This is a genomic window from Brotomerdimonas butyrica (assembly GCF_025567305.1).
Taxonomy (GTDB): Bacteria; Bacillota; Clostridia; order Peptostreptococcales; family Anaerovoracaceae; genus Lentihominibacter; species Lentihominibacter butyricus.
Window position 1 is genome coordinate 57672 of record NZ_JAOQJP010000007.1, and the last position, 91200, is coordinate 148871.

Sequence of the window (91200 nt, forward strand, 5' to 3'; positions counted from 1 at the left end):
GGATCTCAGAAGAGAAAGTGCCGAGCAGATCGTAGATCTCGATCTTCCGGGGTATGCGATAGGAGGACTCAGCGTCGGAGAGCCGAAAGAGATAATGTATGACATCATGGACGACTGCGTAGACTATCTGCCTAAGGAAAAGGCGAGATATCTGATGGGGGTAGGGAGTCCTGACTGCCTTTTTGAAGGTGTGGAGCGCGGGATAGATATGTTTGACTGCGTACTGCCTACGAGGATCGCAAGGCACGGTATGGCGATGACGTCACAGGGTCGTGTGAACATAAAGAACGCCAAGCATGAAAGAGACTTCACACCGCTGGATCCTAACTGCGACTGCTATACGTGCAGGAATTATTCGAAAGCCTACCTGCGTCATCTTTTCAAGGCTGATGAGATACTTTCATCCATGCTGATGACGAACCACAACCTGCATTTTCTCGTGAATACCATGAAAAACATAAGAAAATCGATCGAGGAAGACAGGTTCCTCGAATACAAAAAAGAATTTTACGACAGCTACGGAAGATTCTAGCTGCAAAAAGCAGTATCAAAACGAAATACAAGGAAGGTTTTATACAATATGGAAATTTGCAGAGACAGCAATGTCTGCGGCGGATGTGTATATCAGGGCGTTCCGTATGAGGAGCAGCTAAGCAACAAAGCCGGTGAAGTCAGAGGGCTCATCGAAAAAAAAGATATCCGGTACGGAGAACTTCTCGACATCGAGCCAGCGCCTGACAGATACGGATACAGGAACAAGATGGAGTACACTTTCGGCGATATGGAAAAAGGCGGTCCTATGACTCTGGGCATGCACAAGAAAAAGCATTTCATGTCGATCGTCACTGTGGATCAGTGTCAGCTGGTGCACGACGACTTTAACGTGATACTGAGAGGCGTGCTTGATTTCGCATCATCCAGAGGATATTCGCATTATCATAAAAAATCGCATAAAGGCCTGATGAGACATCTCATAATCAGGCGCGGAGTCAGGACCGGAGAACTGATAGTAAATGTCGTGACGAGTTCAGAAGAAGGATTTGATGAGGACGCTTTCAGGGAGATGATCCTGGCCCTTCCGCTGGAAAACACGATCGTCGGTATATTGAGAACGATAAACGACAGGCTTGCTGATGCAGTATACTGTGATGAGCTGCGGGTGCTCTACGGGCGCGATTATTATATGGAAAAAATACTCGGACTTGATTTTAAAGTCAGTGCGTTTTCATTTTTCCAGACGAATGTGGCGGCAGTCGAGAATCTGTATTCATATGCAATCAGTCTGATCGATGACTTTGAAAACAAAACGGTATTCGACCTGTACTGCGGAACAGGCACGATAACGCAGACTCTCGCAAAAAAAGCGGGCAAGGTCATAGGCATAGAGCTCGTCGAAGAGGCTGTAAAGGCTGCAGAAGCAAATGCTGCGCTCAACGGTCTTGAAAACTGTGAATTCATTGCAGGCGACGTCTTTGAGGTGCTGAAGACGGTGGAAGACAAACCTGATGTGATAGTCGTGGACCCTCCGCGTGCAGGTATATCCTCTGATGCACTGGACAAGATCATAAGCTACGGTGTCGATAAGATAGTGTATATATCCTGCAATCCGAAAACGCTGGTGGAAAATCTCTATTATCTGCAGTATTACGGCTACAGGATCGTATCAGTAAAGCCGTTCGATAATTTTCCGGGAACGAAACATACAGAATGTGTAGCACTGCTTGCCAGGGAGTGTCAGTAATGCAGATGATAATATTCAGCAAAGAAACGAGGTGCTTCTCATGACAATGGATAAATTGAAACCGAAGCAGAGTGCCTATATAAAATCTGTTGGAGGTAAGGGAGCGTTAAGGCATCATCTTCTTGATATGGGGCTTACTCCCGGAACAGAGGTGACTTTACAGAAAATAGCACCGATGGGAGATCCGATACAGATCGAGGTGAGAGGTTATGAACTTACACTTCGACTTGAAGAAGCGCGAAAAATAGAAATCGAAAATATACATCAGAAAAAAATGTCTCAGCCGTTAAGCGAGGCAAGACATGAAACGATACCTCATCCCATGGTCGGAGAACTGGGGCAGGCCGATGAGAATCATGTGCACGATGAAAGCAGAAGTCTGCCTAAAGGTGTGCATCTTACGTTTGCACTTGCGGGAAATCAAAACTGTGGAAAGACAACACTTTTCAATCAGCTGACAGGGGCAAACCAGCATGTGGGAAATTTTCCGGGCGTAACGGTGGACAGGAAAGATGGCATGATAAAAAATCACCCGGAAGCAACCGTGACAGATCTTCCCGGGATATATTCTCTGTCACCATATTCCAGTGAAGAGATAGTAACGAGAGATTTTCTTATCGGTGAAAAGCCGAGCGGCATAATAAATATAGTCGATGCATCAAATCTTGAACGAAATCTGTGCCTTACTATGCAACTGATGGAGCTTGGTATACCGATGGTTCTGGCACTGAATATGATGGATGAAGTAAGAGAAAACGGTGGCACCGTAAGGGTCAATGAGCTGGAAAACATACTCGGGATACCTGTCATACCGATTTCGGCTGTAAAAAACGAAGGTATAGATGAACTGGTAAATCATGCTATACATGTTGCACGCTTTAAGGAACCTCCCGGACGTATAGATTTCTGCAGGGGCAGCAGGGATGAAAAAGATCCTATAGGAGCAGTACACCGCTGTATACATGCGGTGGCACATATGATCGAGCCGGAAGCAGAAAATGCAGGATTACCGGTAAGGTTTGCGGCTACTAAGCTTATAGAGAAAGATGATATAATAGAAAAAGAACTGGAACTGTCGACAGAGAAGCAGCAGGCATTCAAAGATGTGGTTTCAGTAATGGAAAAAGAGACCGGCCTTGACCGCGAAGCTGCTATTTCAAATATGAGATTCGGTTTTATAGAAGATATGTGCAGAGAGACTGTAGTACGCCCTCATGAAAGCAGAGAGCATCGCCGCAGTATGAAAATAGACAGGCTGCTTACGGGAAAATATACTGCAATACCATGTTTCCTGGGGATAATGGCTGTCATATTCCTGATGACGTTCAATCTCGTCGGAGCGTGGCTGTCAGATCTCATGGGAGCAGGAGTAGATGCGGTGACGGGACTGATCGATAAAGGTATGGATACACTTCAGATCAATCATGTGGTGCATTCAATAGTTACAGATGGTATATGCAGCGGAGTGGGAAGCGTCATAAGCTTTCTTCCGACGATCGTGACGCTGTTCTTTTTTCTGTCAATACTGGAGGATACAGGCTATATGGCCAGAGTGGCATTTGTCATGGATAAGCTGCTGCGCAAGATCGGTCTGTCGGGTAGGAGCTTTGTTCCGATGCTGATAGGTTTCGGGTGCTCGGTCCCGGCTATTATGGCAACCAGGACACTTTCCAGCGAACGCGATAGAAAAATGACTATACTGCTGACTCCATTCATGAGCTGCAGTGCAAAGCTTCCCATATATTCACTTATGATAAGTGTGTTTTTCCCAAGAAAGTATCAGGCACTGGTGATGGTCGGACTCTACATTTTCGGGATAATGTGTGCCATACTGTATGCGCTTGTTTTAAAGCAGACGAGATTTAGAGGCGAGCCGGTGCCGTTCGTAATGGAACTGCCGAATTACAGACTTCCTTCGGCAAAGAGCGTACTGCATCTGATCTGGGAAAAAGCAAAAGGATTTATACAGAAAGCTTTTACGATAATATTCGTGGCATCGATCGTGATATGGTTCCTGCAGACTTTTGATGCAAGGCTCAATCCGGCAGCATCAGCTGAGGACAGCATGCTTGCAATGATAGGAAGTATCGTAGCACCGGTTTTCAGACCGCTTGGATTTGGAGACTGGAGGATATCGACCGCCCTTATAACCGGATTTACTGCCAAAGAAAGTGTAGTATCGACACTTACCGTGCTGATGGGCGGAGATGCGTCCATGGTGAGTACACTGTTCAGTCCGTTTTCAGCGATAGTGTTTCTTGTTTTCACATTGTTATATACGCCGTGTGTCGCAGCTATCGCAACTGTGAAACGTGAGATGGGGGGAGCCAGAGCTGCTGTGGCGACTGTTGTTATACAGTGCGTGATCGCCTGGTGTGTAGCGTATGCAGTGCATATTTTAGGTGTGGCTGCGGGGATCGCATAACGGGATCGGCATAGACCACATCAAACCGGCAGGCAAATGAAGGATGTGTTATAGCGTTGCATTTAACGAGGGTGTGTTTGTATGAATACTGCGAGTATAGTCATTATCATAATAATAGCAGTGCTGTTTATAGCGGCAGCAGTGATAATAAAAAAGAAAAAACTGATATCGTCATGTGGTGAAAACTGCGCATGCTGCGGTGCGTCAAAATGCCAAAGGAGAAAAAGCAGCATAGGCATAAAAGATGACAGCGATATATGAAAAGGTGTGATATGTGAGTTTATGCAACATACTGGCAACTGATAAAATTGAAATCATGTTCAGCCGTATCAGAAAGAAAACTGATACGGCTGTTTTTTTGAGGAAAAACTCCATGCGTGGAAAAAAATTTCATGGCTTGTGAAAGAAATTTCTTTCGTATGAGCATATTTTTGCATTCAAATAAGCCTGATCCGAATGTGTCTTTTATGTTTTTTGGATAGAGAAAATCAAAAAATTCTCTGAAATTTCAATGTATACAGGCTAGCGAAGATAAGAATTTAATGATTGTTTGTCGAGTTGGCACGATGTTTGTAAATATAATATATGCGAAAGATATGAAAGCGATAAAATGCTGGAACTGTCAATCTTTCGTGAAATAATTATTCGTCATAACCAGAAGGAAAAATTTAGTTAAGTGAGGATCAGTTATGAGTACAAACAATCAGACATTGGAAAAATCATTTAAACAAAGAGACGTCCTTGCCATGGCTTTCGGAACAATGATAGGCTGGGGCTGGATAATGTTATCAGGTCAGTGGGCAGCTTCAGCTGGTATGCTGGGTGCCATTCTGGCGTACGTAGTAGGAGCAGTGCTCTGCGTATTCGTAGGTCTCGTATATGCAGAACTTACACCGGCTATCCCTTACACAGGCGGCAGCGTGGTATTCTCCTACAAATCAATGGGTTACTGGCCGGCAGTTATCGCAGGTCTTGCAACAGCGTTCGCTTATCTGGGCGTTGCAGCATGGGAAGGTCCGGCATTCGCGACAGCTCTGAACTACATCGTGCCTATACCGGAGATCGGACATCTGTGGACGGTACAGGGCGCTGACGTATGGGTTACAGTATGTCTCGTTTCAGTAGTCGTTTCAGTAATAATCACAATAGTAAACTACTTTGGAGCAAAGCAGGCAGCAGTATTCCAGACTATCGCAACAGTAGGTCTGATCATCGTTGGTATACTGTTCCTGACAGGCGGTGTTGCATTCGGAGATATGGAATACACTAAGCCGCTCCTCACAGACTTCAAAGGATTCACAGTAGTACTGCTGATGGTTCCTGCAATGTTCGTAGGATTTGACGTTATACCTCAGTCAGCAGGAGAAATGGATGTGCCTCTCAAGCAGATCCCGAAGATCCTTATCATCTCGATCTGCATGGCAGCTGCATGGTACATGCTGATGATATTCGCAACATGTGTTTCAGCTCCGACAGAAGTTCGTACAAACGGAGTTATCCCTGTAGCAGATGCAATGGCATACGCTTTCGGAAATCCTATCTGGGGCAAGATCTGTATCGTAGGTGCAATGTGCGGTATCCTGACAAGCTGGAACGGATTCCTCTACGGCGGAGCAAGAGTACTCTTCTCACTCGCAAATGCGAAGATGCTTCCTGGATTCCTTGCTAAGGTTCACCCTAAGTATCACACACCAAGCAATGCAGTACTGTTCTGTGGAGCTCTGTCAACATTCTCATGCCTCCTCGGCGCAGGCGCTCTGACATGGTTTGTAAATGCAAGCTCATTCGGCGTGGTTATCGTTTACCTGATGGTAACTCTGTCATTCATCTTCCTGAGAGTTAGACAGCCTGAGCTTGAAAGACCTTATAAGATCAAACACGCTAAGCTCGTTGGTGCAGTTTCGATCGGCGTTGTATGCTTCTTCGCTTACTTATACCTGCCAATGGGACCTAGCCCTCTGGCTCCGATCGAATGGGTTCTCGTATGCGGATGGTTCGCATTAGGACTTATCCTGGCTCTCTATGCAAGAGCAAAGAACCGCAACGTTTCTCCGCTCGAAAGAGAAAGACTGCTGTTTGCAGAACAGAACTAAGAGCATACAAGAACGGTATATAATAACAATTACAAATTACAATTTACACTTCCAAAACAATTCACCATATTGTGTGCCCAATTTTTAATAATTATAACAATACAGAAAGCACCCGTCACTGAACCGATTTCATTGACCGGGTGCTTTTCTGGCAGGCTGACTTTTTCATTTTGAACTTGACACCAATTAGTGCAAATGTTACCATTTTAATCAGCAGGTAAAATAATCAGAATGATTATAATAATATGTTAGATATACATCTGGAGGTTATCAAAATGAGCAGAGAAGAAATCATAGCTAAAATAAAAGGAATCGCAGAGAATGAAAAATTCAAGATCGATGCATTTTTCTTCTGTGGTTTCCCGTCAGGAAAGCCAAATCAGGAACTGATGAAGGCGTGTGAAAAGTTTATCGAAGCAGATGAAGCCGACAAGGCAGATGAAGCTGCAGTAAACGCACTGATCGCAGAGATGGAAGCGGCACTCAAGGCTGAATCCGATGTTGCTGAAAAAGACAACATCACGAGCAGCAATGAAGACGTTAAACTCGTCCTTGCAAACAAGGCTGTTCTTTTCGCATAGACATACATAGATAGAATAATATTGATTTCAGGCATGGCTGTTCGGTAAAAGAGCAGTCATGTTTTTTTATGCAAAGGCGCGGGCTGTGCAGGTGCGGACGGTCATTGCAGAGCGTCGTTCTGAGGTATCATATGATCAGAAAAAAACTGACGTATCGACATATGTTTTGCCGATGCGTCAGCTTGAGCTCCTCTATATAATGTTATGCGGTTTTCGCATGCAGCCGGTCTGTGAGCTGCCTATCGGGCTGCCGGGGCGACCGCCGGGGGATGTGCCGTATCGCTTACGGTGATAAGCTATACGAGCGGTTTTCCGGTCATTTCCTCAGGGATATCGAGACCCATGAGCTTGAGTATCGTCGGAGCTATATCGCTCAGACGACCGCCGTCTTTGAGCTGTGAAGGATGGTTGGCGATATGTACGAGCGGAACATCATTCAGCGAATGTGCGGTAACGACATTGCCGTCCTTGTCCAGCATCACGTCAGCATTGCCGTGATCCGCCGTCAGCAGTATCTGGCCGTCCTTTGCAAGTATCGCATCAGCGATCTTCGGAACGCATTTGTCGAGAGTCTCTATCGCTTCGACTGCGGCCTTCATAACACCGGTGTGACCGACCATGTCGGCATTTGCAAAGTTGAGTATGATCAGGTCGTATTTGTCTGTATCGATCGCCTCGAGTACTTTATCAGTGACTTCATAAGCGCTCATTTCAGGCTGCATGTCATATGTCGCAACCTTAGGCGACGGTATCAGTATGCGGTCTTCGTTCCTGTTCGGAGCCTCGACTCCGCCGTTGAAGAAGAACGTAACATGAGCGTATTTTTCAGTTTCAGCGATCCTGAGCTGCGTCAGTCCGAGAGATGCGATGTATTCACCGAGAGTGTTGTGAAGCGTCTCCGGCGGGAATGCCAGCGTAACATCAGGCATTTCGGCATCGTACTGCGTCATGCATATGTAGCAGATGTCCGAGACCTTTTTCTTTCTGTCAAAGCCGTCAAAATCCTTGTCTACGAACGTCCTGGTGATCTCTCTTGCCCTGTCAGGTCTGAAGTTGAACATGATCATTGCGTCGCCGTCATCTACAGGCAGTGCGCCGTCAATCACCGTAGGCAGTACGAATTCGTCGTTTTCGTCTCTCTCATAAGCGGCATCGATCGCTTCTTTTCCGGAAGCGGCATGCATGCCTTTGCCGATAGTCATCGCGTCATACGCCTTTTCCACTCTGTCCCAGCGCTTGTCTCTGTCCATCGCATAGTATCTGCCGGAAATCACGCCGAGCGTGCCGATGCCTGCCTTTTCAAAATGACCGGTGAGTATGTCGATGTATTTCTGTGCGCATCTTGGCGGCACGTCACGACCGTCGAGGAAACAGTGCACACACAGCTTTTCGATATCGTGCTTCTTTGCAAGATCGACAAGAGCCAGCAGATGATTGATGTGGCTGTGCACTCCGCCGTCGGACAGCAGACCGAGCAGGTGCAGTGTCGAGCCGTTTTTCTTCACGTGATCGACAGCCTTGAGAAACGCCTTGTTTTCAAAGAACGAGCCATCCTCGATCGCCTTCGTTATCATCGTAAGATCCTGATATACTATGCGTCCGGCTCCGATATTGAGATGGCCGACTTCAGAGTTGCCCATCTGGCCTTCGGGAAGCCCGACGTCCAGTCCGCAGGCTTTCAGCGATGTTGACGGATATTTCGCGAATATATCGTCAAGGTGCGGTTTGTCGGCAGCGGCGATAGCGTTGCCGGCCGTTTCTTTATTGAGACCGTATCCGTCTAAGATCATAAGCATTGTCGGACGGTTGAATTTTTTCATGATGATTACCTCTCATTAAATATTTTTCTGACTCCTATTATACACCATAAGCCTTTGAATTGTTATGAGAAAAATTATTTGTTATAATAAACGATATATCATGTAAAGTACGGGGTGGCGCAAGATGCAGTGGACTGATGCACAGAAAAAAACGATAGAGACGAGAGAACGGAACATACTGGTGTCGGCGGCGGCGGGATCAGGAAAGACCGCCGTCCTGATAGAGAGGATCAGGAGTCTCGTGCTCGAAGACAAGATCGATATAGACAGATTCCTGATAACCACATTCACGAACGCTGCGTCGGCAGAGATGAAGGCGCGTCTCGAAAAGTCGATAAGAGAGCAGATGGAGAAGCCTGGAGCAGACAGACAGTTCCTGAAGCGCCAGCTGTCACTGATGCCCAGAGCCAGCATCAGCACGTTCCATACATTCGCGCTGGAAGTGATGCGCAGATATTTCTATGTCACGGATCTGGAGCCGGGTTTCAGGATAGGAGACGATACCGCCGTGTCGATCATGAAGAACGAATCCGTCGACGAGCTGTTCGACATGAGATTCAGCGATGATTACGACAGATTTTCAGCTTTTCTCAGAAATTACAGTAGCGACCGCAGCGAGAACAGGATCAAGCAGAACATCATAGCGCTTTACGATGAGATGCGCAGCATACCGCACTATATGACCTGGGCGAAGGAATCCACGGAAAAGCTGGGCAGTGATTCGCCGTCGGCAGCTCTTAAGCTCGACGAGTTCGTTGTGAAAGAGACAGCGCGCCAGCTGAAAAAGGCTGCAGTGCTTTATGCAAAGGCTGCAGATGTGCTTGAAGAGGCTGGCATAGAAGGTCTTTTCGAAAAGGCGCAGGCCGATGCGCAGCTGATAGCTGACATGATTTCAGGAGATGGCGAGCGGGATATGTCAGTCCTGTCCCCGGTTGAACGTATCAGTATTTTCGGCAGATTTCTGAGCACAGTCAAATTCAATCAGATGAGAGCCACTAAAGACCAGAAGGACGACTATGCCCTGGTTAAAGACCACGTGGCGTCTTTGCGAAAAAACGGCAAGAAGATACTGGACGATCTGCGCGGCAGATATTATCAGAGAAGCATGAGCGAATACGACGAGGAGCTTGACCTGCTGTACGATGATACCAGATACCTGACAGGACTCATAGAGGACTTTGAGCATATATTCAAGCAGAAAAAAAACGATAAGAACATCGTAGACTTCGATGACGTCATGCATTATGCCATCGACATACTCAGCGATGATCTGGTAGCGGCGGAGTACCGCGACAGATTCAGATACATATTCATAGACGAGTTCCAGGACAGCAACATGCTGCAGGAGACGATCATAGGGCGGATCGCAGGAAAAGACAATCTGTTCATGGTGGGCGACGTCAAGCAGAGCATTTACAAGTTCAGGCTGGCCGAGCCGGAGATATTCAGAGCAAAATATGCGCTTTACGCACAGGAATCCGAAGAGGAAAGCATCAAGATCGACCTGAGCAACAATTTCAGGAGCAAATATGCAGTGACTGAGACTGTCAACACCGTGTTCGAGCGCATAATGGACGGATACGACGGGAATGCCAGACTCAAATGCACGATAGATCATCAGTATCCGGGCATGGACACAGAGTGTCATATAATGTTGCCGGAAACGCAGGATTCGGGAAACGGCAGCTATGACGATGCGAAGCCTGAGGAGAAGATAATACTGAAGCTGATCCGTGAAAGTCTCGGAAAAGAGATATATGATGTAAAGCAAGGCGTGTACAGAAATGTGGAGTACCGCGATATCGTCGTGCTTTCCAGAAGCAGATCGGGCATAAAGACGCTGGAGCGCTTCCTGAACAACGAAGGCGTGCCTGCTTTCGGCGAAAACACGGGCGGATACTTCGAGACAGTCGAAGTCCAGGTGTTTACGAATCTCCTGCGCGTGATAGACAATATCAGTCAGGATATACCGCTGATATCCGTGATGAGGTGCCCTGTGTTCGACTTCTCTGTCGAGGAGCTTGCGGCAGTCCGGATAGAATACCGTGACGGCAGCTTTTACGAGGCGGTGAAGGGATATACAGAAGGTGGGGCGGATGAAGCTCTGAAAGAAAAGCTCAGCCGAATGCTGCAGCAGATAGCGTACTGGAAAGAACTCAAGAACACGATAACACTCGAAGAACTCGTGAGGATACTGCTCTACGATACAGGTTACTTTGACTACTGCAGCGGTCTGCCGTCCGGAAAACAGCGTATTTCCAATCTGAGACTGCTGGTGGAAAAGGCGGGGCAGTTCGAGCAGACGAGCCACAGCGGGCTTTACGGCTTCATTTCATATATAGAAGCGATGAAGAAAAACAATCTCTCTATAGGGGAGGCGAAGGTCATCGGTGAAAATGAGAACGTCGTGCGCGTGATGACTGTCCACAAGAGCAAGGGGCTTGAGTTCCCGGTCGTCATACTGACAGGGATGGGAAGAAGCATCCGGGCAAGAGGCGCGGGCAGCGGAAGCGTCATGCACAAAGACTTTGCGATCGGCATGCCTCATGTCAATAGAGATGAAAAGTGGCACAGAAAGACGCTGCTTCAGCGTGTGATCGAGGCGCAGAAGGCGAATGAGGAATTCGAGGAGGAAATAAGGATTCTCTATGTCGCGATGACAAGAGCTATGGATCAGCTGCTGCTGACGGGAACGGTGAAGGATCCGCAGAAGCTTGAAGACACGGTTGGTATCGGCAGATCGTTTATCGAGATGGTGTATGGTCCGCTTACTGATGTGGCAGAGAATGTCGTGATACATGAGGATAGCGAAGAAGACGGCTCGTGTGACGATACGCGCGTCCATTCCAGGGCGCGGATCGCCGACGTGTTCGGCATGAGCAGGGAGAGTGCTGATGATCGTCTGAGAGAGCTGATAGATGAAAGGCTTTCGTTCGAATATCCTTATATGGATGTTTCGGGAGTGAAATCGAAGTATTCGGTAACGGAGCTCAACAGGCTCAGACAGGAGGAACTGGCTGAAAATGCCGGAAAAGATGCGGACGTGATGTCAGACATATATGCAAAGGCTGCAGCCGGCGAACTGCCGGACGGACGCGGTGAACGCAGTACGACTCTCGCACAGCCTGCATTTTCCATGGAAAGAGACAGAATAAGCAGCATGCAGACCGGTACGCTGATGCATCTTGTTGTCGAAAAGCTCGACTTTGCGGAAGCGGCGGCGCATGGCCGGCAGTACATCAGAGAGACCATTGACAGACTGTGTGAGGACGGTACGATAACGGATGAAGAAGCCGCTGCGGTGCGTATAGATAATATAGAAGCGTTTTTCCGCGGAGAGCCGGGAAAGCGCGCAGCGATGTCAAAGCATCTGTACAAGGAGCGCGAATTCATACTCCGCAGGAATGTAAAGGGAGCAGACACGATCGTGCAGGGTATCATAGACTGCTATTTCGAAGAGGAAGACGGCATCGTGCTTATCGATTACAAGAACAGCTATGCGGGAAACGAAGAACGTGAGCGTGAGCTCGTGCGGATGTATGAAGGTCAGATAGACATATACAGAGAGGCGCTGGAAATCGCATCCGGAAAGCCTGTGAAGGAGGCGTACCTGTATCTGTTCGGATCGAAAAAGTTCATCGCGGTAAAATGAAAAGCGATGTGCAGGACGACGGATATTTTACAATGTTTTTTATTTTTAAAATGAATGATAAAAAATACCGGTAAACGATAAAAAATTTTGAAATAAGTGTTGACAATATACCCATTGGGTGGTAAATTTAAACTGTAGTTAGCACTCGAAGACAATGAGTGCTAACAACAGGAGGCCTAAGATGGATTTAAGTGAAAGAAAACTGAAAATATTACAGGCCATCATAGCTGATTTTATCAGGACTGCCGAGCCGGTAGGCTCAAGGACCTTGTCGAGGAACTATGATCTGGGCATAAGCCCGGCGACGATCCGAAACGAGATGTCGGATCTGGAGGAGATGGGTTATCTTACTCATCCGCATACGTCTTCCGGCAGAGTTCCTTCCGAGAAGGCATACAGACTCTATGTAAATGAGATGATGCCGAGGACAGAGCTCAGTGCGGCGGCAAAGGACGCTATAGCGATGCAGCTTCACAGCAATGTGAACGAGCTGGAGAATATAGTGCAGCGTGCGGCACATGTGCTGTCAGAGATCACGAGTCTTACAGCGTTTGCGATGACACCGAAGAAGGATCAGGACACTCTGAAATATATAAACCTGCTTCCGGTCGATGAGCGGACAGTGGTGCTGATGCTCGTATCGGAGAGCGGCAAGGTGTCCAATACATCGGTGTATCTGGACAGAGCGGCTTCTGAGGAAACGCTCAGGATACTGGCAAAGACGATGACGTACAACTACCGCGGCAAGACGCTGAGCGAGGCACTGACGCTCGATATAATCAAGGCATTCAAATCAGATGCTGAAGCGATGGCAATGTTTGAAAAGAATATCGTTCCGAACTTCGTGAAGACTCTTGAGGATATGCTCAATGTGAACCTTTACATGGACGGACTCACAAACATATTCTCGATACCGGAATACAACGATATCGATAAAGCCAAACTGTTCCTGGAGATGGTGAGCCGCAAGGAGGATCTCACAAAGACTCTGATAAACAGAGACAACGGTGTGATAATAACCATAGGCAACGAGAACCAGAACGAGATGATGCAGGACTGCAGTCTCATAACAGCGACATATCATGTCGACGGCAAGATGGTCGGCAAGATCGGAGTTATAGGTCCTACGAGGATGCGATACGGCGAAGTCACTTCCGTCGTTGAGTACCTTACAGATAATATAAGCAAGGCTTTTATGATAACGGAAGGAGACGAGGATGGCAAAGATTGATATAGACGATAAGGAAAAGAAACAGGAACAGGCTGAAGATCAGGCTCCGGAAGATACAGGGGCTGAAGAAAAGGCCGAAGATAAAGAAGAGACTGGAAAGGATGCCGGCGAAGCTCCGGAGGCTTCCGAAAAGAAGGAGCCGGAGGAAGACGGCGATACCAGATACCTGAGACTTATGGCTGATTTCCAGAACTATAAGAAGAGGGTGGAGAAAGAAAAGACAGATCTTTATTCATACGCCAACGAGAAGCTGATAACCGAGATGCTCGATGTGATCGACAACTTCGAGAGAGCGCTCGAGCATGATGACGGCGACGACGGCTTCAAGAAGGGTATGGAAATGATATTCAAGCAGCTGAGCGACGTCCTTGAAAAGGCGGGCCTGGCTGAGATCCCGGCACTTGGCGAGGAGTTCGATCCGAACTTCCACAACGCCGTGATGACAGAGGAAACTGAAGAATACGAAAGCGGCAAGGTTTCCGGCGTGATGCAGAAGGGCTACACCCTGAACGGCAAGGTAATAAGACCGTCGATGGTAAAAGTAGTCGGCTAGCTTTCGAAAAAATATATATCCAGGAGGAAAATAAAATGGGAAAAGTAATAGGAATCGATTTAGGAACAACAAATTCATGTGTAGCAGTTCTTGAAGGTGGAGAACCTGTTGTAATAGCTAATGCGGAAGGTAACAGAACCACACCGTCAGTCGTAGGTTTTGCAAAGAACGGAGAAAGACTCGTAGGTGAAACTGCAAAGAGACAGGCGATCACTAATCCGGACAGAACGATAGCGTCGATCAAGAGATATATGGGTACAGACCACACTGTAGATATCGACGGAAAGAAATATACACCGCAGGACATTTCGGCAATGATCCTCGGAAAGCTGAAGTCAGATGCAGAAAGCTACCTCGGAGAAAAGGTAACTGAAGCTGTAATCACAGTTCCGGCTTACTTCACAGACAGCCAGAAGCAGGCTACGAAGGATGCAGGAAAGATCGCAGGTCTCGATGTAAAGAGAATCATCAACGAGCCTACGGCAGCATCACTGGCATATGGACTCGACAAAGATGAGTCACAGCACAAGATCCTGGTATACGACCTGGGCGGCGGTACATTCGACGTATCGATCCTCGAGCTGGGCGACGGAGTATTCGAAGTACTGGCAACAAACGGAAACAACAAGCTGGGCGGTGACGACTTCGATGAAGCTCTGCTGAACTTCATGGCTGACAGCTTTGCAAAGGAAAACGGCGTAGACCTCAGAAACGACAAGATGGCGCTCCAGAGACTCAAGGAAGCTGCTGAAAAGGCAAAGAAAGAGCTCTCAAGCGCACAGACCACGAATATCAACCTGCCGTTCATCACAGTGAACGAAAACGGCCCTCTCCACATGAACATGGATATCACAAGAGCCAAGTTCGACCAGCTCACAGCAGATCTTGTAAACAAGACTATAGAGCCGATGAAGAAGGCAATGGCAGATGCAGGCGTTACTAACAGCGACCTTTCAAAAGTGATCCTGGTAGGCGGATCGACAAGAATACCGGCTGTACAGGAAGCAGTAAAGAAAGTAACAGGCAAGGAACCGTTCAAGGGCATCAACCCGGATGAATGCGTTGCAGTAGGTGCAGCTATCCAGGCAGGCGTACTGACAGGTGAAGTAAACGACGTGCTCCTTCTCGACGTAACTCCGCTTTCACTTTCGATCGAAACACTGGGCGGCGTAGCTACAAAGCTGATCGAGAGAAACACTACTATACCTACAAAGAAGAGCCAGATCTTCTCAACTGCGGCTGACAATCAGACAGCAGTAGACATCCACGTAATGCAGGGTGAAAGAGAAATGGCTTCAGGAAATACTACACTCGGAAGATTCCAGCTCACAGGTATCCCGCCTGCTCCACGCGGAATCCCTCAGATCGAGGTTACATTCGACATCGACGCTAACGGTATCGTAAATGTAAGCGCAAAGGATATGGGAACAGGAAAAGAGCAGAGCATCACGATCACTTCTTCAACGAAGCTTTCGGATGAAGAGATCCAGGCAAAGGTCAAGGAAGCAGAACAGTATGCTGCTGAAGACAAGAAGAAGAAGGAAGAGATCGAGATCAGAAACCAGGCTGAAACTCTGGTATACGAAACTGAAAAGAACATGAAGGAGCTTGAAAACGCACTTTCCGAAGATGAGAAGAACGATATCAATGCTGCAAAGGATGAGCTCTCAAAGGCTCTCGAAGCAAACAATATCGACGACATCAAGGCTAAGACTGAAAAGCTCACAGAAAAGTTCCACACTATTTCAGCTAAGATGTATCAGCAGGCTCAGGCAGCAGGTGCAAATCCTGACATGGGCGGAGTAGCAGGCGCAGCAAACGACGCAGGTTCAGCTCCAAAAGACGATAACGTTGTAGATGCTGACTATGAAGTTGTGGATGAGGACAAATAATGGCAGACAAGAGAGATTATTACGAGGTCCTGGGATTAAAAAAAGGGGCCAGTGATGATGAGATAAAAAAAGCATTCAGAAAAATGGCGATGAAATATCACCCGGATAAAAATCCGGGTGATAAGTCCGCCGAAGAGAAATTCAAGGAAATCAATGAGGCATATGCTGTGCTGTCGGATCCTGACAAGAAGGATAAATACGACAGGTTCGGTCATGCCGGCGTAGATCCTAACGCAGGCTTCGGAGGCGGCGGATTTGGAGGCGGCTTCGGAGGTTTCGGCGGTTTTGAAGACATCTTCGACATGTTCGGAGGAGCTTTCAGCGGCTTCGGAGGAGGCGGCAGATCAGGTGCACGCAGGAACGGTCCGAGAAAGGGCAGCGACCTGCAGAAATCTCTGACGATAGATTTCGAAGAGGCTGCATTCGGCACGAAGAAGCAGATCCGCATCAACAAGTTCGTGAAGTGCAAGACATGTGACGGTTCAGGTGCTGCACCGGGAACTTCCAAGAAGCAGTGTACGAAGTGCGGCGGCAGCGGAGAAGTGAGGACTGCACAGAGAACACCGCTCGGGACTTTCCAGAGCGTATCACCGTGTCCTGACTGCAACGGTACAGGTGAGATAAACGAAACGCCTTGCAGGGACTGCGGCGGCAGCGGAAGAGTGAAGGAAAACGTCACGATCTCGATCAATATACCGGCAGGCGTGGATAACGATTCCGTCATCCCTATCAAGGGACAGGGAGAACCGGGTATCAACGGCGGACCTGACGGTGATCTTTACATCGTGATCAATGTGAAACCGCACAAGCTTTTCGAGCGAAGAGGACAGGATCTGTGGCTCGAGATACCGATCACATTCGATCAGGCGGCGCTGGGAGACGATATCGTAGTGCCTACTCTTGAAGAAAAAGTTTCATACAAGGTTCCTGCAGGAACCCAGCCGGGAACGGTATTCAGACTCAAGGGCAAGGGCATCAAGAGCGTCCGCAGCAATAAGAAGGGCGACCTTTACGTGAAAGTGACGCTCGAGGTCCCTACGAAGCTCAATTCGAAACAGAAAAAAGCTATCGCGGCTATGGGCAAGAGCGTGACGAGCGAATGCTATCACAAGAAGAGCAGCTTCCTTGATTCAATAAAGGAATTCTTTTCATAGATCTGACATGAATTAAATTTATCATAAAGAGAGTGTAGCTCCTGAAGAGGACTGCACTCTTGTTGTAGTATAAAAGACTGTATCGTATCAATATCAATAGAGAACGGGAGATTAAGGAGTATCGTGTATGACTGAAGAAATAAAGATAAATGAAAACGATCCGCAGGGCGAGATAACTGACCAGAGCGGCGTTCGGAGGCTGTTTTCGAATAAATATCTGCTGAAGCTGCTGTGGCCGCTGTTCGTGGAGCAGTTCCTGCTTTTTGCGGTGGGACTGCTGGACTCGGTGATGGTCGCAAGCGTAGGTGAGGCCGCTGTATCGGCAGTATCGCTGGTCGATTCGCTGATGGTGCTGATAATAACCGTCTTCACCGCGATAGCGACAGGAGGCGCAGTAGTAGTGGGTCAGTATCTGGGGCAGAAGAGGGGAGAAAATGCGAACAAGGCGGCAGATCAGCTGTTCATTTCAGCATTCATGCTGTCGCTCGTCGTAATACTGGTGATGTACATACTCAGGAACTGGGTAATATCTTTCGTTTTCGGAAACATCGAGGCGGATGTGCGGCACTACTGTGATGTGTACTATCTGATCGTAATGGCGTCCGTACCGTTCATCGCCCTGTACAATTCAGGAGCGGCGCTGTTCAGAAGCGTCGGTGATTCGAAGACATCGATGACGGTTTCGATCATAATGAACGCGATAAATGTGGCGGGAAACGCTACGCTTATATACGGCTTCCACAGAGGTGTCGAAGGCGTTGCGATACCGACTCTCGTGTCGAGGATGGCGGCAGCGGTAATGATGATAGTGCTCCTCAGAAACAGCGAACGGAAGGTCCATCTCACAAAGGGAATGGATCTGAGACCTGACTGGTCTTACATAAAGAACATAATGAAGATAGGTATACCGAATGGTGTGGAAAACAGCATGTTCCAGCTTGGAAAGCTGATCCTCCTCAGCATGATATCGGGATTTGGCACTATATCGATCGCAGCGAATGCAGTCGCAAACTCGATATCGATGATAGCGGTGCTCCCGGGACTTGCGATGAGCTACGGCATCGTCTCAGTCATCAGCGTGTGTATAGGCGCCGGGGATTACGAACAGGTGCGCTTTTATACGAAAAAGCTGATGAAATGGGTGTATGCGGCGATGTTCGCGATGAATGTCATCATCGTGCTTTCGACACCTCTGATAATAAAAGTCTACAGTCTTTCTGCGGAAACAGGGAAACTCGCGACCGAGCTTATATTTTTTCACAGCGCATGTGCAGTCGTGATCTGGTCTGCATCATTCGTCGTTCCGTATGTGCTCAGAGCGGCTGGCGACGTAACCTTCACGATGATAGTCGGCGTCGCTTCGATGTGGGTGTTCAGGATCGTATTCGGCGTCGTTCTGGCGAAATACATGGGCATGGGAGTCATGGGTGTGTGGATCGCGATGGTCGTGGACTGGATCGTGCGTTCGATCTGCTTTATCGTAAGATACTGCAGCGGCAGATGGAAACGCGGCACGATCAGCTGATCATGTCTTTTCCAGCGGCAGACTGAGCTTCACGATATAGTAGTCGAGACTTGATTTTGAAGCCTGGTCGAGCAGGATGTCTTCGAAAAAGTATTTTCCGTGCTTATAGCCGTGTTCACGTGCAAAGTTCAGGAGCTTCGGCAGCATGGAGCATACAGGAGAGAATCCGAGCGTGCTGTATATCACGACGTATGAGCCCGGCGATATCACAGTGATATTTTCCGCTGAATTGTCGATATCATCGGGATCGAGTTTCGTGTACAGGTGGGAGTAGCGGTAGCTGTTTTTTGTAAAGCCGCCGTCCACTGCTATCGTGCCGCCTGTGACGTATGGGCTGTATATCTGGTTTTCATGGCACAGTGCGACGTGTCTGGCATAGGCTTCGTATTCGTCCTTGTTGTCGGAGCCTCCGCTGTATTCTGTGAAAATGTAATGCTCCGAGGGGCGGTGTTCGATGTGTATGGTCCCGTGCTGTGCATTTATGCCTTCCTCGGTTATTTTTATTTTTCCTTTGATGAACGTCTTGAGCCACTGGAGCTCTGCGATCTTTTCATCGACCAGGCGGTCATGTTCTCTGAGCAGCTCGAGGAACGATTGCGGATTTTTTCTTGCGAGATATTCTTTGATATTTGCCAGAGGTATGTCGAGTTCTTTGAGCATGGCTATCGTTATGTATGTGTCGAACTGCAGTACGGAATAATATCTGTAGCCGTTAGATGCGATTATTTCGGGCCTCAGTATGCCTATCTGGTCATAGTGGAAAAGCGTCTGTTTTTTTACCCCGCAGAGTTTTGCGAATTCACCGGTCGTGAAATATCCTGCGGGTATTTTTCTGCTTCTGCTCAATCTCATCACTCCTTGTATCTGATTTGATTTCGTCATATATATCAGGTGTATTTGGCATTTGGCGTGAAGCCTGCCGAGTTACAGCCTGTATTTTCGGAATAATTAAAAAATGTATTGACTGTATGGTAACAGTATACTTTATCATTTTGTCGGAGGTCAATAACATGGAACATATTTTTGATTACAATGTGACAGTGAAAAAGTTTGCGCATTTCGTGTGGCCGTCGATACTGATGATGCTCATGATCGGTCTTTACTACAATATGGACTCTATATTCGTTGCTAATCTCGTGGGAGAGCAGGCTCTGGCAGCGCTTTCCATGGCGTATCCGGTGCAGGGTATAATGTGGGGGTTCGCGGTGATGCTGGCAGCGGGATCGAGTGCTATCGTGGCGATAAAGATGGGAGAAGGCGATCAGCAGGGCGCGAATGAAAAGTTCACGCTTATATGCATAGTATCCATCGTGTCAGGCGTGCTGTTCATGGCGCTGTGCCTGTTTTTTCTGAATGACATAATAGATTTTCTCGGTGCGACAGGCACGATAAAGGAATACTGCAGAGATTTTCTCAGCGTGCTGATATGGAGCTTCCCGGCGGCTTTCCTGGGGCAGCTGTTCGAGTATTTCATCAGAGTCGACGGCAGACCGGTATTCACGCTGGTGCTTTATATTTCAGGCGGCATCGTGCATCTGATACTTGACTATATACTGATGGGGCCTGCAGGAATGGGCATCGAAGGAGCGGCATATGCGACGCTGGCAGGCTCGATAGTGATAGTCCTGGTGGGAGGCGGATATTTCGTGATCGCTGAAACGAAGCTCAAATTCGTCAAGCTGAAAAATGACTGGAGATTCATAGGACACTGTTTCGTGAACGGTTCGTCGGAAATGGTCACGGAGGCATCGGCGGGGATCACGACATTTTTTCTGAACTCCGTACTGCTAAAGATATCGGGAGATGTAGGTGTGGCAGGGATGAGTATCGTCTTCAACATACATTATCTGCTGATCTCGGTGCATCTGGGATATATCATGGGCGTGGCGCCGCTGATAAGCTATTTTTACGGTGCGAAGGACTACGCCAAGGTGAACGTGTTCATAAAGTATTCCAAGGTGTTCATCGTTGTGACGAGCATCGTAAGTGCGGTCTGCTGTCTTGTGTTTGGAAAATATATCGTGATGATATTCGAACGGCCGGGAAGCGAGCTGTTCGATATAGCGCTGGCGGGAACGAGATACCTGTCGATAGCGCTCCTGCTCTGCGGCTTCAATATATTCGCATCAGGCTTTTTCACGGCATACGGCAATGGTCCCGTGTCGGCGCTGATATCAATGTCGAGAGCCCTGATAATGACTATCATAGGCGTGGAGCTCCTCGGCAATCTGTTCGGCATGACAGGCATATACCTGACGCTTACATTTGCGGAGGTGACGACGCTCCTGCTCACGTTCATCATGTTCAGAAAGTACAGAGACGTGTACCACTACAGATTTTTCCCGGGATCGGGGGATGACATTTAAAAAAGGATTGATTTTATCTGTGTTTTAATAAATAATAATGATGTACGTTTATTCGACAAAACAAGACAGAAGAGGAAATCAACCGTGACATTAAAAACTTATGAACTGGGACGCTATTACAGGCATCTGCAAAGCTGCGGGCTTGTTGAAAAGTGCAGCGCCGATCAGGCACAGATGCTGCAGCAGATAGAATATATTTCGTTCGACTCCAAGGATATAAGGGAGAATACGCTGTTTATATGCAAGGGAGCGCATTTCTCTCCGAAATACCTTCAGGACGCGGTGCTCTCGGGCGCTGTGGCATACATATCGGAAACGCCTTATGATCCTGGCGATGCAGGCGATGTGCCGCATATCATCGTAAGCGATATACGCGCCGCCATGGCGGAGATCGCAGGGATATTTTACGACAACATATGGCAGAAGCTTCATATGATAGGCATCACAGGAACCAAAGGCAAGTCGAGCACTGCATTCTTTGTGAAATACATCATCGATGAGTATATGAAGAATACAGGAGGACATGAGTCGGCAGTGATATCAGGGATCAACAATTATGACGGGGTGATCGATGAGGAATCACATCTGACTACGCCTGAATCGTTTGAGATCTACAGGCACATGTACAATGCCGTGAACAGCGGCATAGAATATCTTACTATGGAGGTGTCGAGTCAGGGTCTGAAATATGACAGGACGAGAGGAATAATCTATGATATAGGGTGTTTCCTGAACATAGGAAACGACCATATAAGCGGCATAGAGCACAGCAGCCTTGAGGACTATCTGAGATCGAAGCTCATCCTCTTCTCGCAGAGCATGACGGTGTGCATCAATTCGGGTTCCGACAAGATCGGGCAGATCATGGCGGCGGCGGAAAAAGTGCGCGCAGACAATGAGGCCAGGGGCATCGATATGCCGGAGATCGTCACTTTCGGACATGAGTCAGAGGACGATTACTTCGTATATGATATAACGAGCCCAAAAGGCGAAAGCGGCAGCATCACATTCAGCGTGAAAGCGCCGGGCTTTGACGAAAGGTTCGAGCTTTCCATGAGAGGGCTGTTCAATGTCGACAATGCACTTGCCGCGATCGCGATGACATCATGTCTCGGGATACCGGTGGAGTACATAAAGGCCGGACTGAAAAAAGCGAGAGTCAGCGGCAGGATGGAGTTCTTCACCAGCAGTAAACGAGGCTACAGCGTGATAGTCGACTATGCTCACAACCAGATGAGCTTTGAGACGCTGTTCCGGTCTGTGAAGAAGGAATTCCCCGGCAAGAAGATCTCGATCGTGTTCGGATGTCCGGGAGGAAAGGCGCAGAACAGGAGACAGGAGCTCGGCGATATCGCCGGAAAGTATGCGGACATGGTGTATCTGACTGAAGAGGATGCAGGCGAGGAGCCGGTCGTGGACATCTGCAGGCAGATCGCGGATCATGTCAGCGCGAACGGGTGCCCTTTCCGGATCATAGAAGACAGAGGCGAGGCGATAAGAAGTGCGATGCGCGATGCGGACAGCAATACTGTGATATTGCTGACCGGCAAGGGCCGTGAGACCAGACAGAAGCGCGGTCTCAGGTACGTGGACACTCCGTCCGACGTGGAATATGTTCAGGAAGTCCTCAGATTCGAATACTGATATCGACCGGACGATACGGAAGAGAATGAAAAGCAGATAAGTAAAAGCCCGCAGGCTGTTGGCTGACGCGGGCTTTTCTGGTATAATCGTAAATGCATATAAATTAGGAGGAACATAAATATGAAATACATTGAATTCAGGGTACGCGCGAGCAGACAGGGTGTGGAGCAGCTGACAGCTCTGTTCATGGCCAGGGGCATAGACAGCATATGTGTCGACGATCCGGCTGACATCCAGGATATCCTTGACAAGAAGAACGAATACGACTGGGACTATATCAACGATGACCTCAAGCAGGATCTCGAAAAGGAGCCTACAGTGTCCGTGTACTTTGAAGATACACCGGAGAACCGCGAGAAGATACAGGAACTCAAGATCGCAGTGATGATGCTCAAGAGCAAGGAGCTCGAAGGCGTGTTCGGCTGGGACGTGGATTTCGGCAGACTTTACGCGGAGGCAGTGCCGGTGGACGATGAAGACTGGAAGGACAAGTGGAAGGAAAACTTCAAGCCCACTAAGATAACCGAAAAACTTGTTGTGAAGCCTACGTGGGAGGAGTATCAGGCTGCAGACGGTGAAGTAGTGCTGCAGATAGACCCGGGAATGGCTTTCGGCACGGGGACGCATGAGACGACGTCGCTCTGCCTGAAGCTGATGGAAAAGTATCTCGGAGACGATCCTGCAGGCAAGACTGTGCTTGACGTCGGCTGCGGATCCGGCATACTGTCGATCGCTGCGGCGCTTCTCGGCTGCAGAGAAGTCACCGGCATAGAGATCGACGAGGACGCAGTCAATGTAGCAGGTGAAAACGTTGCTCTGAACGAAGTGGCTGATGCTGTAAAGATCATGCAGGGCGATCTCGTGAAGGGCATAGATGTAAAGGCTGACATCATCGTGGCGAACCTGATGGCTGACCTTGTGATGATGCTTGCGGAAAGCGCAAAAGAGCACCTCGCAGATGGCGGTGTATTCATTTCATCGGGAATACTCGTGGAAAAGAGAGACAAGGTCGCAGAGGCTGTAAAGGCTGCAGGCTTTGAGATCGTTGAGATCGCGGAAGACGGCGAGTGGTGCGCGATCGTCGCAAGAGGATAGCCGATGAGAAGGTTTTTCGTTCCGCCTGAAAACGTAGGTGAGAATACGATAATCATAGACGACAGGAATGATCTGCATCATATGATAAAGGTGCTGAGGCTCTCGGAGGGCGACCGCATAGCGATTTCCGACTCGCAGGAATGGGAGTATCAGGCGGAGCTGGTGCGTCTCGACAGCGACGGTGCCGAGGCCGCGATACTGGACAAGCAGAAGTTCACAGCCGAGCCGGAAACGAAGATAACGCTGTTTCAGGGGATACCGAAGCAGGGGAAGATGGAGCTGATTGTGCAGAAAGCTGTGGAGCTCGGAGCCAGCGATATCGTGCCTGTGTTCATGAAACGGACGGTGGTCACTGACAAAGGCAACTTCGGTAAGAAGATACAGCGATGGCAGAAGATATCGGATGAAGCGGTGAAGCAGTGCAAGCGCGGGGTGATCCCGGAGGTGCACGATGCCGTGAAGATGGACGAGGCGATCAGCCGGTTCAGCGGGTTCGATATGGTGCTGTTCCCTTATGAAAACGAGCTGGGAACGACGATCAAGGATGTGCTGCGGGCGGCTGTTTCGCAGGGCTGCGATGGCAGCGCCGATGGTCCTGATGATGCAAAGCCTGCGGGCAGGCCTGTAAGCGTGGCTGTCATGATTGGCCCGGAGGGCGGATTTTCTGACGAAGAGGCAAAGGCTGTAGTAGAGGCCGGAGGACTTTCGGTGTCGCTCGGCAAGACGACGCTGAGGACGGAGACTGCGGGACTTGCAGCGATAGCGATGATAATGTACGAGCTGGAGCTTTAGATCCGGCCGGAGAATATATGAAGCTCCTGCGGGGATACCTGGATGCCGATCTACAGATCGACAGATATATGAAACCCTTTTCAGGGATACCTTTATGCCGGCTTTCAGCCGACAAATATATGTAACGGAGGTGTGTTATGAAGTGTGTTTTTCTGGACTGCGCGATAATAAATCCGGGAGATATTTCCTGGGAAAAGCTGCAGTCGACAGTGGAATTCGAATACTATGACAGGACTGCGCCTGATCAGATCGCAGAGCGTCTCAAAGGTGCTGAAGGCGTGTTCATAGACGGTACTGCGCTGACGAGAGAGATCATGGAGTCGTGTTCCGATCTGAAATACATAGGCATAGCTGCGACAGGCTATAATCATGTCGACCTCGATGCGGCGAAAGAGCTCGGCATAGCGGTGACGAACGTCTCCGGCTATGCGGCAGATGCAGTAGCTCAGCATGCCATCGCGCTGCTCCTTTACATAACGAACAAAATACAGATCTACAGCGATGCTGTCGCTGACGGCGAGTGGAACAGAGCCGAGGATTACACATTCATCAAGGCTCCGCTCACGCTGCTTGCCGGAAAATCGATAGGCATAGTCGGATACGGTGCGATCGGAAAGCGTGTGGCTGAGATCGCCGAAGCGCTGGGAATGACTGTCAACATATACAGCAGAGACAGGGAGGCAGCCATAGCATCCGATGTGCTCTCGCTGAACTGCCCTCTGACTAAGGAAAATGCAGGCATGATCGATGCCGGGTTCATCTCGAAGATGAAAGACGGTGCGATCCTGATCAACACGGCAAGAGGCGGACTTGTCGATGAATACGCGCTTGCAGCAGCGCTGAAATCAGGAAAGCTTGCGGGAGCAGGGCTCGATGTGCTCGCGTCGGAGCCGCCTGCGCCGGATGATCCGCTGGTAGGTCTTGAAAACTGTGTGATAACGCCGCACATCGGATTCATTCCGATCGAGGCGAGACAGCTGATAATCGACACGCTTGCAGAAAACCTGCAGAGCTTTATCGACGGCGGAGATCTGAACCGCATCGTGTAAAAGGTGCGTCATCGAGCGGACAGTCTGACAGGCTGTCGGACTGCCGGAAGAGAATGAATGCTGCCGGACGGTCGGGAAACTTGGACTGCCAGTTGGGAATGCGTGCCGCAAGTCGGGAAACTCAGGCTGTCAGTCGAGAAATTCGAAGAAATCTTCCGGAGATACGTCGGGAGGTCTGAGATGTCTTTTGATCCTGTAAAGACATGACGGCTCTCCTTTTTTGATGGTGCTGACGCCTTCGGTGCAGCTCAGCGTCGCCTTGAAGCCCATTTTGCGAAGCTCGGCGTCGGTGTTTTCGCTGAAGGCTCCGAACGGATACGTGAAAGTCGTTGGCGCGACTCCGGTGACATACGCGATCTTGTCCTGAAGCGCCATCACATCTGAACACAGGAAGCTGTCGTAGGAGCTGTCGCTTTCGCCTTTCATCTGTGAGACTCCGTTCCGCTTTTCGTATGTGTGGCAGTCGTAGGAGTGGTTCTGTATCTCCCAGTATCCGGAAAGGTGCATCTCGAGGATATCGTCCCATGTCACGTGAGCGTAGCCCGGGTTGCGGTCGATGTTCTCGGAAAATTCGTCGGACATTTTTCCCACGACGGACAGGACCGCCTTCATGTTGTACTTTTTCAGGAGCGGATAGGCGTAATAGTAGTTGTTGTAGTATCCGTCGTCAAAGGTTATCACGATCGGATATTCCGGCAGGGTGCCGCTGCCTTCGGCGAATGCGATGACTTCCTTCATGAACACAGGAGTGTAGCCTTTCTTTTTTATGTATTTCAGGTCTCTTTCGAAGAGATCAGGTGAGACTATGTATTTGTTGTTCTTTTTGTTTTCTTTCAGTATCGCGTGATACATTATCACAGGCAGCTCGATCTCGTCGGAGTCGGAGACATCTGCAGATGCTTCTTTTTCCTTGAGGTAGAAGTTCTCTTCTATGAACTGATATTTTCGTTCGTATCTGCCGGTATCCTCGTTTTTTATCACGGTGCATCTGTGTGATGAAAGCAGTTTCGTGATGGAGTAAAGGTCGATCCATATCTGCGTCGGGCTGTCCTTTGCGTCTTCGTCGAATATCAGCTGCATGCCGAAATGGAGATGAGGTGTGTCGATGTTGTTCGTGTTTTCTTTGAGGCTGTAGCCGGTCTGCCCGGTGAATCCGATGACGTCACCTGCGGTCACGGCCGCTCCGATGTAAAGGTCATCGGCGTACGGGTCATCTTTTCGCAGATGAGCGTAGTAGTAATACCGCTGCTTGTCATAGCTTCTGATGCCGATCCGCCAGCCGCCGTACTGGTTCCAGCCGAGAGCCTCGATCGTGCCGCTTTCCACCGCGATGACGGGTGTGCCTGTCTCTGTCATCATGTCGTGACCGAGATGGCGCCTGCTGTATCCGTAGCTGCGGTTTTCTCCGAAGTCGTCAAAATCGGAGTAATAGAAACCGTCTGCTATCGGCGAGAATGCTTTGAGGCCGTATGCTTTTTTCCACGTGCCGTCCTGAGTCTGAGAAAGATCCCGGGCGTCCCGGCCGGCATCCTGTCCGGACTGCCCCTGATTTGCTGACGTGCTGTCAGCCGGGATCTTTATCTGATATTCGCCCAGCATGCCGCCGAGCACAGCGCTGTACGCTTTGTGGTAGTAATCGAAATACTTCATGTCTTTTGTGAGCGCAGCGACGGAACGCCCGCCCTTTATATCGGACACGAAGCTGTCCATGTCGGCAGCTTTGTATCCTGCAAAATCTCCTCCGTACCTGGCGCCGAGATATGCAAGGACATCTGTCCAGTCTACGTGCACGGGTTCGTCATACGTTTCGATATCGATGTCCATGGCCTTTTTCAGCACGTCGTAAGGAATGTTGAATTCGACCCACCTGATGGGTTTTTCTGCGTCTGATGACGGCTTGCCGGTGATAGCCGGGATATCGGCCGCGATCAGCGAGAATGCGACAGACAGAGCTGTGCAGAGTATAGTCAGGCCGGCCGCCAGGACTCTGCCTCTTTTCTTTTCCATGAAAGACCTCCTGTGTGTTTTAATTAAAAATATGAAGACTTCCGCTGTTTTATGAATGCCGCGGGTGTGCTATAATTACCTGTAATACGATCAGCGGGAGGACAGACGATGAAAGTTGCATTCCACACATTAGGATGTAAGGTTAACCAGTACGAAACAGAGGCGATCTCGGAGAAATTCAGGGAAAAGGGCTATCAGGTTGTGGACGAGAGGGAGTTCGCCGATGTATATATCATAAATACATGCACGGTCACATCGGTGGCCGACAAGAAGTCGAGACAGTACATAAGAAAAATGAAAAAGCTCAATCCCGACAGCGTGGTCGCGGTGACTGGCTGCTATGCACAGATCAAGCCGGACGAAGTGTCGGCTGTAGAGGGTGTCGATATAGTGGCGGGCACCAATGAAAAGAGCCGCCTGACTGAATATGTCGAGGAATTCATGCAGGAGGGGCAGCGCCAGATCCATATCAAAGGCTATGAGGAACTGGACGCCTACGATGACATGGGAACGATCACGAACACGGAGAACAGGACGAGAGCGTATATCAAGATACAGGAGGGATGCAACAGGTTCTGTACCTACTGCGTCATCCCGTATGCGCGCGGCAGAGTGAGGAGCAGACCGCTCGGCGATATCGTGAGCGAAGCGAAGCAGCTCGTGGACGCCGGGTATAAGGAGATAGTCCTGACGGGCATAAACACTGCGCTTTACGATATGGAAAGCGACACGCGTGCTCGCGCAGGAAACGGTGCGGATGTCGGATGTGCAGCTGACGAGCATGTGGATGCAGCTGCAGGTCATGCCGGCGGTCCGGATGACGGGAACTCGAATGCTGACAGGCAGGAGACCGGGCAGCTGTACGGCGTCGAGAAGATAATCGCGGTGCTCGATGAGATGCCGGGTGATTTCAGGATCAGACTGAGCTCGCTGGAGCCTGCAGTAGTGAATGCGGACTATGTGAAAAGACTGCTGAAATACCGCAGGCTGTGCCATCACCTGCATCTTTCGGCGCAGAGCGGCAGCGACAGCGTGCTCCGCGACATGAACAGGCCGTACGATCGCGAAGAGTACATGGAGATCGTGGATGTGCTGAGGTCGTTCGATCCGCTGTACGGACTGTCGACAGATATAATCGTGGGATTCCCCGGGGAAAAGGAGAAGGACTTCGAGGAAAGCTGCAGCCTCGTGCGGGAGTGCGCTTTCTGTAAAACGCATATATTCAAATACTCCAAAAGGCCGTTCACGAAAGCGGCGGAGATGAAGGGCCATGTCGCACCGCAGGTGAAAAACAGGCGAAGTGAGACGCTCCATCAGGCAGGAAAGGAAGCCTCACTGCAGTTCTTTGCAGCAAACAGCGGCAGCGAAGCGGTAGTGCTGGCGGAAGAGATCTACGAGGAGAAAAAACTGATAACCGGGTACACAGGAAACTATATAAAAGCGTATATAAAATATGAAGATCTGCAGGACGCCGAACGCATGCTCAACACCTTCGTGAAGGTACGGCTGCAGGAAGCATTCGAAGACGGCATGACGGCGGAGCTGGTGTGACGGGCGAAGTCGGAACGTGACGGTTTTTTGAAAAAGCGACGGCCGATGAAACGGCAGCGGGGATATAGAATGCAAGAAAAAATACACCATGGCGATGGGTGTGCTCAATGTCTGATTGACAGCGGGCATGCCGGATCGGATGGTGTATTTTTGTGGGTAGATGGATTCCTACAGGAACTTGTCCAGCTCTGCTTCCACCTGTTTTCTTTTTTTGATTTTCGGATGATCGATGATGCTGCCTCTTGCCACGATCATCTCGAGATCCCGCAGAGCGCGAAGGTCTTCCAGCGGGTTCCCGGCGGTGACGATCATATCTGCGGCTTTTCCTTTCTCGATGGATCCGGTGATATCCCCGATACCGGCGAGCTCAGCGCTTCGGCTGGTCGCGGTATATATGGCGAAAGAGTTGGAGACGCCGACGTATCTGTGGAAGTAGTAAAGCTCGCGCCAGAAGTCGTATTGAGTGATCCATGGACAGCCGACGTCATTGCCGAGAACGACAGGGATATCGTTTTCAAGAGCTGCTTTCGCGCAGTCAACGATACCTTCGAAAACGACGTTGCCGTTGTACTGCTCCACTTCGCTCGCGTTGCTGACGGAACGGTCGAACAGAGCGTACGGCAGGGCCGGCGAGATCGTAGTGCAGAGGAACGCTCCGCGCTCTTTGAAAAGCCTTATCATATCGTCATCGAGCTCAGCGCCGTGCTCGATGGAGTCTACTCCGTTTTCCAGTGCGGCACGGACGCCTTCAGGAGATTCGACGTGTGCAGCGACAAGATAGCCGTCTGCATGTGCCTGACTGCATACCTCGCGAATCATTTCCGGCGGCATCTTCATTTCACCGGGAACACCTTTTTCTTTAGCATCCAGCACTCCGCCGGTGATCATGAGCTTGATGAGATCGACTTTTTCTTCCTTTGATTTCTCAAGCTGCCTGAGCGCATCCGGAATACTTGCCGCAGCGACGGCGACGGATCCTGCCATGTGTCCTCCGGGAACGGATATCCCCTGATTGGCGGCGAGGATGCGGGGACCGGTCTTGGCGCCTGATTCGATCTCGTCGCGCAGACGTGTATCGAAATCGGCGAGTCCTCCGACTGTTCGTATAGTCGTGACGCCGCCCATAAGCTCGTCCTTTGCAAAACCTGCTACCATTTTATAGGCGATCGCCCTGGTGAGAGAGGTGCTCATGATATTTTTAACCAGCTTCTCGTTATCGCGCTGCTTTTTCTGAGGCTTTCCGTTGCCTGCGAGATGTACGTGCATGTTGATCAGCCCGGGAAGTATGTAACGCCCGTGAAGGTCGATGACATCGTAGCCGCTGAGATCGAGATCTGCCGTATCAGGTACGATATCAGCGATAATGCCGTCATGCACCAGGATGCAGAGCCCTTTCTGTATTTTCATATCTCTGGTCCCGTCCAGAATAAGTCCGTTTCTAAATGCGTGATCCATAATAATTCTCCGATCCTTTTTCCTTGGATTTGCTTGTTTTAACTATACACCAGATCGCAGAGCGTTTGCAAGATTTAGTGCCGTGCGTCATCTGTTACGGTGAGGATTGTCGGACACGTCAGCTACAGCGAAACCTGCGCTCTGACGGCATACGGCTTTTATGCAAAGTTTATGCACGTGTGCTTGAGTCTGAGCGATCAGTTCGGAAATCGCAAATGTATATAAATCATGCTTGAGAGGAGTGTTTTGATACAGTGCATTGTATTTTTTGTGTCTGTTTTCAGTGGATTTCGTAAATGGGTTTCTGTCGGCTTTCAGCAGGTTTTGCAAAGGCTGCAGCTGAGCTGAAACCTGCAGGGATTTTAGTGAATTGCATGCATAATTATTAGCTAAATACTTGCGAATATGCATAAATATTCATATATAAATTTTTCCAAATTTGAGATGTTACGAAACATCCCAAAAAGCGCGGATTTCATATATTTGACAGTTATTGGAAATAACGACCTGCGGGTTTTATAATAGAAAATCGCATCTTTCGGTATTCCGGGCGGAGTTTTATCAGGCTTTTGCAGATCCGGCGGTATCGCATGCATATCAGATAAGCAACAGCGTGTTGCTTGTCTGTGAAAAGGTTCTGTGTTAAAGTTGCATAAAGGAGGTGCTCTATATGGATACAAAGGATATTTTATACAGCCTGAGAACGGAAAAAGGGCTTTCACAGGATGAACTGGCAGAAAAAGTTTTTGTTACAAGACAGGCGGTGTCGCGCTGGGAAAACGGTGAAACGACGCCCAATGTGGAGACTTTGAAACTGCTTTCAAGGTTCTTTGATGTTTCTATCAACACTTTGCTCGGCTCGCCGAGACAACTGGTATGCCAGTGCTGCGGCATGCCTCTTGAAGATGGTACTACCAGCAGAGAGCCGGACGGTTCTTTTAATGAGGAGTACTGCAAGTGGTGTTATACCGATGGCGAGTTCAAGTACACAAGTAAAGAGCAGCTGATCGATTTCTGTGTAGAACATATGGCAAATGAGAACTGGCCGGCAGAGCAGATCCGCGCGCATATGGAGGCGGTTGTGCCGGAGTTGAATCACTGGAAAAAATGATCAGCAGATAGATCAGAAACTGTGGAGGCGTGCGTATGAGAAAGTCATGCGGAATAAAATCATATGGAATATTGAAGCTCGTTTTATGGTGTACGTTAGCCGTCTGCGCCGGAGCTGCGTGCATGTCCCTGTCGTCATGCGGGACGGCAAAGGAAGAGCGTGGGCAGACCGAGCAGGCCCAGAGCCTTTATGCAGGCAAAACACAGGAAGCTGATGTCTTTATCGAGATCCCGGATCTGCGTCAGTACGGAGGCTATACCTGCGGAACGACATGTGTGCAGATGCTGATGAACTGGATCGATCCATACAACAGCGACCTGAATCTGGCGACATATGAAGAAGAACTCGGGACAAATGAGGAAGCAGGGACTCCTCCGGAAAATATAGTCGAGTATTTTGAAGAGAATGAAGTGAAGATATCTGCGAAAGAAAAGCGAACGGCAGACGATCTGATATCAGCACTTGATCGGGGACATCCTGTGCTTATGTGCATACAGGCGTGGTCTTCGTCAGAAGAAGGAGACGGATATAATACAACAGATTCCAATGATGCAGATACATATCTGACGGAAGGACACTGGGTCATATGCGTCGGCTACCAGGATAAGAAGGGCGGATATGTATTCTACTTTAATGATCCGGCATGCGTCGGACACTGTATGATGAGTGAAAAAGACCTGGATGAACGCTGGATCGATATGGATGCCCGGGGGAAAATTTACGACCATTATGGTATCGAGATCGAGGAAGATGTGGAAATCTATGATCCGGATGGGATATTTTATCTTGAATAGAGCTCCTTTAACAGTGAATTAAAAAATATCGGCACGATATAATATGATATGGAATGATGGCGCTAAGCTGCGGCCTTTTATGCAAAGAGCCGCAGTTCTTTTTTTGCAAAAAAACGCAGTATACGTCTGGCTGTGAGTATTTGACAGGCATAGGTGACAGAGGGTACAAGACACTAAAATACAATTTTTTCCAAGAAACCGTTGACAGAAAATGTAAATGGATATATAATCCAGATATAGTAAAAAATTCATTAAAATCCGGGCGCGGATCCCGGAAAGCGGCCGGGATCGAAGACCCTGGCACGGTCAAAAAGGAGGAAAAAAAGGTGATTGGAAAAATGGAAAACAGGAAGTCAAAGTTCAGGAAGTGCGCAGCGGCGGCACTGGCGGTGATGACGCTTGCATCAGCGGGTGCGACGCTTGCATTCTTTACAGATCGGGAGGAGAAGGTAAACACCTTTACGGTCGGAAATATCGACATACAGCTGGAAGAACCGCAATGGGATCCGGATAAAGGTAAGGATATCACTCCTGATAAAGAGGTGCCGAAGGATCCTCAGATCACTAACACCGGAGCCAACGATGCATACGTGTTCATGGAAGTCAGCGTGCCGAGAAGCGAGGTCAGGACAGTGAATGATGACGGCAGTCTCAGTGAGGTTCTCATGCAGGACCTGTTCACTTATGAGACGAATGAGGGATGGACTCTGATGAGAAAGCAGTCAAACGGCGACAGCACTACGTATTATTATGCATATACTGACGCGGATAATACGATGAAGGCGCTGAAGCCGGAAGAGACTACGACTCCTGTGTTCAGCAGTGTAAAATTCATAAACATGACAGAGGGAGAGCTTGAAGGCAAAGATATTTCCATAAACGTCATTTCGAGAGGAATACAGACGGAAGATCTTGATCTAACGGATCCGTTAGACATATATGCAGTGATCGTAGGAGGTATGAAATAGAGCGAGAGGTAAGTGGGTGAGATGAAAAGCAAATACCAGCCGGGGACAGCGAGTATCGCAGTCGCACTGATGGCGGTGATCCTGCTGATATCGGCAGACGTGGCGGCGGCACTGCTGATCGCCCGTCATTCTCTGGACAATGATTTCACTGTTGGGGAGAATATCAGCTCTATCGAAGAAAAATTTGATGAGTATGATGCGTTCAAGGCAGGGGAAACGTATGAAAAAAATGTAGCAGTGCGCAATGAAGGGAGTGTCGACTGCTATGTGAGAGTATTTGCCGAGGTGGAGGATCCGATCGTTTCGGAGTCTCTGAAGATAGATTTCAATGACAGAGAATGGACTGAGAAACAGAACGACGGGTACTATTACTACAGGAAAGTTCTCAGGTCCGGAGAAGTGACGGAACCTCTGTTCACTCAGATAACTGCGGCAAAGGATATAGACAGCTTCAGGATGATATGCTACAGCGAAACGGTACAGTCGGAAGGCAGCTCTGACGTCATTAGCGCATTCAGTGGCAGATGAAAGAAGGTGCAGATATGAAATTTGGATCGATACAGAAAAAGCTGGCGGCAGTGTGCCTTGTTGCAGCGGTTTTGATCACGTATACATCTGCCGTGTCTGCTGTGGCGACAGGCACAGTTCCGGACAGCAGCGCCATAGTTCCGTCAGGTTATACCTTCGATACCGGGTATATCAATGCTGAGTGGACGATAAATGATGCGTATAAAAACGTGATAACTGTTATGGACAAGCGGTCGGGAGAAGGGTGCATAAGCTTTGTCGTGGCGAAGAACGATTCATCGACGAAGACTTATACAGATCCGCTGACTGTTATATACAGGAATGCAGGAAAGATAAACGGAAGATATGTTGACATAAAGCTCAATGTGGACAAGCTGGTGCAGACCGGCAGCACTAATACGAATATCGTCAACTGCGACGGCGAGTTCTTGTGTCTGTGGTCGGATGTGACCGATGTTTCGTCTCACAAGACTACGGGAACGAGGTACAAGCTGACACATACGACAGACCTTTCGTATACGATAACGTATGCTGATGACGGCAGTCTGGTGGAGTTCCCGTGCTTTCAGGCTGTGACGGATCTTGACACATTCCAGAATGTCGCGTCGGTCGCAGAGGGATTCGTGCCTGTTTCGGGATACAACACGGCGTATCTGTATCCGGGTAGCCTGCTCAAACAGCAGAACGGGGGATTCTTCGCGCCTTCGCAGCTCGAAACCAACGGGACTGATTCATATACGAAGACAGGACTGTATATAACGACTGATAACGGAAAATTCACGGGCAGATTTTACGGTACGAACTGCAGGACGCAGCTGCTCATATACAATCAGTACAGATCGGGGATGCTGCCAAAGCCTTCCCTGTATATCGACGGCTCGCATGTCTATGAGCCGGGAGAAGACGTGCTGATAAATGTGAAACAGAATATAGGCAAACTGTTCGTGGATACGGTAACGAGATATACGCAATTTGTGATATCGGATGATGTCCCGCAGGGACTTTCGTATAAATCAGCCAGGGTCCTGGACGAATCAGGCGGTGATGTCACAGATAAAGGAACACTGAGCTACGATGAAACTTCAAGAACAGTGAAGTTCGAGTTTTCGAGCGGATTCATACAGTCTCAGAGCAGCTATGACGGGAGTCAGTATACGCTGGAGATAACGGCAGCTGCGGACAGCCCGGAAGGCGGCAGTGCGGTGATAACCGATACAGCGAGATCGACCATATCGGGAATAGATCAGGAGACTAATGAACAGTCGCTGAAAGTGGACACGCCGTACCATGTTTCATATGAATATGTGAGCGGATCACAGGGGCGGAGCCTGCCCGAGGAAATAAGCGTTTCAAAAGGAGCATATGCCATTTCGGACAGTGAGACATATTATCAGGGGGATGAAGTGCTGAGAAAGGAGAGCCCTGCGGAAGGTGAAAAGCTTGAGATCAGAGATGATGACGGCAGTCCTTACGGCTCCTGGGTACTGTCCTGGGATGAGGAAAAGAAAACGGTGGAAAACGCGGATATAGTTTTTACGGGAACGTGGAGATACGTGCCGGCTCCTCGCCTGGTGATAGTAAAGAAGATGAAAGACTCAAAGGATGAGTTCACGGCAGCTCACGGCGAACCGGTATTCCTGTTCAGGATAACCGGCAGCGACTCGGGAAAGTCGTGGTACAGAGCGATTACGTTCAGCAGCGAGGCTGTAAGAGAGGTCAGGAAAAACGGCTCGTACATGGACAGCGACGGTGTATGCTTCGTGCTCCGTGACGGATATATCTATGGCAGATATGCACCGGTATATCTGCCGGAAGACGATTATACAGTGGAAGAAATCGATACATTCAGGTTCATCAACACGCTGGCAGAGTCGAGATATCACGGTGACGAGGTGACTGTTGCGGATTCTGCGAAGAAAGCAGTGAAGGCGCCGCTCAGGCTGAGCGAGTACAAGCCCGGTCAGGATGGTTTCGGTGCGGATTATATCAGCGTATGCTTTGAAAATGCGAAAAGCGACTGGGGAAGGCTGTCGCATACTGATATCATCATAAACAGACTGAAGGAGGCGGAGTGATGAAAGCACAGATGAAGATATCGCGCAGAAAGTTCATTGCTGCCGCCGTGCTGCTGATGACTGCGCTCACGGGAACGCTCGTGTATGCGGCATATGTTTCTTCTGCAAAGGTGGCCAATAGCTTCAGCTCCGGCGGCGTAAACATTGAAGCGGAGTGTTTACAGGAGAGGGACGGCGAGCTGGTACCGGCAGGCGAACTGACCGTTGCGGATCTTGATTCAGTCGTTTCATATATACCGCGCATAACGAACAGGGCAGAGGAATCATATATACGAGTCAGGCTGGAAGCGGAGAGTGCCGGAGACGATATAAATATCTCAAAATATCTGTACGGTGTTGACAGCAGGTGGAAAGAGGCCGGAGGATATATGTACTGCACCGAGAGGCTCGCGTGTGATGAGACTGCGGAGCTGTGCAGAGGCTTCGAGATCCCTGACGACTGGGACTACAGAAAAGAAAACAGGCTGAAAGTAAGAGTCGTAGCCGATGCAGTGCAGGCAAAAAACATATATCCGGATTTCGAGTCAGAAGCGCCGTGGGGAGATGTGGCGGTCGAAAGATCCGAAGTCAGAGGGCAGTATACAGTCAGAGAAAACGTGCCGGTTTCAGGACAGGGCGCAGTTAAGATAGTCTGCGACAGGAGTTCGGGGATATCGGTTTCCGAAGATCGAATGTTCAGTGAGCTGACAGACGGAGTATTCATGCCCGGGGATGAAAGAAGCGGTAGTCTTGTTATCAGAAACGAGAGAAACCGCAAAGTCAAAGTATTTTTCAAAGCCGTATATGACAGCTCGGAACTGTCCCAGAGCATGCAGCTGAGAATCTGCAGCAGAAAGAATGACGGCAGCATGTCGGCAGGAAATGCGCAGAATTTCTACAGCGGCCCGATAGGGGACAGGAGGCTTGATGAATACAGGCTAATTGCAGAGCTGGGCGCAGGTGAAGAGCAGAGGCTGGATATCACCGCATCGCTTCCGGATGAGGCAGACAACCGATGCCAGTTGAAAGATGGCGCAAATATATGGTATTTCACTGCTGGTGAGGACGGCACCGAACCTGACACCGGCGAAACAAGCAGCCTCAGCGTACTGCTTATGCTTGTGTCATTGTGCGCGGCAGCCGCTGCGGCAGCGGCTTTTATCATCGTGTCGCCTGCACGCAGGACAGCCGGCAAAAAACTGCATCAAAAAATATAAACTGTACCGGATGCAAGTCGATAATGTGATATAATATGGCATAACGACAGCAAGAAGAAAGGAAGTGAGATCATGAGCGATTGCATCTTTTGCCAGATAGGCGAGGGGCAGATACCGTCGAACAAGGTATATGAAGACGATAAGATACTTTGTTTCCACGATCTGGACCCACAGGCACCGGTACACGTTCTGATAATACCGAAGAAGCATATCACATCTCTGGATGACGTCACTGAAGAAGACAGTGAACTGCTTGGATACATAATGACCAAGGTGAAGGAGATAGCAGCGACACTCGGTCTGGAAAACGGATACAGACTTGTGAACAACTGCGGCGAAGACGGTCTTCAGACCGTAAAGCATCTTCATTTTCATCTTTTAGGAAAACGAAAGATGACATGGCCGCCGGGCTGATGACGGGATAAAAGACAAGAAGCAGAATGATGAAAAAAGGCTGTATGCCGGCAGTGCCGGGTGTCAGAGATGACACCGGCGGTCGGATACAGCCTTTTCTTTCTTATCTTTGATATATATGGCAGATATCGCTGAGATCAATGACATGGCGACTGAGCGCTTTCATACGCGGTCAGTCGATGATCTTCAGGTTTTTCAGTGAAAGATCGAGGATTGGTGCGGAGTGAGTCAGTGCTCCGCTGGAAACGTAGTTGACGCCTATGTCGGCGAGCCTTGCGATGTTTTCCCTGGTGATATTTCCGGAGCATTCGGTCTCTGCACGGCCGTCTATCATCTCGACTGCTTTTTTCATATCATCATCAGTCATATTGTCGAGCATTATGATGTCTGCTCCGGCTTCGAGAGCCTCGCGGAGCATTTCCAGATCTTCGACTTCGACTTCTATCCTGCGTACGAACGGTGCGTATTCTCTGGCTCTCTTTACAGCAGCAGCGACGCCTCCGGCTGCATTGATATGGTTATCTTTGAGCATCACACCGTCAGACAGATTATATCTGTGATTGTGACCGCCGCCGGCTCTTACGGCATATTTTTCAAATATGCGCATGTTAGGGGTCGTCTTTCGCGTATCGAGAAGCTTTATCCCCGTACCTTCCAGCATGCGTGTCATTTCGTTTGTATAAGTGGCTATCCCGCTCATTCTCTGAAGAAAATTGAGCGCTGTGCGTTCACCGGACAGTATCGCGCGTGCACTGCCTTCGACAGTAGCGATATGCTGTCCTGCAGTGACCGCATCGCCGTCGGAAACGAATGCATTAACAACAGTGCTGTCGTCAAGCATACTGAAGACTCTGCTGAATACATCGAGACCTGCGATTATGCCGTCTCCCTTGCAGAGAAGCTGCGCGGAAGCACGGCTGCTGCTTTTCACTACTGAATTAGTGGATACGTCCTCCGAAGAGATGTCTTCGCGCAGAGCTGATGCGATCAGCGGATCCATATTGGTGCGCATAGTTATTTCATCTATCATGCTGATTCCTTTCTGTCCTTTTTGATGGCTTCAAGTATCTGTTTCTTGCTGTTTTCCGAGTATGCCGCCATATCGAGATATTCATGCAGATCCAGTCCGTATACATCGGCGATCTCATCAAGAGAAAGGTCCGCGTATCCCTCGTATCGAGACGGACTGTCTTTGCCTGCAGACCGCTGAGCGGTCATGTGCATGGCTGCACTTTCCGCGAACACCAGGCTTTCCAGAAGTGAATTGCTGGCGAGCCGGTTGGCGCCGTGAACACCATTGCAGCATGTCTCTCCTGCCGCGTACAGATGCTCCATCGATGTGCGGCTGTTGAGATCGACATCGACCCCGCCCATGAAATAATGCTGTGCAGGGACTACAGGGATCCATTCTTTCGTTATGTCATAGCCCTCCTGCATACACTTTTCATAGATGTTCGGAAAGCGTTTTTTCACGTCGATGTTTTTTATCGGAAGGAGCGACAGCCATACGTGCTCTGTGCCGTCTTTTTCCATCTGATCGAATATCGCCTTGGAGACGACGTCGCGCGGAAGGAGCTCGTCGACGAATCTGTTCCCGTTTTTGTCGTAAAGCTGTGCACCCTCGCCTCTGACAGATTCCGAGATCAGGAACCTCCGCTCGTGCTGCTTCGAGAACAGCGTAGTAGGGTGTATCTGTATATAACTGATGTTTTTCAGTCTGATGTCGTGCCTGAGCGATATGGCCAGAGCATCCCCGGTCAGATGCGAAAAATTGGTCGAATTGCTGTATATCCCTCCTATGCCTCCGCATGCCCACATTACATTATATGCAAATACGGCGCGGAGCTCGCCGCCGGCGTCAGACAGCAGTATGCCGTCGCATGTGTTGTCGCGGCAGAGGATATCGACCATTGTGGTATTGGTCACGACTGTGACATTGTTTCGTCTACCGACCTGCGACAGGAGCTTGTTTGTTATCTCACGGCCGGTGATATCGTCGTGGTAGAGTATCCTGTTCGTCGAGTGAGCGCCTTCTCTGGTAAATGAGAGATGCCCGGAATCGCTTTCGAATTCCACTCCGTAGCCGATGAGCTCCCGGATCACTCTTCGAGAGTTCCTTATCATGAAATCCACGGATTCCGCACGGTTTTCGTAGTGACCGGCGCGCATGGTATCTTCAAAAAAACTGTCGTAGTCATCGTCGCTTTTCTGAACGCATATGCCTCCCTGGGCGAGGAACGAATCGCTTTCTTCAAGATCACCTTTTGTTATCATCAGTATTTCCATATCTCCGGGAAGATGCAGAGCGGTGAAGCATCCGGCTACACCTGTCCCGACGATTATAACATCATATTTGTTTTTCATGATATCTCAGACCTTCTTTCTGCTTTACTCAGAAAGCTCCAGCATCCGCTTCATCGGAGCGTGAGCTCTTTTCATGAATCCTTCGTCCATTATGACTTCAGTGACTTCGTTTTCGAGGGCGTCGATGACTTTGTCAAGAGAGATCTTTTTCATATTCGGACATATCTGCATGTTTCCGGCAGTGTAGAATATCTTGTCAGGGTTTTTCTTTTTGAGCTGATAGAAAACGCCCATTTCGGTGGAAATGAGGAATTCTTTGTGATCGCTTTCTGTCGCATAGTTGATGATGCCGGATGTGCTTCCCACATAGTCTGCAAGTTCAGTGACTTCAGGGCGGCATTCCGGGTGTACGAGCAGCAGAGCATCGGGACGTGCCTTTTTCGCTTCGATGACCTGTTCGCGCAGGAGATTGTGATGCACGTGGCAGTATCCGTCATTGAAGATGAAATTCTTTTCAGGGAGCTGGTCTGCTATGTAATGTGCGAGGTTCTGGTCGGGGATGAAATAGATGTTCTTTTCCGGCAGAGCCTTTACGATCTTCAGCGCATTCGACGAAGTGACACATACGTCGCTGTGTGCCTTCAGCTCAGCTGTGGAATTCACATAACAGACTACAGCCAGATCTTCGTATTCGGATCGTACTTCCTGTATCCTTTCCACATCGGCCATGTGAGCCATAGGACAGTCGGCATCAGCGGCCGGCATCAGCACTTTTTTCCCTGCATTGAGTATCTTCGCGCTTTCACCCATGAAAGACACACCGCAGAGCACGATGATGTCAGCGTCGACCTTGGTCGCCATGTCGCTGAGATAGTATGAATCGCCTATGTAGTCTGCGATGTCCTGAACTTCATCAGGAACGTAGTAATGAGCCATGATGACTGCGTTTTTTTCTTTCTTAAGATCCTGTATCCTGCGAATCTTTTCATTCATGATATAAACTCCTTTGTCGGTATCCGCCGGCAGAAGCGTATCCTGCAGTACCGGATACCATGATAAGCTGTACGTCAAATTGTAAAGAGTATAACATTTTACAGGAAAATAAACAAGACAAATGTCTTTAAAGGTGTCAAGACAGCAAGTAAAGCAGATATTTCTGCAAATCAGCTGCACGTTTTGCAAAATACAGGTGCACGGACAGGTGAAAGATGGTAAAATAATAGACAAATTTTATATATGTTAATGTTTTGAACAAAAGGAGGCATCTTGTGTCAGTGGCACTAAGTCTTGTTCTTGTAGTATTTTTTCTTTTGATGAACGCGTTTTTCGTGGTAGCCGAATTTTCTCTCGTCAGAGTGAGAAAGTCGCAGCTGCAGATAGCTGAGGAGGAAGGAAAAAGCGGAGCGAAAGCGGCTCTTCTCGTTGCTAATAATGTAAATGCATATCTTTCGGCATGCCAGCTCGGTATAACGCTGGCTTCACTTGCTCTCGGATGGCTGGGAGAACCGGCTGTATCCGAGCTGATACGTCCGGCTGTAGCGATGCTGAACATACCTGAATCGGCAGTTTCAGCGATAGCTGTAGCGGTGGGATTCGCACTGGTGACAGCGCTCCATATAGTGGCCGGCGAGCTGATACCTAAATCTCTTGCGATATTTTCGACGGACCGCTACGCGCGCTTTACAGCTCTGCCGCTCGTATGGTTCTACCGGATAACGGCACCGGTGATGTGGCTGTTCAACTCGGTCACGAACGGAGTCATGAAGCTGATGGGGCATGACGATCCCACAGAGCAGGAGGTATATACAGAGGAAGAGATCCAGCTGCTGATCGACGAAAGCACGAAAAGCGGTCTGATCGATCCGAAACAGAATGAGTTCGTGGACAACATATTCGAAATGTACAACAAGGACGTGTGCTCGATAATGACGCCGCGAACGGATATGGAGTGCTTCGACCTGAATCTCCCGTACAGGGAGAATCTCGAGATGATAAAAAGATGCAAGTATACGAGATATCCCGCATGCCGCGGAGACAAGGATCACATAGAAGGCTTCATACATATAAAGGATCTTTACTGGAATGACGAGAAGATCAGCGGAACGAACTATGAGAATCTGCCGGTGAGGGAGATCATCGCGGTGTCCGAGACGCTTCCTGTCGAGAGGCTTCTTCAGATCATGCAGGACAAGGACTCGAAATTCGTGCTTGCGGTGGATGAATACGGCGGCACGGCAGGTATCGTGACCTTTTCCGATGTGATGGAGCAGATCTTCGGAAGTCTGGATGATGAATACATACAGAACGAGGAATCGGAGGTAGTGTTCCTGAGCTATGACAGCTTCCTGATAGACGGATCGCTCCCTGTGGCGGAGCTGATCGAGCTGATGGGGTTCGAACCCGACAAGGCCGACGAATGCGAGACCGCAGCAGGCCTGCTCCTGAATATTTTCGACAAGATCCCGTCTGAAGGTGAAGATGTTTCGGTGGAAGGCAAAAATATAAAGGTGACGTTCACCGTCCTGGCAATGGACAGGAGACGTATAGACAGGATAGGCGTGAAAATCGAAAAACAGCAGGCGGAAGGCGCCGGCGCAGCTTCGGAGTCAGGCGGGGACGCCGTGGAAAAGGGCAGCGATCTGTAAATCGCACACGCTGATATTTAAACCGCCTTATGAATAAAAAAATCTTGCATAACGTCTTATAAAATAGTATAATAGCAACGTTATAGGCAAGCCGTTCTTAGGTTTACAAAGATTTCTGTAAAGTCAGGAGGTGAAACGGGAAATGGCACAGGTAATAGTAAGAGAAAACGAAAGCTTAGAAAGCGCTTTAAAGAGATTCAAGAGATCTTGCGCAAGAGACGGAGTTATGTCTGAGCTCAGAAAGAGAGAACATTACGAGAAACCAAGCGTAAAGAGAAAAAAGAAGTCTGAAGCTGCAAGAAAAAAGGCTAAGAAGTACTAGTTCGCAGACAGACCGGAATAAGAGGTGTTTTAATTGACCTTAAAAGAGAGACTTAACGCTGACTTTAAGGAAGCGATGAAGAACAAGCAGAAAGTCCGCAAGGACACTATAAGCTTTGTAAGAGCTGCTATAAAGCAGTTCGAAGTGGATAACAGGGAAGAAATCGACGATGCAGGTATTGCATCCATTTTAGCCAAACAGGTGAAAATGCGAAAAGACGCCCTCGCTGATTTTGAATCAGCCGGTAGAACGGATCTTATAGATGCTTATAACGCAGAAATCGAAGTTCTTACAGAGTACATGCCTAAGCAGCTCAGCGCAGATGAGATCGCGGATATCGTGAAGGAGACTGCAGCGGCTATGGGTGTGGAACAGGGCAGCGGCAAAGCGTCCATGGGCAAGCTCATGGGAGCGACGATGCCTAAAGTCAAGGGAGTTGCAGACGGCAATGATGTAAAAGCTGCTGTGGAGCAGTTCCTTGGATAAACATACAACATATAGATAATGTTTGCCAGGCGGTGATGATATTGAAAGATATCATCACCGCTTTTTATATGTTTTTGGAATTTTCTTGGAATTTGCTGTTGTAATCACGCATTTTAAGATGGTATAATTTTTTACGAATCACGATATCGGGAGATTTGTCGATATTGGCAGCATTCATATGGAATAGTATTTATTATGAGATCATGACACTTGAGAAAGGAAGAGAGATGAAGAAGGTTTTTTCTTTGATATTGTCTTTCATGATCGCAGCGGCGATCGTGGTGCCGGCAATGACAACGGAAAGTGAAGCGGCTTTCAGCGCAAGGACTACTGTACCGGAATACGGTTCAGCGGCAGGTTCTGCATATTACTATACTAACAGCAATATATTCTACAGCTCCGGATACGGACCTAATCAGGTGAAGAGAAGCGACGGAAAGTATGTTACGGGAAACTGCACGTGGTATGCGTACGGCCGTGCCAGCGAGATACTGGGAAGGACCTTCAACTCGAACTTCCGATGGGATGCGTCGAGATGGTGGGACATCAACAAAAAAGGAAACTACTACCCTTACGGAAGCACTCCTAAGGTCGGAGCTATCGCATGCTACAGCACGCATGTAGCGATCGTTGAAAAAGTAGTCAACGGCCAGCCGTATGTATCGGAGTCGAGTTGGACGCTTTCATCATCAAGGCCTGCGTCGGCATCGGATATCGTGTTCCATTACGGTACTCCGTGGAGCAGCAGTCTCAAGGGATACATATATATAACAGATGACACGTCGACTCCTGATGAGACCGTCAGCGTCGACTACAGCGTAAAGATCACAGACAGTGACCTCAACATGAGGACAGGCCCGGGCACTGAATATACAAGGATCGGATATGTCAAGCAGGGTACATACAAGGTCGACAGTGAGTGCGGCAACTGGGTGAGACTCGCTGACAGCGGCTACTGGGTATGCAAAAGCTATGTTACGAAAGTAGAGACGAAGCCGAGTGATACTGTAGATACAGGAACTGACACGAACTACAAGGTGAGCATCACGACTGTAAATCTCAATATGAGAACAGGTCCGGGAGTATCATACACGAGAAAAGGATATATCAATCCGGGAACCTATACTATAGTCAAGACTACGGGAACCTGGGGACTCGTTCAGGAGACCGGCTACTGGGTATGCCTGGAATACACGACGAAGGTGAGTGACGATGGCGGAAACAGCGGAGGAAATACCGGCAGCAGCTATCAGGTAAAGGTAAATACCGCTGCACTCAACATGAGGACAGGTCCCGGAACGAACTACAGCTCCAAGGGACTCCTGCTGATAGGCAGCAAGTGCACTATAATAGATACCAAGGACGGCTGGGGCCAGATGAGCGAAAACGGCTACTGGATCAAGCTTGAATACACTACTCCTGTCGATGCAGAGTACAATGTCAAGGTGACAGACAGCGACCTCAACATGAGGACAGGCCCTGGAACATCGTATACCAGAAAGGGATACGTATCTCCGGGAGTGCATACTATCGTAGAGACAGACGGAGGCTGGGGCAAGCTCAAGAGCAACGGCTACTGGATCAAGCTGTCGTACACTACAAAAATATAAGTGCTGCGCAAATGATGCGGTACAAATGATGTATTTCAATAAATAGGAATTGATGCTATGATAGCCTGCTTACATATATGTTAAGCGGGCTATCGTTTTATATGATGCGTGCATATCAGCAGCTGCAAGGCAGCCGGTGCGGGGATGCGGCGCATCCGGGCGGTGTTTTATGTTTTTACCTGTAAATAAAGAAGATATGAAAAAGAGAGGCTGGGATCAGGTCGATTTCGTGCTGGTGACGGGAGATGCGTATGTCGATCATCCGTCCTTCGGAACGGCTATAATCAGCAGAGTGCTGGAGTCGCACGGGTTCCGCGTGGCGATACTGTCACAGCCTGCATGGGATGATGCGCATGATTTCAGGCGCTTCGGAAAACCCAGACTCGGGTTTCTGATAAACAGCGGCAACGTGGATTCGATGGTGAACCACTATTCGGTGTTCAAGCACAGGAGGCGCAGAGATGTATATTCGCCGGGCGGCAAAAGCGGCAGGCGGCCGGACCGCGCGGTGATAGTCTACTGCAACCGTGCACGCGAAGCTTATAAAGATGTGCCGGTGATAATAGGCGGGCTCGAAGCCAGCCTCAGGAGACTGGGACATTATGACTACTGGGACAACAAGGTCAGGAGATCGATACTGATGGATTCCAGAGCCGATATACTGATATACGGGATGGGGGAGCATGCGTGTGTAGAGATCGCTGAAGCTCTCGAAGCCGGGATACAGGCTCAGGATATAACGTGGATAAACGGCACATGCGTGAGGATGAAGGATCCGTATATCCAGGATGACGACGTGATCCTTCCTGATTTCGAGTCCATAAAAACCTCGAAGGAAGAGTACTGCAGGAGCTTTGCACTTCAGTACAGGAGCAACGAACCCGTAAACGGCAGACGGCTGATAGAACGTTACGACAATAACAGTTACATTGTCCAGAACCCGCCGCAGCCCCCTCTGGAGCGCGATGAACTGGACATACTGTACGAGCTGCCGTTCATGCGCGACTACCATCCTTCATACGAAGAAGAGGGCGGAGTCCCTGCGATAGAAGAAGTCAAGTTCAGCATAACGGCAAACCGCGGATGCTTCGGCGGGTGCGCGTTCTGCGCGATCACATATCACCAGGGCAGAGAAGTCAGGAGCAGGAGCAAGGAATCGATAGTGCAGGAGGCAGAACTGCTGAAGCAGCAGGATGGATTCAAGGGATACATCCATGACATCGGCGGGCCGACTGCGAATTTCCGCAATCCGTCGTGTGAAAAACAGAAAAAGTACGGCATGTGTCAGCACAAGGACTGTCTGTTCCCGAAGCCATGCAGCCAGCTTGAAGCCGATCATACCGAATATATCGACGTGCTGAAAGCGGTGCGCGAACTCGACGGCATCAAGAAAGTATTCATAAGATCAGGTATAAGATACGACTATATGCTCGCGGACAAAGACAAGAGCTTCATGAAGGAACTCTGCATGCATCATGTCAGCGGAGTGCTCAAGGTGGCGCCGGAGCACATCTCGCCGAGAGTGCTGAAGAACATGAGGAAGCCTGCAAAGGAAGTGTTTGACAGATTCAGCGCGGAATACAGCAGGATGAACAAAAAGCTGGGAAAGAAACAGTACATGATACCGTACTTCATTTCCTCGCACCCTGGCAGTACGCTGCAGGATGCCGTAGAGCTGGCGCTTTACATGAAAGAGACGGGATTCGTGCCGGATCAGGTGCAGGATTTTTACCCGACACCGGGGACTCTGGCGACATGCATGTACTATACTGAGATGGATCCGTTCACGATGAAAAAGGTATATGTGGCAAAAACCGAAGAGGAAAAGAAGATGCAGCGGGCGCTGATGCATTTCAATAAGCGTGAGAACCGCAAAACGGTCATAAAGGCGCTGCAGAAGGCCGGCCGTGAAGACCTCGTGGAGGTGCTGCTGAGATGAGTATAATGCGAGAGGTCCTCCGCGCGTTCGAAGAAGGCAGGAAGCAGTACGGGGAGTCGGTCAAAATGATTTCGGCCGGCGGGCAGCAGCCGGATTTTACAGTATGCGAGGTATACGGTGCAGGTGCAAAGGTCTGCAGTGCTGCTGCATCGGGCGGTGACGGCAGTCGTGAAAAGGCGCGCAGCGCTGATCGGAGCGTCGATATCGATGGAAAGATCGCGTCAGGCGACAATTTGGAGTACATGATGCATCTTCTGAGGAATGAAGATATGCGAGGAAAGGTGCAGCTGATATATGTCGATCCGCCGTTTTTTTCAGGCAGCAGATATGAGGCGTCGGTGCGGCTCGATTCGGAAAAGCTGGGTGATTCGGGACTTCTGAAGGTCGGCGCATATGATGACAGATGGAACCGCAGTATCGGGGAGTATCTCGAGATGCTGACGGCGCGCCTGTTCATGATGAGGGATCTGCTCTCTGAAACGGGATGTCTGTGGGTGCATCTCGACTGGCACAGCGTGCATTACGTGAAGCTGATACTGGACGAGATATTCGGACCGGAGAATTTCGTGAACGAAGTTGTATGGAACTACAAGTCAGGAGGAGCGACAAAGCGCAGTTTTGCAAAGAAGCATGATACGCTGCTCTTTTACAGCAAAAGCAGGAAGTACAGCTTCCGGCCGCTCAGGGAAAAGTCGTACAACCGCGAGCTGAAGCCGTATCATTTCAAAGGCGTGGAGGAATTCTGCGACGATATCGGATGGTACACTATGGTGAACATGAAAGACGTGTGGAGCATAGACATGGTAGGGCGTACATCTGCAGAGAGGAACGGCTACGCGACGCAGAAGCCTGAGGCGCTGCTGGAGCGGATAATAAGCTCGTGCAGCCGCGAGGGCGATATATGCGCTGATCTTTTTGCGGGCTCGGGGACGCTGGGCGCAGTGTGTCAGAAGATGGGGAGACGATGGATCATGTGTGATGAGAGCCGTCTCGGCACGGCGGCGCAGATAGAAAGGATGGGCTCGTGCGGTGCGGTGTTTGCTGTAGCGCGCGGAGAATATCCGGGTGAACGATGTGGCAGGATCGCGGCAAAAGCGGCAGAACGTTCGGCTGGAGCACCGGATGTGTACGGCGAGCTCACGGTAAAGGCTGCTGACGGCAGGATAGAGCTCACCGGATACGGGCTGGAGGATGCCGGGACGCCAGGTACTGCGGTCGATATGGCAGAGCCGGGCGTAACATCAGCAACTGACTGCACATCAGAGCCGGGCAGCGCATCAGAACCCGGGAAGGCAGGCGCGTGTGGCCTTTACAGCGGCATGTGTGAGCCGAAGTCAGCTACAAAGCTTAAAAAGTACGCGCAGGAAGACGGGCTCAGCCTGATAAAATTCTGGAGCATCGATACGGCATACGACGGCCGCGTGCATCGGGCGGAAAATATCATATCAGGAAAAGAGCGGAGCTGTGAGGCCGGCATGTCAGCAGGCACATGCGATCCCGGAAACCATAACAATAGTGCCGGCAGTGCCGGTGATCCGGCGGATGCCGCCGTTTTAGCGGACAGCAGCGGCGGGAGCGCGTCAGCGAATGGGGCGAGGATCGTCAGCGTGACCGGATACGATGTACTGGGAAACAGGTTCTCTAAGGTCATGGAGATCAAATGAGCGAGCAAGAGTAATAGGAAGGAACGGGGCGCGGCAGAACTGCAGGCATGAAGCGGCGCAGGATGTTTTCTGAACATCCGGGGCTTGGCTGCCTGTGGATCTCGCCGGATCTCGCCGGATCCGTGATCGATCTGAAAATCTGAAATTTTTTGATAAAATAAGTTGCGCGCAAAATGGTTTTGATGTATAATATCAAAGTAAATTTTGTGCGCAAAGATATCAAGAATAAGGAAGACGGCAATGAGTTGGGGTCTGGATTATTTATCCCCATCTGAACGCCCGAAACCTTATCTTTTTTATTTTGGGCATTTTTATTATATAGCAGATATCATTTATGATATGAAGTCACACGTATTTATCAAAGAAAGCAGGTGGGGTGCATGAAAAAGTATATATTTGTAACAGGTGGAGTCGTTTCGGGACTCGGAAAGGGAATCACAGCGGCATCGCTGGGCAGGCTGCTCAAGGCGAGGGGGCTTCGTGTCTCGGCGCAGAAGCTGGATCCGTATATAAACGTGGACCCCGGTACGATGAGTCCGTATCAGCATGGAGAGGTGTTCGTCACGGAGGACGGAGCGGAGACAGATCTCGACCTCGGACACTATGAACGTTTCATAGATGAAGATCTGAACAAATATTCAAACCTGACGACGGGCAAAGTCTACTGGAACGTGCTCAACAAGGAGAGAAAAGGTGAATATCTGGGCAGCACCGTGCAGGTGATACCGCACATCACTAATGAGATCAAGGAATTCATATACAACGTAGGCAAGACTAGCAACGCGGACGTGATAATAACTGAGATCGGCGGCACGGTAGGCGATATCGAGAGCCAGCCGTTCCTGGAAGCGATCAGACAGGTATCGCTGGAGCAGGGAAAGGAAAACTGCCTGTTCATCCATGTGACGCTCGTTCCGTATCTGAAGAGCTCGGGCGAACACAAGTCGAAGCCGACGCAGCATTCAGTAAAAGAACTGAGGACAATGGGCATATCACCTGATATAATAGTGATGAGATCAGACGAGCCTATCGACGAGAGCATCAGGGAAAAGATCTCGCTGTTCTGCAATGTCAAGCCTGACTGCGTGATAGAGAACATGACGATCCCTGTGCTTTACGAAGCACCGCTGATGCTTGAAAAAGCGAAGTTTTCATGGATCGTATGCAGAGAGCTGGGACTCGATGCAGGCCCGTGCGAGATGACGGAGTGGCAGACGATGGTCGACAGGATCAAGGCCAGAAAAGAGTGCGTGAAGATCGCGATAGTAGGAAAATATGTAAAGCTGCACGACGCATACCTGTCGGTGGCTGAAGCGCTGAAGCACGGCGGTTATGAGAACAGCTGCCATATCGACATCAAGTGGGTCGAGGCAGAAGACGTGACTGCAGACACTGCGGAAGAGCTTCTCGGAGACGTGGACGGAATACTCGTTCCTGGAGGATTCGGCGACAGAGGCATAGAAGGAAAGATCACAGCTGCAAGATTTGCACGTGTGAACAAAGTGCCGTATTTCGGCATATGCCTCGGCATGCAGATCGCAGTGATAGAATTTGCGAGAAACGTACTCGGCATAAAGGATGCGGATTCCGGAGAGTTCAGCGAAGACTGTGCTCACAAGGTCATAGACTTCATGCCTGACCAGTACGGCGACATACCTAAGGGCGGCACGATGAGGCTCGGAGCATATCCGTGCAAGATAACAGCAGGCACGATAATGGAGAGAGCGTACGGTACAGGCGAGATCGCAGAACGACACAGACACAGATACGAGTTCAACAACGACTACCGCGAAAGATTCGAAGACGCAGGAATGAAGATCGCAGGTACATCACCTGACGGCAGACTGGTCGAAGCGGTAGAGCTGACAGATCATCCGCATTACGTCGGAGTACAGTATCACCCTGAGTTCAAGAGCAGACCTAACAAGGCTCATCCGCTTTTCAGGGAATTCATAAAAGCAGCGCATGAGACTGCGGCCGGGAAGAGATAGGTCCGGCAGCCGCTGCATGCAGACGCATTGTATATTCAGGAGGAATACAGCAGATAATGTATATCAGAAACAATACGATCGCAGTAATATTCAGAGTCATATTCATCATAGTGTGCGGGGCCGGACTGGTGCTCAGGTTCATGAGCATCACACCGTCGGCTGACATGATACTCGGCGACTTTGCAGTGATATCGAACACGCTGGCACTCGTGTACTTCGCATACCTGATAATCGCAAGACCCGGGTATGAACGGGGGACGCTGCGCGGAGCGGTGACGATATATATGGCAGTGACATTCGCGGTGTATTATCTGATGACATTCGGTACGGGATTTTCACTTCCCGTGGACCTGTCGGTGTCGGGATACCTGATGTATTTCATCTCGCCGGTGATGGTCTTCCTCGATTATCTGCTGTTCTGCAGGAAAGGCGGTTTCACGCCGTACAGTCCGGTGATATGGGCGATACTGCCGGTCGTGTTCAATGCAGCCGTGCTCGTCGTGAACCACATGGGACTTTCCATGAAAAGGCTGCCGTACTTCAGCCTGCCGGACATCGGGATGGTCGTTACGCTGTTCGTGTTCCTGGGCATCAGCTACATATTTTTTGTGATCGATGATCTGATGGCGGGACGGCGCGGATAAAAAACACTTAAAACAGGAAATCAGACAAAAAAGCTGTCTCTCAAACGTGAGGCAGCTTATATTTTGCCTTTTGCAGCAGGCATTCAGTCGTGATGGATATGTAAATATTTTTCTCTGGTAGCAAGACCGCCTCTGATGTGACGTTCGGCTTTGTTGTTTTCGAGGACTTCTTTGACTTCGGCTGCAAGACCAGGGTTGATCTCGCGGAGCCTTTCAGTGATATCTTTGTGCACCGTGGATTTTGAGATCCTGAATTTAGCTGCAGTGCTGCGTACCGTTGCTCCGGTATCGATGATATAGCGGGCAAGCTCCAGCACGCGCTCTTCGATATAATCTTTCATAGTATTGACAGTTCACCACCCCATTATCAATTAACTTTATCAGTCAAAACAATATATGTACGGATCGGCAAAATATACTTGCTTTAGATTTTCAGTGTAATTTTTATTTGTATGGCAAAACTAATAAATAACTGATAAAATGAAAGGAGTTCGCGGTAATACTGGGTATCGCGGGTTGGTAGTATGGTATTTGGTGAAGAAGTCGGGATCGATCTCGGGACGGCAAATGTGCTGATATATGTGGACGGCAAAGGGATAGTGCTCGAGGAGCCGTCGGTAGTCGCGATAAACAGAGACACGAATGAGATACTGGCGGTCGGAAGCGATGCAAAGCGCATGATCGGCAGGACGCCGGGCAATATCGCTGCGATAAGGCCGCTTCGCGAGGGTGTGATATCTGATTACGACGTGACGGAGAAGATGCTGCAGTACTTTATAAAAAAGACGTGCGGCGGCAGCCGGTTTTTCAAGCCGAGGCTTGTGGTGTGCGTGCCGAGCGGCGTGACCGAGGTGGAAAAGCGCGCGGTAAAGGAAGCCGCGCTGCAGGCGGGCGGCAGAGCCGTGTATCTGATAGAGGAGCCGGTGGCCGCGGCGATAGGCGCAGGCATAGATATCAATGCGCCGGAAGGCATCATGATAATAGATATAGGCGGCGGCACGACGGATATCGCGGTGATATCGATGGGCGGCATAGTCAGCAGCGCATCGGTCAAGGTCGCAGGAGACAGGTTCGACGACTGTATAGTGAAATACATGAGGAAGAAGTACAGTCTTTTCATAGGCGAGAGGACTGCGGAAAAGCTCAAGCGCGAGGTGGGCATGGCGTTTGCCGATGAGGAGCCGCTGAAAACCCTGTGCAAGGGGCGCGATCTTGTCACAGGCCTCCCGAGGACTGTAGAAGTAGGGTCTGAAGAGGTGCTCGAGGCACTCGAGGAGCCGCTGGATGTGATATGTGAGGCGACACACAGCGTGCTCGAAAAGACGCCGCCGGAGCTTGCGGCAGACGTCGGCGAAATGGGCATCGTGATAACGGGAGGCGGGGCATATCTCAGAGGCCTCGACAAACGCATACAGGAGCGGACCGGGATCAGGACAGTCGTGGCGGCAGACGCGGATCTGTGCGTCGCCAGAGGAACAGGAGAATCACTTAAATATATAGACATAATAAGCAGGAACAGTTTGAACAGGAGAGAAACTTATATATGAAACTTGAACTGATAGCAACAGCAACATTCGGACTTGAAGCGGTAGTAAGGCGGGAAGTGGAGGCTCTGGGCTACAAGGTGCTCAAGACAGAGGACGGCAAGGTCACTTATCTCGGAGACGAGCGAGCGATAGTCAGGTCGAATCTATGGCTGAGGAGCGCGGACAGAGTGCTTCTCAAAATGGCGGAATTCAGGGCGGATGAGTTCGAGGCGCTTTTTCAGCAGACAAAAGCTCTACCGTGGGAGCAGCTGATACCGCCGGACGGCAGGTTCACGGTGACGGGAACATCGGTAAAATCAAAGCTTCACAGCGTACCGGCGTGTCAGAAGATCGTCAAGAAGGCGATCGTCGACAGGCTCGGCGAGACTTACGGCATAGAGACTTTTGAAGAGACAGGAGCGGAATATACCGTGAAAGCGACACTGCTAAAGGACAGGGTGACGCTTACCGTCGACACCAGCGGGACAGGCCTTCACAAGCGCGGATACAGACAGGCGGATGTTGCGGCGCCTATCAAGGAAACGCTTGCTGCGGCTATGATACAGCTGTCGTTCTGGAATGCCGACAGGATACTGATAGATCCATGCTGCGGATCGGGAACGATACCGGTCGAAGCGGCGATGATCGGCAGGAACATAGCCCCGGGACTGAACAGATCGTTCGCCTGCGAAGGCTGGGAGCTCATAGACGAGAGCATCTGGAAGGAAGAGAAAAAAGCTGCCTTCGAGGCTATAAGATACGACAAAAAACTGCAGATCTACGGCTTTGACATAAACAAAAAAGCAGTCTCGGCTGCGAGAGAAAACGCCGGGGAGGCGGGCGTGGACGACTGTATAGTCTTTGGCAGAAACGATGTGGCAAATCTCAGAGCTGTCGGAAAAAACGGCATCATAATAACGAACCCTCCGTATGGCGAGAGGATCGGAGAAGCCGAGCAGATAGAAGCTATCTACAAGGCTCTCGGAGGCTTTATGACAGAACATCCCGACTGGTCGCTTTTCATGGTGACCACCGATAAAGAAGCCGAGGAAAAAGTCATGGGGCGAAAGGCGGAGCGCAGGAGGAAGCTCTACAACGGCAGACTTGAAGTGTGCTACTATCAGTTCCACGGAAAAAGAGTGCAGGATTAGCCTCTGCATGCAGCATATGGAAAGCGCCGGATATCCGGCATTTTACTGATAAAAACGGCTCGTCCGGGGGATAATATGTTATTATAGTGGCATATAAAGCGAAGATAAATAATTTTAAGATAAGGAGATTTTTAAAATGGCAGTAAACTTAAAAGGAAGAAGTTTTTTAACACTTATGGATTTCACACCTGAGGAGATCAGGTACATGCTCGATCTGGCCCGCGATCTGAAGGCGAAGAAAAGAGCGGGGATAAGGACCGAAGTTTTGAAAGGAAAGAACATAGTGCTTCTTTTTGAGAAGACTTCCACCAGAACAAGATGCTCTTTTGAAGTCGCTTGCCACGATGAGGGTGCAAATGTCACTTTTCTGGACTCAAAGAGCTCGCAGATGGGAAAGAAAGAGAGTCTCGAGGATTCGGCCAAGGTCCTGGGAAGATTCTTTGACGGCATAGAATACAGAGGATACGAGCAGTCTGTTGTCGAGGATCTCGCGAGATTTTCGGGAGTGCCTGTGTGGAACGGACTGACGGACGTCGATCATCCTACTCAGATACTTGCGGACATGCTCACGATAGAAGAGCATGTGAACAAGCCTCTCAGCAAGGTCAAAGTGGTATTCTGCGGCGACATCAGGAACAACATGAGCTATGCGTGGATGTACGGATGTGCGAAGATGGGCATGCACTATGTGGCTTACGGCCCTGACACGCTCGCGGCAGAGCTCGACAGCGAGATACTCGAAAAGGTCAATGCAGTGGCTGAGGAGACCGGAGCTGTGATAGAGGTGTCATCGGATCCGAAATGCCTCGAAGGCGCAGACGTGATATACACTGATATCTGGGCTTCGATGGGCGAAGAGGCCGAGATCCCGGAAAGAGTGAAATTGCTCACCCCTTACAAGGTGACTATGGAAATGCTGGAGCAGACAGGAAACCCTGACGTGATCTTCCTGCACTGCCTGCCGTCTTTCCATGACTTTGAAACTGATATGGCCAGAGAACAGAAAGAGCTGGGATACGATATAAGAGAAGTGACAGACGAAGTATTCAGAAGCAGACATTCAAAAGTATTCGATGAAGCGGAAAACAGGATGCATACGATAAAAGCTGTTATCGTTGCAACGATAGGATAAAGAAAAACCAGCCTTCTGATCACAGACCGGCCAGAGGGAAAGGAAGGTTTTATATGAAACCCGGAATAAACAATTATTCGGAGATAGGCAAGCTCAACAAAGTCCTGCTGCACCGGATCGGCGACGAGATCGAGGGACTGGTGCCTGACAACTTCGAACGTCTGCTGTTCGACGATATACCGTATCTGAAAGTTGCGCAGCAGGAGCATGACAAGTTCGCAGATGTTCTCCGGGAAAACGACGTCGAGGTCATCTATTATGTCGATGAGACGGTAAAAGCGCTCAGAGACAGGAAGGTGCGGGAACGGTTCGTCAAGGAGTTCGTAAGCGAGAGCGATATACATTCGGATGCCGTAAAAGAGGCGCTCGAAGAATATCTGATGTCTATGAGTGTGAAGGATATGGTCGAAAAGACGATATCCGGAGTGAAGAAAAGCGAGCTGAGCGTCAAGTCTACGTCGCTTGCTGATTATATCTCGTCGGGATATCCGTACTATACGGATCCGATGCCCAACCTGTATTTTACGAGAGACCAGGGTGCGTGCGTCGGAGACGGAGTCAGCATACACCGCATGAGCACTGCGGCGAGAAGACGCGAAGCGCTGCTGCTGAAGTATATGTTCAGATATGACAGCTCGTTCGCGCCGGAGGGTACGAATATCTGGTACGATTATGACCAGGCGTACTCGATGGAGGGCGGCGACGTACTGGTGCTGTCTGACGAGATCGTGGCGATAGGGCTTTCGCAGAGGACCACGGTTGCGGGCATAGAGCAGTTCGCGCGGAATATACTGAACAAGTCGTCGTTCAGGAAGATACTGGTGTTCGACATACCGAAATGCAGGGCTTTCATGCATCTCGACACTGTCTTTACCATGGTGGATTTCGACAAGTTCACGATACACCCCGAGATCGAGGGGCCGCTGCAGCTTTTCGAGATAACGCTGGACAGAGAGGGAAACGCTCATTTCAGCAGCATACAGGATGAGCTCGCGAATATACTGAAAAACGAGCTGGGCCTGCCTGCGGTCGACCTGATAAGGTGCGGAGGAGACGATGCTCAGGCTGCGCAGAGAGAGCAGTGGAACGACGGATCGAATACGCTGGCGATAGCACCCGGAGTCGTGGTGACGTATGAGAGGAACTACGTGACGAATGATCTTCTCGACAAGAAAGGCATAAAGGTGCTGACTATACCGAGCTCTGAACTTTCAAGGGGAAGAGGCGGTCCGAGATGCATGAGCTGTCCGGTGAACAGGGATGACCTGTAATTCTTCAGGATGCAGTTTTTCAGGAGGAAAGAAGATGAATGACAAGAGAATCGTAGTGGCTCTGGGCGGCAACGCTCTGCAGTCAAAAGACGGTCCGGCCACAGCTGAAGCTCAGCTTGAGGTCGTGAGAAAAACGTGCGAGCATATAGCCAGGATCAGCGGCATGGGGCATGAGATCGCCGTGGTGCACGGCAACGGGCCGCAGGTCGGCAGGATCGTGATGGCGTCGGAAGCAGCCGGAGAAGTGACGCCTGTCATGCCTTTCGATGTGTGCGGCGCCATGTCGCAGGGATATATAGGATACCATATCCAGCAGTGTCTGAAGTATGCGCTGAATAAAGACAACCGCAACATCCCGGTCGTGACGGTGGCGACTCAGATGATAGTCGATGAGAGAGACCCTGCATTCCAGAACCCTACCAAGCCGATAGGGCCGTTCTACACGAAGGAACAGGCTGAGAAGCTGAGTAAGGAAAAGGGCTATGTGATGAAGGAGGATTCCGGTCGCGGCTACAGGAGAGTAGTCGCATCGCCGCTGCCGCAGAGGATCGTGGAGATCGAGGCGGTGAAACAGCTTTGGGATCACTCGATCGTGATAACGTGCGGAGGCGGAGGTATCCCGGTCATCGAGAACCCGGACGGTACGCTGTGCGGAGTCGCGGCAGTGATCGACAAGGATTTCGCGGCCGAGCTGCTGGCTGAGAAGGTCGACGCCGATATACTGATGATCCTGACCGAAGTGGAAAAGGTAGCGATCGATTTCGGGAAGCCGGATCAGAAGGATCTTTCGGGGATGACGCTGGCTGAGGCCGCAAAGTACGTGCGTGAAGGGCAGTTCCCTGCGGGCAGCATGCTGCCTAAGGTGGAGGCGGCGATGAAATTCGTCAGGACGTATCCGGACAAAAAAGCTATAATAACCTCGCTCGACAAGGCGGTCGAAGCACTGGAAGGGAAAACGGGCACGGTGATAACCTTCAACTGAGCTTAAATTCCAGTGATTTCTGCGAATTCAGAAAATGATAAGTTTTGTTTGTCGTTAAAAAATAATTTACTTGCTTTAAACCATATTAAGTGATATCATCTATAAAGTCATCTTTTTGTAGATAAGACAAACATCATACATTGGAAGAAATCAGAAGGTAGAATATGGAGATTGAATTAAAGTACAGGATACCTACGCAGGAAGTTGCAGATGATATCTGGAAAGACAAACTTTTTTTTACTCAGGAAGAAGAGGGGACAAGAGAAGAAGCCTGCTTCAATGCCAGATATTTCGACACGCCGGATTTTGATCTTGCAAAAAATGATATGGCGTACAGAGTAAGAAAAGAAGGCTGCAGATGGGTGGCAGCGCTTAAGTGGAAAGGTCACAGTGAAGGCGCTCTTCACATGAGAGAGGAGATAAACGTTCCTGTGAATGACGACAAGGCTGCTCCTGAGGTTTTCGGAGAAAGCGAGATCGGCGCAGAGCTCATGAGAGTGATCGGTGAGAAACCTCTCTACAGCATGCTCGAGACGAGATTCCACCGCAGACGTTTCAGGATAGATACGGGCACGGGCATATTCGAACTGTCCGTCGATGAGGGCTTCATAGTTACGCCTTACGGTGAAGAACCCATATCCGAGGTCGAGATCGAGCTTTTCTCAGGCGAGACATCGGAGCTGCAGGAGCTTGGCGAAAAGCTTCAGAAGAAATATGATCTTGAAAAAGAAGAACGAAGCAAGTATTCGAGAGGAATAGACATAATACGGGCAGGCAGATAGCATACAGGCGGAAATATCGAACAATATAAGGAAACGGTCATAAAAAAGGGCGTGAGAGTCGATCTTCACAGGCCCTTTTTATTATCCGGGAAATATCGTCTGCGACATTTTCACATTAAACTCATGTCGTTCAACTGCTGTTCAGCGCTTTTTAGTGATGAGGAGTATCTCAGGCGGATCGTTTTTCTGGTTTGCTATGTTCACGTAGGCTGCGTGATATGTGCGGGAGTCCAGCCCGCGCGCCATGGAAAGGAGCGCTTCCTTTTCTTCAGGACCCTTGCTGTGACCGCTGTACATCGTGATGCACAGAAGTCCGTCTTTCTGCAGCAGCTCCAGCGCTTTTGCGGCGGCAGCCAAAGTCGAGGAGCGTTCCGTTACGGTGTTCCTGGCGGCGCCCGGGAGATAGCCGAGGTTGAACACGACGGCTTTTACAGGCGTACTGATATACAGATCCATGTTTTCATGGGAGTCGCATATCAGTTTCACGGTCCCGTCTTCGAGACGGTCACGGAAGCCGTTCGATATCAGAAGCTCTTTCGTATTGTCGACCGCCTGCTGCTGTATGTCGAACGCGTAAAGCGCAGACGGTCCGTGCCGCAGGAGTCTGAGCGTGTCGTGGCCGTTGCCGCATGTCGCGTCGACGAGTACGTCTCCGGGAGATATGTATCCCGAAACGATGAACATGGCGAAATCTGTCGTAGTCTGGATTATATTTGACATTTATGGTACACATCCTTATAATAACATTTATTAAATTATGTTACTATGCGAAACTGATGTCAATAGCCTTTACTTTTAAAAGGAAACAAGGTATAATAAAATGCACTATGTGTTTATAATCGAGGAGGATATATATTCATGAAACCAACATTAATTTCAAAAGAAAACAACGAAGCAAAATTCACTATGGACTTTACCGCAGAGGAATTTGAGAATTCAGTGATAAATGTCTATAAGGCTCAGAAGGATAAATTCACTATCGACGGCTTTAGAAAAGGCAAGGCGCCCAGAAGCATCATAGAGAAGAAGTACGGAGAAGGCATATTCTTTGAAGATGCTATCAATGATCTCTTCTCGACTTATTATCCGCAGGCTGTAGAAGCACTTTCACTGGACGTTATCGACAGTCCGAGAGCTGAATTCGGCGAGATCAAGAAGGGCGAAGACTTCACAGTTACTATTACTGTTGAATGCTATCCTGAGATCACGGTAAAAGACTACAAGGGTGTTGAGATCGAAGCTGTAAGCAGCGAAGTTACAGACGAGGATATAGACAACGAACTCAAGGCAAGAGCTAAGAGAAATGCCAGAATGGTGACTGTAGACAGACCTGCAAAAGAAGGAGACACTGTCCTCATCGATTACGAAGGCTGGGTAGGAGACGATCAGTTCGAAGGCGGCACTGCGGAAAGACAGCCTCTCAAGCTGGGTTCAGGCACATTCATTCCTGGATTTGAAGAACAGCTCGTCGGTGTAAGCACAGGTGAAGACAAAGACGTAAAGGTTACTTTCCCTGAAGAGTATCATGCAGCAGATCTCGCAGGAAAAGAAGCGGTATTCAAGTGCAAGGTCCACGAAGTCAAGGAAGAAGAGATCCCTGAGATCAACGATGAGTTCGTAAAGGACATCAGCGAATTCGATACACTTGACGAGTTCAAGGCTGACATCAGAAAAGAACTCGAAAAGTCAAAGGCTTCAAGAGCAGAAAACTCAATGAAAAACGCTGTTCTTGCAAAGGTGTTCGAAGCAAACGATATCGATGTTCCTAAGCCGCTCGTTGAAAGCGAACTCGACAGCACTATGTCAGAATTCGACCAGCAGCTCAGAAGCCAGGGGCTCGATCTGAACACTTACATGGAATACATCGGCAAGAACACTAAGGAGTTAAGAGACGAGCTCAGAGAAGAAGCTGAAAAGAAAGTGAAGACGAGAATGATCGTGACTGCTGTTGCAGATCAGGAGAACTTCGAAGTAACTGACGAAGAGATCAGCACTGAGATCGAAAACATGGGTAAACAGTATGGCATCGAAGCTGACAAGATCAGAGAGATGCTGGGAGCACAGAATATCGGCATGATCGCAGGCGACATCAAGATCAGAAAAGCAGTCGAATTCATGTACGACAACGCTGTGAAAAAATAGGCAGAAATAAGGAGGTCCGGATATGGCATTAGTACCATATGTTATTGAGCAGACAAGCAGAGGAGAAAGGTCTTACGATATATACTCGAGACTTTTGAAAGACAGGATAATATTTTTAGGGGAGGCTATCGACGAGCATATAGCCAGCCTTGTAGTCGCTCAGTTGTTATTTTTGGAAGCTGAAGATCCGGATAAGGATATAAATATATATATAAACAGCCCCGGCGGTTCCGTGACCGCCGGCATGGCTATTTATGACACCATGCAGTATGTAAAGCCTGAGGTTTCCACGATATGCGTGGGAATGGCAGCGAGCATGGGCGCATTTTTACTGTCGGCAGGCCAGAAGGGCAAGCGCTTTGCACTTCCGAATGCCGAGATCATGATCCATCAGCCGCTCGGAGGTGTGCAGGGACAGGCTGAAGACATAAAGATACATGCTGAATGGATCCTGAAGACGAGAGAAAAGCTGAACAGAATACTCAGTGAAAACACAGGACAGCCCTTAGATGTTATTGCCAGAGACACAGACAGAGATAATTTCATGTCAGCGGAAGATGCTGTGAAATACGGCCTTATTGACAAGGTGATAAAAGACAGATAGACAGGGGTGGTTATTTATGAGTAAATACGACGAAAACAACGAGCTGAGATGTTCGTTCTGCGGCAAGCCTCAGAGCCAGGTGAAGAGACTGATAAGCGGATCAGGGGTGTATATATGCAATGAGTGCATAGAGCTGTGTCAGGATATACTGAACGCAGAGGAGTCAAAGCATATTGCAGAGCAGGACGGCATTGCAGTCCAGAATGACAGACTGCCTAAGCCTAAGGAGATCGACGATATCCTTTCCGAGTACGTGATCGGTCAGGAAGAGGCGAAGAAGGCTCTCGCGGTAGCAGTTTACAACCATTACAAGAGGATAAACTGCGCGACTGATGATGACGGCGTCGAGATACAGAAGAGCAATATCATCATGGTCGGACCTACAGGTTCGGGCAAGACGCTGCTCGCACAGACGCTTGCGAAGATACTGAACGTTCCGTTCGCGATCGCGGATGCTACTGCACTGACAGAAGCCGGATATGTGGGCGAGGATGTCGAGAATATACTTCTGAAGCTGATACAGGCTGCAGATTATGACATAGAAAAAGCACAGCGTGGAATAATCTACGTTGATGAAATAGATAAGATTTCGAGAAAATCGGAGAATCCGTCGATCACAAGAGATGTGAGCGGCGAGGGAGTGCAGCAGGCGCTCCTCAAGATACTGGAGGGTACTGTGGCAAATGTGCCGCCGCAGGGAGGAAGAAAGCATCCCCATCAGGATTTTCTCCAGTTCGATACGACGAACGTGCTGTTCATATGCGGCGGAGCGTTCGACGGACTTGACAAAGTCATACAGAGAAGGATCGGCGAGAAGACGATCGGATTCAATTCCAACGTCGAAGGCAGCAAGGTCGATGAGTCCGATCTGCTGAAGAACATACAGCCTGAGGATCTTCTCAAATACGGTCTGATACCTGAGTTCATCGGCAGACTTCCTGTGCTCGTGACTCTCGAGGAGCTGTCAAAGGACGCTCTTGTGAGGATAATCACCGAGCCTAAGAACGCGCTTATAAAGCAGTACAGAAAGCTGTTCGCGATGGATGACGTGGAGCTCGAGGTCACAGACGATGCTGTCGAAGCGATAGCTGAGCAGGCGCTCGAGAGAAAGACAGGCGCGAGAGGTCTCAGAGGCATCATGGAAAAGATCATGAACAATATAATGTATGAACTGCCTTCGAGAGACGATGTGAACAAGTGTATAATAACTAGGGAAACCGTAGAAGCGGAAAAAGATCCTGAACTTGTATTGACAGAGCCTGGACTCGCAAAAGAAAAGGAAGCTAAGGCAGAAACGGCGTAAGTGAAATGACAGGCGGCTTTTTGTAAGTCGCCTTTTTCTGACATGACAGAAAAAGCGTCTTGCCCGCAGACTGGATGCAGAACGGCGCAGACGTGATGTTATATGGAGGGTAGTATTAGTATGGAAGATAACAACAAACCAAATGTTGACATAGATACGGAAAAAGATGATGATCAGATAACGGAGAACGTTACGGATGCTGATGAGATGCAGCTTCCGATGATCCCGCTCAGGGGACTTTCGGTGTTTCCGAACATGGTCCTTCATTTTGATATAGGAAGAGAGAAGTCGATAAACGCACTGGAAAAGGCTATGGTGACGAACCAGCACATATTCCTGGCTTCGCAGAAAGACGATGGTACGGATCTGCCTACGCCGGAAGACTTTTACCATGTGGGTACAGTAGGAAAGATCAAGCAGATGCTGAAGCTTCCGGGAGATTCGATAAGAGTCCTGGTCGAGGGCGTATGCAGAGGCGCTATCGAGGATGTGATGTTCGAGGTGCCTTACTTCAAGTGCCGCATAAGAAAGATCGAGGAGCCTGAGTATCCTGCTGACGATGCGGAAGCGGAAGCACTGATGAGGACTGTCCTTTCCAGCTTCGACGAGTATATAAACCTTAACAGGAATCTGGCTGCAGAGATCTTTGCATCTGTAGTGACGATAGAGGATCCGGGCAGGATGGCGGATATGATCGCGTCTCACCTTGAGATCAAGCTTGAGGACAAGCAGCGTCTTCTCGAGACCATAGATCCGAAGGAGCGTCTTGAGACTCTCAACACGATGCTGACAAAGGAGATCGAGATCCTCAACATCGAACAGGATATCTCGAGCAAGGTGAAATCCCAGATAAACAAGAATCAGAGAGAATACTATCTGCGCGAGCAGATGAGAGCTATACAGGAAGAGCTCGGTGTGTCCGAGGACGTCGAAGATGAAGTCGCAGGATTCACTGAACAGCTCGAAAAGCTCGATCTTGAAGAGAAGACAAAGGAAAAAGTAGAAAAGGAGATCAGCAGATTTTCCAAGATGCAGCCGTCATCGGCAGAAGCGACTGTGAGCAGGAACTATATCGAGACGATACTCGGACTGCCGTGGAACACTGAGAGCGAAGACAATATCGACCTCAACAAGGCCGAAGAAATACTGAACGAGGATCATTACGGGCTGGACAAGGTAAAGGAGAGAGTTCTCGAATACCTTGCGGTAATGCAGCTTTCAAAGGGACTCAAGGGTCCTATCCTCTGTCTCGTAGGTCCTCCGGGAGTCGGCAAGACTTCGATCGCAAGGAGCATCGCAAGATCCATAGGCAGAGAGTTCGTCAGGATGTCACTCGGCGGAGTGAGAGACGAGGCTGAGATAAGAGGACACAGAAGGACGTATATCGGTGCTATACCGGGAAGGATCATCGGATCGATAAAGGACTGCGGTACGAAGAACCCTGTTTTCCTGCTTGACGAGGTCGACAAGATCGGCGCGGACTACAAGGGTGATCCGGCTTCTGCACTGCTGGAAGTCCTCGATCCGGAACAGAACAAGGACTTTACGGATCACTACCTCGAAGTGCCGTTCGATCTTTCAAAGGTGATGTTCATAACGACTGCGAATACCACGAGCACTATACCGAGACCGCTTCTCGACAGGATGGAGGTCCTTGAAGTCAGCGGATATACTGAAGAGGACAAGCTGCAGATCGCGGAGAAATATCTCGTGCCTAAGCAGGTTAAGGAAAACGGTCTGACGAAGAGCAACATCTCGTTTACAGAGACAGGACTCAGGACACTGATCAATTATTATACGAGAGAATCCGGAGTGAGAAATCTCGAGAGAGAGATCGGCAATCTCTGCAGAAAAGTCGCAAAGAATGTCGTATGCGGCGATACTAAGAAGGTCAGCATCACTGGCAAAAAGGTGCAGGAGCTGCTGGGCAAGAAGAGATTCAGATTCGATATAATAAAGGGCGAGACCGAGGTCGGAGTGACTACCGGACTTGCATGGACGGTGGTCGGAGGCGACACGCTGTTCATCGAGACCACAGCTGTTCCCGGAAACGGCAAGCTCGTGCTGACGGGACAGATGGGCGATGTGATGCAAGAATCCGCAAAAGCCGGCCTGAGCTACATCAGATCGGTGAGCAAGAAACTGAAGATAGACGAAGACTTTTACAAAAAATACGATCTGCATGTCCATATACCTGAAGGTGCGATACCTAAAGACGGTCCGTCGGCAGGTGTGACGATGTGCACTGCTATAATTTCCACACTCACGGGTATCCCTGTGAGAAAGGATATCGCGATGACAGGTGAGATCACGCTGAGAGGAAAGGTGCTGCCTGTCGGGGGTATCAGAGAAAAAGTCATGGCTGCACACAGAGCCGGCATCAGAAAGGTGCTGCTCCCTGCAGAAAACGATGTCGATATACAGGATATCCCGGAAGTGGTGAGAAATGATATGGAATTCGTGCTCCTTCGAAATGTCGATGATGCACTGAAAGAAGTTCTCGTAAAGGATAAGAAAAATGAAGATAAATAAATCTGATCTCGAGACTGTTGCGGTAAAGCCGTCCCAGTATCCGGCGCCGGATCTCAGGGAGATCGCGTTCGCGGGACGGTCCAACGTGGGAAAATCTTCTCTCCTCAACCTGCTGACAGGCAGGAGGAAGCTGGCCAGAGTGAGCGGCAGTCCCGGGAAGACCAGAACGATAAACTTTTATATAATAAACGATGCGTTTCGCATAGTCGACCTCCCGGGATACGGATATGCCAAAGTGGCTAAGTCTGTGTCGGCAGGCTGGGGCGAGATGATGGAGCGGTATCTGCAGAACAGAGAGAATCTCGTAAAGGTGGTGCAGCTCGTGGACATCAGGCATGCTCCGTCAAAGCAGGATGTCGAGATGTATGAGTATCTCAGACATTACGGTCTTGACGGGCTGGTGGTGGCGACGAAGGCTGACAAGATTTCGAGAAACCAGATGGCAAAACAGATGAAGCTGATAAAGCAGACGCTGGGCCTGTCGTCGGAAGATGTGGTGATACCGGTATCCGCACTGAAAAAGACAGGGTATCAGGAGCTTCTTGATGAAATGGAAAAAATACTGGAGGCGCAGGAGTAATGCAGTTTTTTGGACTCAGAGTTCTTATAAAGAGGATAAAGGCCATCAGATTCATGATGGCTGACAGATCTGTGCCCAAAAGAAAAAAGGCTCTTGTCATAGCCGGTATAATATACCTTTTCCTGCCGATAGATCTCATTCCGCCGATACTTTTTCCGATCGCGTGGATGGACGATCTGGCGCTGTGGCTGTTCATACTGTGGTATCTCAGAGACGAGCTGGACAAGTACTGGAACGGCGGGAAAACATATGACTATTCAAAAAAGTACCGAGACAAAACATTTGTAGATGATGTGGAATACGAAGTAAAGGAAAAAGAAGGAGAGGATTCTAATGGCAAATGATACGATAGGAACTGTAATGATAACGCAGGAGCAGATCAGTGAGAGAGCTGCGCAGATCGGCAGAGAGATCGAAAAGGATTTCGATGGCGAACCGGTCGTGCTCGTAGGGATACTGAGAGGCGCGGTGATGTGGATGGTAGACATCATGAAAAACGTCAACCTCGATATGGTGATAGATTTCATGGCTGTCAGCAGCTACGGATCATCGACGAAATCATCAGGCGTTGTCAGGATCAACAAGGACCTGGATACGGACGTTGCCGGAAAGAATGTGATAATCGTTGAAGATATCGTGGATTCGGGAACTACGCTCAGCTACCTGAGAGGATATTTCGAGAACAGAGAGGCAAAGGCTGTAAAGATCTGCACGCTGCTCGACAAACCTTCGGGAAGAAAAGTCGATATAGACGTCGACTACATAGGATTTACTGTGGACGACAGGTTTATCGTCGGCTACGGACTCGACTACGATCAGAGATACAGGAATCTCCCGTACATAACATATCTTGAAGAATAGAAGAAGAACAGTAAATGCTGAAGAGATCGAAGAATAAGTAAAGCAAATGAAATGATCACAGCGCCGCCGCGTCAGAGAATAACGTATCCTGATGCGGCGGCGTTTTTGTATGGATTCAGGTTTGTACGGATTCAGCTTTCCATCTGCTTCGCCAGAAGACCGGCTCCGAGTTCGGCAGTCTTGATCTCGAGTTCGCTGAGGACCCTGCCTTCAGGCGGCAGCACTGTCACAGATCCGATAGGGTCGCCGTTTGCAAGTATCGGGATCACGATTTTCTCAGGCCTTTCATATTTGCTTTTTTTCTGTATTATATCATCGAGATCTTCGTCGATAGCTCTGTTGACATAATCCTTCTGCTTCAGTCCCGAGACAGCAACGAACCGGTCTGTGTCGGATACGAGAACAGGAAGACCGAGTACAGCTGCGGCTGATTCCGCAAAGCCTTCGGCTATATGGCCGAGCTCGCTCACAGGTGAGTATTTTTTAAGTATCACTTCTCCTGCAGTGCCGGTATAGATCTCAAGAGGATCGCCTTCACGTATTCTGAGGATCTTTCTTATTTCTTTCGGGACCACGACACGCCCCAGGTCATCTATTCGTCTTACTATTCCAGTAGCTTTCATTTGATTTCCTCCAGTAGGTTTTGTATACGCATATTATCTGTAAAAGATGGTTAAATATACATATGAAAGTCTTTGACTTTTGGCATTGCATGCAGTAACATTTTAATAGTATGTTCTTTCGAAGAAACATATTTATCACTAAAATAACAGCAGGAGAGACAGATAGATCATATGAGTAAAGCAGATAACAGCAGATTAAGTGGATTGTGGAAGATAATATTCGGGCGTACTACGATACTGATAGTACTGCTTTTACTGCAGGTTCTGGTTCTGTGCGGCGGATTCGTGATACTGGGAAGACGTATCCTCATCATGAATTATGCGGTAGGATTCCTTGAGGTTTTCATACTTATGTACATTGTAAACAACCGGCAGAGCAGCAGCTTCAAGCTTATGTGGATCATATTCATGCTTGTGGCACCGATCGTCGGGGTGGCGTTTTACCTTTTTACCAGGCTGCAGCCCGGAACGAGATTCATCGCCAGACGAGTCATGGAACAGATAGACGAACAGGAACCGTTCCTGCAGGTAGATGGGAATGTGACCGAGGAACTGTACGAGTCGTCGAAGATGGAGGCCGGACTTTTCCGCTATATAAAGGAAAAAGGGCATTATCCCGTATACGGTGATGCCGCAGTGAAATATTTCCCGCTCGGTGAAGACAAGTTCAAAGAGCTCGTGTATCAGCTCGAACAGGCAAAGGATTTTATCTTCATGGAGTATTTCATCGTCGCCTATGGTCATATGTGGGATACAGTGCTCAATATACTCAAAAGAAAAGTTCAGGCAGGCGTAGAAGTGAGATTCATGTACGACGGTACGTGTACTTTAGCGCTTCTTCCGAAAAACTATGACAAATACCTTGAGCGATACGGGATAAAATGCAGGATATTCTCACCGATGATGCCGTTTCTGTCGACACACCAGAACAACAGGGATCACAGGAAAATCGTCGTGATAGACGGGCATACCGCTTTCACAGGAGGAATAAATCTTGCCGATGAGTATATAAATGAAAAGGAAAGATTCGGACACTGGAAGGACACTGCCATAATGGTAAAGGGAAGAGCTGTGAACAGCTTTACACTGATGTTTCTGCAGATGTGGAATATCAGGGCAGAAGTTCCGGAAAACTACAACAGATATATGTTCAGAGGATACGGATCAGCGGCGCCGGACCGGTCTGTAAAGACCGGCGGATATATAGCGCCGTACGGCGACAGCCCGCTCGATCATGAAGAGGTCGGCGAGAAAGTATATATGGATATACTGAACACTGCAAACGACTATGTGCACATAATGACGCCATACCTGATACTCGATGAAGAGATGATCGACACGATCATATTCGCAGCGCAGAGAGGCGTAGATGTGAAGCTGATACTGCCGCATATACCTGACAAGAAGTACGCGTACTGGCTCGCGAGGACGCACTACAAGGAGCTCATTGCCGAGGGCGTCGAGATATACGAGTACACGCCGGGGTTCGTACACGCCAAGGTGTTCACCAGCGATGATGAAAAAGCTGTCGTCGGGACGATCAACCTTGATTTCAGGAGTCTGTATCTGCATTTTGAATGCGCTGCATATATATGGAAGAACCCTGTTGTGCACGATGTGGAGTCGGATTTCCAGAAGACTCTGGACAAATGCCAGCAGATAACGATGCAGAGCTGCAATGAATACAATATAATATACAGGATAATAGGAAGAGTGCTGCGCTTTGTCGCGCCTCTCATGTAAAAAAGAAAGGAAAACGTGATGCTTTTCAGCAATATTACGATACTAGACGAAGAACTCAATGTAAAAGAAAACCAGTATGTGCTCATAAAGGACGATCGCGTCGCATACATCGGAGATGAAAGACCGCAGGAAGTATCCGGCCGCGAGATCGACGGAAAAGGCAGACTTCTGATGAGCGGTTTTTTCAACGCTCACGCGCATTCACCGATGACTCTGATGAGAGGGTACGGAGAAAACATGGTGCTGCAGGACTGGCTCACCAAAAAGATATTCCCGTTCGAAGACAAGCTGACGGGAGAAGCCGTTTACTGGGGCACGATGCTGGCGATGGCTGAATCGCTCAAGTTCGGCATCGTTTCCACGAGCGATATGTACTACTTCTGCGACGACATGGCCAGAGCAGTGGCAGACAGCGGTACCAAGAACAACATTTCGCGTTCGATAGCCAATCCGATGGGAGCAGACGTCAGCAGACTCGAGAGCTTTGACGAAATGAAGCACTTTTACAGAGAATTCAACGATGCGGCAGATGGCAGGATCATCGTGGATATGAGCCTTCATGCCGAGTATACATCGAATCCGGAGACTGCAGTGGCGCTGGCAGACTACGCGCGATCGCTTGACGGTGTGAAGATGCAGGTACACGTTTCTGAGACGGAATTCGAGCACAGCGAGTGTATAAAGAGACACGGCATGACTCCGGCAGCTTATCTCGAGAAGACGGGGATCTTCGACGTGCCGGCGGTAGCTGCGCACTGCGTCTACTCCGACGACAGTGACCTTGAGATCTTTAAGCGAAAAGGCGTCACAGTGGCTGCCAATCCGGTGAGTAACATGAAGCTCGCCAGCGGCATATGCAACGTGCAGAAGATAATCGACAAAGGAGTCAATCTTGCCATAGGAACGGACAGCGTGGCAAGCAACAACAGTCTTAATTTCTTCGAGGAGATAAAGACGCTGGTCACAGGCACGAAAGTGATCTCAAAGGATCCGACAGCCGTGACTCCGAAAGATGCGCTCAGAGCAGCGACATACGGAGGTGCAAAGGCCCAGGGAAGGCTGGACAGCGGAGCTCTCAAAGAGGGCAACAAGGCCGATCTGATAGTAATAGATATTTCAGGACCGAATATGCATCCTGTTCACAGTCTCATCAATAATCTGGTGTATTCTTGTTCAGGTGGCGATGTCCTGATGACGATAGTTGACGGTAAAGTGCTTTATGAAAACGGGCAGTACAGCACTATAGATATAGAGAAGACCGTGGACATGGTCGAGAAATCAACCCGTGAAATACTTGAAAGGCTTTAATCATGACTAAAAAATCATTGTTGAAAGGTGCTGCGGTAATGGCCGTCGCCGGTATCATAGTAAAAGTGCTTGGTGCATTTTTCAGGATACCGCTGGCGAACATGATAGGTGCCGTGGGCATGGCAAACTATACGCCTGCATATGCACTGTACAGCTTCCTGCTGGTCGTTTCAACGGCAGGACTTCCTGTGGCGATATCAAAGATGGTATCCGAACGGTGTGCAAAAGGGCAGTTCAGAGAAGCAGAGAGGGTTTTCAGGATATCGAGGACGCTCATGATGGTGCTGGGCGTGATAGGGTTCCTGGTGCTGCTGATCTTCGGAAAGCATATTGCAGAACTGATAGACATACCGGGGTCTGCGCTTTCCATGAAGGCGACGGCGATAGCTCTGCTGCTCGTACCGGTGATGTCTTCGTACAGAGGATATTTCCAGGGCATGCAGGAGATGAGGCCGACCGCAATATCGGAGATCGCAGAGCAGTCGTTCAGAGTGCTGTTCGGTCTGGTGCTCGCATACTCGCTTATGGCCAACGAATACAGCATCGCATCGGGATACACTCCTGAGCAGAGAGGCGCCGCCGGAGGATGCTTCGGAGCTTCGGCAGGAGCGATAGGCGGGCTTGCCGTGATGCTGATCGTTTACATGGCAGCCAAGAAAAAGATAAAGCTCAGGATAAAAAATGATAAAACCAGCGTTTACGAAACGGCAGGCACGATACTGAAGAAGATCGCGGTCATCGCGATACCTATAACGATAGGCGCTGCGATAATGCCGATAGTAAACCTCATAGACGCAGGTATCGTAAAGGTCAGACTGATGGCTTCCGGATGGGAGTCCACTGCGGCTGAGAGTCTCTACGGGCAGCTGACGGGATTTGCATCCCCGATAATCCAGTTTCCCGAGGTCTTCATGCTCGCGATAGTGATGAGCCTTGTGCCGATGGTATCCGCTGCGCACAGCGTAGGTGACAGAGAGGAGCTGCACAATCACATATCGCTCGGACTGCGCATGACGACGATAATCGCGTTTCCTGCATCGACAGGCATATTCGTGCTCGCAGAGCCGATACTGACGCTTCTCTATGCATCCCAGAAGGCGAGCGCGATAGCGGCAGCACCGTGCCTGCAGATCTTTGCAGTAGGATTCGTATTCCTGTCAATAATAACTACTATGACGGGCGCGCTGCAGGGAATAGGCAAGCAGCACATACCTGTGATAAATCTCTGCGTCGGTGTGATCGCCAAGTTCATCGTGACATGGACTCTCACAGCGATACCGGCAGTAAATGTAAAGGGTGCAGCTATAGGTTCGGCATCTGCATATCTGATCGCGATGACACTGGATCTGATCGCGCTGAAAAAGTACAGCGGAGTGAAGTTCGACGCGGCTGTGGCTGTCAAGAAACCGCTGATATCGTCAGTCGTGATGGGACTGATCGTACTGCTGCTGTACAGGCTTTCGTTCATGCTGACGGACAGCAACAGCATCTCGACCGTGATATCGATATTTGCAGGAGTCGTGGTGTACGGACTGATGATACTGAAGACGAAGGCAATAAGCCGTGATGAACTGATGACGATATCGGCCGGGAGAAAGCTCGCTGCGATATGCGACAGGCTCAAGCTGTGGTAAGTCTCGCAAAGGTTGAAAACAGCAGTCTTTATCCTAAAACAGCTTGACAAACCCATTGAAAAATGGGAAAATAGAACACAGAGCTCAGGCGGATCAAGGGTAGATACGAGGCGAGCCTGAATTTGTATTTGAAATAATAAAAGACTATATGTTATTAATTTTAAGGAGGATTTATTGATGAATAAAGCGGAATTAGTAGCTGCAGTTGCAGAAAAGACCGGTTTTACAAAGAAGGACGCTGAATTAGCTGTCAATGCTTTTGTTTCAAGCGTAGAAAGCTCTTTAGTTAAAGGTGAGAAGGTACAGCTGATCGGTTTCGGAACTTTCGAAGTTCGTGAAAGAAAAGCAAGACAGGGAAGAAATCCTAGAAAGCCTGGCGAAGTGATCAAGATCGACGCTTCAAAAGCTCCTGTATTCAAGGCTGGAAAAGCTCTTAAGGATGCAGTGAATAAATAAGACAGTGTGTCTGCTAAAGGGTAACTTGGTTACCCTTTTATTTTTTTGAGGAGGAAGTATGAGGATAGACAAGTTTCTTAAAAACTCCCGTATCATAAAACGCCGTACTGTTGCAAAGGAGGCCTGCGAGCAGGGCAGGATAACGGTGAACGACAAGGTCGCAAAGCCCGGTACTGAAGTGAAAGCGGGCGATGAGATCTATATACAGTTCGGCAACGGTAGCCTGCGGGTAAAGGTTACAGAGTTAAAGGATTCGTGCCGCAAGGAAGATGCGGCTTCGATGTATGAAGTGATAGAGTAGGAGATTTATGCAGAAGAAAAGCAAAGCAAGAGAGAAGATAGAAAACATCAGAAGAGAGATAGAAGAGAATGCAGGACAGAGCATGAATGCGCTACTGGCGCCTGAGCTGTGTGATCTTGACGAAGAGAACCTGATCTCTGAAATGAGATTCAGAAAGTACGAGTGGGAGAGCAACGAGCGTGGAGAGGTGCACGGCGGAGCCATATCAGCCATGTTCGATACGGCGATGGGAATAACCGTACTGGCATACTGCGATTCAGTCGAGATATCCACAGCTGACCTCAGCGTCAGCTTCATAAGACCGTTCCTGGGAGAATCGTTCATATTCAGATCCGAAGTCATCCACCTCGGCAGATCGCTCGTGCGCGTGAGAGCGATAGCGTATGACGAGGCATCGGGAAAGACGCTGGCTTCGGCTACGACGAATTTCGTCCATCTCAAATGATGATGTGATATCGGGATATGAAAAAACCTGCGGCCTCGTTTGAGGAGCAGGTTTTTTCGTGCAAAGAAAGGGACCGCCGCTCTGACGATCATAAATCGTTAATGCGGCAGTCCCTCGTTTTTTGTGAGTATATCGATGTATCCCGATATTACTGCACCAGACTTTCCGTGTAGTGGAGCAGGTTCATCAGAGCCGCTTCTCTGTGCGTCAGGCTGCATCTGTATGAGACTGCATTGATATCGGCTTTTGATGCGAATACGTCAAGATCGCTGCTTTCAAGAGTGTTTTCTGTGATCGAGTCCTTTGTACCGAGTGCATCGGCAAGGAAAGCCGAAGCGCCGTTTTTGCTGTCTGCCGACCATGTCATGTGCGGGTCTGTGACGCTGTACGAGATATCGCTGAGTCCCGATGTCGTCAGAAATTCGGCGGACATATCTGAAAGCGTCGCCTTGTCTGTGCTTCGTGATCTCATCTTCAGAGTGAACGTGCCGCCCGAAGTCGAGACGTATGAGATATCCGATGCCGAGATGATCTCACCGGTGTCTTCATCCTGAAGGTATATGCCGCTCTGCAGCGTGTACATGAGGCTGATGATATTGTTGCTGCTATCGCTGCTTATGACTGTTTCGGGAAGCGATGTCTCGGTCAGGGTGTATACGAAATTGTCGCCAAGCTTTTCGAATCTGTTTTTTATGCTGTTGTATGATTTTTCGAATTTTGATGTAAAGCTGCTTATATCGTTGTCGTTCACAACCACTACGGCAGTTGCAGATGTAGGCGTGTATCCGTCTGACGATTCGCATTCGAACGATGCCAGATCGAAGAGCTTACCGGAACTCTTTTCTGTTGCGAGCAGACTTCCGATAGTTTCGACCGGGTTAGGATAGTGATTTTCAAAGCTGAAAGGATCATGGTATCCTGAGATCGACATCGTTATAGTGTAAGCGTGAGTATAAGATGATGCAGAGGTCGACAGTGATGCTGTCATCGTACTGTCCATTTCATATGAGCCTGCCCGCACCAGCTCTATGTCGTCACTGTTGTCTATGTTTATGAAGCTGCCGGAGCTGTAGTACTTGGGATCTGCAGCTGAAGCGCCTGTGAATTCACCGTGATCCACCTCGGTGACGATCAGTGATATATTGCCGTGTACTTCAGGGCCGAGAAGCGAAGTGAGCGAGATCGCCAGTGACTGCATAGAATTTTTGAAGTCATCAGTGCGTATGGAGCACTGAAGCACAGTCGGTTCACTGTTTTCAAACCCTGTGGTGGCAGGATTCGACAGGATCGTGTAGCTGCTGCCGCTGTCGGCTATCTCTATACTGTTTTTCTTTGCCCATGACTTGAGATATTCAGAAACCAGCGAATACTGTCCCGAGTCGCCGGAAAAAGTCGAGGTCAGCTCTTCATAAGTAGATTCCAGTGATGATTTAAGTTCGTTTTCTCTGTTCATTTCCCCGAGTGAACAGCCGCTTAAAAACATCACTGATATGAGTATAAGCGGGATGATCGTTAATATGTATTTTTTCATGGTCTATATTTCTCCTTGTCTGTCCCTTTCAATTCGAATATAATAATAGTATAATACCATTATGAAGAAAATAAAATGTAAAGATTAGATGAATCTTTAAGAAATTATGCAAGGAGACAGAGATGGATACTCGTAACTTTCTGATACGCGATGCGGAATTCGGCGACTATGAATATTTTATGCGATGGGAGAACGATCCTGAGGTGACGCGCTATCTTTCCTTTGACGAGGGCAGAACGTATGAAGAAGTGGTCACTGAGGCTCTTTACAATAAGTTCAGCAAGGACAGGATGGATTTCACGATAGTAGATCGTGAAAAGGATGCGCCTGTAGGCAGGATATTCATTTCAAAGATCGACAGGCATGCAGATTCACTGGACATAACGAAATTCTATATCGGAGACGTCTCGCTGTGGGGAAAAGGCGTTGCCAGGGAGATAATGGACGAGCTGCTTGAGTACTGCTTTACTTTCCTGCATATAGAGCGCGTGACGATGGATTACTATACGGGGAACAAGCGTGCGTACACTCTTTACGAGAGCCTCGGCTTCAGAGAGGAAGGCGTGGCGAGGAATGCCACGAAAAAGGACGGCAGATATTATGATCTTCACGTAATGTCGATGCTCAGGTCGGAATTTTTCGGTGAAAAAGAATAGAAAAAACAGTTCTGGCATATCAAGGGATGTATGATACCCGCGACGGATATAAGGCGGGATTTGCCCACTGTGTACAGAGGTATTTTTGAATGCAGCGTTTTCAACGTTTTCGGGAAAGCGTTGTTTTTTTGAGCCTTTTGTGTTTCACAAAAAGTGCATTCAAATACACAGGTATGGTATTGACTCGTTCTGTATTTTGTGTATAATTTATAACAGTTACGAAAGAAGAAACAATATATAGTGGTGAGAGAGGAGAGTATGTATGGATCAGATAAAGCAGATCATCAAAAGAGACGGCAGGACTGTTGACTTTAATGTCGACAAGATCGCGGACGCCATCTATAAAGCTGCACAGGTGCTGGGCGGCAAAGATTACGATATGGCGAGGTTCCTGGCAAGACAGGTCGAGGTGTATCTTCTGGAGATATGCCACAATGATATACCTACCGTAGAGCAGATACAGGATGCTGTAGAGAAGGTGCTGATCGAGAACGGTCATGCGAGGACTGCCAAAGAATTCATACTTTACAGGGCTGAGCGTACGAGAGTGAGAGACATGAACACGAGACTCATGAAAATATATGAGGATCTTACTTTCAAAGAAGCCAAGGACAATGACACAAAGCGTGAGAATGCCAACATAGACGGCGATACAGCGATGGGAACTATGCTCAAGTACGGTTCCGAAGGTGCGAAACAGTTTTATGAGATGTTCGTGCTCAAGCCTGATCATGCCAAAGCGCACAGAGAAGGCGACATACATATCCATGACATGGATTTCCTGACACTTACTACGACATGCTGCCAGATAGATATAGAGAAGCTTTTCAAGGGCGGATTCTCGACAGGACACGGATTCCTCAGAGAGCCTAATGACATACAGAGCTACGCTGCACTTGCATGCATAGCTATACAGTCGAACCAGAACGACCAGCACGGAGGTCAGAGCATACCTGATTTTGACTACGGCATGGCCAACGGCGTCAAGAAGACGTACAGGAAGCTTTACTGGACGAACCTGGGGAAAATGCTCAATCTTCTCTTTGACATAGAGGATGGGGTGGAGCAGGTAAAAGCCATAGGCGCGGAGATCATGGAAAAGGACGATATATATCCTGTCCTTGCGGACGACAACGGCTACAAGGAAAAAGAGCGTGAATACCTCAGAGATATAGTCGACGAAGGATCCATAGACAAGCTCCAGAAAAAAGCTACAAAATATGCAAATGAAGAGATCAGGAGAGCCACATATCAGGCTATGGAGGCTTTCGTGCACAACCTCAACACGATGCATTCCAGAGCAGGCGCCCAGATACCGTTTTCCTCGATAAACTACGGTACAGACACATCTCCTGAAGGCAGGATGATAATAGAGAACATACTGCTCGCAACGGAAGCAGGCCTGGGAAACGGCGAAACTGCGATCTTCCCTATACACATATTCAAGATAAAGGAAGGCGTCAACTATAATCCGGGAGATCCGAACTACGACATGTTCAAGCTGGCGTGCAGAGTTTCAGCAAAGAGACTCTTCCCTAACTTCTCGTTCATCGACGCTCCGTACAATCTCCAGTACTATCATGAAGGCGACCCTAATACTGAAGTCGCTTACATGGGCTGCAGAACGAGAGTAATAGGAAACGTGTACGACCCTGAGCGCGAAGTAGTCGGCGGAAGAGGAAACCTGAGCTTTACATCGGTAAACCTTCCGAGAATAGCGATAAAGGCGCATGGAGACATAGACTGGTTCTTCGAGGAGCTGGAAAGAAAAGTCGATCTGTGTATCGATCAGCTCATGGAAAGATTCAAGATCCAGTGCTCAAAGAAAGTGAAGAACTACCCGTTCCTGATGGGGCAGGGTATATGGATAGATTCGGACAAGCTCAAGCCTGAGGATTCCGTGGCAGAAGTGCTCAAGCACGGCACGCTGACGGTGGGCTTCATCGGTCTTGCGGAGTGTCTGAAAGCGCTGATAGGCGTACATCACGGAGAGAGTCCTGAAGCTCAGAGCCTAGGCCTTGAGATAATAGGGTTCATGAGAAAGAAGATGGACGAGGAGTCGAAGAAGACAGGTCTCAACTTCACGCTCATAGCAACGCCTGCGGAGGGTCTTTCGGGCAGATTCGTAAGGATCGACAAGGCAAAGTACGGCATCATAGAAGGTGTTACGGACAGAGAGTACTACACTAACTCTTTCCATATACCTGTATACTACAACATAAACGCATTCGACAAGATCAGGCTTGAGGCACCTTACCATGCGCTCACGAATGCAGGTCACATAACATATATAGAGCTGGACGGAGATCCGTGCAAGAACCTCGACGCGTTCGAGCAGGTCGTAAGATGCATGAAGGAGAGCGGAGTCGGATACGGTTCGATCAACCATCCTGTAGACAGAGACCCTGTGTGCGGATACACCGGCATCATCGACAACGAGTGCCCTTGCTGCCACAGAACAGAGGATGACGGGGATCAGGGATTCGAGAGGATCAGACGTATCACCGGATATCTCGTAGGCACGATGGACCACTGGAACGACGCGAAGACTGCCGAAGAGCGGGACAGAGTAAAACACAGCCTCGATTCGGGAAGAGAGACGCTGTAATGGCTGCGGTGGACGGATCAGGTTCTTTGAGGCTCGCAGGGATCGTAAGAGAATCGATAGTCGACGGCCCCGGCATAAGATTCACGGTCTTCTGCCAGGGGTGTCCGCATGACTGCCCGGACTGTCACAATCCTGAAACTCACGATTTTGCAGGCGGTTTCGACTGCAGCACGGACAGGCTGATGGAGGAGATAGAGAAAGATCCGCTGCTCGCCGGAGTCACGTTCTCGGGCGGCGAGCCGTTCTGTCAGGCGGAAATGTTCACGGAGCTCGCGGAAAAGGTCAGGGAAAAAGGCCTTTCCGTGACTGTGTTCAGCGGGTACACGTACGAACAGCTGCTCGCTATGGCTGAGAAAGACGTTCATGTGAAGAGGCTGCTGGAGCTCACGGATCTGCTGATAGACGGTCCTTTTGTAAAGGCGCAGCGCGATCTGACGCTGCAGTTCAGGGGCAGCAGGAACCAGCGCCTGATCGATATGAAAAAGACAAGAGAGGCAGGAAAAGTCGTGCTGTGGGGCGACGATTCGGGCAGCGGACAGACGCGTTAAATCACATATTCGGGCAGCTCATAAAAAAGTTCTTGTGTTAGTATTTTTAGTATGCTATAATGTCATTTGTTCGAGTCTGTTTTATGATTTTGATGATCCATGCTCGAGTTAAAAGCAAGTGAAAAAAGTTGCGAAAGCTTTTAGATACCAAATGTATAAGGAGGTGCGGCAGATGTCAAGAAAGTGTGAAATTTGCGGAAAGGGCCAGGTTTCAGGAAACAATGTATCCCATTCCAACAGACATACTAGAAGAAAATGGAATGCTAATATTCAGTCTGTAAAAGTCGAAGACGGCGGAACAGTAAGAAAAGCAAAAGTATGTACTAGATGTTTAAGATCAGGCAAAGTAAACCGTGCCATCTAAATTTGAAAAATAGACGCTCACAGTGTGGGCGTTATTTTTTTGCCAAAACAGCGAAAATGCTACGATTTCTTTATCAGCATGATCCCCAGAACTACGAGCACGATGCTGAGGAGCATCACCCAGTATTCAGGAGGGAGCACGAGCGCAAAAACCGTGACGATGCCCAGCGCGAGCATCGCAATACCTGCTTTCTTTGCAAAACACTGCTGTTTTCTTTTCTTCCTTTCCGGTCTGCAGCAGCCGTATTTCTGTCTGTTCATAACGGATCACCTCGGGATATAATATGCAGAGACGCAGATATTGTGCATCGATAACGGCATATGATAAAATATCAGGATAACGGACGTATTTTCAAAGCACACAGGCAGAAGATATATAGAGGTGAACAGATAAATGGATTTAAGGGAAAGTGTCACATCGCTGAAAGGCGTGGGACCGAAAAAGGCAGAAGCTCTGAAAAAGCTGGGTATCAGCACGATGGAGGATCTCGTGTTCTTCCTGCCGAGAAGCTATGAGGACAGGCGAAACCGCGTCGATATAAGCGATGCGGCGGAGGATCAGAACTCTGTCGTGACAGGCGAGGTAAAGCTCGTGGTGAACGACAGGTACAGAGGCGGCAGGAAACAGATGCTCAGGCTGCTCGTCGAGGACGGGACCGGTTCTATGGAAGTCGTGTTCTTCAATGCGAAATATCTTCAGCACAGCTTCAGGACCGGCAGAAAATACACGTTTTTCGGCAAAGTGACGAGAAACTTTGGCAAAATGCAGATGATCCATCCGGAATTCAGCGATGCGGACGGCATGGAGGACGGGATACTGCCGGTGTATCCGCTTACAAAAGGCATTTCGCAAAGGGAAATGCGCACATGGCAGAAATCGCTGAAAAGGGCATATTCCATGGCAGAAGACATCCTGAGCAGCGAAGCGGTCGAGCGCAACAGGCTGTGCAGCCTGAGCTACGCACTCGAAAATGTGCACTTTCCGCAGGAAAAACAGAAACTGCTCGAGGCGAAATACAGACTGATCTTCGACGAGCTGCTCATCCTGCAGACAGGCCTGTTAATGGCCAGGCAGAATGTCACGGACGGAAGAAACGGCATAGCGTTTTCGCCGGAAGCCGATACGGGCAGATACATAGAATCGCTGCCGTATCCGCTCACCGGAGCACAGCAGCGGTGTGTGGAGGAGATAGAACGCGATCTGGAAAGCAACACGGCGATGAATCGTCTCGTGCAGGGAGACGTGGGCTGCGGTAAGACTGCGTTAGCCGAGATCGCGATGTACAAGGCAGTAAAAAGCGGATATCAGGCGGTACTGATGGCGCCTACGGAAATACTCGCGGCGCAGCATTTCGACGGCATAAGCAGAGCTTTTGAGGCTCACGGGATCAGGACGGCGTTCCTCACGGGATCGCTCAAAGCCGCGCAGAAGCGCGAGGTGCTGGAGCAGATCGCGACAGGTGAGGCGCAGGTGATAATAGGCACGCACGCGGTGATACAGCCGGATGTGGAATTCAGCAGACTGGGTCTTGTGATAACAGATGAGCAGCACAGGTTCGGCGTCAGACAGAGAGTGAAGCTCAGAGAAAAAGGAGAGAACCCGAACGTCCTCGTGATGACCGCGACACCGATACCGCGCACGCTTTCCGTGATACTGTACGGAGATCTGGACGTTTCCATAATAGACGAGCTGCCGCCGGGAAGACAGCAGACTGTGACGAGATGTCTCAAGTCAGAAAAACGCGGCGAATGCTATGATTTCGTCGAGCAGCAGCTGAAGCAGGGGCGGCAGGCATATGTCGTCACTCCTCTTATAGAAGAATCGGAGACTCTCGATGCAAAATCCGCAGAGCAGGTCGCTGCAGAGCTCAAAAAACGGTTCAGAGGCTACAGCGTCGAGCTGATACACGGTGCGATGAGCCAGGATGAGAAAGACCGGATCATGGAGTCTTTCAGCAGAGGCGAGACAGACGTGCTGGTCGCGACTGTCGTGATAGAGGTCGGCATCAATGTGCCGAATGCCACTGTGATAGTGATCGAAAACTCAGAAAGGTTCGGGCTCGCGCAGCTGCATCAGCTCAGAGGAAGGGTCGGCAGAGGAAGCCACAGATCGTACTGCTTCCTCATTCTTGACGGAGGTTCGGAGATCGCCGAAAAGAGAGGTCAGATCATGGAGGCCTCGAGCGACGGATTTTTCATAGCAGAGGAAGATCTGAAGCTGAGAGGTCCGGGAGAGATCTTCGGCACCAGACAGCACGGACTGCCGGATCTTGCGATCACCGATCTCTCAAAACATATGAAGATCCTGGAGCAGGCAAAGGAAGAAGCGAAAGCGATGCTGGCGGACGATCCCGCGCTCGACGCTCCTGAGCACAGCGCTCTCAGACGCCGCATCACAAAACTTTTCGGCGAAGATCTGACGCTCGATCTGTGATATGAAAAAAACGGCAGCATATGAAATAATTGCTTGTAATACTTTTTTCACCCCGGGTTAAATTATTATTACAGGAGGTGATGTTAAATGTCATTACAGGATAAGATGAATGTCAGTGCAAAACCGGCATTAAAGAACTTAAAGACTGAAGTAGCGAGCGAGCTGGGTCTTGCGAATTACGAACAGGCAGACAAGGGAAACCTCACTGCCAGACAGAACGGCTACGTTGGCGGCTATATGACTAAGAAGCTCGTCGAAATGGCTGAGCAGCAGCTTTCAGGAAAATAAGCTCCTGACGTATAGAAGCTGAACAGAACGGGAAGAGAGATATCTGCCGGAAAAAGCGGATATCTCTTTTTCATGTAAAGCTGCAGGCGGCCTGCGCCGGACTTTTGCAGCGGATGCCGGGCATGGCGATCCGCATGTGTGCTGTCGCGGCATGTCTGTCATACAAAGGGTCGCAGCTGAGAATTTTGCAAACACATATGGATAAATCCGCACTTTAGTGCTAGAATATGTAAAAACATCTACTGGAGGGACAATATGCGTGTAATAGCAGGTGAATATAAAGGAAGAAAGCTTCAGACTCCTTCGGACTACGCGATCAGGCCGACGTCTGACAAGGTGAAGGAAGCGCTTTTCAGCATACTTACGGACAGGATATACGGCAGCAGGGTGCTGGATCTCTTTTCGGGGACAGGCAACCTCGGTATAGAGGCGCTCAGCAGAGGGGCGAGTCTGTGCGTGTTCGGCGACAGCTCGAGGGAAAGCATCAGACTGATAAAGGCGAACATCGCCCACTGCAGGGCTGAGGAAGGAGCAGTCGTGGTGCCGGGAGATTACCGCAGGACTCTGACGAGCACATCGGAGACATTCGATATAATACTGCTGGATCCGCCGTACGACAAGGGACTTCTGAGGCCGTGCTTTGAGCTGATACGTGAACGCAGACTGCTCAACGAGGGCGGAGTGATCGTTGCAGAGCACAGAAAAGAAGAGGTCATGGAAGACGAGATATGCGGATTTTCCAAGCTCAAGGAACGCCGGTACGGGATCATCATGTTGTCAATATATTGTTGAATAAACCCCCGGTCCATGGTATAATTAACAGGAATTTCTGGGAGGATTTACATATGAAGACAAAGGCCTTATACACGGGCTCATTCGATCCGCTTACAAACGGACATCTCAACATCATAGAACGTGCGGCTAAACTTTACGATGAGCTGACTGTGGGAATAATAGTCAACCCTTCCAAAAAGTGCGCATTTTCACTTGAAGAACGAAAAGAAATGATACATACAGCGCTGGCTCATCTTGACAATGTGAGCGTCGACTTCTTTTCCGGACTGCTCGCGGACTACGTGAACAGCAACGGATTCAACGTGGTGGTCAGAGGGCTCAGAGCTGCGATGGATTTTGAATACGAGATACAGATGGCTCAGATGAATGCGAGACTGTTTGACGAACGCGTGGAGACCGTGTTCCTGATGACTGATCCGCAGTACTCATTCCTGAGCTCCAGCATGATAAAGGAAGTGCATTCGCTCGGCGGCAGCATAGACGGGCTCGTGCCGGATGCGATACTTGAAAAGATGAATGAATCGAAGAACTGACGAGACACAGGAGGATAATGATGAGGGTTTTAGAACTTTTAGAAGAAATTGAAGAAATCGTTGATACCGCCGCAGGTTTTCCTCTTACAGGGAAAATAATGGTCGATTCACAGGAGCTGCTTGAGATAGTCAGAGAAATAAGGGCTGAGCTCCCTGACGAGATACAGCAGGCACAGTGGATAAAGAACGAAAGAGAGAGGATCATCGCAGAGGCGAGGACGCAGTATGAAGCGGTGATCGAAGACGCTCAGAAACAGGCTGACACCCTCGTTGAGAACAATGATATAACGGTAAAGGCGAAACTCCGTGCGGACGAGCTGATGAGAGTCACCGAGAACACTGCAAAGCAGCTCAAGATCGGAACGTACGACTACCTCGACAGCATCCTTTACAGCTTCCAGGGCAAGATGGAGCACCTCAGCTCGATCTACTTCGGGGAGATGTTCACGAGCATCGAAAAAGCCTTCGACGACATCAATTCGGCACTGGCTGCGAACAGGGACGAGCTCAAGGAGATGGCGTACAGGACGCAGGTGGATGCGGACGACATGCCTGCCCTGTCAAAGTCTGAAGACGAAGAGGAAAAAGAATAAATACACCGGATACATAATACCCGTAGTCTGTAATATATATGGACTATGGGTATTTTTAAATTCAGCAGAAAAAAGATAATACTGGCAGGTGTGATGACTTCTGCATGCTGCGTACTGATGGTCGTTTTCCCGTCCATAGCGCTCTGTTCAGCGAGAAAGGGCATATCGCTGTGGCTCAGCAACGTGTTGCCCGCGCTGCTGCCGTTTTTCATATGCGCCAATTTCCTGCAGGATATAGGGGTGATACGGATATTCAGATCGGGAGTCTTCCCGTTCGTGATGAGCGTATTGTCGGGGTATCCTATGGGAGCAAAGATCGTGGGGGACCTCAGGCGCGACGGAGAGATCTCGCAGAGGGAGGCGATGAGACTGATGAGCTTCTGCAGCACGTCAGGGCCTGCGTTCATGGTCGGTGCGGTCGGTGCGGGCATGCTGGGGTCGGGAATGCTTGGCGGTATCATCGCGGCGGCGCACTATGCAGGAGCTTTCCTGAACGGTCTGCTGTACACTCGTCTTCTGGGGCGCGACGATGCGCCGGCAGGTCCGCTCTCATGCGGTGTGAGCGAAGCGAAAGGGCTGCAGGAGTCTTTCACGGATGCGATACTGCTGTCGTTCCGATCGCTGGGGATCGTGCTGGCATATATCGTGCTGTTCATGTTCGTGACAGATTTCCTGCATATGTGCGGCGGTTTTTCCATGATAGAAAGCATGCAGCTGAGAGTGCTCGCGAAGGGGTTCTTTGAGATGACCGTGGGGTGCGGCGCAGCTGCAGAGTGCGTGGATGCTGCGGAGTCTGTGAAGTGCGTCATGTGTGCTGCGATAATGTCCTGGGGCGGCCTTTCGGTGCTGGGTCAGACGATGAGCATGCTGTCCGGAACGGGGATACCGGCGGGCTACCTGGTCATCAGCAAGATCACGCACAGCCTGTTTGCGGCAGCAGCGGCTTTTCTTATCTGCGGCGCTGTGTTATGATACAGGTATGAAAATATTAGGGATAACAGCGGAATACAATCCGTTTCACAACGGACACAGATACCATCTCCAAAGATCGATGGAGATGACAGGCGCCGATTATTCGGTGGCAGTGATGAGCGGCAGCTTTACGCAGAGAGGAGAGCCGGCAGCTCTCGACAAGTGGACGAGGAGCCGGCTGGCGGTTCAGAACGGCGTGGATCTCGTGCTGGAGCTGCCTTTCCTGTACGCGTGCAGCAGAGGCGAGATCTTTGCATCAGGAGCAGTAGATATACTGAGGGGGATAGGAGCCACGCACATCTCGTTCGGCAGCGAGAGCGGCGATCTTGAGGCTCTGCAGAGTCTTGTCACGGGCATGCGCATGCGCAGCGGAGAAATAGACGAGATCAGGCTGCAGGAGATGCAGAAGGGCGATTCATTCGTCAGATCTCTGCAGCGTGCAGTGGAAAAGGTGCTAGGCGCGTCTGCTGCTCAGCTGATGGCGGAGCCGAACAATATACTGGCGATAGAGTACCTCAAGAGGATAGACTGCTGGAACAGCATGGGGCCGTCTGATGGCGGCTGCAGAAATCGCATAGAGCCGTGCACGGTGAAGCGTTTCGGTTCGGGCTACGGATCGCTCAATGAGGAAGCGGGGTTCGCAGGAGCGACCGTGCTGAGAAAAATGGTGGCTGATGGAGTGTCGTGCAGTGACGGTGAAAGCGCGGACTGCGGTACAGCAGCCGGTGACGGATCGGTAGCGGACGGTGGAGAGGATATCACGGCAGGCTGTTCTGATGCAAAGGCGCAGCTCGCGGACATGCTTTCGCGGTACATGCCGTCTGACTCGGCAGAAGCACTCGCGGGCGCAGGAAGCCGCGAAGCGGCAGAGCACAACGAATTCGTGATGCTGCAGGGAGAACTGATGAGAACCGGCAGCAGTGAGCTTTCCACGATATACTGCATGGGCGAAGGTCTCGAGAACAAATTCAAAAAAGAGATCGTCAGAGCGTCGTCGATGGCAGGGTTCATTTCCTCGATGGTATCGAAGCGGTATACGGAGGCTGCGATACGGAGACTGACGACATATGTCCTGATGGGAATACGGGGCTATCAGCCCGAAATGAAGCCGTACGCGAGGGTGCTGGCTGCAGGAGTGAAAGGCAGGGAGCTGCTGAAATTCATCAAAAAGGAAGAGCTGGCGACGATACCGGTGATAACGAACATAAACAAGCAGGAAGACGACTGCTCGGAAGTCCATGAGACTCTCCGGCACGATATACTGTCTGCAGACCTTTACAATATAATAATGCAGAGGAGCCTGTATGACTTCTCGGACAGAGTGATGATGCCGTATATCGAACGGTGACGAAACCGGGATAAAATTGACGAGAAAATTCTGAAAAATATCAAAAGTATTGAACCGGACAAGCTTAAACTGTATAATAATATAGTTATTTTATTAATAATTCAAAGTATGGAGGAATTTAAATGAAAGTTTTAGTAATCAACTGCGGTAGTTCTTCACTGAAATATCAGGTTCTTGATATGACAAACGAAGTTCTTTTATGCAAGGGACTTGTAGAAAGAATCGGAATGGACGGATCGGTGATCACACATACAAAGATCGGAATGGATGAGAAGTTCCAGCTGATCGTTCCTATGGAAGACCACAAGGACGCTATATCACACGTACTGATGGCTATACAGGATGAAAATCACGGTGTAGTCAAAGATATGAGCGAGATCGGTGCAGTAGGTCACAGAGTAGTACATGCCGGCGAAAAATTCGCGCATTCGGTACTTATCGACGACATGGTGATAGAAGCTCTGGAAGAATGTATAGACCTGGCTCCGCTCCACAATCCGCCTAACCTTCTCGGTATTGCAGCATGCAAGGAACTTATGCCTGACACACCTATGGTAGGAGTATTTGATACAGCTTTCCATCAGACAATGCCTCCTGAATCATATATTTACGCTATTCCTTATGAATACTATGAAAAGTATGGCATCAGAAGATACGGCTTCCACGGAACGAGCCACAAGTATGTTGCAGAGAGAGCTTCAGACATACTCAATGTAAATCTTGACGACCTCAAGATCATCACATGCCACCTTGGAAACGGAGCATCAGTATCAGCTATCAAGAGAGGCAAGTGTATCGATACATCGATGGGATTCACTCCGCTCGAGGGACTCGTAATGGGTACAAGAAGTGGTGATATCGACCCTGCTATCGTTACTTACATCAGAGAAAAGGAACACCTCGATCAGGGTGTTGCAAACGAGATCCTGAACAAGAAGTCAGGTGTACTGGGAATCTCAGGCGTTTCAAGTGACTTCAGAGACCTCGAGGCAGCTGCAGAGGACGGAAACGAAAGAGCTCTGCTGGCACTCAAGGTATTCGCTCACAAGGTAAGATTCTACATCGGAGCTTACATCGCAGAGATGAACGGCGTAGACGCTATCGTCTTCACTGCAGGAGTCGGCGAAAACGACATCGCTATGAGAGACATCATCTGTAACGACCTCGGAAATCTCGGAATCAAGCTCGACCTCGTAAAGAACAAGGTAAGAGGCAAGGAAATGATCATCTCAAGAGACGACTCAAGAGTAAAGATTATCCTGATCCCTACAAACGAAGAGCTTATGATCGCAAGAGATACATACAAGATCGTAACTGAATCAAGAGCATAATCGACGATATCGTGAGATATTTTTACTAACAGTAAAAATAGTAGTTGACAACTGATACCAATGGAATGTATACTTTAGAAGTTGCAAATTATTAGAACGATATTTGATTCAACGAATATGTTATACACATCATGGCACAGAAGGAGGTGTAAAAAATGGCAGTACCTAAGAGGAAAACTTCAAAGGCAAAAAGAGATCAGAGAAGATCACCTAACATGAAGATGAAAGCACCTGGACTTTCAATTTGTCCACAGTGCCACGAGCCAAAGCTTCCGCACAGAGTTTGCCCTAACTGCAACTATTACAATGGTAAGGATGTAGTGGAATCGGCAGAAGCGTAAGCGCTGGTAAGTCTGCTCTGCACGGCAGAGAGACATTATAATGGAAAACAAAACGGTATCGGGTCTCGGTACCGTTTTTTCATGGAGTAACAGGATGTCGCCGGGGTGCGGTATGGATGGATCGGGATCAGCTATGCGGCAGTGCCGGGCTCTTGGGTCGCGAATGATATGTGCGGCAGAGAGATGATGGTATGATGCTGTGCGAGCAGATATCCGATCTCCGAAAAAATGATATTGACCAAAGGGGGGAATTTTGAATGCTGTTTATAGAATATCCGAAGTGTTCGACCTGCAAAAAGGCTAAGAAGCATCTTGAGGAGCTGGGCGTCAGCTTCGAGGACAGGCATATAGTGGAGGAGAATCCTACTAAAGAGGAGCTCGCGGAATGGATAGCAGTGAGCGGATATCCGGTAAAGAAGTTTTTCAATACGAGCGGTATGAAATACCGCGAGCTCGGCCTGAAAGACAGGCTGCCGCAGATGACAGACGAGGAGAAGATTGAGCTGCTGGCAACGGACGGGATGCTAGTGAAGAGACCGCTGCTGATAGACGGCGACAGGATACTGGTAGGATTCAAAGAGGCTGAATGGACATTTTGATCGTTTTACAGCTGGTTTTGCTGCCGCAGTTTGCAGCGAACAAAAAACTATTGACATCGGAGCGGAATAAAGATATCATACTGGTAAATGAAAGGGAGTAGCAGGCACATGATGTGTTTACGCTATCGTCAGCGCGGTGATAACACACCCGGTACGTAATGAAACTGCGAGACTTTTATTGCATGTTTATCATGCAGTAAAAGTCTCTTTTTTTGTTGGGACATATGTACATGTGCGGTCCTGCAGCGAACCGCACATGTAAAGCTGCTGCGCAAACTGGTTATAATAACAGATGTGCAGCATTTGAATATCACAGGTATGAAAATTTAATGAACGTGTACGGTGTGGAGCCGGTACACAGATAAAAAAGCACCAGGAAGGAGCATATATGAAAGAATTTTACAAGATGACAGAACGGGAGGCGATGATCGCTGTCAACGGCAGCACAGAGCCGATCACGGAAGAAGCTGTGGCAGCGAATCGTGAAAAATACGGGCCTAATGAAATCGCAGAGGGCAGGAAAAAATCCATAGCGCGTATTTTTATAGAACAGTTCAAAGATTTCCTGGTCATAATACTCATACTGGCTGCTGTGGTATCCGGGATACTCGGAGACATGGAAAGCGCAGCAGTAATACTGATCGTGATAACGATAAATGCCATACTCGGTACGGTACAGACGGTGAAAGCCGAGCAGTCGCTCGACAGTCTTAAGAAAATGTCAGCTCCTGAGGCCAAAGTGTTCAGGAACGGGCAGTTCATCAAGATGCCTGCTGCGGAGATAACGGTCGGAGACCTTGTAAGTCTGGAAGCGGGAGATTTCGTCCCTGCAGACGGCAGGATCATCACGAATGCAGGCATGAGAGTAGACGAAAGCGCACTTACAGGTGAAAGTCTGGGCGTTGAGAAGGATGCCGCGGTGATAGAGGATACCGTACCTCTCGGCGACAGGCTGAACATGGTGTATTCGGGGAGCTTCGTTACTTACGGAAGGGGTGAATTCCTCGTTACGGCCATAGGCATGGAAACAGAGGTGGGAAAGATTGCGACGCTCCTGAAGACGACGTCCGAGAAGAAAACCCCGCTCCAGAACAATCTCGACAACTTCGGGAAGAAGCTTTCGATACTGATACTCGTATTCTGCGGCATACTGTTCGGTATAAGCGTGATCAGAGGGCAGGCTATAGGAGATGCATTCCTGTTTGCAGTAGCTCTGGCTGTAGCCGCGATACCTGAGGCACTCAGTTCGATCGTGACGATCGTGCTGTCGTTCGGTACGCAGAAGATGGCTAAGGAACACGCCATCATCAGGAAGCTGCAGGCTGTCGAAGGCCTGGGCAGCGTTTCCGTGATATGCTCAGACAAGACGGGAACACTCACGCAGAACAAGATGACGGTAGAGGATTACTACGTCTGTGGAGAAAAGATACCGGCGTCTGACTTTGACATGGAAGATCCGGGCGAAAGACAGCTGCTGCTTTGCAGCGTGCTCTGCAACGACTCTGCGATAGCGGAAGGCAGGGAAATCGGCGATCCTACGGAGACTGCGCTGATAAACAGCGGCACCAGACTCGGGATGAGCTATGAAGCTGAGCGAAAGCTCAATGAGAGGTACGGCGAGATACCGTTTGACAGCGAACGAAAGCTCATGTCGACATGTCATGTGCTGAAACGAGAAAATGTAGAGCTTTTTGAAGATACACAGAAGGTAATGATCACCAAAGGCGCAGTCGATGTGCTGCTTGGCAGGGTCGCATATATAAAGACGCGCGATGGTGTGAGAAAGATCACGCAGAGCGACAGGGAGGCCATAGAAGCGTGCAACAGCGAGTTTTCCAGAAACGGACTCAGAGTCCTGGCCTTTGCATATAAAGCTGCCGAAAACGGCTCGGCGCCGGGAGTGGATGATGAAAACGATCTCGTGTTCCTGGGGCTGATATCGATGATGGATCCGCCTAGAGAGGAATCAAAGGCAGCAGTCGCCGAGTGCGTCGAAGCCGGGATAAAGCCGGTGATGATAACGGGAGATCATCGTGTCACTGCGGCGGCGATAGCGAAGAAGATCGGGATACTGAAGGACGAGTCCGAGGCGTGCGACGGTGCGTCGATCGACGGCATGAGCGACGAGGAGCTCAGGGATTATGTGGAGAACATATCCGTGTATGCCAGGGTGTCGCCTGAGCACAAGATAAGGATAGTCAGGGCATGGCAGGAAAAGGGCAACATCGTTGCGATGACAGGCGATGGTGTAAATGATGCGCCTGCGCTCAAGCAGGCTGACATAGGCGTTGCGATGGGGATAACGGGCAGTGAAGTCGCAAAGGATGCAGCTGCGATGGTGCTGACTGATGACAACTTTGCCACTATAGTCAAGGCGGTAGAAAATGGAAGAAATATATATAAGAATATCAAGAATGCGATACAGTTTCTGCTGTCAGGCAATTTCGGCGCGATACTGACCGTGATGTACGCATCTGTGCTGGCGCTGCCGGTACCGTTCGCTCCTGTGCATCTGCTCTTCATAAACCTGCTGACGGACAGTCTTCCGGCGATCGCGCTGGGACTGGAGCCTCACAGCAGGGATCTGATGGATGAAAAGCCGAGACCGGCGGATGAATCTATACTGACGAAAGATTTTCTGCTCAGGATAGGCTTCGAAGGGCTGTCGATATGCGTAATGACTGTCATCGCATTCCTGATCGGTCTGAACGGCTGGTTCACGGCTGGTTCACTTGGTGGAAGTGCACTGCTGGGAAGCACCATGGCGTTCGGCACGCTGTGCAGCAGCAGACTTTTCCACGGATTCAACTGCAAGGCTGACAGACCTGTGATCTTCACGAAGAAATTCTGGAACAACAGGTATCTGATTGGGGCGTTCGTGCTCGGCATGATACTGATAACGCTTGCGATCGCGTGCCCGGGACTTGGGTCTGTGTTCAAGGTTCAGTCGCTCGGTCTGCCGCAGCTGCTGACGGTGTACGGACTGGCATTTCTGAACATACCCGTGATACAGCTGATGAAGCTCGTGCGGGCGAAGGTGAGGAAATAAAGTACTTTAAATAAATAATGATATAAACTGCACTGTGGGGCAGTCATGCGATCGCATCGTAATGAAATGCATTGTCCTCGAAGTGCAGTTTTTTTGTTGTGAAAGGGATGGAGGGTAGCGTGGTGGTGTTGTGGCATGGTGATGTGGTGGTGTTATGACGTGGTGATGTGGTGTTGTGACCTGTGGTGATGGCCGGGTACCAAAAGGAGACTGCCGGCAGAAGATTTTTGGTAAAATACACCCCTGCAGTAGCAGTGCAGTAACGTGTGTGAGGTGTACCCCAAAAAGTAGAGTCTGAAAAAAGATGATATAATAGAGACAATACGGAGGTACACTATGGCACGATCAAAGTATTCAAGAGGATTAAAAATCAAAGTTGCAAAAGAAGCAATGCTGCCGGAAAATCAGGGACTGGAACATGTCATCGCAGAAAAATATCACGTGATGCCATGGACAGTGATAAAATGGCGAGACCATCTTCAGCAGGTCGGGGAAGAAAATGCATTCAAGAAGGGATA

At 49.3% G+C, this 91200-nt stretch carries 80 protein-coding genes (1 of these 80 cut by a window edge); 68 read left to right on the plus strand and 12 right to left on the minus strand.

The genetic code is table 11. The features are described from left to right. The 6 genes from tgt to OCV59_RS06245 form a co-directional block, all read left to right on the plus strand. Positions 1-532 carry the end of a tRNA guanosine(34) transglycosylase Tgt gene (gene tgt, locus OCV59_RS06220; RefSeq protein WP_147593630.1) on the plus strand. Its footprint begins 587 nt before the window's first position, so only the last 532 of its 1119 coding nucleotides appear in the window; its start codon lies beyond the left edge, outside the window; it ends in the stop codon at positions 530-532. Between the two features lie 48 nt (positions 533-580). Continuing rightward, positions 581-1741, plus strand: coding sequence for a 23S rRNA (uracil(1939)-C(5))-methyltransferase RlmD (gene rlmD, locus OCV59_RS06225; RefSeq protein WP_147593631.1), 1161 nt, complete (start codon positions 581-583; stop codon positions 1739-1741). A 40-nt stretch (positions 1742-1781) separates the two neighbouring features. Next, positions 1782-4166: a ferrous iron transport protein B gene (feoB, locus tag OCV59_RS06230; RefSeq protein ID WP_147593632.1), complete on the plus strand. Its 2385-nt coding sequence runs from the start codon at positions 1782-1784 to the stop codon at positions 4164-4166. A gap of 81 nt (positions 4167-4247) precedes the next feature. Beyond that, positions 4248-4427, plus strand: coding sequence for a hypothetical protein (locus OCV59_RS06235; protein WP_147593633.1), 180 nt, complete (start codon positions 4248-4250; stop codon positions 4425-4427). A gap of 428 nt (positions 4428-4855) precedes the next feature. Next, positions 4856-6259 carry an APC family permease gene (locus OCV59_RS06240; protein ID WP_147593634.1) on the plus strand — a complete coding sequence of 468 codons (1404 nt, stop codon included), beginning with the start codon at positions 4856-4858 and terminating at the stop codon, positions 6257-6259. A gap of 275 nt (positions 6260-6534) precedes the next feature. Then, the gene (locus OCV59_RS06245) at positions 6535-6840 is read left to right on the plus strand and encodes a hypothetical protein (RefSeq protein WP_147593635.1); all 306 of its coding nucleotides are present in this window, start codon (positions 6535-6537) and stop codon (positions 6838-6840) included. A 296-nt stretch (positions 6841-7136) separates the two neighbouring features. Here OCV59_RS06245 and gpmI read toward each other — a convergent pair whose 3' ends face one another. Continuing rightward, positions 7137-8660 carry a 2,3-bisphosphoglycerate-independent phosphoglycerate mutase gene (gene gpmI, locus OCV59_RS06250; protein WP_147593636.1) on the minus strand — a complete coding sequence of 508 codons (1524 nt, stop codon included), beginning with the start codon at positions 8658-8660 and terminating at the stop codon, positions 7137-7139. 124 nt (positions 8661-8784) lie between these two features. Here gpmI and addA point away from each other — a divergent pair, with 124 nt between their 5' ends. From addA to OCV59_RS06280, 6 genes are all read left to right on the plus strand, one after another. Then, entirely contained in the window at positions 8785-12312 is a 3528-nt protein-coding gene (gene addA / locus OCV59_RS06255; protein WP_147593637.1) for a helicase-exonuclease AddAB subunit AddA, read from the plus strand. A gap of 181 nt (positions 12313-12493) precedes the next feature. Further along, a complete protein-coding gene (gene hrcA / locus OCV59_RS06260; protein ID WP_147593638.1) occupies positions 12494-13543 on the plus strand; it encodes a heat-inducible transcriptional repressor HrcA in 1050 nt (349 codons plus the stop codon). After that, entirely contained in the window at positions 13530-14096 is a 567-nt protein-coding gene (gene grpE / locus OCV59_RS06265; protein ID WP_147593639.1) for a nucleotide exchange factor GrpE, read from the plus strand. Before hrcA ends, grpE begins: the two co-directional genes overlap by 14 nt. Positions 14097-14131: 35 nt before the next feature. Then, positions 14132-15988 carry a molecular chaperone DnaK gene (gene dnaK / locus OCV59_RS06270; RefSeq protein ID WP_147593640.1) on the plus strand — a complete coding sequence of 619 codons (1857 nt, stop codon included), beginning with the start codon at positions 14132-14134 and terminating at the stop codon, positions 15986-15988. Further along, a complete protein-coding gene (gene dnaJ, locus OCV59_RS06275; RefSeq protein ID WP_147593641.1) occupies positions 15988-17142 on the plus strand; it encodes a molecular chaperone DnaJ in 1155 nt (384 codons plus the stop codon). Before dnaK ends, dnaJ begins: the two co-directional genes overlap by 1 nt. Before the next feature lie 127 nt (positions 17143-17269). Then, on the plus strand, positions 17270-18667 hold the full coding sequence (locus tag OCV59_RS06280; RefSeq protein WP_147593642.1) for an MATE family efflux transporter: 1398 nt from the start codon (positions 17270-17272) through the stop codon (positions 18665-18667). Here the strand turns inward: OCV59_RS06280 and OCV59_RS06285 are convergent, their stop codons facing one another. Then, positions 18668-19513, minus strand: coding sequence for a MerR family transcriptional regulator (locus OCV59_RS06285; protein ID WP_262584166.1), 846 nt, complete (start codon positions 19511-19513; stop codon positions 18668-18670). Positions 19514-19677: 164 nt separating this feature from the next. On the opposite strand from OCV59_RS06285, the gene OCV59_RS06290 reads away from it, so the two are divergent. The 5 genes from OCV59_RS06290 to OCV59_RS06310 all read left to right on the plus strand — a co-directional run bounded on the left by OCV59_RS06290 (position 19678) and on the right by OCV59_RS06310 (position 25613). Then, entirely contained in the window at positions 19678-21033 is a 1356-nt protein-coding gene (locus tag OCV59_RS06290; RefSeq protein ID WP_262584167.1) for an MATE family efflux transporter, read from the plus strand. Between the two features lie 84 nt (positions 21034-21117). Then, complete coding sequence (locus OCV59_RS06295) at positions 21118-22677, plus strand: Mur ligase family protein (protein ID WP_262584168.1); 1560 nt, start codon at positions 21118-21120, stop codon at positions 22675-22677. 120 nt (positions 22678-22797) lie between these two features. After that, on the plus strand, positions 22798-23772 hold the full coding sequence (gene prmA, locus OCV59_RS06300; RefSeq protein ID WP_147593645.1) for a 50S ribosomal protein L11 methyltransferase: 975 nt from the start codon (positions 22798-22800) through the stop codon (positions 23770-23772). 3 nt (positions 23773-23775) lie between these two features. Next, on the plus strand, positions 23776-24564 hold the full coding sequence (locus OCV59_RS06305) for an RsmE family RNA methyltransferase (protein WP_147593646.1): 789 nt from the start codon (positions 23776-23778) through the stop codon (positions 24562-24564). A gap of 137 nt (positions 24565-24701) precedes the next feature. Continuing rightward, positions 24702-25613, plus strand: coding sequence for a D-2-hydroxyacid dehydrogenase (locus OCV59_RS06310; protein WP_147593647.1), 912 nt, complete (start codon positions 24702-24704; stop codon positions 25611-25613). Positions 25614-25742: 129 nt separating this feature from the next. Here the strand turns inward: OCV59_RS06310 and OCV59_RS06315 are convergent, their stop codons facing one another. Then, positions 25743-27620 carry a polysaccharide deacetylase family protein gene (locus OCV59_RS06315; RefSeq protein WP_147593648.1) on the minus strand — a complete coding sequence of 626 codons (1878 nt, stop codon included), beginning with the start codon at positions 27618-27620 and terminating at the stop codon, positions 25743-25745. A gap of 108 nt (positions 27621-27728) precedes the next feature. On the opposite strand from OCV59_RS06315, the gene OCV59_RS06320 reads away from it, so the two are divergent. Further along, a complete protein-coding gene (locus OCV59_RS06320) occupies positions 27729-29171 on the plus strand; it encodes a MiaB/RimO family radical SAM methylthiotransferase (RefSeq protein ID WP_147593649.1) in 1443 nt (480 codons plus the stop codon). A 168-nt stretch (positions 29172-29339) separates the two neighbouring features. On the opposite strand, the gene OCV59_RS06325 is transcribed toward OCV59_RS06320, so the two are convergent. Next, positions 29340-30626 carry an amidohydrolase family protein gene (locus OCV59_RS06325; RefSeq protein ID WP_147593650.1) on the minus strand — a complete coding sequence of 429 codons (1287 nt, stop codon included), beginning with the start codon at positions 30624-30626 and terminating at the stop codon, positions 29340-29342. 670 nt (positions 30627-31296) lie between these two features. Between OCV59_RS06325 and OCV59_RS06330 the strand changes: the two genes are divergently transcribed. The 7 genes from OCV59_RS06330 to OCV59_RS06360 all read left to right on the plus strand — a co-directional run bounded on the left by OCV59_RS06330 (position 31297) and on the right by OCV59_RS06360 (position 37712). Next, on the plus strand, positions 31297-31737 hold the full coding sequence (locus OCV59_RS06330) for a zinc ribbon domain-containing protein (protein ID WP_147593651.1): 441 nt from the start codon (positions 31297-31299) through the stop codon (positions 31735-31737). A gap of 35 nt (positions 31738-31772) precedes the next feature. Beyond that, positions 31773-32531 (plus strand): C39 family peptidase, encoded by a 759-nt coding sequence (locus OCV59_RS06335; RefSeq protein ID WP_147593652.1) that lies wholly within the window; start codon positions 31773-31775, stop codon positions 32529-32531. 326 nt (positions 32532-32857) lie between these two features. Continuing rightward, positions 32858-33499 (plus strand): SipW-dependent-type signal peptide-containing protein, encoded by a 642-nt coding sequence (locus OCV59_RS06340; RefSeq protein ID WP_262584169.1) that lies wholly within the window; start codon positions 32858-32860, stop codon positions 33497-33499. 21 nt (positions 33500-33520) lie between these two features. Continuing rightward, positions 33521-34027: a hypothetical protein gene (locus OCV59_RS06345; RefSeq protein WP_147593654.1), complete on the plus strand. Its 507-nt coding sequence runs from the start codon at positions 33521-33523 to the stop codon at positions 34025-34027. 14 nt (positions 34028-34041) lie between these two features. After that, complete coding sequence (locus OCV59_RS06350; RefSeq protein ID WP_262584170.1) at positions 34042-36102, plus strand: SHIRT domain-containing protein; 2061 nt, start codon at positions 34042-34044, stop codon at positions 36100-36102. Continuing rightward, positions 36102-37298, plus strand: a complete 1197-nt coding sequence (locus OCV59_RS06355; RefSeq protein ID WP_147593656.1) for a hypothetical protein — start codon at positions 36102-36104, stop codon at positions 37296-37298. The genes OCV59_RS06350 and OCV59_RS06355 overlap by 1 nt, the downstream gene beginning before the upstream one ends. 72 nt (positions 37299-37370) lie before the next feature. Beyond that, positions 37371-37712, plus strand: coding sequence for a histidine triad nucleotide-binding protein (locus OCV59_RS06360; RefSeq protein ID WP_147593657.1), 342 nt, complete (start codon positions 37371-37373; stop codon positions 37710-37712). 172 nt (positions 37713-37884) lie between these two features. Here OCV59_RS06360 and nadC read toward each other — a convergent pair whose 3' ends face one another. The 3 genes from nadC to nadA are packed head-to-tail and all read right to left on the minus strand — an operon-like array spanning position 37885 to position 41009. Next, positions 37885-38742 carry a carboxylating nicotinate-nucleotide diphosphorylase gene (gene nadC / locus OCV59_RS06365; protein ID WP_394803005.1) on the minus strand — a complete coding sequence of 286 codons (858 nt, stop codon included), beginning with the start codon at positions 38740-38742 and terminating at the stop codon, positions 37885-37887. After that, positions 38739-40076 carry an L-aspartate oxidase gene (locus OCV59_RS06370; protein ID WP_147593658.1) on the minus strand — a complete coding sequence of 446 codons (1338 nt, stop codon included), beginning with the start codon at positions 40074-40076 and terminating at the stop codon, positions 38739-38741. Before OCV59_RS06370 ends, nadC begins: the two co-directional genes overlap by 4 nt. A 24-nt stretch (positions 40077-40100) precedes the next feature. Continuing rightward, on the minus strand, positions 40101-41009 hold the full coding sequence (gene nadA, locus OCV59_RS06375; RefSeq protein WP_147593659.1) for a quinolinate synthase NadA: 909 nt from the start codon (positions 41007-41009) through the stop codon (positions 40101-40103). A gap of 281 nt (positions 41010-41290) precedes the next feature. On the opposite strand from nadA, the gene OCV59_RS06380 reads away from it, so the two are divergent. The 8 genes from OCV59_RS06380 (at position 41291) to OCV59_RS06415 (ending at position 51317) form a co-directional block, all read left to right on the plus strand. Further along, positions 41291-42661 carry a hemolysin family protein gene (locus tag OCV59_RS06380; RefSeq protein ID WP_262584171.1) on the plus strand — a complete coding sequence of 457 codons (1371 nt, stop codon included), beginning with the start codon at positions 41291-41293 and terminating at the stop codon, positions 42659-42661. Positions 42662-42803: 142 nt separating this feature from the next. Then, positions 42804-42983: a 30S ribosomal protein S21 gene (gene rpsU / locus OCV59_RS06385; protein WP_022146591.1), complete on the plus strand. Its 180-nt coding sequence runs from the start codon at positions 42804-42806 to the stop codon at positions 42981-42983. 33 nt (positions 42984-43016) lie between these two features. Further along, positions 43017-43469 carry a GatB/YqeY domain-containing protein gene (locus tag OCV59_RS06390; protein WP_147593661.1) on the plus strand — a complete coding sequence of 151 codons (453 nt, stop codon included), beginning with the start codon at positions 43017-43019 and terminating at the stop codon, positions 43467-43469. 164 nt (positions 43470-43633) lie between these two features. Beyond that, entirely contained in the window at positions 43634-45079 is a 1446-nt protein-coding gene (locus tag OCV59_RS06395) for an SH3 domain-containing protein (protein WP_147593662.1), read from the plus strand. Between the two features lie 169 nt (positions 45080-45248). After that, positions 45249-47018, plus strand: a complete 1770-nt coding sequence (locus OCV59_RS06400; protein ID WP_147593663.1) for a YgiQ family radical SAM protein — start codon at positions 45249-45251, stop codon at positions 47016-47018. Then, positions 47015-48682, plus strand: coding sequence for a DNA methyltransferase (locus OCV59_RS06405; RefSeq protein WP_147593664.1), 1668 nt, complete (start codon positions 47015-47017; stop codon positions 48680-48682). Before OCV59_RS06400 ends, OCV59_RS06405 begins: the two co-directional genes overlap by 4 nt. Before the next feature lie 380 nt (positions 48683-49062). Beyond that, positions 49063-50673, plus strand: a complete 1611-nt coding sequence (locus OCV59_RS06410) for a CTP synthase (RefSeq protein WP_147593665.1) — start codon at positions 49063-49065, stop codon at positions 50671-50673. 56 nt (positions 50674-50729) lie between these two features. Continuing rightward, on the plus strand, positions 50730-51317 hold the full coding sequence (locus tag OCV59_RS06415) for a hypothetical protein (RefSeq protein WP_147593666.1): 588 nt from the start codon (positions 50730-50732) through the stop codon (positions 51315-51317). Positions 51318-51400: 83 nt separating this feature from the next. Here the strand turns inward: OCV59_RS06415 and spoIIID are convergent, their stop codons facing one another. Beyond that, a complete protein-coding gene (gene spoIIID / locus OCV59_RS06420; RefSeq protein WP_147593667.1) occupies positions 51401-51658 on the minus strand; it encodes a sporulation transcriptional regulator SpoIIID in 258 nt (85 codons plus the stop codon). Positions 51659-51841: 183 nt separating this feature from the next. On the opposite strand from spoIIID, the gene mreB reads away from it, so the two are divergent. The 6 genes from mreB to OCV59_RS06450 all read left to right on the plus strand — a co-directional run bounded on the left by mreB (position 51842) and on the right by OCV59_RS06450 (position 58161). Beyond that, positions 51842-52864, plus strand: coding sequence for a rod shape-determining protein (gene mreB / locus OCV59_RS06425; RefSeq protein ID WP_147593668.1), 1023 nt, complete (start codon positions 51842-51844; stop codon positions 52862-52864). Continuing rightward, positions 52861-53994 (plus strand): THUMP domain-containing class I SAM-dependent RNA methyltransferase, encoded by a 1134-nt coding sequence (locus OCV59_RS06430; protein WP_147593669.1) that lies wholly within the window; start codon positions 52861-52863, stop codon positions 53992-53994. The genes mreB and OCV59_RS06430 overlap by 4 nt, the downstream gene beginning before the upstream one ends. 136 nt (positions 53995-54130) lie before the next feature. After that, entirely contained in the window at positions 54131-55126 is a 996-nt protein-coding gene (gene argF, locus OCV59_RS06435) for an ornithine carbamoyltransferase (protein ID WP_147593670.1), read from the plus strand. 53 nt (positions 55127-55179) lie between these two features. After that, complete coding sequence (gene arcA, locus OCV59_RS06440; RefSeq protein WP_147593671.1) at positions 55180-56397, plus strand: arginine deiminase; 1218 nt, start codon at positions 55180-55182, stop codon at positions 56395-56397. A gap of 34 nt (positions 56398-56431) precedes the next feature. Beyond that, positions 56432-57379 carry a carbamate kinase gene (gene arcC, locus OCV59_RS06445; RefSeq protein WP_147593672.1) on the plus strand — a complete coding sequence of 316 codons (948 nt, stop codon included), beginning with the start codon at positions 56432-56434 and terminating at the stop codon, positions 57377-57379. A 164-nt stretch (positions 57380-57543) separates the two neighbouring features. Beyond that, complete coding sequence (locus OCV59_RS06450) at positions 57544-58161, plus strand: CYTH domain-containing protein (RefSeq protein ID WP_147593673.1); 618 nt, start codon at positions 57544-57546, stop codon at positions 58159-58161. 141 nt (positions 58162-58302) lie between these two features. On the opposite strand, the gene OCV59_RS06455 is transcribed toward OCV59_RS06450, so the two are convergent. After that, a complete protein-coding gene (locus OCV59_RS06455) occupies positions 58303-58881 on the minus strand; it encodes a tRNA (mnm(5)s(2)U34)-methyltransferase (RefSeq protein ID WP_147593674.1) in 579 nt (192 codons plus the stop codon). 138 nt (positions 58882-59019) lie between these two features. On the opposite strand from OCV59_RS06455, the gene tig reads away from it, so the two are divergent. The 7 genes from tig to hpt all read left to right on the plus strand — a co-directional run bounded on the left by tig (position 59020) and on the right by hpt (position 66183). Further along, positions 59020-60303, plus strand: a complete 1284-nt coding sequence (gene tig, locus OCV59_RS06460) for a trigger factor (protein ID WP_147593675.1) — start codon at positions 59020-59022, stop codon at positions 60301-60303. Between the two features lie 22 nt (positions 60304-60325). Then, positions 60326-60907, plus strand: a complete 582-nt coding sequence (clpP, locus tag OCV59_RS06465) for an ATP-dependent Clp endopeptidase proteolytic subunit ClpP (protein WP_147593676.1) — start codon at positions 60326-60328, stop codon at positions 60905-60907. Between the two features lie 16 nt (positions 60908-60923). Then, positions 60924-62210 (plus strand): ATP-dependent protease ATP-binding subunit ClpX, encoded by a 1287-nt coding sequence (clpX, locus tag OCV59_RS06470; protein WP_147593677.1) that lies wholly within the window; start codon positions 60924-60926, stop codon positions 62208-62210. A 120-nt stretch (positions 62211-62330) separates the two neighbouring features. Continuing rightward, entirely contained in the window at positions 62331-64742 is a 2412-nt protein-coding gene (gene lon, locus OCV59_RS06475; protein ID WP_394803006.1) for an endopeptidase La, read from the plus strand. Beyond that, on the plus strand, positions 64729-65322 hold the full coding sequence (gene yihA, locus OCV59_RS06480; RefSeq protein ID WP_147593678.1) for a ribosome biogenesis GTP-binding protein YihA/YsxC: 594 nt from the start codon (positions 64729-64731) through the stop codon (positions 65320-65322). Before lon ends, yihA begins: the two co-directional genes overlap by 14 nt. Beyond that, a complete protein-coding gene (locus tag OCV59_RS06485; protein WP_147593679.1) occupies positions 65322-65666 on the plus strand; it encodes a YkvA family protein in 345 nt (114 codons plus the stop codon). The genes yihA and OCV59_RS06485 overlap by 1 nt, the downstream gene beginning before the upstream one ends. Further along, positions 65656-66183: a hypoxanthine phosphoribosyltransferase gene (gene hpt / locus OCV59_RS06490; protein WP_147593680.1), complete on the plus strand. Its 528-nt coding sequence runs from the start codon at positions 65656-65658 to the stop codon at positions 66181-66183. The genes OCV59_RS06485 and hpt overlap by 11 nt, the downstream gene beginning before the upstream one ends. Before the next feature lie 131 nt (positions 66184-66314). Here the strand turns inward: hpt and OCV59_RS06495 are convergent, their stop codons facing one another. Beyond that, complete coding sequence (locus tag OCV59_RS06495; protein ID WP_147593681.1) at positions 66315-66806, minus strand: stage V sporulation T C-terminal domain-containing protein; 492 nt, start codon at positions 66804-66806, stop codon at positions 66315-66317. Positions 66807-66977: 171 nt separating this feature from the next. On the opposite strand from OCV59_RS06495, the gene cls reads away from it, so the two are divergent. The 6 genes from cls to OCV59_RS06525 all read left to right on the plus strand — a co-directional run bounded on the left by cls (position 66978) and on the right by OCV59_RS06525 (position 72693). After that, complete coding sequence (gene cls, locus OCV59_RS06500) at positions 66978-68549, plus strand: cardiolipin synthase (protein ID WP_147593682.1); 1572 nt, start codon at positions 66978-66980, stop codon at positions 68547-68549. 18 nt (positions 68550-68567) lie between these two features. Further along, positions 68568-69857, plus strand: a complete 1290-nt coding sequence (locus OCV59_RS06505) for an amidohydrolase (RefSeq protein WP_147593683.1) — start codon at positions 68568-68570, stop codon at positions 69855-69857. A gap of 2 nt (positions 69858-69859) precedes the next feature. Next, the gene (locus tag OCV59_RS06510) at positions 69860-71491 is read left to right on the plus strand and encodes a putative polysaccharide biosynthesis protein (protein WP_147593684.1); all 1632 of its coding nucleotides are present in this window, start codon (positions 69860-69862) and stop codon (positions 71489-71491) included. A 153-nt stretch (positions 71492-71644) separates the two neighbouring features. Continuing rightward, a complete protein-coding gene (locus tag OCV59_RS06515; RefSeq protein WP_262584175.1) occupies positions 71645-71947 on the plus strand; it encodes an HU family DNA-binding protein in 303 nt (100 codons plus the stop codon). Positions 71948-72005: 58 nt separating this feature from the next. Beyond that, positions 72006-72248, plus strand: a complete 243-nt coding sequence (locus OCV59_RS06520; RefSeq protein WP_147593686.1) for an RNA-binding S4 domain-containing protein — start codon at positions 72006-72008, stop codon at positions 72246-72248. 7 nt (positions 72249-72255) lie between these two features. Beyond that, positions 72256-72693, plus strand: a complete 438-nt coding sequence (locus OCV59_RS06525; protein ID WP_147593687.1) for a PaaI family thioesterase — start codon at positions 72256-72258, stop codon at positions 72691-72693. Positions 72694-72841: 148 nt separating this feature from the next. On the opposite strand, the gene OCV59_RS06530 is transcribed toward OCV59_RS06525, so the two are convergent. Then, positions 72842-74224 carry a zinc-binding metallopeptidase family protein gene (locus tag OCV59_RS06530; protein WP_147593688.1) on the minus strand — a complete coding sequence of 461 codons (1383 nt, stop codon included), beginning with the start codon at positions 74222-74224 and terminating at the stop codon, positions 72842-72844. 122 nt (positions 74225-74346) lie between these two features. On the opposite strand from OCV59_RS06530, the gene OCV59_RS06535 reads away from it, so the two are divergent. The 4 genes from OCV59_RS06535 (at position 74347) to rpmB (ending at position 78400) form a co-directional block, all read left to right on the plus strand. Next, positions 74347-74880, plus strand: a complete 534-nt coding sequence (locus tag OCV59_RS06535) for a GNAT family N-acetyltransferase (RefSeq protein WP_147593689.1) — start codon at positions 74347-74349, stop codon at positions 74878-74880. Positions 74881-75142: 262 nt separating this feature from the next. After that, positions 75143-77488, plus strand: a complete 2346-nt coding sequence (locus OCV59_RS06540) for an anaerobic ribonucleoside triphosphate reductase (protein WP_147593690.1) — start codon at positions 75143-75145, stop codon at positions 77486-77488. Beyond that, positions 77488-78036, plus strand: coding sequence for an anaerobic ribonucleoside-triphosphate reductase activating protein (nrdG, locus tag OCV59_RS06545; protein WP_147593691.1), 549 nt, complete (start codon positions 77488-77490; stop codon positions 78034-78036). Before OCV59_RS06540 ends, nrdG begins: the two co-directional genes overlap by 1 nt. A 172-nt stretch (positions 78037-78208) precedes the next feature. Next, positions 78209-78400 (plus strand): 50S ribosomal protein L28, encoded by a 192-nt coding sequence (rpmB, locus tag OCV59_RS06550; protein WP_147593692.1) that lies wholly within the window; start codon positions 78209-78211, stop codon positions 78398-78400. Positions 78401-78459: 59 nt separating this feature from the next. Here rpmB and OCV59_RS06555 read toward each other — a convergent pair whose 3' ends face one another. Next, complete coding sequence (locus OCV59_RS06555; RefSeq protein WP_147593693.1) at positions 78460-78660, minus strand: hypothetical protein; 201 nt, start codon at positions 78658-78660, stop codon at positions 78460-78462. Positions 78661-78793: 133 nt separating this feature from the next. On the opposite strand from OCV59_RS06555, the gene recG reads away from it, so the two are divergent. The 12 genes from recG to OCV59_RS06615 form a co-directional block, all read left to right on the plus strand. Further along, positions 78794-80833: an ATP-dependent DNA helicase RecG gene (gene recG / locus OCV59_RS06560; RefSeq protein WP_147593694.1), complete on the plus strand. Its 2040-nt coding sequence runs from the start codon at positions 78794-78796 to the stop codon at positions 80831-80833. A gap of 87 nt (positions 80834-80920) precedes the next feature. Beyond that, positions 80921-81121 (plus strand): alpha/beta-type small acid-soluble spore protein, encoded by a 201-nt coding sequence (locus OCV59_RS06565; RefSeq protein ID WP_147593695.1) that lies wholly within the window; start codon positions 80921-80923, stop codon positions 81119-81121. Positions 81122-81376: 255 nt separating this feature from the next. Then, positions 81377-81913, plus strand: coding sequence for a 16S rRNA (guanine(966)-N(2))-methyltransferase RsmD (gene rsmD, locus OCV59_RS06570; RefSeq protein WP_147593696.1), 537 nt, complete (start codon positions 81377-81379; stop codon positions 81911-81913). A 53-nt stretch (positions 81914-81966) separates the two neighbouring features. Then, positions 81967-82449: a pantetheine-phosphate adenylyltransferase gene (gene coaD / locus OCV59_RS06575; protein WP_147593697.1), complete on the plus strand. Its 483-nt coding sequence runs from the start codon at positions 81967-81969 to the stop codon at positions 82447-82449. Positions 82450-82469: 20 nt separating this feature from the next. Next, complete coding sequence (locus tag OCV59_RS06580) at positions 82470-83042, plus strand: ATPase (RefSeq protein WP_147593698.1); 573 nt, start codon at positions 82470-82472, stop codon at positions 83040-83042. Between the two features lie 45 nt (positions 83043-83087). After that, positions 83088-84014 carry a hypothetical protein gene (locus tag OCV59_RS06585; protein ID WP_147593699.1) on the plus strand — a complete coding sequence of 309 codons (927 nt, stop codon included), beginning with the start codon at positions 83088-83090 and terminating at the stop codon, positions 84012-84014. A 7-nt stretch (positions 84015-84021) separates the two neighbouring features. Further along, positions 84022-85362: a tRNA(Met) cytidine acetate ligase gene (locus tag OCV59_RS06590; RefSeq protein WP_147593700.1), complete on the plus strand. Its 1341-nt coding sequence runs from the start codon at positions 84022-84024 to the stop codon at positions 85360-85362. A gap of 122 nt (positions 85363-85484) precedes the next feature. After that, positions 85485-86693: an acetate/propionate family kinase gene (locus tag OCV59_RS06595; protein WP_147593701.1), complete on the plus strand. Its 1209-nt coding sequence runs from the start codon at positions 85485-85487 to the stop codon at positions 86691-86693. 155 nt (positions 86694-86848) lie between these two features. After that, complete coding sequence (rpmF, locus tag OCV59_RS06600) at positions 86849-87034, plus strand: 50S ribosomal protein L32 (protein ID WP_147593702.1); 186 nt, start codon at positions 86849-86851, stop codon at positions 87032-87034. 257 nt (positions 87035-87291) lie between these two features. Further along, positions 87292-87633, plus strand: coding sequence for an arsenate reductase family protein (locus tag OCV59_RS06605; protein WP_147593703.1), 342 nt, complete (start codon positions 87292-87294; stop codon positions 87631-87633). Positions 87634-88021: 388 nt separating this feature from the next. Next, positions 88022-90682 carry a cation-translocating P-type ATPase gene (locus OCV59_RS06610; protein ID WP_147593704.1) on the plus strand — a complete coding sequence of 887 codons (2661 nt, stop codon included), beginning with the start codon at positions 88022-88024 and terminating at the stop codon, positions 90680-90682. 336 nt (positions 90683-91018) lie between these two features. Next, positions 91019-91200: hypothetical protein (locus OCV59_RS06615; protein WP_147593705.1), on the plus strand; the 182-nt coding region annotated here is incomplete at its 3' end.

Excerpts from the sequence above, each read along its gene's own strand:
- rlmD (WP_147593631.1), top strand. The coding sequence starts at position 581 with ATGGAAATTTGCAGAGACAGCAATGTCTGCGGCGGATGTGTATATCAG.
- feoB (WP_147593632.1), top strand. The coding sequence starts at position 1,782 with ATGACAATGGATAAATTGAAACCGAAGCAGAGTGCCTATATAAAATCT.
- OCV59_RS06235 (WP_147593633.1), top strand. The coding sequence starts at position 4,248 with ATGAATACTGCGAGTATAGTCATTATCATAATAATAGCAGTGCTGTTT.
- OCV59_RS06240 (WP_147593634.1), top strand. The coding sequence starts at position 4,856 with ATGAGTACAAACAATCAGACATTGGAAAAATCATTTAAACAAAGAGAC.
- OCV59_RS06245 (WP_147593635.1), top strand. The coding sequence starts at position 6,535 with ATGAGCAGAGAAGAAATCATAGCTAAAATAAAAGGAATCGCAGAGAAT.
- gpmI (WP_147593636.1), bottom strand. The coding sequence starts at position 8,660 with ATGAAAAAATTCAACCGTCCGACAATGCTTATGATCTTAGACGGATAC.
- addA (WP_147593637.1), top strand. The coding sequence starts at position 8,785 with ATGCAGTGGACTGATGCACAGAAAAAAACGATAGAGACGAGAGAACGG.
- hrcA (WP_147593638.1), top strand. The coding sequence starts at position 12,494 with ATGGATTTAAGTGAAAGAAAACTGAAAATATTACAGGCCATCATAGCT.
- grpE (WP_147593639.1), top strand. The coding sequence starts at position 13,530 with ATGGCAAAGATTGATATAGACGATAAGGAAAAGAAACAGGAACAGGCT.
- dnaK (WP_147593640.1), top strand. The coding sequence starts at position 14,132 with ATGGGAAAAGTAATAGGAATCGATTTAGGAACAACAAATTCATGTGTA.
- dnaJ (WP_147593641.1), top strand. The coding sequence starts at position 15,988 with ATGGCAGACAAGAGAGATTATTACGAGGTCCTGGGATTAAAAAAAGGG.
- OCV59_RS06280 (WP_147593642.1), top strand. The coding sequence starts at position 17,270 with ATGACTGAAGAAATAAAGATAAATGAAAACGATCCGCAGGGCGAGATA.
- OCV59_RS06290 (WP_262584167.1), top strand. The coding sequence starts at position 19,678 with ATGGAACATATTTTTGATTACAATGTGACAGTGAAAAAGTTTGCGCAT.
- prmA (WP_147593645.1), top strand. The coding sequence starts at position 22,798 with ATGAAATACATTGAATTCAGGGTACGCGCGAGCAGACAGGGTGTGGAG.
- OCV59_RS06305 (WP_147593646.1), top strand. The coding sequence starts at position 23,776 with ATGAGAAGGTTTTTCGTTCCGCCTGAAAACGTAGGTGAGAATACGATA.
- OCV59_RS06310 (WP_147593647.1), top strand. The coding sequence starts at position 24,702 with ATGAAGTGTGTTTTTCTGGACTGCGCGATAATAAATCCGGGAGATATT.
- OCV59_RS06315 (WP_147593648.1), bottom strand. The coding sequence starts at position 27,620 with ATGGAAAAGAAAAGAGGCAGAGTCCTGGCGGCCGGCCTGACTATACTC.
- OCV59_RS06320 (WP_147593649.1), top strand. The coding sequence starts at position 27,729 with ATGAAAGTTGCATTCCACACATTAGGATGTAAGGTTAACCAGTACGAA.
- OCV59_RS06325 (WP_147593650.1), bottom strand. The coding sequence starts at position 30,626 with ATGGATCACGCATTTAGAAACGGACTTATTCTGGACGGGACCAGAGAT.
- OCV59_RS06330 (WP_147593651.1), top strand. The coding sequence starts at position 31,297 with ATGGATACAAAGGATATTTTATACAGCCTGAGAACGGAAAAAGGGCTT.
- OCV59_RS06335 (WP_147593652.1), top strand. The coding sequence starts at position 31,773 with ATGAGAAAGTCATGCGGAATAAAATCATATGGAATATTGAAGCTCGTT.
- OCV59_RS06345 (WP_147593654.1), top strand. The coding sequence starts at position 33,521 with ATGAAAAGCAAATACCAGCCGGGGACAGCGAGTATCGCAGTCGCACTG.
- OCV59_RS06350 (WP_262584170.1), top strand. The coding sequence starts at position 34,042 with ATGAAATTTGGATCGATACAGAAAAAGCTGGCGGCAGTGTGCCTTGTT.
- OCV59_RS06355 (WP_147593656.1), top strand. The coding sequence starts at position 36,102 with ATGAAAGCACAGATGAAGATATCGCGCAGAAAGTTCATTGCTGCCGCC.
- OCV59_RS06360 (WP_147593657.1), top strand. The coding sequence starts at position 37,371 with ATGAGCGATTGCATCTTTTGCCAGATAGGCGAGGGGCAGATACCGTCG.
- nadC (WP_394803005.1), bottom strand. The coding sequence starts at position 38,742 with ATGATAGATGAAATAACTATGCGCACCAATATGGATCCGCTGATCGCA.
- OCV59_RS06370 (WP_147593658.1), bottom strand. The coding sequence starts at position 40,076 with ATGAAAAACAAATATGATGTTATAATCGTCGGGACAGGTGTAGCCGGA.
- nadA (WP_147593659.1), bottom strand. The coding sequence starts at position 41,009 with ATGAATGAAAAGATTCGCAGGATACAGGATCTTAAGAAAGAAAAAAAC.
- rpsU (WP_022146591.1), top strand. The coding sequence starts at position 42,804 with ATGGCACAGGTAATAGTAAGAGAAAACGAAAGCTTAGAAAGCGCTTTA.
- OCV59_RS06400 (WP_147593663.1), top strand. The coding sequence starts at position 45,249 with ATGTTTTTACCTGTAAATAAAGAAGATATGAAAAAGAGAGGCTGGGAT.
- OCV59_RS06405 (WP_147593664.1), top strand. The coding sequence starts at position 47,015 with ATGAGTATAATGCGAGAGGTCCTCCGCGCGTTCGAAGAAGGCAGGAAG.
- OCV59_RS06410 (WP_147593665.1), top strand. The coding sequence starts at position 49,063 with ATGAAAAAGTATATATTTGTAACAGGTGGAGTCGTTTCGGGACTCGGA.
- OCV59_RS06415 (WP_147593666.1), top strand. The coding sequence starts at position 50,730 with ATGTATATCAGAAACAATACGATCGCAGTAATATTCAGAGTCATATTC.
- spoIIID (WP_147593667.1), bottom strand. The coding sequence starts at position 51,658 with ATGAAAGATTATATCGAAGAGCGCGTGCTGGAGCTTGCCCGCTATATC.
- mreB (WP_147593668.1), top strand. The coding sequence starts at position 51,842 with ATGGTATTTGGTGAAGAAGTCGGGATCGATCTCGGGACGGCAAATGTG.
- OCV59_RS06430 (WP_147593669.1), top strand. The coding sequence starts at position 52,861 with ATGAAACTTGAACTGATAGCAACAGCAACATTCGGACTTGAAGCGGTA.
- argF (WP_147593670.1), top strand. The coding sequence starts at position 54,131 with ATGGCAGTAAACTTAAAAGGAAGAAGTTTTTTAACACTTATGGATTTC.
- arcA (WP_147593671.1), top strand. The coding sequence starts at position 55,180 with ATGAAACCCGGAATAAACAATTATTCGGAGATAGGCAAGCTCAACAAA.
- arcC (WP_147593672.1), top strand. The coding sequence starts at position 56,432 with ATGAATGACAAGAGAATCGTAGTGGCTCTGGGCGGCAACGCTCTGCAG.
- OCV59_RS06450 (WP_147593673.1), top strand. The coding sequence starts at position 57,544 with ATGGAGATTGAATTAAAGTACAGGATACCTACGCAGGAAGTTGCAGAT.
- OCV59_RS06455 (WP_147593674.1), bottom strand. The coding sequence starts at position 58,881 with ATGTCAAATATAATCCAGACTACGACAGATTTCGCCATGTTCATCGTT.
- tig (WP_147593675.1), top strand. The coding sequence starts at position 59,020 with ATGAAACCAACATTAATTTCAAAAGAAAACAACGAAGCAAAATTCACT.
- clpP (WP_147593676.1), top strand. The coding sequence starts at position 60,326 with ATGGCATTAGTACCATATGTTATTGAGCAGACAAGCAGAGGAGAAAGG.
- clpX (WP_147593677.1), top strand. The coding sequence starts at position 60,924 with ATGAGTAAATACGACGAAAACAACGAGCTGAGATGTTCGTTCTGCGGC.
- lon (WP_394803006.1), top strand. The coding sequence starts at position 62,331 with ATGGAAGATAACAACAAACCAAATGTTGACATAGATACGGAAAAAGAT.
- yihA (WP_147593678.1), top strand. The coding sequence starts at position 64,729 with ATGAAGATAAATAAATCTGATCTCGAGACTGTTGCGGTAAAGCCGTCC.
- OCV59_RS06485 (WP_147593679.1), top strand. The coding sequence starts at position 65,322 with ATGCAGTTTTTTGGACTCAGAGTTCTTATAAAGAGGATAAAGGCCATC.
- hpt (WP_147593680.1), top strand. The coding sequence starts at position 65,656 with ATGGCAAATGATACGATAGGAACTGTAATGATAACGCAGGAGCAGATC.
- OCV59_RS06495 (WP_147593681.1), bottom strand. The coding sequence starts at position 66,806 with ATGAAAGCTACTGGAATAGTAAGACGAATAGATGACCTGGGGCGTGTC.
- cls (WP_147593682.1), top strand. The coding sequence starts at position 66,978 with ATGAGTAAAGCAGATAACAGCAGATTAAGTGGATTGTGGAAGATAATA.
- OCV59_RS06505 (WP_147593683.1), top strand. The coding sequence starts at position 68,568 with ATGCTTTTCAGCAATATTACGATACTAGACGAAGAACTCAATGTAAAA.
- OCV59_RS06510 (WP_147593684.1), top strand. The coding sequence starts at position 69,860 with ATGACTAAAAAATCATTGTTGAAAGGTGCTGCGGTAATGGCCGTCGCC.
- OCV59_RS06520 (WP_147593686.1), top strand. The coding sequence starts at position 72,006 with ATGAGGATAGACAAGTTTCTTAAAAACTCCCGTATCATAAAACGCCGT.
- OCV59_RS06525 (WP_147593687.1), top strand. The coding sequence starts at position 72,256 with ATGCAGAAGAAAAGCAAAGCAAGAGAGAAGATAGAAAACATCAGAAGA.
- OCV59_RS06530 (WP_147593688.1), bottom strand. The coding sequence starts at position 74,224 with ATGAAAAAATACATATTAACGATCATCCCGCTTATACTCATATCAGTG.
- OCV59_RS06535 (WP_147593689.1), top strand. The coding sequence starts at position 74,347 with ATGGATACTCGTAACTTTCTGATACGCGATGCGGAATTCGGCGACTAT.
- OCV59_RS06540 (WP_147593690.1), top strand. The coding sequence starts at position 75,143 with ATGGATCAGATAAAGCAGATCATCAAAAGAGACGGCAGGACTGTTGAC.
- nrdG (WP_147593691.1), top strand. The coding sequence starts at position 77,488 with ATGGCTGCGGTGGACGGATCAGGTTCTTTGAGGCTCGCAGGGATCGTA.
- rpmB (WP_147593692.1), top strand. The coding sequence starts at position 78,209 with ATGTCAAGAAAGTGTGAAATTTGCGGAAAGGGCCAGGTTTCAGGAAAC.
- OCV59_RS06555 (WP_147593693.1), bottom strand. The coding sequence starts at position 78,660 with ATGAACAGACAGAAATACGGCTGCTGCAGACCGGAAAGGAAGAAAAGA.
- recG (WP_147593694.1), top strand. The coding sequence starts at position 78,794 with ATGGATTTAAGGGAAAGTGTCACATCGCTGAAAGGCGTGGGACCGAAA.
- OCV59_RS06565 (WP_147593695.1), top strand. The coding sequence starts at position 80,921 with ATGTCATTACAGGATAAGATGAATGTCAGTGCAAAACCGGCATTAAAG.
- rsmD (WP_147593696.1), top strand. The coding sequence starts at position 81,377 with ATGCGTGTAATAGCAGGTGAATATAAAGGAAGAAAGCTTCAGACTCCT.
- coaD (WP_147593697.1), top strand. The coding sequence starts at position 81,967 with ATGAAGACAAAGGCCTTATACACGGGCTCATTCGATCCGCTTACAAAC.
- OCV59_RS06580 (WP_147593698.1), top strand. The coding sequence starts at position 82,470 with ATGAGGGTTTTAGAACTTTTAGAAGAAATTGAAGAAATCGTTGATACC.
- OCV59_RS06585 (WP_147593699.1), top strand. The coding sequence starts at position 83,088 with ATGGGTATTTTTAAATTCAGCAGAAAAAAGATAATACTGGCAGGTGTG.
- OCV59_RS06590 (WP_147593700.1), top strand. The coding sequence starts at position 84,022 with ATGAAAATATTAGGGATAACAGCGGAATACAATCCGTTTCACAACGGA.
- OCV59_RS06595 (WP_147593701.1), top strand. The coding sequence starts at position 85,485 with ATGAAAGTTTTAGTAATCAACTGCGGTAGTTCTTCACTGAAATATCAG.
- rpmF (WP_147593702.1), top strand. The coding sequence starts at position 86,849 with ATGGCAGTACCTAAGAGGAAAACTTCAAAGGCAAAAAGAGATCAGAGA.
- OCV59_RS06605 (WP_147593703.1), top strand. The coding sequence starts at position 87,292 with ATGCTGTTTATAGAATATCCGAAGTGTTCGACCTGCAAAAAGGCTAAG.
- OCV59_RS06610 (WP_147593704.1), top strand. The coding sequence starts at position 88,022 with ATGAAAGAATTTTACAAGATGACAGAACGGGAGGCGATGATCGCTGTC.